This window comes from Pseudomonas sp. CFBP 5748, assembly GCF_053850495.1.
Genome location: NZ_JBSPTN010000001.1, coordinates 182,522 through 296,930 on the forward strand (window position 1 = coordinate 182,522; position 114,409 = coordinate 296,930).

At 60.9% G+C, this 114,409-nt stretch carries 104 protein-coding genes and 1 pseudogene (1 of these 105 only partly in view); 82 read left to right on the forward strand and 23 right to left on the reverse strand.

Annotation, left to right across the window (positions count from 1 at the left end):
• Positions 1-5,071 (forward strand): beta strand repeat-containing protein (locus ACWNZ1_RS00910; protein ID WP_456027299.1); only part of this gene is annotated, 5,071 nt, incomplete at its 5' end.
• A gap of 94 nt (positions 5,072-5,165) precedes the next feature.
• Here the strand turns inward: ACWNZ1_RS00910 and ACWNZ1_RS00915 are convergent.
• Positions 5,166-5,561 (reverse strand): YbaN family protein, encoded by a 396-nt coding sequence (locus tag ACWNZ1_RS00915; protein WP_135844261.1) that lies wholly within the window; start codon positions 5,559-5,561, stop codon positions 5,166-5,168.
• 8 nt (positions 5,562-5,569) lie between these two features.
• Positions 5,570-6,157 carry a UPF0149 family protein gene (locus tag ACWNZ1_RS00920; RefSeq protein WP_135844262.1) on the reverse strand — a complete coding sequence of 196 codons (588 nt, stop codon included), beginning with the start codon at positions 6,155-6,157 and terminating at the stop codon, positions 5,570-5,572.
• Between the two features lie 419 nt (positions 6,158-6,576).
• Here ACWNZ1_RS00920 and recQ point away from each other — a divergent pair, with 419 nt between their 5' ends.
• The 3 genes from recQ (at position 6,577) to ACWNZ1_RS00935 (ending at position 11,360) form a co-directional block, all read left to right on the forward strand.
• Positions 6,577-8,703, forward strand: a complete 2,127-nt coding sequence (gene recQ / locus ACWNZ1_RS00925) for a DNA helicase RecQ (protein WP_135844263.1) — start codon at positions 6,577-6,579, stop codon at positions 8,701-8,703.
• Between the two features lie 117 nt (positions 8,704-8,820).
• Complete coding sequence (locus ACWNZ1_RS00930; RefSeq protein ID WP_003199001.1) at positions 8,821-9,255, forward strand: MarR family transcriptional regulator; 435 nt, start codon at positions 8,821-8,823, stop codon at positions 9,253-9,255.
• Between the two features lie 119 nt (positions 9,256-9,374).
• The gene (locus ACWNZ1_RS00935) at positions 9,375-11,360 is read left to right on the forward strand and encodes a FimV/HubP family polar landmark protein (RefSeq protein ID WP_456027300.1); all 1,986 of its coding nucleotides are present in this window, start codon (positions 9,375-9,377) and stop codon (positions 11,358-11,360) included.
• A gap of 169 nt (positions 11,361-11,529) precedes the next feature.
• Here the strand turns inward: ACWNZ1_RS00935 and ACWNZ1_RS00940 are convergent, their stop codons facing one another.
• The gene (locus ACWNZ1_RS00940; RefSeq protein WP_135844265.1) at positions 11,530-13,731 is read right to left on the reverse strand and encodes a patatin-like phospholipase family protein; all 2,202 of its coding nucleotides are present in this window, start codon (positions 13,729-13,731) and stop codon (positions 11,530-11,532) included.
• 71 nt (positions 13,732-13,802) lie between these two features.
• Here ACWNZ1_RS00940 and ACWNZ1_RS00945 point away from each other — a divergent pair, with 71 nt between their 5' ends.
• Entirely contained in the window at positions 13,803-14,090 is a 288-nt protein-coding gene (locus tag ACWNZ1_RS00945; protein WP_135844266.1) for a SelT/SelW/SelH family protein, read from the forward strand.
• On the opposite strand, the gene ACWNZ1_RS00950 is transcribed toward ACWNZ1_RS00945, so the two are convergent.
• Positions 14,084-14,977, reverse strand: a complete 894-nt coding sequence (locus ACWNZ1_RS00950; RefSeq protein ID WP_135844267.1) for a DMT family transporter — start codon at positions 14,975-14,977, stop codon at positions 14,084-14,086. The two genes, ACWNZ1_RS00945 and ACWNZ1_RS00950, sit on opposite strands and share 7 nt — an antisense overlap.
• 92 nt (positions 14,978-15,069) lie before the next feature.
• Positions 15,070-15,819 (reverse strand): helix-turn-helix transcriptional regulator, encoded by a 750-nt coding sequence (locus ACWNZ1_RS00955; RefSeq protein ID WP_256452361.1) that lies wholly within the window; start codon positions 15,817-15,819, stop codon positions 15,070-15,072.
• Between the two features lie 134 nt (positions 15,820-15,953).
• Between ACWNZ1_RS00955 and ACWNZ1_RS00960 the strand changes: the two genes are divergently transcribed.
• Positions 15,954-16,769 (forward strand): UDP-2,3-diacylglucosamine diphosphatase, encoded by an 816-nt coding sequence (locus ACWNZ1_RS00960; protein ID WP_135844269.1) that lies wholly within the window; start codon positions 15,954-15,956, stop codon positions 16,767-16,769.
• A gap of 41 nt (positions 16,770-16,810) precedes the next feature.
• Here ACWNZ1_RS00960 and ACWNZ1_RS00965 read toward each other — a convergent pair whose 3' ends face one another.
• Both ACWNZ1_RS00965 and ACWNZ1_RS00970 read right to left on the reverse strand, forming a co-directional pair.
• Positions 16,811-17,398, reverse strand: a complete 588-nt coding sequence (locus ACWNZ1_RS00965; RefSeq protein ID WP_135844270.1) for an HD domain-containing protein — start codon at positions 17,396-17,398, stop codon at positions 16,811-16,813.
• A 25-nt stretch (positions 17,399-17,423) separates the two neighbouring features.
• Positions 17,424-17,735 (reverse strand): DUF962 domain-containing protein, encoded by a 312-nt coding sequence (locus tag ACWNZ1_RS00970; RefSeq protein ID WP_135844271.1) that lies wholly within the window; start codon positions 17,733-17,735, stop codon positions 17,424-17,426.
• A 276-nt stretch (positions 17,736-18,011) separates the two neighbouring features.
• Between ACWNZ1_RS00970 and ACWNZ1_RS00975 the strand changes: the two are divergent.
• Positions 18,012-19,062 (forward strand): annotated as a pseudogene (locus ACWNZ1_RS00975) (AraC family transcriptional regulator).
• Here ACWNZ1_RS00975 and ACWNZ1_RS00980 read toward each other — a convergent pair.
• Complete coding sequence (locus tag ACWNZ1_RS00980) at positions 19,019-20,473, reverse strand: TrkH family potassium uptake protein (RefSeq protein ID WP_135844272.1); 1,455 nt, start codon at positions 20,471-20,473, stop codon at positions 19,019-19,021. The pseudogene ACWNZ1_RS00975 and the gene ACWNZ1_RS00980 sit on opposite strands and share 44 nt — an antisense overlap.
• 163 nt (positions 20,474-20,636) lie before the next feature.
• Between ACWNZ1_RS00980 and ACWNZ1_RS00985 the strand changes: the two genes are divergently transcribed.
• Positions 20,637-21,200, forward strand: a complete 564-nt coding sequence (locus tag ACWNZ1_RS00985) for an NAD(P)H nitroreductase (protein WP_135844273.1) — start codon at positions 20,637-20,639, stop codon at positions 21,198-21,200.
• A 94-nt stretch (positions 21,201-21,294) separates the two neighbouring features.
• Here the strand turns inward: ACWNZ1_RS00985 and ACWNZ1_RS00990 are convergent, their stop codons facing one another.
• The 3 genes from ACWNZ1_RS00990 to phhA all read right to left on the reverse strand — a co-directional run bounded on the left by ACWNZ1_RS00990 (position 21,295) and on the right by phhA (position 23,729).
• Positions 21,295-22,488, reverse strand: a complete 1,194-nt coding sequence (locus tag ACWNZ1_RS00990; RefSeq protein ID WP_135844274.1) for an amino acid aminotransferase — start codon at positions 22,486-22,488, stop codon at positions 21,295-21,297.
• On the reverse strand, positions 22,488-22,844 hold the full coding sequence (locus ACWNZ1_RS00995; RefSeq protein ID WP_047737665.1) for a 4a-hydroxytetrahydrobiopterin dehydratase: 357 nt from the start codon (positions 22,842-22,844) through the stop codon (positions 22,488-22,490). Before ACWNZ1_RS00995 ends, ACWNZ1_RS00990 begins: the two co-directional genes overlap by 1 nt.
• 99 nt (positions 22,845-22,943) lie before the next feature.
• Positions 22,944-23,729, reverse strand: a complete 786-nt coding sequence (gene phhA / locus ACWNZ1_RS01000) for a phenylalanine 4-monooxygenase (RefSeq protein ID WP_135844275.1) — start codon at positions 23,727-23,729, stop codon at positions 22,944-22,946.
• A 310-nt stretch (positions 23,730-24,039) separates the two neighbouring features.
• On the opposite strand from phhA, the gene ACWNZ1_RS01005 reads away from it, so the two are divergent.
• The 35 genes from ACWNZ1_RS01005 (at position 24,040) to flhB (ending at position 59,903) form a co-directional block, all read left to right on the forward strand.
• Positions 24,040-25,599: a sigma-54-dependent transcriptional regulator gene (locus ACWNZ1_RS01005; RefSeq protein ID WP_256452362.1), complete on the forward strand. Its 1,560-nt coding sequence runs from the start codon at positions 24,040-24,042 to the stop codon at positions 25,597-25,599.
• A 332-nt stretch (positions 25,600-25,931) separates the two neighbouring features.
• A complete protein-coding gene (locus ACWNZ1_RS01010) occupies positions 25,932-26,669 on the forward strand; it encodes a flagellar basal body rod protein FlgF (RefSeq protein ID WP_123342203.1) in 738 nt (245 codons plus the stop codon).
• A 49-nt stretch (positions 26,670-26,718) separates the two neighbouring features.
• Entirely contained in the window at positions 26,719-27,504 is a 786-nt protein-coding gene (flgG, locus tag ACWNZ1_RS01015; RefSeq protein ID WP_135844277.1) for a flagellar basal-body rod protein FlgG, read from the forward strand.
• A gap of 52 nt (positions 27,505-27,556) precedes the next feature.
• On the forward strand, positions 27,557-28,252 hold the full coding sequence (gene flgH / locus ACWNZ1_RS01020; RefSeq protein ID WP_135844278.1) for a flagellar basal body L-ring protein FlgH: 696 nt from the start codon (positions 27,557-27,559) through the stop codon (positions 28,250-28,252).
• A 45-nt stretch (positions 28,253-28,297) separates the two neighbouring features.
• Positions 28,298-29,368: a flagellar basal body P-ring protein FlgI gene (locus ACWNZ1_RS01025; RefSeq protein ID WP_178084299.1), complete on the forward strand. Its 1,071-nt coding sequence runs from the start codon at positions 28,298-28,300 to the stop codon at positions 29,366-29,368.
• 10 nt (positions 29,369-29,378) lie between these two features.
• On the forward strand, positions 29,379-30,683 hold the full coding sequence (flgJ, locus tag ACWNZ1_RS01030; RefSeq protein ID WP_135844280.1) for a flagellar assembly peptidoglycan hydrolase FlgJ: 1,305 nt from the start codon (positions 29,379-29,381) through the stop codon (positions 30,681-30,683).
• 10 nt (positions 30,684-30,693) lie between these two features.
• Complete coding sequence (gene flgK, locus ACWNZ1_RS01035) at positions 30,694-32,709, forward strand: flagellar hook-associated protein FlgK (RefSeq protein ID WP_135844281.1); 2,016 nt, start codon at positions 30,694-30,696, stop codon at positions 32,707-32,709.
• Between the two features lie 13 nt (positions 32,710-32,722).
• Positions 32,723-34,309, forward strand: a complete 1,587-nt coding sequence (locus tag ACWNZ1_RS01040) for a flagellar hook-associated protein 3 (protein ID WP_135844282.1) — start codon at positions 32,723-32,725, stop codon at positions 34,307-34,309.
• A gap of 303 nt (positions 34,310-34,612) precedes the next feature.
• The gene (locus ACWNZ1_RS01045) at positions 34,613-35,542 is read left to right on the forward strand and encodes a ketoacyl-ACP synthase III (protein WP_057448529.1); all 930 of its coding nucleotides are present in this window, start codon (positions 34,613-34,615) and stop codon (positions 35,540-35,542) included.
• 251 nt (positions 35,543-35,793) lie between these two features.
• On the forward strand, positions 35,794-37,239 hold the full coding sequence (locus tag ACWNZ1_RS01050; protein ID WP_256452363.1) for a flagellin N-terminal helical domain-containing protein: 1,446 nt from the start codon (positions 35,794-35,796) through the stop codon (positions 37,237-37,239).
• A 74-nt stretch (positions 37,240-37,313) separates the two neighbouring features.
• The gene (locus ACWNZ1_RS01055; protein WP_135844284.1) at positions 37,314-37,670 is read left to right on the forward strand and encodes a flagellar protein FlaG; all 357 of its coding nucleotides are present in this window, start codon (positions 37,314-37,316) and stop codon (positions 37,668-37,670) included.
• Between the two features lie 81 nt (positions 37,671-37,751).
• On the forward strand, positions 37,752-39,137 hold the full coding sequence (fliD, locus tag ACWNZ1_RS01060; protein ID WP_256452364.1) for a flagellar filament capping protein FliD: 1,386 nt from the start codon (positions 37,752-37,754) through the stop codon (positions 39,135-39,137).
• Positions 39,138-39,289: 152 nt separating this feature from the next.
• Entirely contained in the window at positions 39,290-39,694 is a 405-nt protein-coding gene (gene fliS, locus ACWNZ1_RS01065; protein ID WP_135844286.1) for a flagellar export chaperone FliS, read from the forward strand.
• Positions 39,695-39,718: 24 nt separating this feature from the next.
• Positions 39,719-40,015 carry a flagellar protein FliT gene (locus ACWNZ1_RS01070; RefSeq protein ID WP_135844287.1) on the forward strand — a complete coding sequence of 99 codons (297 nt, stop codon included), beginning with the start codon at positions 39,719-39,721 and terminating at the stop codon, positions 40,013-40,015.
• 169 nt (positions 40,016-40,184) lie between these two features.
• Entirely contained in the window at positions 40,185-41,660 is a 1,476-nt protein-coding gene (locus tag ACWNZ1_RS01075; protein ID WP_135844288.1) for a sigma-54 dependent transcriptional regulator, read from the forward strand.
• A gap of 127 nt (positions 41,661-41,787) precedes the next feature.
• Positions 41,788-42,978: a sensor histidine kinase gene (locus tag ACWNZ1_RS01080; protein ID WP_178084300.1), complete on the forward strand. Its 1,191-nt coding sequence runs from the start codon at positions 41,788-41,790 to the stop codon at positions 42,976-42,978.
• Between the two features lie 5 nt (positions 42,979-42,983).
• Positions 42,984-44,372: a sigma-54-dependent response regulator transcription factor FleR gene (gene fleR / locus ACWNZ1_RS01085; protein WP_135844290.1), complete on the forward strand. Its 1,389-nt coding sequence runs from the start codon at positions 42,984-42,986 to the stop codon at positions 44,370-44,372.
• A 151-nt stretch (positions 44,373-44,523) separates the two neighbouring features.
• Positions 44,524-44,850, forward strand: a complete 327-nt coding sequence (fliE, locus tag ACWNZ1_RS01090; protein ID WP_003199082.1) for a flagellar hook-basal body complex protein FliE — start codon at positions 44,524-44,526, stop codon at positions 44,848-44,850.
• A gap of 15 nt (positions 44,851-44,865) precedes the next feature.
• Positions 44,866-46,650, forward strand: a complete 1,785-nt coding sequence (fliF, locus tag ACWNZ1_RS01095; protein ID WP_256452365.1) for a flagellar basal-body MS-ring/collar protein FliF — start codon at positions 44,866-44,868, stop codon at positions 46,648-46,650.
• On the forward strand, positions 46,643-47,662 hold the full coding sequence (fliG, locus tag ACWNZ1_RS01100; RefSeq protein ID WP_003184041.1) for a flagellar motor switch protein FliG: 1,020 nt from the start codon (positions 46,643-46,645) through the stop codon (positions 47,660-47,662). The genes fliF and fliG overlap by 8 nt, the downstream gene beginning before the upstream one ends.
• Positions 47,663-47,669: 7 nt before the next feature.
• The gene (fliH, locus tag ACWNZ1_RS01105) at positions 47,670-48,503 is read left to right on the forward strand and encodes a flagellar assembly protein FliH (RefSeq protein WP_135844292.1); all 834 of its coding nucleotides are present in this window, start codon (positions 47,670-47,672) and stop codon (positions 48,501-48,503) included.
• Positions 48,493-49,851, forward strand: coding sequence for a flagellar protein export ATPase FliI (gene fliI / locus ACWNZ1_RS01110; protein ID WP_135844293.1), 1,359 nt, complete (start codon positions 48,493-48,495; stop codon positions 49,849-49,851). The genes fliH and fliI overlap by 11 nt, the downstream gene beginning before the upstream one ends.
• Positions 49,852-49,857: 6 nt before the next feature.
• The gene (gene fliJ, locus ACWNZ1_RS01115; RefSeq protein WP_135844294.1) at positions 49,858-50,307 is read left to right on the forward strand and encodes a flagellar export protein FliJ; all 450 of its coding nucleotides are present in this window, start codon (positions 49,858-49,860) and stop codon (positions 50,305-50,307) included.
• 104 nt (positions 50,308-50,411) lie between these two features.
• On the forward strand, positions 50,412-50,717 hold the full coding sequence (locus tag ACWNZ1_RS01120; RefSeq protein WP_135844295.1) for an STAS domain-containing protein: 306 nt from the start codon (positions 50,412-50,414) through the stop codon (positions 50,715-50,717).
• Positions 50,718-50,722: 5 nt separating this feature from the next.
• Positions 50,723-52,426 carry an ATP-binding SpoIIE family protein phosphatase gene (locus ACWNZ1_RS01125; RefSeq protein ID WP_256452366.1) on the forward strand — a complete coding sequence of 568 codons (1,704 nt, stop codon included), beginning with the start codon at positions 50,723-50,725 and terminating at the stop codon, positions 52,424-52,426.
• A gap of 31 nt (positions 52,427-52,457) precedes the next feature.
• Positions 52,458-52,802 carry an Hpt domain-containing protein gene (locus ACWNZ1_RS01130; RefSeq protein ID WP_135844297.1) on the forward strand — a complete coding sequence of 115 codons (345 nt, stop codon included), beginning with the start codon at positions 52,458-52,460 and terminating at the stop codon, positions 52,800-52,802.
• 88 nt (positions 52,803-52,890) lie between these two features.
• A complete protein-coding gene (locus ACWNZ1_RS01135) occupies positions 52,891-54,261 on the forward strand; it encodes a flagellar hook-length control protein FliK (RefSeq protein ID WP_256452367.1) in 1,371 nt (456 codons plus the stop codon).
• 224 nt (positions 54,262-54,485) lie between these two features.
• A complete protein-coding gene (gene fliL / locus ACWNZ1_RS01140; protein WP_135844299.1) occupies positions 54,486-54,989 on the forward strand; it encodes a flagellar basal body-associated protein FliL in 504 nt (167 codons plus the stop codon).
• Between the two features lie 9 nt (positions 54,990-54,998).
• Entirely contained in the window at positions 54,999-55,967 is a 969-nt protein-coding gene (gene fliM, locus ACWNZ1_RS01145; RefSeq protein WP_135844300.1) for a flagellar motor switch protein FliM, read from the forward strand.
• Positions 55,968-56,039: 72 nt separating this feature from the next.
• The gene (gene fliN / locus ACWNZ1_RS01150) at positions 56,040-56,498 is read left to right on the forward strand and encodes a flagellar motor switch protein FliN (RefSeq protein ID WP_003199107.1); all 459 of its coding nucleotides are present in this window, start codon (positions 56,040-56,042) and stop codon (positions 56,496-56,498) included.
• Positions 56,499-56,525: 27 nt separating this feature from the next.
• On the forward strand, positions 56,526-56,936 hold the full coding sequence (gene fliO / locus ACWNZ1_RS01155) for a flagellar biosynthetic protein FliO (protein WP_406822758.1): 411 nt from the start codon (positions 56,526-56,528) through the stop codon (positions 56,934-56,936).
• Positions 56,936-57,685 carry a flagellar type III secretion system pore protein FliP gene (gene fliP, locus ACWNZ1_RS01160; protein WP_135844302.1) on the forward strand — a complete coding sequence of 250 codons (750 nt, stop codon included), beginning with the start codon at positions 56,936-56,938 and terminating at the stop codon, positions 57,683-57,685. The genes fliO and fliP overlap by 1 nt, the downstream gene beginning before the upstream one ends.
• Positions 57,686-57,706: 21 nt before the next feature.
• Positions 57,707-57,976, forward strand: a complete 270-nt coding sequence (gene fliQ / locus ACWNZ1_RS01165) for a flagellar biosynthesis protein FliQ (RefSeq protein ID WP_135844303.1) — start codon at positions 57,707-57,709, stop codon at positions 57,974-57,976.
• 4 nt (positions 57,977-57,980) lie between these two features.
• Entirely contained in the window at positions 57,981-58,763 is a 783-nt protein-coding gene (gene fliR / locus ACWNZ1_RS01170) for a flagellar biosynthetic protein FliR (RefSeq protein WP_135844304.1), read from the forward strand.
• Between the two features lie 3 nt (positions 58,764-58,766).
• The gene (gene flhB, locus ACWNZ1_RS01175) at positions 58,767-59,903 is read left to right on the forward strand and encodes a flagellar biosynthesis protein FlhB (protein WP_135844305.1); all 1,137 of its coding nucleotides are present in this window, start codon (positions 58,767-58,769) and stop codon (positions 59,901-59,903) included.
• Positions 59,904-59,989: 86 nt separating this feature from the next.
• On the opposite strand, the gene ACWNZ1_RS01180 is transcribed toward flhB, so the two are convergent.
• Positions 59,990-61,897, reverse strand: a complete 1,908-nt coding sequence (locus ACWNZ1_RS01180; protein WP_280944779.1) for a hypothetical protein — start codon at positions 61,895-61,897, stop codon at positions 59,990-59,992.
• 341 nt (positions 61,898-62,238) lie between these two features.
• Here ACWNZ1_RS01180 and flhA point away from each other — a divergent pair, with 341 nt between their 5' ends.
• The 14 genes from flhA (at position 62,239) to ACWNZ1_RS01250 (ending at position 76,640) form a co-directional block, all read left to right on the forward strand.
• Entirely contained in the window at positions 62,239-64,368 is a 2,130-nt protein-coding gene (flhA, locus tag ACWNZ1_RS01185) for a flagellar biosynthesis protein FlhA (RefSeq protein ID WP_135844307.1), read from the forward strand.
• Positions 64,369-64,379: 11 nt separating this feature from the next.
• Complete coding sequence (flhF, locus tag ACWNZ1_RS01190; RefSeq protein WP_135844308.1) at positions 64,380-65,735, forward strand: flagellar biosynthesis protein FlhF; 1,356 nt, start codon at positions 64,380-64,382, stop codon at positions 65,733-65,735.
• 116 nt (positions 65,736-65,851) lie between these two features.
• Positions 65,852-66,682 carry a flagellar synthesis regulator FleN gene (gene fleN, locus ACWNZ1_RS01195; RefSeq protein ID WP_003184001.1) on the forward strand — a complete coding sequence of 277 codons (831 nt, stop codon included), beginning with the start codon at positions 65,852-65,854 and terminating at the stop codon, positions 66,680-66,682.
• The gene (gene fliA / locus ACWNZ1_RS01200) at positions 66,679-67,422 is read left to right on the forward strand and encodes an RNA polymerase sigma factor FliA (RefSeq protein WP_003184000.1); all 744 of its coding nucleotides are present in this window, start codon (positions 66,679-66,681) and stop codon (positions 67,420-67,422) included. The genes fleN and fliA overlap by 4 nt, the downstream gene beginning before the upstream one ends.
• 165 nt (positions 67,423-67,587) lie before the next feature.
• Positions 67,588-67,959: a chemotaxis response regulator CheY gene (locus tag ACWNZ1_RS01205; RefSeq protein ID WP_003183998.1), complete on the forward strand. Its 372-nt coding sequence runs from the start codon at positions 67,588-67,590 to the stop codon at positions 67,957-67,959.
• An 18-nt stretch (positions 67,960-67,977) separates the two neighbouring features.
• Positions 67,978-68,763 carry a protein phosphatase CheZ gene (locus ACWNZ1_RS01210; RefSeq protein ID WP_135844309.1) on the forward strand — a complete coding sequence of 262 codons (786 nt, stop codon included), beginning with the start codon at positions 67,978-67,980 and terminating at the stop codon, positions 68,761-68,763.
• Between the two features lie 30 nt (positions 68,764-68,793).
• A complete protein-coding gene (locus ACWNZ1_RS01215; RefSeq protein ID WP_265072824.1) occupies positions 68,794-71,064 on the forward strand; it encodes a chemotaxis protein CheA in 2,271 nt (756 codons plus the stop codon).
• A 48-nt stretch (positions 71,065-71,112) separates the two neighbouring features.
• The gene (locus ACWNZ1_RS01220; protein ID WP_456027301.1) at positions 71,113-72,240 is read left to right on the forward strand and encodes a protein-glutamate methylesterase/protein-glutamine glutaminase; all 1,128 of its coding nucleotides are present in this window, start codon (positions 71,113-71,115) and stop codon (positions 72,238-72,240) included.
• The gene (locus tag ACWNZ1_RS01225; RefSeq protein ID WP_135844312.1) at positions 72,240-72,980 is read left to right on the forward strand and encodes a flagellar motor protein; all 741 of its coding nucleotides are present in this window, start codon (positions 72,240-72,242) and stop codon (positions 72,978-72,980) included. The genes ACWNZ1_RS01220 and ACWNZ1_RS01225 overlap by 1 nt, the downstream gene beginning before the upstream one ends.
• Before the next feature lie 15 nt (positions 72,981-72,995).
• Positions 72,996-73,880 (forward strand): flagellar motor protein MotD, encoded by an 885-nt coding sequence (motD, locus tag ACWNZ1_RS01230; RefSeq protein WP_135844313.1) that lies wholly within the window; start codon positions 72,996-72,998, stop codon positions 73,878-73,880.
• 49 nt (positions 73,881-73,929) lie between these two features.
• Positions 73,930-74,721, forward strand: coding sequence for a ParA family protein (locus tag ACWNZ1_RS01235; protein ID WP_135844314.1), 792 nt, complete (start codon positions 73,930-73,932; stop codon positions 74,719-74,721).
• A gap of 95 nt (positions 74,722-74,816) precedes the next feature.
• Positions 74,817-75,686 (forward strand): CheW domain-containing protein, encoded by an 870-nt coding sequence (locus tag ACWNZ1_RS01240; RefSeq protein ID WP_265072826.1) that lies wholly within the window; start codon positions 74,817-74,819, stop codon positions 75,684-75,686.
• A 72-nt stretch (positions 75,687-75,758) separates the two neighbouring features.
• Positions 75,759-76,244 (forward strand): chemotaxis protein CheW, encoded by a 486-nt coding sequence (locus tag ACWNZ1_RS01245; protein ID WP_003183968.1) that lies wholly within the window; start codon positions 75,759-75,761, stop codon positions 76,242-76,244.
• Positions 76,245-76,640 carry a DUF2802 domain-containing protein gene (locus tag ACWNZ1_RS01250; protein ID WP_135844316.1) on the forward strand — a complete coding sequence of 132 codons (396 nt, stop codon included), beginning with the start codon at positions 76,245-76,247 and terminating at the stop codon, positions 76,638-76,640.
• A 201-nt stretch (positions 76,641-76,841) separates the two neighbouring features.
• On the opposite strand, the gene ACWNZ1_RS01255 is transcribed toward ACWNZ1_RS01250, so the two are convergent.
• Together ACWNZ1_RS01255 and fliK are read right to left on the reverse strand one after the other, a co-directional pair.
• A complete protein-coding gene (locus tag ACWNZ1_RS01255; protein WP_014337186.1) occupies positions 76,842-77,171 on the reverse strand; it encodes an EscU/YscU/HrcU family type III secretion system export apparatus switch protein in 330 nt (109 codons plus the stop codon).
• On the reverse strand, positions 77,168-78,739 hold the full coding sequence (gene fliK, locus ACWNZ1_RS01260; protein WP_256452371.1) for a flagellar hook-length control protein FliK: 1,572 nt from the start codon (positions 78,737-78,739) through the stop codon (positions 77,168-77,170). The genes ACWNZ1_RS01255 and fliK overlap by 4 nt, the downstream gene beginning before the upstream one ends.
• 198 nt (positions 78,740-78,937) lie before the next feature.
• On the opposite strand from fliK, the gene ccmA reads away from it, so the two are divergent.
• The 12 genes from ccmA (at position 78,938) to ACWNZ1_RS01320 (ending at position 89,947) form a co-directional block, all read left to right on the forward strand.
• On the forward strand, positions 78,938-79,573 hold the full coding sequence (ccmA, locus tag ACWNZ1_RS01265) for a cytochrome c biogenesis heme-transporting ATPase CcmA (RefSeq protein WP_135844318.1): 636 nt from the start codon (positions 78,938-78,940) through the stop codon (positions 79,571-79,573).
• On the forward strand, positions 79,570-80,238 hold the full coding sequence (gene ccmB, locus ACWNZ1_RS01270) for a heme exporter protein CcmB (protein ID WP_003183957.1): 669 nt from the start codon (positions 79,570-79,572) through the stop codon (positions 80,236-80,238). The genes ccmA and ccmB overlap by 4 nt, the downstream gene beginning before the upstream one ends.
• 94 nt (positions 80,239-80,332) lie before the next feature.
• Positions 80,333-81,088, forward strand: a complete 756-nt coding sequence (locus ACWNZ1_RS01275) for a heme ABC transporter permease (protein ID WP_135844319.1) — start codon at positions 80,333-80,335, stop codon at positions 81,086-81,088.
• Positions 81,085-81,261, forward strand: a complete 177-nt coding sequence (gene ccmD / locus ACWNZ1_RS01280) for a heme exporter protein CcmD (RefSeq protein WP_135844320.1) — start codon at positions 81,085-81,087, stop codon at positions 81,259-81,261. The genes ACWNZ1_RS01275 and ccmD overlap by 4 nt, the downstream gene beginning before the upstream one ends.
• On the forward strand, positions 81,258-81,713 hold the full coding sequence (gene ccmE / locus ACWNZ1_RS01285) for a cytochrome c maturation protein CcmE (RefSeq protein ID WP_135844321.1): 456 nt from the start codon (positions 81,258-81,260) through the stop codon (positions 81,711-81,713). Before ccmD ends, ccmE begins: the two co-directional genes overlap by 4 nt.
• A 3-nt stretch (positions 81,714-81,716) precedes the next feature.
• Positions 81,717-83,705, forward strand: coding sequence for a heme lyase CcmF/NrfE family subunit (locus ACWNZ1_RS01290; protein ID WP_456027302.1), 1,989 nt, complete (start codon positions 81,717-81,719; stop codon positions 83,703-83,705).
• On the forward strand, positions 83,702-84,238 hold the full coding sequence (locus tag ACWNZ1_RS01295; protein ID WP_135844323.1) for a DsbE family thiol:disulfide interchange protein: 537 nt from the start codon (positions 83,702-83,704) through the stop codon (positions 84,236-84,238). The genes ACWNZ1_RS01290 and ACWNZ1_RS01295 overlap by 4 nt, the downstream gene beginning before the upstream one ends.
• The gene (locus ACWNZ1_RS01300; RefSeq protein ID WP_256452373.1) at positions 84,235-84,708 is read left to right on the forward strand and encodes a cytochrome c-type biogenesis protein; all 474 of its coding nucleotides are present in this window, start codon (positions 84,235-84,237) and stop codon (positions 84,706-84,708) included. Before ACWNZ1_RS01295 ends, ACWNZ1_RS01300 begins: the two co-directional genes overlap by 4 nt.
• Positions 84,701-85,903, forward strand: coding sequence for a c-type cytochrome biogenesis protein CcmI (ccmI, locus tag ACWNZ1_RS01305; protein WP_135844325.1), 1,203 nt, complete (start codon positions 84,701-84,703; stop codon positions 85,901-85,903). Before ACWNZ1_RS01300 ends, ccmI begins: the two co-directional genes overlap by 8 nt.
• 14 nt (positions 85,904-85,917) lie before the next feature.
• Positions 85,918-86,325 (forward strand): hypothetical protein, encoded by a 408-nt coding sequence (locus ACWNZ1_RS01310; RefSeq protein ID WP_135844326.1) that lies wholly within the window; start codon positions 85,918-85,920, stop codon positions 86,323-86,325.
• Between the two features lie 240 nt (positions 86,326-86,565).
• Entirely contained in the window at positions 86,566-87,441 is an 876-nt protein-coding gene (gene speE, locus ACWNZ1_RS01315) for a polyamine aminopropyltransferase (RefSeq protein ID WP_135844327.1), read from the forward strand.
• Positions 87,442-87,853: 412 nt separating this feature from the next.
• Complete coding sequence (locus ACWNZ1_RS01320) at positions 87,854-89,947, forward strand: LTA synthase family protein (RefSeq protein WP_135844328.1); 2,094 nt, start codon at positions 87,854-87,856, stop codon at positions 89,945-89,947.
• 62 nt (positions 89,948-90,009) lie between these two features.
• Here the strand turns inward: ACWNZ1_RS01320 and ACWNZ1_RS01325 are convergent, their stop codons facing one another.
• Positions 90,010-90,162: a DUF3309 family protein gene (locus ACWNZ1_RS01325; protein ID WP_003183939.1), complete on the reverse strand. Its 153-nt coding sequence runs from the start codon at positions 90,160-90,162 to the stop codon at positions 90,010-90,012.
• A gap of 368 nt (positions 90,163-90,530) precedes the next feature.
• On the opposite strand from ACWNZ1_RS01325, the gene ACWNZ1_RS01330 reads away from it, so the two are divergent.
• The 3 genes from ACWNZ1_RS01330 to csrA all read left to right on the forward strand — a co-directional run bounded on the left by ACWNZ1_RS01330 (position 90,531) and on the right by csrA (position 92,083).
• Positions 90,531-91,346: an SDR family oxidoreductase gene (locus tag ACWNZ1_RS01330; RefSeq protein WP_135844329.1), complete on the forward strand. Its 816-nt coding sequence runs from the start codon at positions 90,531-90,533 to the stop codon at positions 91,344-91,346.
• A 57-nt stretch (positions 91,347-91,403) separates the two neighbouring features.
• Entirely contained in the window at positions 91,404-91,736 is a 333-nt protein-coding gene (locus tag ACWNZ1_RS01335; protein WP_256452374.1) for a YnfA family protein, read from the forward strand.
• 146 nt (positions 91,737-91,882) lie between these two features.
• A complete protein-coding gene (gene csrA / locus ACWNZ1_RS01340; protein WP_135844331.1) occupies positions 91,883-92,083 on the forward strand; it encodes a carbon storage regulator CsrA in 201 nt (66 codons plus the stop codon).
• On the opposite strand, the gene ACWNZ1_RS01345 is transcribed toward csrA, so the two are convergent.
• The 5 genes from ACWNZ1_RS01345 to mnmC all read right to left on the reverse strand — a co-directional run bounded on the left by ACWNZ1_RS01345 (position 92,072) and on the right by mnmC (position 99,703).
• Positions 92,072-92,299 (reverse strand): YheU family protein, encoded by a 228-nt coding sequence (locus tag ACWNZ1_RS01345; RefSeq protein ID WP_003199186.1) that lies wholly within the window; start codon positions 92,297-92,299, stop codon positions 92,072-92,074. The two genes, csrA and ACWNZ1_RS01345, sit on opposite strands and share 12 nt — an antisense overlap.
• Before the next feature lie 219 nt (positions 92,300-92,518).
• On the reverse strand, positions 92,519-93,709 hold the full coding sequence (locus tag ACWNZ1_RS01350) for an osmoprotectant NAGGN system M42 family peptidase (protein WP_135844333.1): 1,191 nt from the start codon (positions 93,707-93,709) through the stop codon (positions 92,519-92,521).
• Between the two features lie 207 nt (positions 93,710-93,916).
• Positions 93,917-95,659: an N-acetylglutaminylglutamine synthetase gene (gene ngg / locus ACWNZ1_RS01355; protein WP_135844334.1), complete on the reverse strand. Its 1,743-nt coding sequence runs from the start codon at positions 95,657-95,659 to the stop codon at positions 93,917-93,919.
• Positions 95,660-95,662: 3 nt separating this feature from the next.
• Positions 95,663-97,435: an N-acetylglutaminylglutamine amidotransferase gene (locus tag ACWNZ1_RS01360; RefSeq protein WP_135844335.1), complete on the reverse strand. Its 1,773-nt coding sequence runs from the start codon at positions 97,433-97,435 to the stop codon at positions 95,663-95,665.
• Between the two features lie 285 nt (positions 97,436-97,720).
• Positions 97,721-99,703, reverse strand: a complete 1,983-nt coding sequence (gene mnmC / locus ACWNZ1_RS01365; protein WP_256452375.1) for a bifunctional tRNA (5-methylaminomethyl-2-thiouridine)(34)-methyltransferase MnmD/FAD-dependent 5-carboxymethylaminomethyl-2-thiouridine(34) oxidoreductase MnmC — start codon at positions 99,701-99,703, stop codon at positions 97,721-97,723.
• 151 nt (positions 99,704-99,854) lie between these two features.
• Between mnmC and pap the strand changes: the two genes are divergently transcribed.
• Both pap and ACWNZ1_RS01375 read left to right on the forward strand, forming a co-directional pair.
• Positions 99,855-101,375: a polyphosphate:AMP phosphotransferase gene (pap, locus tag ACWNZ1_RS01370; protein ID WP_135844337.1), complete on the forward strand. Its 1,521-nt coding sequence runs from the start codon at positions 99,855-99,857 to the stop codon at positions 101,373-101,375.
• A 102-nt stretch (positions 101,376-101,477) separates the two neighbouring features.
• Positions 101,478-102,662: a thiolase family protein gene (locus ACWNZ1_RS01375; protein WP_256452376.1), complete on the forward strand. Its 1,185-nt coding sequence runs from the start codon at positions 101,478-101,480 to the stop codon at positions 102,660-102,662.
• A 113-nt stretch (positions 102,663-102,775) separates the two neighbouring features.
• Here ACWNZ1_RS01375 and ACWNZ1_RS01380 read toward each other — a convergent pair whose 3' ends face one another.
• Positions 102,776-102,973, reverse strand: coding sequence for a DUF6316 family protein (locus ACWNZ1_RS01380; protein WP_135844339.1), 198 nt, complete (start codon positions 102,971-102,973; stop codon positions 102,776-102,778).
• A 192-nt stretch (positions 102,974-103,165) separates the two neighbouring features.
• Between ACWNZ1_RS01380 and ACWNZ1_RS01385 the strand changes: the two genes are divergently transcribed.
• The gene (locus ACWNZ1_RS01385) at positions 103,166-104,128 is read left to right on the forward strand and encodes a DMT family transporter (RefSeq protein ID WP_135844340.1); all 963 of its coding nucleotides are present in this window, start codon (positions 103,166-103,168) and stop codon (positions 104,126-104,128) included.
• 143 nt (positions 104,129-104,271) lie between these two features.
• Here the strand turns inward: ACWNZ1_RS01385 and ACWNZ1_RS01390 are convergent, their stop codons facing one another.
• The gene (locus tag ACWNZ1_RS01390) at positions 104,272-105,666 is read right to left on the reverse strand and encodes a class II fumarate hydratase (protein WP_280944781.1); all 1,395 of its coding nucleotides are present in this window, start codon (positions 105,664-105,666) and stop codon (positions 104,272-104,274) included.
• Between the two features lie 191 nt (positions 105,667-105,857).
• Here ACWNZ1_RS01390 and ACWNZ1_RS01395 point away from each other — a divergent pair, with 191 nt between their 5' ends.
• The 7 genes from ACWNZ1_RS01395 (at position 105,858) to ACWNZ1_RS01425 (ending at position 113,864) form a co-directional block, all read left to right on the forward strand.
• Entirely contained in the window at positions 105,858-106,379 is a 522-nt protein-coding gene (locus ACWNZ1_RS01395; protein WP_042732949.1) for a DUF2059 domain-containing protein, read from the forward strand.
• Positions 106,380-106,391: 12 nt separating this feature from the next.
• Positions 106,392-106,691, forward strand: coding sequence for a BolA family protein (locus ACWNZ1_RS01400; protein ID WP_014337210.1), 300 nt, complete (start codon positions 106,392-106,394; stop codon positions 106,689-106,691).
• Between the two features lie 273 nt (positions 106,692-106,964).
• Positions 106,965-107,906: an oxygen-dependent tRNA uridine(34) hydroxylase TrhO gene (gene trhO / locus ACWNZ1_RS01405; RefSeq protein WP_135844342.1), complete on the forward strand. Its 942-nt coding sequence runs from the start codon at positions 106,965-106,967 to the stop codon at positions 107,904-107,906.
• 3 nt (positions 107,907-107,909) lie between these two features.
• A complete protein-coding gene (locus ACWNZ1_RS01410; RefSeq protein ID WP_135844343.1) occupies positions 107,910-108,545 on the forward strand; it encodes a DsbA family protein in 636 nt (211 codons plus the stop codon).
• A gap of 31 nt (positions 108,546-108,576) precedes the next feature.
• The gene (locus tag ACWNZ1_RS01415; RefSeq protein WP_420825047.1) at positions 108,577-110,364 is read left to right on the forward strand and encodes an ABC transporter ATP-binding protein; all 1,788 of its coding nucleotides are present in this window, start codon (positions 108,577-108,579) and stop codon (positions 110,362-110,364) included.
• A 191-nt stretch (positions 110,365-110,555) separates the two neighbouring features.
• Positions 110,556-113,015, forward strand: a complete 2,460-nt coding sequence (locus tag ACWNZ1_RS01420; protein WP_135844345.1) for an EAL domain-containing protein — start codon at positions 110,556-110,558, stop codon at positions 113,013-113,015.
• A gap of 78 nt (positions 113,016-113,093) precedes the next feature.
• On the forward strand, positions 113,094-113,864 hold the full coding sequence (locus ACWNZ1_RS01425) for a TenA family transcriptional regulator (RefSeq protein ID WP_406550128.1): 771 nt from the start codon (positions 113,094-113,096) through the stop codon (positions 113,862-113,864).
• 135 nt (positions 113,865-113,999) lie between these two features.
• On the opposite strand, the gene ACWNZ1_RS01430 is transcribed toward ACWNZ1_RS01425, so the two are convergent.
• A protein-coding gene (locus ACWNZ1_RS01430; RefSeq protein ID WP_135844347.1) for a GGDEF domain-containing protein crosses the window boundary here: on the reverse strand, positions 114,000-114,409 show its 3' portion. The gene runs 517 nt beyond the window's last position; only the last 410 of its 927 coding nucleotides appear in the window; its start codon lies off the right edge, out of view; the stop codon is at positions 114,000-114,002.

Below are 114,409 nucleotides of genomic sequence, written 5' to 3' on the forward strand. Positions count from 1 at the left end.
GCTGCAAGTCCACAACAATGACGATCCTGTGATCATCGACGGCCTCGACAGTGAGGGCGGCGAACTGACGGTCCAGGAGCAAAACCTCAGCGACGGTAGCAGCCCGGATGCACCGGCACTGACCCAGAGCGGAACTTTTACCGTCACCGCGCTGGACGGTGTGCAGACCCTGAGCGTTGGCGGCATCAACGTGGTCAGCGGTGGCGTGGCTGCCGGTTTCCCACAATCGATTACCACCGCGTTGGGCAACACCCTGACCATCACCGGCTTCAACGCCGCCACCGGCGTGGTGAGTTACAGCTACACCTTGCTGGACAACGAAGCTCATCCAAATGCCAGCGGTGCCAACAGCCTGAGCGAGCAATTTGCGGTCGTCGTGACTGATGACAACGGCACCACCGCCAACGGCAACCTGGATGTGAACATCGTCGACGACCTGCCCACCGCCCATGCCGATTCCGCTTCGGTGGATGAAGGCGGGACGGTCAGTGGCAACGTCCTGAATAACGACGAAGGCGGTGCCGACGGGCCGGCCGCGAGTGGGGCGGTGATCGGCGTGCGCGCTGGCAACGACACCTCGACCCCGGCGATTGGCGGCTTGAACACCCAGATCAACGGCACCTACGGCTACCTGACCCTGGACGCCAACGGCAACGCCGTCTACCACAGCAATCCGAACACCGTCAGCGCCCCAGGTGCCACCGATGTGTTCACCTACACCGTGCGTGATGCCGACGGCGATGAAAGCACTACCACTATCACCATCGATGTCCACGATGTTTGCCTCGTCGCCACGCCAGATCAGGAAATCAGCGTTTACGAAAAAGCCCTCGACCTGAACCAGGACGGTCAGGACCTGGCCCCCGGCACCGTCACCGGCAGCGCCCCGAGCGCCACCAGCGAGACTGCCAGCGGCAGCCTTGTCGGCTCGGTCAGCGGCGCCGTTGGCGCAGTCACGTTCGCGCTAGTGGGCAACGCCACCGGTGCCTACGGTCAACTGTCGCTTCAACCCGACGGCTCCTATGCCTACACCCTGACGGCGCCAGCCACGACCACGCCCCACGCCAACGATGGCCCGAACGTGTTGAGCGAAAGCTTCACCTACCAAGCCACAGACTCGTTGGGCAATACCGTCACCAGCACCATCGTTATCGAGATCGTCGACGACGTGCCCAGCGCCCATGCCGATGTTGCCTCGGTGCTGGAGGGCGGCACGGTCAACGGCAATGTGCTGGACAACGACGTACTTGGCGCGGACGGCGGCATGGTGATTGGTGTGCGCGCCGGCAACGACACCTCGACCCCGGCGATTGGCGACTTGAACACCCAGATCAACGGCACCTACGGCTACCTGACCCTGGATGCCAACGGCAACGCCGTCTACCACAGCAATCCGAACACCGTCAGCGCACCCGGTGCCACCGATGTGTTCACCTACACTGTGCGCGATGCCGACGGTGATGAAAGCACTACCACTATCACCATCGATGTCCACGATATCTGCCTTGTCGCCACGCCAGATCAGGAAATCAGCGTCTACGAAAAAGCCCTCGACCTGAACCAGGACGGCCAGGACCTGGCGCCCGGCACGGTCATCGGTAGCGACCCGAATGCCTCCAGCGAAACCGCCACTGGCAGTCTCGTGGGCTCGGTCAGCGGTGCCATCGGTACTGTCACCTTCGCTTTGGTGGGCAATGCTAACGGCGCTTACGGTCAGCTAGCGCTCCAGCCTGATGGTTCGTACACCTACACCCTGACCTCGCCGGCCACGACGACACCCAACGCCAACGATGGCCCGAACGTGCTGAGTGAGAGCTTCACTTATCAGGCCACGGACTCCCTGGGCAATACCGTCACCAACACTATCGTCATCGAGATCGTTGACGATGTGCCCAAGGCTCACAGTGATTCCGCCTCGGTGGTGGAGGGCGGGACGGTCAATGGCAACGTGCTGGACAACGACGTGCTCGGCGCCGATGGCGGTGCAGTCATCGGTGTGCGCGCCGGCAATGACACCTCGAACCCCGCCACCAGTGGCCTCAACACCCAAATCAACGGGACCTACGGTTACCTGACCCTGGACGCCAACGGCAATGCTGTCTATCACAGCAATCCGGATGCTGTCGGCGCAGCGGGCGCCACCGATGTATTCACCTACACCGTGCGCGATGCCGACGGCGATGAAAGCACCACCACCCTCACCATTGATGTGCACGACAGTTGCCTGGTCGCCGAAACCGACCAGGACATTACAGTCTACGAAAAAGCCCTCGACCTGAAACAGGACGGCCAGGACTTGGCGCCCGGCACTGTCACCGGCAGCGACCCGAGCGCCACCAGCGAAACCGCCACCGGCAGTCTTGTCGGTTCGGTGACCGGCGCCACGGGTGCAGTGACCTTCGCCCTGGTCGGCAATGGCACCGGCGCCCATGGCCAACTGTTGCTCAACCCCGATGGTTCCTACACCTACACCCTGACCTCGCCGGCCACGACGGCGCCCAACGCCAACGATGGCCCGAACGTGCTGAGCGAAAACTTCACCTATCAGGCCACGGATTCTTTGGGCAACAGCGTCACCGGCAGCCTGGTGGTGAGCATCGTCGACGATGTGCCCAAAGCCGTTGCCTCCGAGCGTTCGGTGACGGCGGTGGAGATCGATTCGAACCTGCTGATCGTCCTCGACGTGTCTGGCAGCATGGCCGATGCCTCCGGGGTGCCCGGGCTGTCGCGGTTGGATCTGGCGAAACAGGCGATCAGCGCCTTGCTCGACAAATACGACGACCTGGGGGATGTCAAAGTCCAGTTGGTGACGTTCAGCAGCAGCGCCACCGACCAGACGTCGGTGTGGGTCGACGTGGCGACCGCCAAGACGCTCCTCGCCAGCCTGACAGCCGATGGCGGGACCAACTACGATGCGGCGGTGGCGGCGGCCAAGACTGCGTTCGTCACGTCCGGGCAACTGACCGGGGCGCAGAACATCGGCTACTTCTTCTCTGACGGTAAACCGACCTCGGGCCAGGAAACCGGTGCGGCGGACGAAGCTGCGTGGAAGGCCTTCCTCGACGCCAACGGCATCAAGAACTACGCCATCGGCCTGGGCAGCGGCGTCAGCAACGCCCATCTCGACCCGCTGGCCTACGACGGCAGTGCCCACACCAACACCAACGCGGTGGTGGTCACCGACCTGAACCAGCTCAACTCGGTGCTCTCCGGCACTGTGCAAGGCATACCGGTCACCGGCAGCTTGTTGGGCGAGGGTGGTTCGTTCGGCGCCGACGGCGGGTTTGTCAAAAGCCTGGTGGTCGATGGCACCACGTACAGCTACGACCCGGCCGCCAACGGTGGCCAGGGCGCGCTGACCGCCAGCGGCGGGCTCAACCACGGCAGCTTCAACACGACCACCAACACTCTGAGCATCGCCACCGACCACGACGGCACCCTGGTGGTCAACCTCGATACCGGTGCGTTCAGCTATACCTCCCAGACCGCCACCAGCACATTGATCACCGAAAACATCGGCTACACCGTCAGCGACAACGATGGTGACCTGGCCAGCTCCAACCTGGTGATCAAAGTCGTGCCCAATAGCCCACCGGTAGCGATGGACGACAACATCATCACCAACGTGCTGTCAGGCAACATCGTGGTACCGGGAGAATTGCTGCTGGGCAACGACAGCGATGCCAACGGTGATCCGCTCACCGCTTCGCCCACCAGCTTCAATACCGGCTGGGTCGCCAAGGGCGCGGACTTCACCGGCAGCACCGGCACGGTCAGCTTCAGCGGCAACAACGTGCAGTCGATCAACCTCAACCGCAGCGCCTTCGTCGCCAATAGCGCGACCATGACGGCAGTGCTGGTGGTCAGCGGTGCGCTGGGAATGGTGTCGAACAACAACGCCAACGATGAAGACCGGCTCAACATCACCCTCAAACAGGGCGAAACCCTCACCCTGGATCACAACCTGGCGGGCGGTCGCATTGCCCTGGAGTACTCCCTCAATGGGGGGCCATTCATTGCGATCAGCGACGGTGCCTCGTTCACTGCGGCGGCGACCGGCAACTATCAGATTCACGTCACCAACATCGCCAATGGCAGCGGCGGCAACCCCAACGGTGCGGAAAACTATCAACTGACCATGACCGTCAACTACGCCGGTGCCCAGGACAGCACACCGGATTTCCACGGCAGCTACACCGCCAGCGACAACCACGGCGGCAGCGACGGCGCGGCGGTGGGCATCAGCTACCAGGCGGGCCATATCCTGACGGGCACTGCCGGAGACGACGTGCTGATGGCCGGTGAGGGTGACAACACACTCAATGCGGGCGACGGCAACGACATACTCAGCGCAGGTTCGGGCAACAACACCTTGCATGGCGGGGCAGGCAATGACTTGCTCTACAGCGGCACAGGCAACGACCTGCTCGATGGCGACACGGGCAACGACACCGCGAGCTATGCTCACGCGACCGCCGGGGTCACCGTCAACCTGGGCCTGTTGGCGGCGCAGAACACCTTGGGCGCCGGCACCGACACACTGGCGGGCATCGAAAACCTGATCGGTTCGAACTTCAACGATACCCTTACCGGTGACGGCGCCAGCAACCGCATCAATGGTGGATTGGGCAATGATGTGCTCAATGGCGGTGGCGGCGACGACTTGCTGATCGGCGGCCTGGGCAACAACACTCTCACTGGTGGCAGCGGCGCCGATACCTTCCAATGGCAAGCGGGCAATAGCGGCCATGACGTGATCACCGACTTCACGCCCGGCCTCGATAAACTCGATCTGTCCCAGCTGTTGCAGGGGGAAAACGGCAGTGCGGCGTCACTGGACGACTACCTGCACTTCACCGTCACCGGTAGCGGCGCGTCGCTCGTGACCAGCATCGACGTCAGCGCCACCGCTGGCGCCACGCCAAACCAGACCATCGACCTGGCCGGCGTCAACCTGGCCAGCCACTACGGCGTCACGCCGGGCGTGGACGGGATGATCGCGGGCGCCGATACGGCGACCATCATCAACGGAATGTTGAACGACCATTCGTTGAAGGTGGACACGGTGTGAGATGAGCTGAAATAACAAAACCCGCGATTTCCGGTCTGGAAAATGGCGGGTTTTGTTTTTCTGAAACCACAGGAGATCCAGGCTCGAGCCACATTCAAGGCTTGCGCAATGTCTTCTGCTTGAGAATGTAGACCGTCACCAACACCGCACTGGTGAGCATGAACCCTCGCGCCCACGGCAGGGGCACCAGGTAGCAGGAAAAGAGGATGCTCACCCACATCAGCCCGATGGCGTAGACCTTGCCCTTGAGTGGGATGCCGTTGCCGCTGAGGTAGTCGCTGATCCAGGGGCCGAGGCGGGGATGTTCCACCAGCCAGCGATAGAAACGTGGCGAGCTGCGGGCGAAGCAGGCAGCGGCCAGTAGCAGGAAAGGGGTGGTGGGCAGTACGGGAACGAAAATACCGATGACCCCCAGCACCACGCTCAACCAGCCGATGGCCAGTAGAGCGTAACGCAGGATCAGCGGGCGGTTGCCGATGGGCGCGGGCACCCGGTTACTCAGTGGTGGCGAGGCTTGAGGATCGCCGGTTTCTCGTCCGGTGCGTTGCACAGCAGGTACAGGGCGGTGAGGGCTTCCGGGATCTGCACGATCATGTCGTCCATCAGGTTCGCGTCGGCGGCGATGTCGGAAAACTCCGGTTGTTCGTCGAACAGGCCGGAACCGACCATGATCGGCAGCAGCATTTCGCTGACTTCCTCTTCGGCGGTTTCGAACCAGGCGGCTTCGCGCAGGAACACGCCTTCCATGAAGCCGATGCACCAGCCACGCAGTTCCGAATCATCCGGGTCATCGCCCAGGTCCAGCTCGCATGGCAATTCGAATTCTTCGTCGGACGCCAACTGACGGGCGATATGGGCCTTGAGGCCCACCAGCGTGGCTTCGATTTCAGCACGCTGGGCTTCGTCGCTGTAATGCGGCTCTTCGGCGAACAGGGCGTCGATCCACTCGCGCTCCGGCACCGTTTCGGCGCAGATCGACAGGGCGGTCAGATAGCCGTGAGCGGCCACGTAATCCAGCGCCTCTTCGTGCAGCTCATCGGCGTCGAGGAAGACTTGCAGGCGGGTCAGTTGCTCAGCGAAGGACATTACGGGCTACCTTGGGGAATAAACAATGCGGGAATTCTAGGCCTTCTTGAGCGCCCAGGCCAGCCGCGTGGCGTATTTGCCTCCACTTGGGCGCACGGGCGGGCCGCGATACCTGTAGGCGCTGCCGAAGGCTGCGATCTTTTGATCTTGATCTTTCGTCTCTCGACTCAATGGGCAGTGGAAAGATCGCAGCCTCGTTGCACTCGGCAGCTCCTACAGGGCGCATGGCGTGCAATCGTCTACTTGATCACCTCTTGTCAGCATCACCCTTCGCAACGAAGGCCTCGGGTATACTGCCGCGTTTTGTGATGCCCTGCGGCGTCCCGTTGGTCCGAAATGCGCACTTACGATTTGCCGGTGCAGCGTTTGAGATTCTGAACCAGCCTTGCAGGGACGTTTCGGTGATTTTTGGAGTTTCTATGCTCGAACAGGCTCAACGCGTCCTCAAGGACATCTTCGGCTACGACAGTTTCCGTGGCCGCCAGGGTGCCATTATTGAGCGCGTGGCCAGCGGTGGCGATGCCCTGGTGCTCATGCCCACCGGCGGTGGCAAGTCCTTGTGCTTCCAGGTGCCGGCGCTGTTGCGCAATGGCCTGGCGGTGGTGGTCTCGCCGCTGATCGCATTGATGGACGACCAGGTCGCGACCCTTGAAGAACTGGGTGTTGCCGCTGCAGCGCTGAACTCCACCCTCAGCGCCGAGCAGCAGCGGGACCTGGCGGCGAGCATCAAGCGCGGCGAAGTGAAGATGCTGTACCTGGCACCGGAGCGCCTGGTGCAGCCGCGCATGCTGGCGTTCTTGCAGAGCCTGGAAATTGCCTTGTTCGCCATCGACGAAGCCCACTGTGTGTCCCAGTGGGGCCACGATTTCCGTCGCGAATACCTGCAATTGGGGCAACTGGCGGAACTGTTCCCCGATGTGCCGCGCATCGCCCTGACCGCCACCGCCGACAAACGTACCCGCGAAGAAATCGTCGAGCGCCTGCATTTGCAGAACGCCGAGCGGTTCCTGTCCAGCTTTGACCGGCCGAACATTTTCTATCGCATCGTGCCCAAGGAGCAGCCGCGCAAGCAGTTGCTGGCGTTCATCGCCGAGCGGCGCAGCGACGCCGGCATTGTCTACTGCCTGTCGCGCAAGAAGGTCGACGAAGTGGCGGCGTTCCTTTGTGAACAGGGTTTTCCTGCATTGCCGTATCACGCCGGGCTGCCCAACGACCTGCGGGCCTATCATCAGAAGCGCTTCCTCAACGAGGAAGGCCTGATCATGGTGGCCACGGTGGCGTTCGGCATGGGCATCGACAAGCCCAACGTGCGTTTCGTCGCCCACCTGGACTTGCCCAAATCCCTTGAGGCCTATTACCAGGAAACCGGGCGTGCCGGCCGTGATGGCTTGCCGGCCGACGCCTGGATGGCCTACGGCCTGCAAGACGTGGTGATGCTCAAGCAGATGCTGCAGAACTCCGAGGGCGACGAGCGCCACAAGCGCCTGGAGCAGCACAAGCTCGACGCCATGCTCTCGCTCTGCGAAGAAACCCGCTGCCGTCGCCAGACCCTGCTGGCCTATTTCGACGAAGACATGCCCCAGCCTTGCGGGCATTGCGACAATTGCGTCGATGGCGTGGAAACCTGGGACGCCACCGAACCGGCCCGCCAGGCCTTGTCGGCCATCTATCGCACCGGCCAGCGTTATGGCGTGGGGCATCTGGTGGACGTATTGCTGGGCAAGGACAACGAAAAGGTCCGCAGCTTCGGCCACCAGCATCTTTCGGTATTCGGGGTGGGCAAGGCCCGCACCGAGAGCGAATGGCGTTCACTGTTCCGACAACTGGTAGCCCGTGGTCTGGCGGACATCGACCTGGAAGGCTACGGCGGCCTGCGCCTGAGTGCGAGTTGCCGGCCCTTGCTCAAAGGCGAGGTCACCCTCGAACTGCGCCGCGACCTCAAGCCGGCGACGGCGGTCAAGAGCAGCAAGAGCCAGGCCAGCCAACTGGTGCGCGGCGAAGAGCGCGATCAGTGGGAGGCCCTGCGCGCCTTGCGCCGCAAGTTGGCCGAGGAACACGGCGTGCCGCCGTACGTCATTTTCCCCGACTCGACGCTGCTGGAAATGCTCCGCAGCCAACCGACGTCCCTGGCCGAAATGGCCCGGGTCAGTGGTGTGGGCGCGCGCAAGCTGGAGCGTTATGGCGAGGCCTTCCTCCAAGTGCTGGGCGGCGAGGTCGAGGCGCCGAAAGTGGTGGCCGATGTACGCCACGAACTGATCACCCTGGCCCGGGCCGGCATGACGCCGCTGCAGATCGCCGGGCAACTGCAATGCTCTGAGAAAAACGTCTACACGATGCTGGCCGAGGCCATCGGCAAACAGCAGTTATCTCTTGAGCAGGCACTGGACCTGCCCGAGGAGTTGATGGGCGAAGTGCAGGATGCGTTTCTGGATGGCGAAGGCGAGTTGCCGCCGGTGACGGAAGTCGCTGCGCTGTTTGTCGGCCGGGTCCCTGAAGGCGTCCTGTATTGCGTCAGGGCTGCGTTGCAGTCGGAATTCGAAGTTTGATCAATGAGTTACGCTCCTTTAACGATTCAGTACGGGGCAAACCTTGCTTGAATCCGAAGCTCATGCTTAGCTGACTAATAATTAGTTTTTTCTATTTCAGATCTGATGAGTTTTTATATGCCGTTAACCGATCAACACCGTTTTGGCATGCAACTGGCCCAAATGTCCCGAGGCTGGCGTGCTGAGTTGGATCGTCGCCTGGCGGGGCTCGGTCTGTCCCAGGCACGCTGGCTGGTGCTGCTGCACCTGGCCCGTTTCGAACAGGCGCCGACCCAGCGCGAACTGGCCCAGAGCGTCGCCGTCGAAGGCCCGACCCTGGCCCGCTTGCTCGACAGCCTGGAAACCCAGGGGTTGGTGCAGCGCCAAGCGGTGGCCGAGGATCGTCGAGCCAAGAAAATCGTGCTCTGCGCACCGGCCCTGCCGCTGATCGAACAAATCGAAACCATTGCCACGCAATTGCGTCGGGAATTGTTCGAGGGCGTTGACGAGGCGGACATGCGGGTGTGCATGCGTGTTCACGGCACGATCCTGGCCAACCTGGAAAAATCCTGAGGCATATCCCCGGCGCCAGACTTTTGAGATTCGGTGGTTAGCGAACTATAACCAGTACTAAGCGATCGTATTGGATGCGTTTACGCCGAAGTTGGTTCTGGTAATCGAAAGGGATGCCCATGCTTGGAAGTTTGCAGTCCACGTTGCGCAGTTGGATCAACGTGTCGGTCGTCGTGGGTGCCCTGGGGTATTCGGCTTTGGCGTCGGCGCTGGGGTTGGGGGAGATTACGCTCCATTCCGCCTTGAACCAGCCGTTGCGTGCCGAAATTGCCCTGGTCGATGCGAGTGGGATTGACGAGGGCGATCTGTCGGCCAGCCTGGCGAGCCCGGACGATTTCGGTCGCGCCGGTGTCGAGCGGGTGTTCTTTCTCAATAGCCTGCGCTTTACGCCGGTGTTGCGCGGTGAACGCAGTTTCATTCGGGTGACCTCCAGCAAGCCCGTCGAGGAACCGTTCCTCAATTTCCTGGTACAACTCAATCAGCCCAACGGGCGTCTGTTGCGCGAATACACCGTGCTGATCGACCCGCCGGGCACACCGGGTATCGTGCCTGCCCGTGACGAACCTTCCGCCTCCCAGTCTTCATCGCCCCAGGCAACGCCTGCCATCAAGCCGCCGCCGGCGACACAGGGCAAGCGCTACACCGTCGTGCAGGGGGACAACCCGTGGGTTATCGCCCAGCGCCTGCATGACGCCGGCAGCAACGCTTCAGTCAACGAGCTGGTGCAAGGGATACAGGCCCTGAACCCCGGCAGCGATCGACTCTCCATCGGGCAGCGCTTACTGCTGCCCGATTCGGCCGTGCTGCCGGCCCCCGCGCAAACTGCTGCAGCACCGGCTTCCGTGGCGTCCGACGAGCAATTGGCTGCCAGTCTCCTGCAAAATCAGCAGCAACAAAAAACCATCGACGAACTGCAGGCCCGGCTCCAGGCCCAGGACCAGGAAATCGCCGGCCAGCGCAAGCAGATCAGCGAATTGCAGACGCAGTTGGCCGAAGTCACCCCAGCCCCCGTTCCTGCAGAGCCGCTGCAATCGACGGCCCCCGTGTCGGAGCCGACGGTTGATGCAGCGCCGGTGACTGAACCGGTCACGGAGCCAGAGGGCATCAACTGGCTGTGGATGGCGGGGCTGGTGGGCCTGCTGGGGTTGCTCGCGCTGTTACTGTTCGTTCGACGGCGCCAGCAGCAGGCGCAAACTGATGTGGAGCCAATGCCCGGACGTCCCGAACCGATGTTGGAGGACGACATCGACACCTATGCCCCGGCCACTGACACGCAGCCGCCCGAGGCCGCCGCGTCCTTCAACCAGGGTGACACCCCTTTGGGAGATGTGCTGGAAGGCGTCGGGATTTACCTGACTTATGGTCGTTTCACCGAGGCGGCGGGGTTGCTGCGCGCCGCGTTGCTGGCGGAGCCGGAACGCACCGACCTGGGTCTAAAGTTGCTGGAAGTATTGGGTAAACAGGGCGATGTCATTGGTTTCCAGGCCCAGGAGCATCATCTATTGACCCAGGGTGTCGATGCCCGAATGCTGGAGGATATTCGCGGGCGCTATCCCAAGGTCGCTGTAATCAGCGCTCCCGTGGCGGCGACGGTAGAACCCCAGGCAATGGTTCCTGCGCCTGAGCCTGCCAGCGTGCCCGGCGATGAATTCGAGTTGAACCTCGATGCGCTGTCCATGGAGACCAACTGGGACCTGGCCGACACCGAGGATAACCTTGCTGAAAAAAATGCTGCTCCATCGCCTGCTGCCGACGCTACCGAGGGCTTATCGCTCTCAGGGTTCGACGAGTCGGACCTGCAATGGGGCGCGCCACTGGAAACCGAATCGCTGGACGACGCCTTTCTCGATGGGTTTGCCGATGAAGAGCAGTCGCTGGAACTGGAGCCACTCCCCCTCGAGTCCATGTCCTTGGAACCTGTCTCTTTCGAAACTGCTCCCTTCGAAACGCAGGCACCGGAACACTCGGTCAAACTGGAGCAGGCGCAGAACTGCATCGATGATGGCGACTTGAAAACCGCCATCACATTGCTTGAAGAGTTGCTGGAAGAGGGGGATGAGCCCCTCAAGCAGACTGCCCGGGTGCTGCTGGCCGGGATTCGTTGAAGCTATGGATGGATGTTGAGTCTACTGGCCTCTTCGCGAGCAAGCCCGCTCCCACAGGGATTGTGGTCAATAGCAGTCATGTGAACACCGCAGGGAAATATGGGAGCGGGCTTGCTCGCGAAGGCGGCCTGCCAGGCTGTCAATCCTTCCCAGACAAACGCCCACTTCATCAAAACGTCTGCCCCAGATTCAGATACACCGCCTGCTCATCATCATCGTTAAAGCCATAACTGAAATTCAATGGCCCCAGCGGTGTGTCAAAACCCAGGAAAATACTGGCGGCATTGATGTAGCCGCTGTCGAATTCATTGTCGTTGTTCCACGCCCGGCCGCGCTCCAGCGAGCCGCCGATGTACAACGGAAAGTCCAGCGGCAGGTAGGCTCGCGGCGTGAGCCGGCGGTAATACACGGCGCGCATCAGGCTGATGTTCTGCCCGGATATGCCGTCTTCGCGAAAGCCCGACAATTGCCGTGCCCCACCGAGTACAAAGCTCGACGTCACGACTTCGGCGGTGTCCAGGGTTCGACCGTAGCGCCCGCCCAGGATAAAGGTGTCCGGGCCGCTGCTCAGGGCCTTGTCCAGCTTGAATTCCCACTGGCGATAACGCTCATCGGAACCCAACCCCGGTTCGTACTGGCGCCAGGTCAGGCCGATGTCTTCCCCTTCATGGGGGAAGTACACGTTGTCGAAGGAATCGAAGGAATATTTCAGCTCGTAGAAACCTTCATTGAAGTTCTCGCTGGGCTGGTCGTGATCGCCAATGCGCACATCGGCCTTGCCCCAAGTCTGGCCGACACCGAAACGGATTTCACCGCTGTTGCCGATTTGCCGGCCGACGTTGAGGCCAAAGCCATAGCGTTCGACGCGATACTGGGCCACTGGATCGTTGTCCAGGATGGATTCCACGTTCCGCGATTCAAACTGCCCATAAGGCGCGATGAAGTAGCGCGAGCCGACGTCCAACGGTTGATAGAACTCGCTGTACAACTCCTGCTTGTCGCCGATCTGAACGCGGGTCAGCCATTCGGCGCCCAGGCGATTGATGCCGTTGACCCGGTAGCTGGCGCCGAGGTTGAACGCGCTGTCGCCGCGCATGTCGTCCGACAGGCTCAGCCCCAGTCGCAGGTAATCGGTGCCGGTGCGTTTGCCCCGGGCGCTGATGACCAGCGTGTGGTCCGGGCCTTTGTGCACCACGCGGTATTGCACCTGTTCGAAGTAATCCAGGCCGTACAGGGTGCCCATGTCGGTCTGCAAGCGACCCAGGTCCAGCGGTTCGCCGATTTGCTGGCGAACGTAATAGCGAATCACGTCGTCGCCGACTTTCGAATCGTTCTCCACGCGGATCGCGGTGATGACCGGTGTGCGTTCGCTCGGGGTGCGCGCCGCCGTGAGGACGGGGTCGGCTGGCTCGGCAGGACGCAGGCGCGCCAGGCGGGTCTTGAGTATCTGCGTGGCGCGGTAGCCGGCGTCGATCATGTCCTGGGCCCGACCGAAGTCGGTGGAGCCGAAGCTTGCCAGGGCCGGTTGGATCAGCACGTCGTCTTTCTTCAACGTCGCCAATTGTTCTTCAGAGTTGCGCCGGGTCATCAAGGTCGTCGACTGGTTCAGTACGTCGAGCACCGTCACCAGTTGCTTGCGGTTGCGCAGTGGCGTGCCGATGTCGACCACGATGGCTACATCCACTCCCATTTCCCGGGCCACGTCCAGCGGGATGTTGTCGGACATGCCGCCGTCCACCAGCAGCCGGCCGTCCAGTTCCACCGGGGCGAACACCGCCGGGATCGACATGCTGGCGCGAATGACCTTGGGCAAGTGGCCCTTGCGGAACACCACCTTTTCGCCGCTGGCGATGTCGGTCGCTACCGCGCGGAAAGGGATTGGCAATTTGTCGAAGTCGCGGGTGTCGCTGGCGTGGGCCAGCAGGCTTTCGAGCAGCAGGGCCAGGTTTTGCCCCTGGATAACCCCCAGTGGCAAGCCGAGGCTGCCGTCATCACGAAAGCTCAGTTTCTGTTTCACCAGGAAATCCCGATCATCCTGCTTGCGCCGGAACGGCACATCCTTGCGCGGCGGGGCGTCGGACAACGCCTGTTGCCAGTCGATGCCCAGGGCGAGTTTTTCCAGTTCGTCGATCTTGTAGCCCGAGGCATACAACCCACCGATCACCGCGCCCATGCTGGTGCCAGCAATGGCGTCGATCTTGATGCCTTGCTCTTCCAGGGCCTTGAGCACGCCAATGTGCGCCAACCCCCGCGCCGCGCCGCCGGACAACACCAGGCCGATTTTCGGGCGCGGCGCTTCGACAGTGGGCTCGTTGGCGTGGCCGAACAGGGGCAACAGCAGCAGAAGCAGGAAGGGCAGCAGGCGGCGCATCGTCAATCTCGGGGCGGGCGATCAAAGGCGGGTATTATAGCGACGCCTTCGAACCCAGGAGTCCACCTGCAATGACCGAACACAAACCGGAAATCGTCATCACCTACTGCACCCAGTGCCAATGGTTGCTGCGCGCCGCCTGGCTGGCCCAGGAACTGCTCAGCACCTTCAGTGATGACTTGGGCAAAGTGTCTTTGGTGCCGGGCACTGGCGGGGTATTCCACATCAGTTGCGACGGCACGCAGATCTGGGAGCGCAAGGCCGATGGCGGTTTTCCCGAGGCCAAGGTCCTCAAGCAGCGGGTCCGCGACCAGATCGACCCGCAGCGGGACCTGGGCCATAACGACCGGGTTCAGTGAGACGGGGCTTGGGCGCCCACCTTCGGTTTCTTTGAGCCACCGCCCAGTTGGCTCGACACGATGATCGCAACGATGATCACCACGCCGCCCAACAGCATGCGCAGCGTCGGGTTTTCATCGAACAGCAGCCAGGCCATGGCGATGCCGTAGACCGGCTCCATGGTGAACACCACTGCCGCGGTGCGCGCTTTGATCACCGCCAGGCTGGCGACGAACAGGCTGTGGGCCAGGCCGGTGCAGAACACGCCGAGCAAGCCGATCCACAACCAGTCGATGGGGCGAACGTCGCTCAATTGTGGCGCTGCCCACGGCAGCAGGCACAACCCGACCACCACGTTCTGGCACAGCGCGGCCTGCACGGGCGGCACGTGCGCCGAGCCGGCACGGTTGGTCAATGACAACAGGGAAAACAGCAGTCCCGAGGCCACGGCCCACAGCAGGCCAGTGGTGGCACCGCTGGCCAGGTCGAAGTCCGGCGTGACCAATACCAGGCCGATGCTCACCAGCACCACCAGGAGGATTTCATTGGCGCGGATCCGCTCGCGGAAGATCAGCCCTTCCAGCAGCACGGTGAAGGCCGGGAAGCTGGCAAAGCCCAACGTGGCGACCGCCACCCCAGCGACTTTTACCGCGATGAAGAAACTCACCCAGTGCCCGGCGAGCAACAGCCCGCCCAACAACAATCTGCGGCCGTCCTGCGCGCGAAGCCTCTGCCAGTGGGTGTTACTGGCGAACCGGGCAAAAAACGCCAGGGCCAGCACGGCAAAAAAGGCGCGACCGAACACGATGACCGTCGGCGAGGCAGCGGCGAGTTTGCCGAACACGCCGGTCAGGCCAAACATGAGTGCGCCAATGTGCAGGGCGCCGAGGGCGGTACGGGGAGTCATTGCGGTCCTTGTTCAACGGTTGCGGGTCAGGGTATTGAACCGGTTGCCGGCCGTTTTTGTCTGTCGCGATCCTAGCGATTTTTAGCGCGAAGCTAGCGCTGGCGCCGCAGCTTGCCGGGCGAGCTGCCGAATTCACGCAGCACCGCGGCGGCGAAGGCACTCTGGGAGCTGTAGCCGACCCGATGGGCGATTTCACCGATGGGCAGGTCCGAATCGCGCAGTAACGCCACGGCCTTGTGCAGGCGGCGGCTGCGGATGTAGTCCATCGGGGTTTGCCCACATTCGGCGACGAAGCGTGCGTGCAGGCGGGCGCTGGAGAGCCCGGCGACTTGCGCCAGGTCCGCCACTTGCAATGGATGGGCGGCATGCTGGTCGATGTGGGCATTCAGCGCAGCGTAGGGCAGGCGCCGGCCACCGAGGGTTTTCTGGCGAGTGCCGTTGAGGCTGGCCAGAAGCAGCACCGCACCTTGCTGGGCGATCAGTGGGTCTTCCACCGGACTGCCCGCCAGCCAACTGACCAACTGGCTTTGCCCCGCATCCAAAGGCCGGCGAGCGGTGTCGTCGAGCAATCGGCGGCTGGCTTCGGCATGATCCCCCAGGGATTGCCCGACCCATTCGTCGCTGGGCACATCCAGCACCAGGCAACGGCTGCCATGGGGGCTGCCGCAGGCGTGATGGGCACCGGCCGGCACCACCACGAAACTCTGTTGCACCACCTGGCTGCCGCGCCCTTCGACCTCGAAATCCAGCGCGCCGGACAACCCGAACACCAGTTGGGCGTGGTCATGGCTATGGACGATCAAGTCGTGGCTGTAATGGCGTAGCGTGAGGATCGGTCTCATCGCGGTCTCCCGTGTCAGGCCGCCAGCATACACCGAGGGCGTGACGCCTCGCGCTGTCATGTAACGGACTTGTGTTTGTCATGGGCCATTAACCGCGCAAGTGCACAGTGGCGAAAACGATCAGAGGGTTGCCCATGACCAGCGCCGAGCTCGCCAGACCCAGCCGCAAACAGCGTGTTCGCACCCTGTGGATTTCCGATGTGCACTTGGGCACCCGGGATTGCCAGGCCGAGCACTTGTCGCAGTTCCTCAAGGGCTATCACGCCGACAAGATCTACCTGGTAGGTGACATCATCGACGGCTGGAAGCTGCGTGGTGGCATGTATTGGCCCCAGGCCCACACCAACGTGATCCGCCGCTTGCTGACCATGAGCAAGCGTGGCACCGAGGTCATCTACGTCACCGGCAATCATGATGAATTCCTGCGACGTTATTCGAAGCTGATCCTGGGCAATATCCAGTTGGTGGACGAGGCCGTGCACGTGACCGCCGACGGTCGGCACCTGTTGGTGATCCACGGCGACCAGTTCGACGTCATCACCCGTTACCATCGTTGGCTGGCGTTCCTCGGCGATTCGGCCTACGAGTTCACCCTCACGCTGAACCGCTGGCTCAACCACTGGCGGGCCCGCTATGGCTACGGCTACTGGTCGCTGTCGGCGTACCTCAAGCACAAGGTCAAGACCGCTGTCAGCTTCATCAGCGATTTCGAAGAAGCCATCGCCCATGAATGTGTGAAGCGCGAGCTGCATGGCGTGGTGTGCGGGCATATTCACCATGCCGAGATGCGCATGGTGGGCGAGGTGGAGTACCTCAATTGCGGCGATTGGGTCGAGTCGTGCACCGCGTTGATCGAGCATTGGGATGGGTCGATCGAGTTGTATCGACTGGCGGATGCCCAGGCGCGGGAGGCGCAGTTGAAGGCACTGAAAGTCGCCGAACCTGCCTGAGGCCGTAGGCGCTGACGAGTGCAGGGAGAGTTTTGTGTTCGTCAGGTCGGTGTGTCAGCCATCGCCGCCTTGTAAATCGACTGCTTCGGCGCGGCAAATACCCTTTCCAGCATCGGCTCGAAGAAACTCAGCGGCAAAGTGTCGTACCCGGCATCGAAGGCGGCCGCGTCATACTTCGCACAAAAGTCGATGGTCGCCTGGTACTGCGGATGCTCGAAAAACTGCTCGCGCAGGTGCCGGTCCATGCCCAGGTGATGGAAGAAGTAATAGCCCTGGAAAATCCCATGCTTCTCCACCATCCACAGGTTTTCGGCGCTGACGAATGGCTTGAGGATCGCTGCGGCAATGTCCGGGTGGTTATACGAGCCCAGCGTATCGCCAATGTCGTGGAGCAGGGCGCAAATGACGTATTCCTCGTCCCGCCCGTCACGCCAGGCACGGGTGGCGGTTTGCAGGGAGTGGGTCAGGCGATCCACCGGGAACCCGCCGAAGTCGCCGTCCAGCAACTTCAGGTGTGCCAGGATCCGGCCCGGTAACTGCCGGGCGTAGGCGCTGAAGTCGGCCGCGATGACCGCCCAATCTTCTTGAGTGCCGTCCTGCATGTGGGTAAAGCGTGCGCGTGAGCTCATCGATCGTCCTTTGAGGGTATGGCGGCTAGAACGCGACCTTGCCCAGGATCATGTCGCGGTACATGACGAAGTCGCCGAGCAAACTGTAGAACGGATACTGGAAAGTGGCAGGGCGGTTCTTTTCAAAGAAGAAATGCCCGACCCAGGCAAAGCCATAGCCGGCCACAGGCAAGGTGATCAGCCACCACCCGCCACCGATGACGAGCGCCAGAGCGAAAATAAGAATGACCAAGGAGGTGCCGACGAAGTGCAGTCGGCGACAGGTGCTGTTGCTGTGTTCGCTGAGGTAATACGGGTAGAACTCGGCGAACGTATTGAATCGTTTGGTGTTTTCCAAGACTGCAGGCTCTTTGGTTATTGTTCTTTATTTGAGTTTAGAGGGATCACTTACAACGGCCAGTGACAATCAGCGCCACTCTAGTGTCCTGTCTTACAAATACTGCTCCTTTTGGACGGCATCTGTTGCCGTCATGCGCGGGCTATGACTCGTCGCGGCGCCTTGCCTGACGACATCAGCCGCTCGTCCAAAAAGGGGCATTATTTGTCAGACAGGACACTGTATCCTTCGCAAATCCAGCCGTACCCTGCGGCTCGTCATGCAAGTAAAAACGTCATGAACGAACGAACGACTTCTTCAAGCTGGGCGATGGGGATTGTCAAGGCGTTGGAAATGGATGGCCTGGATTGTCGGGTGCTGTTCAAGCAATTGGGGCTGGATTTTGATGCGCTGGACGATCCGGATGCGCGCTTCCCCCAGGATTCGATGACGCGGCTCTGGCAACGGGCGGTCGAGCTGTCGGGCAACCCGGCCATCGGCCTGAACATGGGCAAAGTGGTGCGCCCGGCGTCATTCCATGTGGTCGGTTACGCCTTGATGTCCAGCCGCACGCTGGTGGAGGGGTTCCAGCGGCTGGTGCGTTATCAACGGATCATTGCCGAAAGTGCTGACTTGAGTTTTCGCCTGCTGGAGGAGGGCTACGGGCTGATTCTGACGGTGCATGGCGACCATCTCCCGCCCACCCGGCAAAGCGCCGAGGCGTCCCTGGCTTGTGCGCTGGCCCTGTGCAGTTGGTTGACCGGACGCACCCTGCACCCGGTCAAAGTGCTGCTCCAGGGCGTCGAACCCGAAGACTTGGCACCTTATCAGCAAGCCTTCCACGCGCCGCTGATGTTCGGTGCGCCCTACGACGCGCTGATCTTTGAGCGGGCCGACATGGAAGCACCATTACCCACGGCCAACGAAGCCATGGCGTTGCTGCACGACCGGTTTGCTGGTGAGTACCTGGCGCGTTTTTCCGGAAGCCGCGTGACCCACAAGGCCCGGCAGGTACTGTGTCGGCTTCTGCCCCAGGGGGAGCCCAAGCGTGACGTGGTGGCGCAGACGCTGCACTTGTCCCAGCGCACTTTGCAGCGGCGTTTGCAGGAAGAGGGCACCAGTTTCCAGAGTCTGCTCGAAGACACCCGCCGCGAACTGGCCGAGCAGTACCTGGCTCAGCCGACCATGACCCTATTGGAAATTGCCTATCTGCTGGGGTTTGCCGACCCGAGCAATTTTTTCCGGGCCTTTCGCCGCTGGTTCGATACCACGCCCGGTGAATACCGGGCGCGGCTGGTAAAGGATCAGTGACGCCAGAACGCCGGGATACACAACACGAACACCGTGATGATCTCCAGCCGGCCCAGCAGCATGCCACCGGACAGAATCCACTTGGCCGCATCCGGCAGCGGCGCAAAGTTGCCGGCCGGGCCAATGGTCTCTCCCAACCCCGGGCCGACACCGGACACGGTACTGGCCGCGCCGGTCAGCGCTGTCATCCATTCCACGCCCAGTAACGACAGCAGCAGGGCGATCACGCAGATGGTGATGGCGAAGAAGAATGAAAACGTGAGGATCGAACGCACGATTTCTTCGTCGAGGCGGTGACCGTTGTACTTCTGCTTGATCACTGCCCGGGGATGGATCAGTTGATTAAGGTTGGCCCGCAGCAGGATGTAGGCGACCTGGAAGCGGAAGATCTTGATCCCGCCGGCCGTCGAGCCGGAGCAGCCGCCGACGAAGCCCAGGTAGAAGAACAGCATCAGGGAGAAGTTGCCCCATAGGCTGTAGTCCCCCAGAGCGAAACCGGTGGTGGTGACGATCGACGTCACGTTCAGCGCCACGTGCCGCAGGGCGTCCAGCCAATGCAGGTCGGTGGTCGCCCAATACCAGGTGCCGAGCACGACCCAGGTCACCAGCAGTACCCCGAGCAAACCCTGGACCTGCTGGTCCTTGATCAGCGCCCGGCGATTGCCTCGCAGCGTCGAGACGTACAGGGCAAACGGCAGGCTGCCGAGGATCATGATGACGATGGCGACCCAGTGCACCGCCGGCTGGGTCCATTTGGCCAGGGACAGGTCCGAGGTGGAGAAGCCGCCGGTGGAGATCGCCGACATCGAATGGTTGATGGCGTCGAACGGGCTCATCCCGGCCCACCACAGCGCCAAGGTACCGAGAATGGTGATGCCCACGTAGGACGCCACGATCAGTCGCGCCACCATGTGAGAGCGGGGCATGACTTTTTCCGAGCGGTCCGACGACTCGGTCTGGAACAGTCGCATGCCACCAATGCGCAGCAAGGGCAGGATCGCCACCGCCATGCCGATGAAGCCGATACCGCCGAGCCAGTGCAGCAGCGAGCGCCACATCAGGATGCCGGGGGACATGTTATCCAGGCCGCTCAGGACGGTGGCGCCGGTGGCTGTGATCCCCGACATGCTTTCAAAGAACGAGTCCGTGTAGCTGATGTGCTGGGTCAGCAGGAAAGGCAGTGCGGCGAAGATACACACCACCAGCCAACTGCTGACGGTCAGCAGGTACATGTCGCGCGGGCGCAGGTGCACGTGTTCCGGTCGTCCGGGAAGGACCAGGGCCAGGCCGGCGACGAAGGTGATCATGCTCGACCAGAGGAACGAGGGCAGGTCGCTGGTACGCTCGAAGACCAGCAAGGTGGCCATGGGCACGACCATGAAGATCGCCAGGGTGATCAGGAAGATGCCGATGATGAAACCAATGATCCGTAGGGTCGGCAACGCCATGAAGTCCGCTCGGGCTGAAAGGGAAGGGCGCCATTCTACCTGTGGCAAGGCGCATGTAAACCGACGCCCCTGTGGTGCCTGGCCTTGTGGCAGCGGAATTTGCGCTAACGAACTCGCCGTACAAGCCTCTAGAATAGCCAGACATTTTTTCAGGAGGTGGCCGATGCAGGCTCTCGACGCTTTGCTCAACCGTGTTTCCGTCCCGCGCCTGGTCGACCCGGCGCCCACGCCGGAACAGCGCGAGGTCATGTTCGCCGCTGCGATGCGGGCGCCGGACCACGGCCAGTTGCGGCCATGGCGTTTTCTGACGGTCGAAGGGCAAGCACGTCATCGCATGGGCGAGCTCCTGGCCGAAGCGGCGCGGCTCAATGACCCGCAGGCCCCCGAGGCCGTCGTGGAAAAGGCCCTCAATGGCCCGTTGCGCGCGCCCCTGGTCGTGGTGGTGATCGCCCGCTTGCAGGAACACTTCAAAATCCCTAAGTCCGAGCAACTGCTGGCGGCCGGCTGCGCGGCCCATGGAATCCTGCTGGCGGCTTATGCCCAGGGTGTTGGTGGGGTCTGGCGTACAGGGGAGTTGTCGTACTCACCCCATGTCGCCAAGGGACTTGGCCTTGAAGACGGGGAAGAGGTGATTGGTTTCCTTTACCTGGGCACACCGCAGAAAGAGGCGCGTACGGCGGCGAAGGTGGAGACGGCGGAGTTTGTCAGTGAGTGGAGCGGTCAATAAGCCCTTAGGGACTGCACTTCATTTCAGGTTGGCTTGATTCATCGTGGCGAGGGAGCTTGCTCCCTCGCCACAACATCAACAGCTGACGGCGCTGTTACTTGCACACGTCAGCAATTGCCTCAGCCAACAGATCCAAACGCGTGGCGTCGATGCCCGCCACGTTGGCCCGGCCCGTGCCGACCATGTAGACGCTGTGACGCTCGCGCAGGCTTTTGACCTGTTCCGGCGTCAGGCCGGTGTAGGAGAACATCCCGCGTTGCGCGCCGATATGCGCGAAACGCTCGCGCAAACCGTGGGGTTCGAGGGCTTCGAGCAGGCCGCTGCGTAACTGAGCGATGCGCAGGCGCATGGTCTGCACTTCGTCGGCCCAGAGGCTTTTGAGCTCCGGATTGCCCAGGATTGTCGCCACCACGGCCGCGCCGTGATCCGGCGGCGTCGACCACAGGTTACGGGCGATATTCGCCAGTTGACTGCGAATGTCCACCAGCTTCTCGGCATCCCGGGCGCAGACGATCAGCGCCCCGGTGCGGTCGCGGTACAGGCCGAAGTTCTTCGAGCAGGAACTGGTGATCAGTACTTCCGGCAACGCATCGGCAAACAGCCGCACCGCCCACGCATCCTGCTCCAGCCCATCACCAAAGCCCTGGTAAGCGAAGTCGATCAGCGGCAGCAGGTCGCGGCTGCGCATCACCTCCAGCACCTGGCGCCATTGCTCATGGGAGAGGTCGAAGCCGGTAGGGTTGTGGCAGCAGGCGTGCAGCAGCACCACGTCACCTTTTGGCGCCTGGTTCAGGGTTGCCAGCATCGCCTCGAAATCAAGGCGATTGTCAGCGCCCACATAGGGGTAATGACTGGCCTTGACGCCAGCGGTGGCGAAGATGGTTTCGTGGATCGGCCAGGTCGGGTTGCTCAGCCAGACGCCACGCCCCGGCAGGCATTGGGCGATGAAGTCGGCACTCAGGCGCAGGGCTCCGGTGCCGCCCGGGGTCTGGGTGGCGCCGGCGCGTCTTGCGGTGATCAGCGGCGAGTTGGCGCCCAGGACCAGTTCATTGATCAACTGGCCGAACGCGGCGTCACCGTGACCGCCGATGTAAGTCTTGGTGGTCTGGCGATCCACCAGCCGCTGTTCAGCCTGCTTCACGGACTGAAGAATCGGCGTCAGGCCCTGAGCGTCTTTGTAGACGCCCACGCCCAGGTCGAACTTGCTCGGATTGCTGTCCGCGCCGTAGGCCTCCATCAGGCCGAGGATCGGGTCGCCGGGCACCCGGCCGATGGCATCGAAATGCATTATTTGCGGCCCTCGGCGGTCTTGGCCACTTCGTCGGTGCGAGCGGCCATGATGAAGTCGTTGCGGTGCAGGCCCTTGATGGAGTGGCTCCACCAGGTCACGGTGACTTTACCCCACTCGGTGAGCAGGCCAGGGTGGTGACCTTCGGCCTCGGAGATTTCACCAACGGCGTTGGTGAACGCCAGGGCGTGCTTGAAGTTCTTGAACAGGAAAACCTTTTCCAGCTGCATCACGCTGTCGCGCACTTCGATGTTCCAGTCCGGGATCTGCTTGATCAATACCGGCAGTTCTTCGTCGCTGACTTGTGGGGCGTCGGCGCGGCAGGCTTCGCAATGGGCTTGGTTCAGAGTGTTCATAGTGTGTTCCTGGATCGAATATTTGAAAAACGTCGATGCACCCACGCTAAAGCAAAGCTGCGCTGTGCAACAGACTCAATTGAGATCAAAAGAGGCGGTTCACGCCGCTTTGGGTGGGAATTTCGGTGCGTGCAATCCCAGTTCCCGGCCGCGCTTGACCATGCCCATGATGTCTTCGTGGGCCAGGTCGAATAGGCGCTTGAGCTCAGGCAGCACGAAATACACCGGCTGCAGGATGTCGATGCGGTATGGCGTGCGCATCGCTTCCAACGGATCGAAGGCTTGATGCTCCGGTTCGTCCGACAGGCAATAAACGGTTTCCCTAGGCGAAGACAGGATCCCGCCACCGTAGATGCGCCGGCCTTGCGGCGTTTGCACCAGGCCGAACTCGATGGTCATCCAGTACAGGCGGGCCAGGTAGACGCGTTCTTCCTTGGAGGCCTGTAGGCCGAGCTTGCCGTAGGTGTGGGTGAATTCGGCAAACCAGGGGTTGGTCAGCAGCGGACAGTGGCCGAATATCTCGTGGAAAATGTCCGGCTCTTGCAGGTAGTCCAGCTCTTCACGGGTACGAATAAACGTCGCCACCGGAAACTGCTTGCTGGCGAGCAATTCGAAGAAGGTCTGGAAGGGGATCAGCGCCGGCACCCGAGCGACTTGCCAGCCCGTGGTTTCACCCAGCACCTTGTTGATTTCGCCCAATTGCGGAATGCGATCGTGGGGCAGGCCAAGCTTCTCGATGCCGTCCAGGTATTCCTGGCACGCACGGCCCTCGATGACTTTCAGCTGGCGGGTGATCAGCGTGTTCCACACCGCATGTTCTTCGGCGGGGTAGTGGATAAAACCTTGCGCATCGGGCTCGCGGGCCACGTACTGCGTCTGCTTCATGCTGCTCTCCTGCTGATTTCCCTCAGGGGGAAGGCGTGTTTGTTGTTATGTCCAGCGATGCATTAGAGATAACTCGAAGCAGGGGCGTGTGCAGCGGGTAGGCGAGGGCGCGTATCGCGAAAAGGGGGTGATTTCGTAAAGTTTTCGTTACGTATTCAGCGATACTTCGGTGCTGTCGGGATTTTTGGCTGGGAAATGGCCTACAGCTGTAACATAATCTTGACGTTTATTTGCGTCGGCACGCAGAAAAAACCTTGTGGTGAGGGATCAAGTCCCTCAGCGCGAATTTCCATCCACATCGGGCCTTTTTATGCGCATCAAAGTCCATTGCCAGAATCGCATCGGCATCCTGCGGGACATTCTCAACCTGTTGGTGGAGTACGGGATCAACGTCGCCCGAGGGGAAGTTGGTGGCGAGCACGGCAATGCGATTTATCTGCACTGCCCGAACCTGATCAACATCCAGTTCCAGGCGCTGCGGCCGAAATTCGAAGGCATCGCCGGGGTATTTGGCGTCAAGCGCGTAGGGCTGATGCCCAGCGAGCGTCGGCATATGGAGCTCAATGCGTTGCTCGGCGCCTTGGAGTTTCCGGTGCTGTCTATCGACATGGGTGGCTCTATCGTCGCGGCCAACCGGGCGGCGGCACAATTGCTCGGGGTGCGGGTGGACGAGGTGCCGGGGATTCCGTTGTCCCGGTACGCCGAAGATTTCGATTTGCCGGAACTGGTGCGTGCCAACCAGTCGCGGATCAACGGGCTGCGGGTCAAGGTCAAGGGCGATGTGTTTCTGGCCGACATCGCCCCGTTGCAATCGGAGCACGACGACAGCGAGGCCATGGCCGGCGCCGTACTGACGCTGCACCGGGCCGACCGGGTCGGCGAGCGTATCTATAACGTGCGCAAGCAGGAACTGCGTGGCTTCGACAGTATTTTCCAGAGCTCCAAAGTGATGGCGGCGGTGGTTCGTGAGGCCCGGCGCATGGCGCCACTGGACGCTCCGTTATTGATAGAAGGTGAAACCGGCACCGGCAAGGAATTGCTGGCCCGCGCCTGTCACCTGGCCAGCCCGCGCGGGCAATCACCGTTGATGGCGCTCAACTGCGCCGGCTTGCCGGAGTCCATGGCCGAGACTGAGCTGTTCGGCTACGGGCCGGGAGCCTTTGAAGGTGCCCGGGCCGAAGGCAAGCTCGGCTTGCTTGAGCTGACCGCGGGAGGGACGCTGTTTCTCGATGGGGTAGGGGAAATGAGTCCGCGCCTGCAAGTGAAATTGCTGCGCTTTCTGCAGGATGGTTGCTTCCGTCGCGTAGGCAGCGATGAAGAGGTGTACCTGGATGTCAGGGTGATCTGCGCGACCCAGGTCGACTTGTCCGAACTCTGCGCCCGGGGTGAATTCCGCCAGGATTTGTACCACCGCCTGAATGTCCTTTCCCTGCACATCCCGCCGCTGCGCGAATGCCTCGATGGCCTGGCGCCGTTGGTGGAGCATTTTCTTGACCAGGCCAGTCGCCAGATTGGCTGTCCGTTGCCGAAGCTGGCCGCAGCGGCGATGGAGCGTCTGAGTCACTATCATTGGCCGGGGAACGTCCGGCAGTTGGAAAACGTGCTGTTCCAGGCCGTTTCCCTGTGCGACGGCGGCACGGTGAAGGCCGAGCACATCCGCTTGCCGGACTACGGCGTGCGCCAGCCCCTTGGTGATTTCTCCCTCGAGGGTGGGTTGGATGAGATCGTCGGGCGTTTCGAGAAAGCTGTGCTGGAGCGGCTTTACTCCGAGCACCCCAGCAGTCGGCAATTGGGCAAGCGGTTGGGGGTTTCCCATACCACCATTGCCAATAAGTTGCGCGAGTATGAGGTCGGTAAAACCGAGTCATAGCTATTTATCGATTGTGTTTTTGCTGGCCTCATCGCGAGCAAGCTTGCACAAGGTGATCGATTGCTCACAAATCATGGGAGCACTGGAGATCCAATGTGGGAGCGAGCCTGCTCGCGATGACGACAGTGGCCGTTGCCAAGGTCAAGCGTTGCCGTAAGCGGCACAACACCGCCGGTTTTTCGTCTTCGACACATTTCAAAAATCCCTTCCCCAACCCTCCAACCCTTTGTTTGCCGGCGCGCGGGGCGCCAGAAAAAAGTTGGTCTGCAAATTGCTTATGGCTCAGCAGTACAGCAGTGGGCGGCAAACGTCCGGCATGCAGAGGAACGACAGTGGACAAGTACCTTTATGTGGCAATGACCGGCGCCAGCCAGAACGCACTGGCGCAACGGGCCCATGCCAACAACCTGGCGAACATCTCCACCAATGGTTTTCAGAAAGACCTGGAGCAGGCCCGCTCGATGCCGGTGTTTGGCGACAGCTTTCCGGCGCGGGCATTTGCCATGTCCGAGCGTCCTGCCACTGACTTCACCCCGGGTGCGCTGGTGGAAACCGGTCGTGACCTCGACGTCGCGGTCAGCGGGCCGGGCTGGATGGCCGTGCAGAACCCCGATGGCGGCGAAAGCTACGTGCGCACCGGCAGCCTCAACGTTGACGCCCTGGGCGTGCTGCGGGCCGGCAACGGCATGCCGGTGATGGGCAACGGTGGTCCGATCGCCGTGCCGCCGGAGCAGAAAATCGAAATCGGCCAGGACGGCACCATCAGCATCCGCGCCATGGGCGAAGGTCCGCGTGTGATGGCCGAAGTCGACCGCATCAAGCTGGTCAACCCGGACCTCAAGAACATGACCAAGGGCCTGGACGGTTCGATCCGGACCAAGGACGGCCAGCCGGCGCCCATCGATGGCAACGTGCAGTTGGTGTCCGGGTTCCAGGAAGCGAGCAACGTCAATGCCGTGGATGAGATGACTTCGGTGCTGGCTTTGGCCAAGCAGTTCGAGCTTCACGTCAAGATGATGAACACCGCCAAAGAAGGCGACGAGGCCATGGCCCGGGTCTTGCAGATCTAACCATTAATTACAGCGTCGCGCCGAAAAACAGGCGTACGAGGAGAATCGAATGCTTCCGGCTCTATGGGTTGCCAAAACAGGTTTGTCCGCCCAGGACACCAACCTGACGACCATTTCCAACAACCTGGCGAACGTTTCGACCACGGGCTTCAAACGTGATCGCGCTGAGTTCCAGGACCTGCTGTACCAGGTCAAACGCCAGCCAGGCGCCCAGTCGACCCAGGACAGCGAACTGCCGTCGGGCCTGCAAGTGGGTACCGGTGTGCGTATTGTCGGCACCCAGAAGAACTTCACCGCCGGCAGCCTGCAGACCACCGAGCAGCCGCTGGACATGGCCATCGACGGTCGCGGTTTCTTCCAGATCCTGCAGCCGGACGGCACCACGTCCTACACCCGTGACGGTACGTTCCATCTCGACTCCAACGGCCAGATCGTCAACGCCAGCGGTTTCGCCCTGGAGCCGGCCATCGTCATCCCGAACGATGCGCAGACATTCACCGTGGGCCGTGACGGCACCGTGTCCATCACAGTGGCGGGCAACCCGGCCTCCCAAGTGATCGGCAACCTGCAGACCGCCGACTTCATCAACCCGGCCGGCTTGCAAGCGGTGGGCAACAACCTGTTCCTGGAAACTGCCGCCAGTGGCGCGCCGCAAGTTGGCACGCCGGGCCTGAACGGTTTTGGTACCACGCTGCAGAACACCCTGGAAACGTCCAACGTGAGCACCGTGGAGGAGATGGTCAACATGATCACCACCCAGCGCGCTTACGAGATGAACTCCAAGGTGATCTCCACCGCCGACCAGATGCTCTCGTTCGTTACGCAGAATCTGTAATCACGTCTATAGAGGCGGCCCGGGGTCGCCTGCAACACCAAGAGGTAGGGTCATGAATCGCTTTGTATCTGTTCTGGCACTGAGTGGGATCACCGCGCTCGCGGGCTGTGTCGGGCCAACGCCCAAGCCCAATGACCCGTACTACGCTCCGGTGTTGCCGCGCACGCCGCTGCCGGCCGCCGCCAACAATGGTTCGATCTACCAGGCCGGTTTCGAGCAGAACCTGTACAGCGACCGCAAGGCGTTCCGGGTCGGTGACATCATCACCATCACCCTGAACGAGCGGACCCAGGCCAGCAAGAATGCCAACTCGCAGATCGACAAGACCAGCGACACCAGCGTTGGCCTGACGTCGTTGTTCGGCTCCAGCCTGACCACCAACAACCCGATCGGCAGTAATGACCTGAGCCTCAGCGCCGGTTACAGCGCCGACCGGGCCACCAAGGGCGATAGTCAGTCAGGCCAGAGCAACAGCCTGACCGGTTCGATCACCGTGACCGTCGCCGACGTGTTGCCCAACGGCATCATTGCCGTGCGGGGCGAGAAGTGGCTGACCCTCAATACCGGCGACGAACTGGTGCGCATCGCCGGCATGGTCCGGGCCGATGACATCTCCACCGACAACACTGTTCCGTCAACCCGTGTGGCCGATGCTCGCATCACTTACTCGGGTACCGGTGCCTTCGCCGATGCGAGTCAGCCGGGCTGGTTCGACCGTTTCTTCCTCAGCCCGAAGTTCCCTTTCTAGGTGGCCCAGTTGAATCTTAAACAGCTGTTGATCGGTGCCCTGGTGATGTCGGCAGCCTTTAGCGCTCAAGCCGAGCGTCTGAAGGACATCGCCAGCATTTCCGGCGTGCGTTCCAACCAGTTGATCGGCTACGGTCTGGTCGTGGGCCTGAACGGCACCGGTGACCAGACCACCCAGACCCCGTTCACCCTGCAGACCTTCAACAACATGTTGTCGCAGTTCGGCATCAAGGTGCCGGCAGGTTCGGGCAACGTACAGTTGAAGAACGTCGCAGCGGTGTCGATCAGTGCCGATCTGCCGGCGTTCGCCAAGCCTGGCCAACAGGTGGATATCACCGTTTCGTCCATCGGTAACTCCAAGAGTCTGCGCGGTGGCACCCTGCTGCTGACGCCGCTCAAGGGGATCGACGGCAACGTGTACGCCATCGCCCAGGGTAACCTGGTGGTGGGTGGTTTCGATGCTGAGGGGCGCGACGGCTCGAAGATCACCGTCAACGTTCCGTCGGCTGGTCGCATCCCTGGCGGTGCGTCGGTGGAGCGTGCGGTGCCGAGCGGTTTCAACCAGGGCAACAGCTTGACCCTGAACCTCAACCGCTCCGATTTCACCACGGCCAAGCGCATCGTCGACAAGATCAACGACATGCTCGGCCCAGGCGTGGCCCAGGCCATCGACGGCGGCTCGATTCGTGTCACCGCGCCCCTGGATCCGAGTCAGCGGGTCGACTATCTGTCGATCCTGGAGAACCTCGAAGTCGATCCGGGCCAGGCCGTGGCCAAAGTCATCATCAACTCGCGCACCGGCACCATCGTGATCGGCCAGAACGTCAAGGTTTCTCCAGCCGCCGTGACCCACGGCAGCCTGACCGTGACCATCACCGAAGACCCGATCGTCAGCCAGCCAGGTCCGTTGTCCAACGGCCAGACCGCCGTGGTCCCCCGTTCGCGGGTCAATGCCGAGCAAGAAGCCAAGCCGATGTTCAAGTTCGGCCCGGGCACTACCTTGGATGAAATCGTCCGTGCGGTGAACCAGGTCGGCGCGGCGCCGGGCGACTTGATGGCGATCCTCGAAGCCTTGAAGCAGGCCGGCGCGTTGCAAGCCGACCTGATCGTGATTTGAGGACTGGGCCATGGATATGCGCAAGGGCGCTTTGATCAGCGGGGACTCGGGGTCCTACTCGGACCTCAATCGCCTGAACCAGCTCAAGGTCGGCGACAAGAACAGCGACGGCAACCTGCGCAAAGTGGCACAGGAATTCGAGTCGCTGTTTATCGGTGAGATGCTCAAGTCCATGCGTGCGGCCACCGAGTCGATGGGCAAGGATAATCCGCTCAATACCGCTGAAGCCAAGCAGTACCAGGAAATGTACGACCAGCAGTTGGCCGTTTCGATGTCCCGCGAGGGCGGTGGTATCGGCCTGGCCGATGTGCTGCTGCGTCAGATGTCCAAGAACAAACCGCTGGCGCCAGGCGAGGCGGCAGGCTTGTCGGCTGCCAAGCAACAAGAGGCGCAGGACAAGGTCGCCAAGGCGGCGGTGCCCACGCCAGTGGCGGCCGGCACGCTGCCCGACGGACCTCTTTCGCGCTCCAACGGCCAGCGTCCGTTGTGGGCTTCCCGAGCCGTGAACGCGCCGCAAGGGGCGGGCGAGGGGACTCACCGCAACGACATGGAGTTGATCAACCAGCGCCGCCTGGCCTTGCCACCGAAACTGGCGGACCGCCTGCTCGCCGGCCTGGTGCCTTCGGCCGCGACCAGTGCCGATGTGCCTGCGCAGAACGTCTTGCCGGATCGCGTCATCACCGCCGCCAAGCCTGCCACCGGCGAACTGGCCAACGGCGACTGGCTGGCCGCGCTCAAGGCCTCCGAGCCGAGCGGCGGGATGCAGGTTTATGGTCGTTCCGTGGCACAACCGCCCCTGGCACCGGCGCGCAAAGCCTTCCGCGATGCCGACGAATTCGTCAATGCCATGTTGCCGATGGCCAAGGAAGCGGCGGACCGCATTGGGGTCGACCCACGTTACCTGGTGGCCCAGGCCGCCCTGGAAACCGGTTGGGGCAAATCGGTCATGCGTCAACCCGATGGCAGCAGCAGCCACAACCTGTTCGGCATCAAGGCCAGCCAGAACTGGAAGGGCGATTCGGCCCGGGCGATCACCAGCGAATTCCGCAATGGCGAGATGGTCAAGGAGACGGCCGAGTTCCGTTCATACGCCTCGTATCGCGACAGTTTCCATGATCTGGTCAATCTGCTGCAAAGCAACAGTCGCTATCAAGATGTGCTGAAGTCGGCCGATAAACCCGAACAGTTTGTGCGCGAGTTGCAAAAGGCCGGTTACGCCACCGACCCGAACTACGCCAGTAAGATTTCGAACATAGCCCGGCAGATGACGAGTTACCAAAACTACGCTTCGGCTGGCGCCACCACGACTTTATAAGGTCTGAACCATGAGTTTGCTCAATATCGGGATGTCGGGGCTGTCTGCAAGCCAGTCCTCGTTGATGACCACCGGTAACAACATTGCCAACGTCGATACCGCCGGTTATTCGCGTCAGCAGACCGTGCAGACTACCAAGGCATCCAATCAATACGGCAATGTGTTCATCGGCACCGGCACGACCCTGGCCGATGTGCGGCGGGTGTACAGCTCGTACCTCGATGCACAGCTGCGCACCTCCACGTCGCTGGACAATGACGCGCAGATTTACCTGGGACAGGCCTCGCAGGTGGACAAACTGCTGTCCGACAGCGGCACCGGCGTTACCAAGACGCTGCAGTCATTTTTTGCGTCTTTGCAGACGTTGGCGGGCAACTCCAACGACGCCGCTGCGCGTCAAGCGTTGTTGACCAATGCCCAGGGATTGAGTGGCCGCTTCAATGCCATCTCCCAGCAGCTGACTCAGCAAGGCTCATACATCAACGACCAGTTGGGTTCGATGGCCGAACAGGTCAATAAACTGGCCACGACTGTTGCGGCGTACAACCAGAAAATCAGCGAGGCCACAGGTTCGGGCACGGGTGGCATGCCCAACGATTTGCTGGACCAGCGCAACGAGGCTGTTCGCCAGCTGTCTGCGCTGGTGGGCACGCAGGTCACCGAAACCGACGGCAGGATGGATATCTACCTGGGCAGCGGCCAGCCGCTGGTCATCGGCAATACCGCCAATACGTTGCAGGTATCGACTGACAAGAATGACCCTACTCGTTCCTCGCTGATCATGGTGCGTGGCAGTTCGACGATCGATATCACGTCCGTGACCAGCGGCGGCCAGATAGGTGGCCTGTTGCGTTACCGCGAGGAGGTGTTGACACCGGCGATCAACAGCCTGGGTCGCATCGCCATGGTAGTGACCGATCAGATCAACAAACAGTTGGGTCAAGGCCTGGACCAGAACGGTAATTTTGGCGCGTCGTTGTTCAACGACATTAACAGTGCCGCCGCTATCAGCCAGCGCAGCATTGCCAATGGCAACAACAACCCTGCGTCCGGCAATCTGAACGTCACCATCAGCGACACCAGTAAGCTGGCGGCCAGCGATTACCAGGTCACCTTCACCAGCGCCACGGGCTACAGTGTGCGTCGCTTGTCGGATAACACCGACATGGGGGCTTTCACTCTGGGCGCAGCGCCAGCGCCGGTCATTGACGGTTTCAGCCTGAGCCTCAATGCGGGCCCGGTGAACGCCGGCGACACCTTCAAGATTACCCCGACCCGCAGTTCCGCCGCGGACATGAACGTCGTCATGACCGACGCCAAGACCTTGGCCACGGCTGCTCCACTGACGTCCACCAAGGCCTCGGGCAATGACGGCACCGGCGCAGTCAGCCAGCCGACCCTGAGCACCGTCCTGGATATCTACGATCCGGTCCAGCGCCTGGAAGTGCAGACGGCGGTCAAGAATTCGATGCCGGTTCGCCTGCTCATGACCAGCGCCACCGCCTATGAAGCATTCGATGCCAAGGGCAACAGCATCGGCACCGGCACTATCGTGCCTGGGCAGAGCAACGACCTGAGCATTGCGGTGCCTTATCTCGATGGCGGAGGCGTTGCCAAGACATTCAACGTGGCAATGACCCTCAGCGGCAGCCCCGCTGTGGATGACAGCTTCAATATTTCCATGACGGTGGCCAGCAGTACCGACAACCGCAACGCCCAGGCATTGCTCGGTCTGCAAACCAAGGCCACGGTCGGCGCCAATGCCACCAGCCCGGGTGTGAGTTTCACCGATGCCTATGGTGGCCTGGTTTCGTCGGTTGGGTCCCAGGCCAAGCAAGGCCAGTTGGATGCCACCGCTACCGGTACCATCCTGACCCAGGCACGCAACTCTCGTGACTCGCTGTCGGGCGTCGACCTCGATGAGGAGACCGGCAACCTGGTCAAGTACCAGCAGTACTATTCGGCTTCCTCGCAGATCATCAAGGCTGCGCAGGAAACGTTCAACACACTGATCAACGCCCTTTAAGGAGCCGTAGAACATGCGTATTTCTACTGCACAGTACTATGCGACGACGGCTGCCAACTATCAGCGTAACTTCAACAACCTGGTCAAGACCTCCGAGCAGGCCAGCAGCGGCGTGAAGCTGGAGACGGCAGCGGATGATCCGGTCGGTGCGGCGCGCCTGTTGCAACTCGATCAGCAAAAAGCCATGCTGGGCCAGTACACCAGCAACATCAGTGCACTCAATACCGCTCAAGCTCAGGAAGAAGCCGTCCTGGACAGCATCAACAATGTGCTGCAGAAAGTCAGCGAGCTGACGGTGCGTGCCGGTGGCGGTTCGTTGAACGACGACGACCGAAAGTCCATTGCCGCCGAGCTCGGTGCATCCGAAGATCAATTGCTGAGCCTGATGAACAGCAAGGATGCCAATGGCAAATTCATTTTCTCGGGTGCCAGCAACAACACTGAGCCCTTTGTGCGCAACAGCGACGGTACCTACAGCTACCAGGGTGACCAGACTCAGTTGCAATTGAAGATCGGTGACTCGATGTCGCTGGGGCTCAATGATACCGGCTGGGAGGTGTTCGAGCAGGCGATCAACGCCAGTCGCAGTTCGACGACGATGACCGCACCGGCAGTCGATGACGGACGCGTGGCGCTGTCGGAAGGCCTGGTGACCTCCGGTCCGAGTTTCGATGCCAATTTCCGCGGCGGCCAGCCCTACACCCTGTCGTTCAGCAGCAGCACCCAATTCGTGATCACCGATGCCTTGGGCAACGACGTGACTGCCGAGGCCAGTCAGGGCGGAGTGTTTGATCCGAAGAAGGAGGGTGGCTCCGATATCGACTTCCGCGGTGTGACTTTTAAACTGGACATCACTTTCCAGGCGGGTGACAACCCAGCCGACGCTGCCAGTGCTGATGCGGTGATCGCCGGTCACAGTTTCCAGCTGGCGGCCAAGCCAGACAGCTTCATCGCCAATCGTGCCCCAGGCAATGGGTCGACAGCGGTGCTCAGTCAGGCCTCGGTGACCAACGCCGCGGACTATAAGAGCTTTTTCCCTGAGGGCGGGGCCGTCCTGAAGTTCACCAGCCCGACAACGTTCGACCTGTACGCCCGTCCATTGACCAACACCAGCACACCGGTCACCTCCGGTACTGTGGCGGCGGGTGTGGCGACGGCGGCGGGTGTCAGCTTTACCCTCGGTGGGGGAGCACCCGCTGCGGGAGATCAGTTTGATATAGCGGTCAATACCCATCAGACCCAGAACGTGCTCGACACCATCAGCCAGTTGCGTCAGGCGCTTGAAACGCCAACCCAGGGTAACCCCACCGCACAGCGCTTTCTGGAGGACACCATTGCATCGTCCCTCGCCAACCTGGGCAATGCCAAGAACCAGGTCGACCTGGCTCGTGGCGCCATTGGTGCCCGGGGTAATGTGATGGATATGCAAAGCGACCAGAACCAAAGCACCAGCCTGATCAACGACTCGACCCAGAACGGGATCAAGAACACCGATCCGGCTGAAGTACTGACCCGCCTGACCTTGCAGCAGACTATGTTGCAAGCGGCGCAACTGGCGTTCTCGAAGATTTCCCAGTTGGGCCTGTTCAACAAGCTTTGAGTCGGTCTTGACCGCTCGCGGCCAGCCCCTGTTACAGGGGGCTGGCTTTTTTTTTTGGGGTTTTTTTTGAGGTAGGGCAAAGCGGGGCGGGTATTATCAGAGCCACAAAATCAAATAAAGCACCGATCCCTGAGTGACCCGTCAGTCAAAACGCGCATCTTCACTGTATCCTGTCTGCGGGCGGTGAAGGTGGTGGGGCCGTTTGAGTCCCGACGTTGCCTCCTCTGGGGGCCAATTCCTGACTGTAGACGCCCTCGATTCAGCGAGCGGCGGTGTTCAGCTGTTTATTATTGGGAAGCCATAATGATTGGCATAAAAAATATAGCGAGTTACGTGCCGGCGGCCGGGGTTGACAACTACGCCCAGGGTGCAAAGTTCGACAAGGACGAAACCTTCATCCTTGGCAAGATTGGCTCGGCGTTTTTGCCGCGCAAGGGGGCCGAACAGGAAACTTCCGATCTGTGCGTTGAAGCCGTCAATGCGCTGTTTGCCGCCAGTCCTGAACTCAAGCGTGAATCCATCGACTGCTTGATCGTTGTCACCCAGAACGGCGATGAAGAAGGCTTGCCGCACACGGCAGCAATCGTCCAGGACAAGCTGGGTTTGCCGACCCATGTCGCTGCTTTCGATATTTCCCTGGGCTGTTCCGGCTACGTGTACGGCATCTATGCCCTCAAGGGCTTCATGGAAGCGACAGGGTTGAAAAATGGCCTGCTGGTGACCGCCGACCCGTACTCCAAGATCGTCGATCCGGAAGACCGCAACACCACCATGCTGTTCGGCGATGCTGCCACTGCGACCTGGATGGGCGAAAACGCTATCTGGCAGTTGGGCAAGTCGAAGTTTGGTACTGATGGTTCCGGCGCACCGCACCTTAAAGTCAGCGACGGTGTGTTCTTCATGAACGGTCGCCAGGTCTTCAACTTTGCCTTGCTGAAAGTCCCGGCGCATTTGCATGAGTTGCTGGATGAATCGAATCTGCAGGCTGGCGATATCGATGCCTTCTGCATTCACCAGGGCAGCGCAGCCATTGTTGACGCTGTGGCGCGCCGCTTCGATGAGGGCGGTTCGGCAACGTTCGTCAAGGACATGCTCGAGACCGGGAACACGGTGTCCTCGAGTATCCCGCTGTTGTTGCAGAACCATGTGTTCGATTCAAAATGGACGCGCGTGGCCATCAGTGGCTTTGGTGTCGGCCTGTCCTGGGGCTCGGCGATTCTTTATCGCGGCTGACCCTTACGGCCTGTCATCGGCATGGCAAACGCCCGGTAACGCAAGTTTCCGGGCGTTTTGCGTTTTTCTGGCGCCAAAGAATAGCTCTAAATCCTTGAAAATAAAGGGCTGGCAAGCTGCCACTAAAAATTTCCAAAAAAACCCTCAAGCAAAGCACCTTGACGACGATAACTAGTATGTAGGTTCTCTAGGCCACACCCGACGGATGTCAGGGCCGGAAGCCGCAGTATCCATCCAACGAGGATTTCGTCATGGCTTTAACAGTAAACACCAACCAGGCATCTCTGAACGTACAGAAGAACCTGACCAACGCTTCGAACGCGCTGCAGACTTCGATGCAACGCCTGTCTTCCGGCCTGCGTATCAACAGCGCTAAAGACGATGCGGCCGGCCTGCAGATCTCCAACCGTCTGACCAGCCAGATCAACGGCCTGCAGACTGCCATCAAGAACGCCGGTGACGGTATCTCGATCGCACAAACTGCTGAAGGTGCGATGCAAGAATCCACCAACATCCTGCAGAAAATGCGTACCCTGGCCCTGGCTTCCGCTAACGGCTCGCCAAGCGCCGATGACCGTAAGTCGAACAACTCCGAATACGCCGCTCTGACTGCCGAGCTGAGCCGTATCGCTACCACCACTACCTTCGGTGGTCGCAAGATCCTCGACGGTTCGTTCGGTACCACTGCTTTCCAAGTGGGCGCCAACGCCAACGAAACCATCAACATGAGCCTGGGCGACGTGTCGGCCAACAACATCGGCTCCCAGCAGCTGAAAAGCGTGGCCATCGCGCCAAACGCTACCGGTGTTGGCGCTGGTGCGATCGCTATCACTGGCGGTGGCCAGACGGCTAACATCGCTATTGCTGCCGGTCAGTCCGCCAAGACTACCGCTGCCCAACTGAACGGCGCCGTCGGCGGCCTGTCGGCTACCGCCAGCACCGAAGTACGTTTCGGCGTGAACACCGCAGCCATCACTGGTGCTCTTCCAGGTACTGCGAACTTCAGCATCCAGGTAGGTTCGGGCACTGCGGTCAACCTCGTCGGCGTAACCGACACTGCTGGCCTGGCTGACCAACTGAAGTCCAACGCCGCCAAACTGGGCATCAGCGTTAACTTCAACGCCACCACCAACAACCTGGAAATCAAATCCGACACGGGTGAGAACATCATCTTCGCCGGTGCTGACGCCAGTGCTCAGGCTGGTATCACTGTCGCTGCCAAAGACGGTGCAGGTACCTACGGTGCAGGTGTTGCTGCTACCGCCGCTGCTCTGCAGGTGACTGGTGCCGTTTCCCTGAACTCCACCAACAGCTACTCGATGAACGGCGCTGGTGCAACCGGTCTGTTCGTAGCCGCCGGTACTACCGTCAGCTCGACCAAAACCGTGGTTAGCAACACTGACGTGACCACTGCCGCCAACGCGCAAAACGCTGTTGACGTGATCACCCAGGCCATTGCCAACATCGACTCCCAGCGTGCTGACCTCGGTGCTGTACAAAACCGTTTCGACAGCACCGTGGCTAACCTGCGCAGCATCTCGGACAACTCCACCGCTGCTCGTGGTGTGGTCCAGGACGTTGACTTCGCGTCGGAAACCGCTCAGCTGACCAAGCAACAAACCCTGCAACAGGCTTCCACTGCGATCCTGTCTCAGGCTAACCAGCTGCCAAACGCTGTACTGAAGCTGCTTCAGTAATCCCGGCGCTTGGTGACTGACGGAAGGGCGCGTTTACGTGCCCTTTCGTCTTTTCCGTGATGAGGAGATTTAGCATGGACATGAGCGTGAAGTTGAACCTGTCTTATCCGGCTGTTGCGCCTCAGAGCGTAAAACCGGTGGTTACCGGCAACCCGGACCTGCCCAAAGCTGAAGCTGTTGCGTCATTGGCCCCCGAGCCCGAGCCCAAGCGCGAGGATCTGGAAAAGGCTGTAACCGATATTCAGGAGTTCGTCCAGGCTGCCCAGCGCAAACTGGATTTTTCCATTGATGATTCCAGCGGTCGGGTCGTGGTAAAAGTCATCGCTACCGAAACCGGTAACGTGATTCGCCAGATCCCTTCGGAAGCCGCACTAAAACTGGCGCAAAGCCTGTCGGACGCCAGCAACTTGTTGTTCAACGACAGGGTCTGAGCTGGCATGAATTTTGTTGTTGTCGCTGTTTAAGGCGCTCGTGGTCAAGAAAGCGACAGCCACTGGATAAGGAGAGAGATGATGGCAGGTACAACGGTTAGCGGTATTGGTTCGAATATCGATACTCAGTCGATCGTGGCATCTTTGGTAGCCGCTGAAAGGGCGCCGAAGCAGACGCAGATCAACAACCAAACGCTGAAAGCGACTACCTCGCTGTCGTCTATCGGCAAAATCCAGGCGGCGCTGGATGCTTTTCGTGGCGCGTTGGACAACATGAAAACCGCCTCCAGCTTCAGCGGCTTGAGCGGTTCCTCGGCTGACGAAAAAGTCGCTACCGTGACTGCGGGGAACGGCGCGGCAGCCGGCAGTTTTGCGCTGACGGTCACTCAGTTGGCCACCGCGTCGAAGATCTCGAGCAAGGTCTTTGCTGGCGGCGCTTCTTCGGTGGTCAATGCCGGTGCTTCGGCGACCACCCTGAACATCAAGCAGGGTACCAACACGTTCGCCGTCAGTGTTCCTGCTGGCGCGACGTTGCAGCAGGTCCGCGATTCGATCAACTCTCAGTATGCCAACCAGGGCTTGAGTGCCAACATCTTGACCGATGCCAATGGCTCGCGAATGGTGCTGACGTCGACCACCACCGGTGTCGGTTCTGACCTGACCTTGACGGGGGATTCGGGTTTGGAAACCGGGACTTCGGTCCTGGCTGCACCGCAGAATGCCCTGTACACACTCGATGGGCTGGCAATGGAGTCCAAGACCAACACCATCGCCGATGCTGTGAGTGGTGTGACCCTCAAGCTGGTGGGGGCTTCCGTGGTTCCGTCCGGCGGTACCGCAACGCCGACCACCATCACGGTAGCGGCCAGCAGTACGGCCCTGAAGTCGTCGGTCAAGGGGTTTGTCGATACCTACAACGCCCTGATCAAGGCTGCCAACGCCGAGACGCAAGTCACGACCAGTGCTGACGGTACCGTGACGTCCGGTGCGCTGACTGGCGATGCCTCGTTGCGTTCGATGTTGTCGGCGGTGCGTACTGAGCTGAACGCAATGTCGGGTACCGGCCAGTTGAAAGCGCTTTCCCAGTTCGGCGTCCAGACCGATCAGAAAACCGGCCTGCTGTCGGTCAACGACAAGCTGTTTGATGCCGCGGCATTGACCAATGCGGCCGATATCAATGGCATCTTCGCCGGCGATAACGGTTTGCTGGCGCGCATGAAGTCTGCCACTGACAGTTTTGCGGTGAGCAAGACCGGTGTTTTTGCCGCACGCTCGGCCAGTCTGAGTGAAAGCCTGACCGATTTGAAAAAGCAGCAGGACACCCTGGATGCGCGGATGGCCAGCCTGCAAACCAGCCTGTCGGCCAAGTACACGGCCATGGACTCCCTGGTTGCCAAGCTGCGAGCGCAGGGTGACAGCATCATGGCCACGCTCAATGCGCTGAATAAATCGTCAGAAGACGACTGATTCAGATCGGCTGCAAAAGACCCAGGTGGGCTGTCATGACAGCGCCTGGGTTTTTTCATTGAGGGTGGTAAACGCTAAAGTTATGTACCGCTCAGTCGACATAATAGTCAGAGCAATCCTTTTTCACTTGTTGTCTGCTACGAGGTAGAAACATGAATCCCATGAGAGCCCTTCGCCAGTATCAGAAGGTCAATTCCCATGCCCAGATATCTGAAGCCAATCCCCATCGCCTGGTGCAAATGTTGATGGAGGGTGGGCTGGACCGCATGGCCCAGGGCAAGGGCGCCATGGAGCGTGGTGACATCGCACTCAAGGGGTTGATGCTGGGCAAGGCTGTCGACATCATCATCGGCCTGCGGGACGGTCTGAACCCGGAAAAGACCGAAGATCCGGCGTCGCTCCAACAGCTCGACAATTTGTATGCCTACATGATGACGCGCCTGATGGAAGCCAACCGCAATAATGATGCCGCGATCATCGACGAAGTCTCGGGTTTGCTCAGCACCCTGAAAAGTGGGTGGGATGCAATTGCCGATCATGCGACTGCCAATCAATAGGCCGGTAGGTCTGAGGATGCCGTAATGAGTCAAGCACTGCAGCGAATCGAACAAACCCGGGATGCCCTGGTCGATGCCCTGGCCGAGCGTAACTGGGAGGCGATCAGTCAATTGGACATGACGTGCCGTTCCTGCATGGAAGACGTTCTGAGCGAGTCCCAGGTGGATGAGGCAGCGTTGCGGATGAATCTTGAGCAATTGCTGGGGGTCTATCGGCAATTGCTGGAGGCGGCGACAGGGGAGCGTCAGGCAATTGTCGACGAGATGTCGCAGATCCAACAAGCACAGAATGCGGCAAAGGTTTACCATCTATTCGGTTAATGCTCAGTTAATCCGAATGCGGTGCGCCATAAATTTGACTGTGCACGGTTTTTTGACTTAACTAGTAGCTGTTTACAGATTTAAGGCGTCTACAGGCATGACAAGTCTGCAAGCGTCTAGCTTGCCCCCAAATTCCGGGCATTGAGTTGACTAGGGAAGTTGCTATTGCATGTGGCGTGAAACCAAAATTCTCCTGATCGATGACGATAGCGTCCGCCGCCGTGATCTGGCGGTGATCCTGAATTTTCTTGGCGAAGAAAATTTACCCTGCGGAAGCCATGACTGGCAGCAGGCCGTCGGCTCTTTGTCGTCCAGTCGCGAAGTCATTTGCGTCCTGATTGGGACCGTTAATGCGCCCGCGACTCTTTTGGGCTTGCTAAAGACACTCTCGACCTGGGATGAGTTCCTTCCGGTTTTGTTAATGGGCGAAAATTCTTCCCTTGACTTGCCTGAAGACCAGCGTCGCCGGGTTCTGTCCACGCTCGAAATGCCGCCCAGTTACAGCAAGTTGCTGGATTCGCTGCACCGCGCCCAGGTTTATCGCGAGATGTACGACCAGGCCCGCGAGCGCGGCAGGCATCGTGAACCCAATCTTTTCCGCAGCCTTGTCGGCACCAGCCGGGCGATCCAGCACGTGCGCCAGATGATGCAGCAGGTGGCCGACACCGACGCCAGCGTGTTGATTCTTGGCGAGTCGGGCACCGGCAAGGAAGTGGTCGCGCGCAATCTGCATTACCACTCCAAGCGCCGCGAAGCGCCGTTCGTACCGGTCAACTGTGGCGCGATCCCGGCCGAGTTGCTGGAAAGTGAACTGTTCGGCCACGAGAAGGGCGCCTTCACTGGCGCGATCACCAGCCGGGCCGGGCGTTTTGAGTTGGCCAACGGCGGCACGCTGTTTCTCGATGAAATCGGCGACATGCCGTTGCCGATGCAGGTCAAGCTGCTGCGGGTCCTGCAGGAGCGTACGTTCGAGCGCGTGGGCAGCAACAAGACCCAGAGCGTCGATGTGCGGATCATTGCCGCGACCCACAAGAACCTCGAGAGCATGATCGAGATCGGCAGCTTCCGCGAAGACCTCTATTACCGCCTCAACGTATTCCCAATCGAAATGGCGCCACTGCGTGAGCGGGTCGAAGACATCCCGCTGTTGATGAACGAGCTGATTTCACGCATGGAGCACGAAAAGCGCGGTTCGATCCGCTTCAACTCGGCGGCGATCATGTCCCTGTGCCGCCATGGCTGGCCGGGCAACGTCCGGGAGCTGGCCAACCTGGTGGAGCGCATGGCGATCATGCATCCGTACGGGGTGATCGGCGTGACCGAGTTGCCGAAGAAATTCCGCTACGTCGATGACGAAGACGAGCAGATGGTCGACAGCCTGCGCAGCGATCTGGAAGAGCGGGTGGCCATAAACGGCCATACGCCGGACTTCACCGCCAATGCCTTGCTGCCGCCCGAAGGCCTGGACCTCAAGGATTATCTGGGTGGCCTGGAACAAGGGCTTATCCAGCAGGCTTTGGACGACGCCAACGGGATTGTCGCCCGTGCCGCGGAGCGCCTGCGTATCCGGCGCACCACCCTGGTGGAAAAGATGCGCAAGTACGGCATGAGCCGTCGCGAAGGAGATGAACAGGCGGATGATTGACGCCTGTTTTACAACCGCCTGATTTTCAGGCGGTTTTTTTTCGGCACGGGTATTGCTACAGCCCTCGCAACGTTCCGTTTAACTGACGGTCAGCCAAGCGAGAGACACGATGACCCAAGCCGCCCAGATGTCCCCTGTCCCCGAGTCGGGGCTCATGCCATCCGCCGAGCAGGCAAGCCGGCTTGGACTTGAACAGGCATTTTCGCTGTTTAATCAGATGTCCAGCCAGTTGACCGATTCCTACAGCTTGCTCGAAGCCCGGGTCACCGAGCTCAAGGGTGAACTGGCGGTGGTCAGCGCCCAGCGCATGCAGGAACTGGCGGAAAAAGAACGCCTGGCTAATCGCCTGCAAAATCTTCTCGACCTGTTGCCCGGTGGCGTGATTGTCATCGATGCCCACGGCCGCGTGCGCGAAGCCAACCCGGCTGCCTGCGAGTTGCTTGGCCTGCCACTGGAAGGTGAATTGTGGCGGCATGTCATCGCCCGCTGCTTTGCTCCCCGTGAAGACGACGGCCATGAAGTGTCGCTCAAGGATGGTCGGCGCCTGTCCATCTCGACGCGTTCGCTGGATGCCGAGCCGGGGCAACTGGTGTTGCTCAACGACCTGACTGAAACCCGTCACCTGCAAGATCAGCTGGCCCGTCATGAGCGTCTGTCCTCCCTGGGGCGGATGGTCGCGTCGCTGGCTCACCAGATTCGCACGCCACTGTCTGCCGCGCTTTTGTACGCCAGTCATCTGGCCGAACAGCCATTGCCGATGGAAACCCAGCAGCGGTTCGCCGGGCGTCTCAAGGAGCGCCTGCACGAGCTGGAGCATCAAGTGCGCGACATGTTGGTATTCGCCCGTGGCGAACTGCCGTTGACCGACCGCGTAACCCCCAAGGCCCTGCTGCAATCATTGCAGGCAGCGGCGTTGACCCATGTGCAGGATTTTCCGATCCGCTGGCAGTGCGACAGCCATGCCGGTGAAGTGTTGTGTAACCGCGACACTTTGGTGGGGGCGGTGTTGAACCTCATCGAAAACGCAATCCAGGCCAGCGACGGTAATGTTCGCCTGAAGGTGCACTTGTATACCCGCGACAACACCCTGCGCCTGTGTGTCAGCGACAGTGGCAGCGGGATCGAGCCGGCTGTGCTGACGCGCCTGGGCGAGCCGTTCTTCACCACCAAGACCACCGGCACGGGTCTGGGCCTGACCGTGGTCAAGGCCGTGGCCCGTGCGCATCAGGGAGAATTGCAGTTGCGCTCGCGGCTGGGACGCGGCACCTGTGCGCTGGTGCTCTTGCCGCTGTTTTCCTGTGCGCCGGGTGTGGAGTAAAGGTCATGGCGATCAAGGTGTTGCTGGTTGAGGATGACCGGGCCCTGCGTGAAGCGCTGGCCGATACGTTGATACTGGCCGGGCACGATTACGCTGCCGTCGGTTCGGCGGAAGAGGCATTGCTGGCCGTGGCTCGGGAAGCCTTCAGCCTGGTGGTCAGTGACGTCAACATGCCGGGCATGGACGGCCATCAATTGCTCAGCCTGTTGCGTGCCCGCCAGCCTCAATTGCCCGTGTTGCTGATGACTGCCCATGGCGCCGTCGAGCGTGCGGTGGATGCCATGCGGCAAGGGGCGGCGGATTATCTGGTCAAGCCGTTCGAGCCCAAGGCGCTGTTGGACTTGGTGGCGCGCCATGCCCAAGGCAGTCCGGCCGTTGATGGTGAGGGGCCGGTGGCGTTCGAGCCGGCCAGCGCGCAGTTGCTGGAATTGGCGGCGCGGGTGGCTCGCAGTGATTCGACGGTGTTGATTTCTGGCGAGTCCGGCACCGGCAAGGAGGTGCTGGCGCGCTACATTCACCAGCAATCCCGCCGCGCCAGTGAACCGTTCATTGCCATCAACTGCGCCGCGATTCCCGACAACATGCTCGAGGCGACGTTGTTCGGGCACGAAAAGGGTTCGTTCACCGGCGCCATTGCGGCCCAGGCCGGCAAGTTCGAGCAAGCCGATGGCGGCACCATTCTGCTCGATGAAATTTCCGAAATGCCCCTGGGGCTGCAGGCCAAGCTGTTGCGGGTGTTGCAAGAGCGGGAAGTGGAACGGGTCGGTGCGCGCAAGCCCATCAGTCTGGACATTCGCGTAGTGGCGACCACCAACCGCGACCTGGCCGGCGAAGTGGCGGCGGGGCGTTTTCGCGAAGACCTTTACTATCGCTTGTCGGTCTTCCCGCTGGCTTGGCGTCCGCTGCGCGAGCGCACCGCCGATATTCTGCCGCTGGCCGAGCGCCTGCTGACCAAGCACGTCAATAAAATGAAGCACGCGGCCGCCAGACTTTCAGCTGAGGCCCAGGCCTGTCTGATCGCCTATCCCTGGCCCGGCAACGTGCGGGAGTTGGATAACGCTATTCAGCGGGCGTTGATCCTGCAGCAAGGTGGTTTGATCCAGCCTGAGGATTTCTGCCTGGCCGGGCCAGTGGCCTGTGCGCCATTGCCGGTACTGTCACCGGTCACGGCATTCGTGCCGCCGGTGGAGGTGGAGGGCGAATCGGCCGGTGCTTTGGGGGACGACCTGCGTCGTCGCGAATTCCAGATGATCATCGACACCCTGCGCGCCGAGCGCGGTCGTCGCAAGGAGGCGGCCGAGCGCCTGGGGATCAGTCCGCGCACCCTGCGCTACAAGTTGGCGCAGATGCGTGATGCTGGAATGGATGTCGAGGCCTACCTGTTCGCCAGTTGAGTGATGTGCGCCGAATATTCCCTCGTGGGAGCGGGCTTGCTCCCACATGCATTTGTTTCCTGTCGCCATGGAGCTGGCACCCTTGTTGCTAACACCTGTGTACCCGTTGAGTAAGTGTCAAAAAAATGCGGGCCGCCAGAGAGAGTAGACCATGAGCCAAGGTATTGAATTTAATCGGTTGATGCTGGACATGCGCGCCATGCAGATGGACGCCATGGCCCAGCCGAAGTCGGTCGCAGTCCCCCAAGTGGGTGGCAGCAGCTTTTCCGACATGCTCGGTCAGGCCGTCAATAAAGTGAACGATACCCAGCAGGCGTCGAACCAACTGGCCAGTGCTTTCGAGATTGGCAAAAGCGGCGTCGACCTGACGGATGTCATGATCTCCTCGCAGAAAGCCAGTGTCTCGTTTCAGGCGTTGACCCAGGTTCGCAACAAACTGGTTCAAGCCTACCAAGACATCATGCAGATGCCGGTCTAAGGAAACTATTGAGTCATGGCAGAAGCAGCCGCTGATAACGTTCCGGCCAAGGCCACTCCGATAGACGGCAAACCGCCGCTGTTCGGTTTGTCCTTCCTGGAAAACCTCTCCGAGATGACCATGTTGCGTCAGGTTGGCCTGTTGGTCGGCCTGGCTGCCAGCGTGGCGATTGGTTTTGCCGTGGTGCTGTGGTCCCAGCAGCCGGACTACCGTCCGCTGTACGGCAGCCTGGAGGGCCTGGACGCCAAGCAAGTCATGGAAACCCTGGCTTCCGCCGACATTCCTTATACCGTTGAACCCAATTCCGGGGCGTTGCTGGTCAAGGCCGACGACGTCGCCCGCGCGCGCCTCAAGCTTGCGGCCGCTGGCGTGACGCCCACCGATGGCAACATCGGTTTTGAGATTCTCGACAAGGACCAGGGCCTGGGTACCAGCCAGTTCATGGAAGCGACCCGTTATCGTCGCGGCCTGGAAGGCGAGTTGGCGCGCACCATTTCCAGCTTGAACAACGTCAAGGGCGCTCGCGTGCACCTGGCAATTCCGAAAAGCTCGGTGTTTGTGCGCGATGAGCGCAAACCGAGTGCTTCGGTACTGGTTGAGCTGTATTCGGGCCGCTCCCTGGAGCCTGGCCAGGTGCTTGCCATCGTCAATCTGGTGGCGACCAGCGTCCCAGAGCTGAGCAAATCACAGATCACGGTGGTCGACCAGAAAGGCAACCTGTTGTCTGATCAGGCGGAAAACTCCGAACTGACCATGGCCGGCAAGCAGTTCGATTACAGTCGTCGCATGGAGGGGATGCTGACCCAGCGGGTGCATAACATCCTGCAACCGATCCTGGGTAACGATCGCTACAAGGCCGAAGTCTCGGCTGATGTGGACTTCAGTGCCGTCGAGTCGACCTCCGAGCAGTTCAATCCGGATCAACCGGCGTTGCGCAGCGAGCAGTCGGTGAACGAGCAGCGTACCGCCAGTAATGGCCCGCAAGGTGTGCCGGGTGCCCTGAGCAACCAGCCACCGTCGCCGGCCAGCGCGCCGCAAACCACTGGTGGTGCCACCGCGGCCGCCGGCATGGTGCAGCCAGGCCAGCCGCTGATCGATGCCAATGGCCAGCAGATCATGGACCCGGCCACCGGCCAGCCGATGCTGGCGCCGTATCCGGCCGACAAGCGTCAACAATCGACCAAGAACTTCGAGCTTGACCGTTCCATCAGTCACACCAAGCAACAGCAGGGCCGTTTGAATCGCCTGTCGGTGGCCGTGGTGGTGGACGATCAGGTCAAGGTCAATCCGGCCAACGGCGAAACCAGTCGTGCGCCGTGGACCACTGACGAGTTGGCGCGCTTCACCCGACTGGTGCAGGACGCCGTGGGTTTCGATGCCAGCCGTGGCGACAGCGTCAGCGTGATCAACGTGCCGTTCTCCTCGGAGCGCGGTGAAGTGGTCGCCGAAATTCCGTTTTATTCGCAACCCTGGTTCTGGGATGTGGTCAAGCAAGTATTGGGTGTGCTGTTCATCCTGATACTGGTGTTTGGCGTGCTGCGTCCGGTGCTCAACAACATTACCGGTGGCGGCAAGAACAAGCAGTTGGCGGGCTTGGGTGATGTAGAGCTGGGAGGCATGGGCGGCCTGGATGGCGAATTGGCCAACGATCGCGTCAGCCTCGGCGGGCCGCAGAGCATTCTGCTGCCAAGCCCGAGCGAAGGCTATGACGCTCAGTTGAACGCCATCAAGAGTCTGGTGGCAGAAGACCCGGGTCGTGTGGCCCAGGTCGTGAAAGAGTGGATTAACGCAGATGAGTGATAATCGAGCCGCTGTTGCCAAATTGTCCCGGGTCGACAAAGCCGCGATTTTGTTGCTGTCCCTGGGTTCGACCGATGCCGCCCAAGTGCTGCGCCACATGGGGCCCAAGGAGGTCCAGCGGGTGGGCGTGGCCATGGCGCAGATGGGCAACGTGCACCGTGAGCAGGTCGAACAGGTCATGAGCGAGTTCGTCGACATCGTCGGCGATCAGACCAGCCTGGGCGTCGGTTCCGATGACTACGTGCGCAAGATGCTTACCCAGGCCCTGGGCGAGGACAAGGCCAACGGCCTCATCGACCGGATTCTGCTGGGTGGCAATACCAGCGGCCTGGACAGCCTCAAGTGGATGGAGCCGCGTGCCGTTGCCGACGTGATCCGTTACGAGCACCCGCAGATCCAGGCGATCGTGGTGGCTTATCTCGATCCGGACCAGGCCGGTGAAGTGTTGGGCAACTTCGACCATAAAGTGCGCCTGGACATCATTTTGCGGGTGTCGTCGCTCAACACCGTGCAGCCAGCGGCCCTGAAAGAATTGAACCAGATCCTCGAGAAGCAGTTCTCGGGCAATTCCAATGCCTCGCGCACCACCCTGGGTGGTATCAAGCGTGCGGCGGACATCATGAACTTCCTCGACAGTTCGATCGAAGGTCAGTTGATGGACTCGATCCGCGAAGTCGACGAAGACCTGTCCGGTCAGATCGAAGATCTCATGTTCGTGTTCAACAACCTGTCCGATGTCGACGACCGCGGTATTCAGGCACTGTTGCGCGAAGTGTCCTCCGATGTGCTGGTGCTGGCCCTCAAGGGGTCGGACGAAGGCGTCAAGGAGAAGATCTTCAAGAACATGTCCAAACGAGCGGCCGAACTGTTGCGCGACGACCTCGAGGCCAAGGGCCCGGTGCGCGTCAGCGATGTGGAAACCGCACAGAAGGAAATCCTCACCATCGCCCGCCGTATGGCCGAAGCCGGAGAGATCGTTCTCGGTGGCAAGGGCGGCGAAGAGATGATCTAAGGTCGTTATGTCTGCCAAGAGTGATGATTCACCCAGCGACCTGATCCGCGCCCGGGACGTCGGTGGTTTCGACGTCTGGTCGCTGCCCAGCTTCGACCCCCACGTGCCCGAGCCTGAGCCGGAGCCTGTGGAGGAGTTGCAGGAAGAAATTGAGGAAGTGCCACTGGAAGAGGTCCAGCCACTGACCCTCGAAGAAGTCGAGAGCATTCGCCAGGAGGCTTATAACGAAGGCTTCGCGGTCGGCGAGAAGGAAGGTTTCCACAGCACCACCCTCAAGGTTCGTCAGGAAGCCGATGTGGCGCTGACGGCCAAGCTGCGGGCGTTGGAATCGCTGATGCTCAACCTGTTCAATCCCATCGCCGAGCAGGACACCCAGATCGAGAAATCACTGGTGGACCTGGTGCAACACATCACCAAACAGGTGATCCAGCGCGAACTGGCGATTGATTCGAACCAGATCGAACACGTCATGCGTGAAGCCCTCAAGCTATTGCCGCTGGGCGTGGGCAATGTGCGGCTGTACATCAACCCCCAGGATTTCGAGCTGGTCAAAGCCTTGCGCGAGCGTCATGAAGAAACCTGGCGCATCGTGGAAGATGCTTCGTTGCTGCCCGGTGGTTGCCGTGTGGAAACCGAGCACAGCCGTATCGATGCAACGGTTGAAACCCGCATCAGCCAGGTCATGGCCAAACTGTTCGATCAACTGCACGAACAGGCCCTGCACCCGGCGGCCAGTGATTTGAGCCTGGAGTTACCGGACGAGCCCAAGGTCGCCACCAGTATCGATCTGGATGGCGCCCAATCAATTGTTTCTGAGCCGGACGGCCACGATGCGCCTTGAGCGAACCAGCTTCGGCAAGCGCCTGGGCAGCTACGCCGAGGCCACCGAACTGGCCGGCCAGCCGATCCTGGAAGGGCGCCTGCTGCGCATGGTCGGCCTGACGCTGGAAGCTGAAGGCTTGCGTGCCGCCATGGGCAGTCGCTGCATGGTGATCAACGACGACAGCTATCACCCGGTGCAAGTCGAAGCCGAAGTCATGGGTTTTTCCGGCAGCAAGGTCTTTCTGATGCCGGTGGGCAGTGTGGCCGGCATCGCCCCTGGTGCGCGCGTGGTGCCCCTGGCCGACACCGGCCGACTGCCCATGGGCATGGGCATGCTTGGGCGCGTGCTGGACGGGGCCGGACGTGCCTTGGACGGCAAGGGCGGGATGAAGGCTGAAGACTGGGTGCCGATGGACGGCCCAACGATCAACCCCCTCAAGCGCGACCCCATCAGCGTGCCGCTGGACGTGGGCATCCGTTGCATCAACGGTTTATTGACGGTTGGGCGCGGCCAACGTCTTGGCCTGTTCGCCGGTACCGGGGTGGGCAAGAGTGTGCTGCTGGGCATGATGACCCGATTCACTGAAGCCGACATCATCGTGGTGGGGCTGATCGGCGAGCGGGGCCGCGAGGTGAAGGAGTTCATCGAGCACATCCTGGGCGAAGAAGGGCTCAAGCGTTCGGTCGTAGTGGCCTCGCCAGCGGACGATGCTCCACTGATGCGGCTGCGGGCCGCCATGTACTGCACACGCATCGCCGAGTATTTTCGCGACAAGGGCAAGAACGTCCTGTTGCTGATGGATTCGCTCACTCGTTTCGCCCAGGCCCAGCGGGAAATCGCCCTGGCCATTGGCGAGCCTCCGGCGACCAAGGGTTATCCGCCGTCGGTGTTTGCCAAGCTGCCGAAACTGGTGGAGCGCGCCGGTAACGCGGAAAAGGGCGGCGGCTCAATCACGGCGTTCTATACCGTGCTGTCGGAAGGCGACGACCAACAAGACCCCATTGCCGACTCCGCACGGGGCGTGCTCGACGGGCACATTGTGCTGTCCAGGCGCCTGGCCGAAGAAGGGCATTACCCGGCCATCGACATCGAGGCGTCCATCAGCCGGGTCATGCCGTCGGTCATCAGTGCCGAACACATGAAGCGTGCCCAGCAGTTCAAGCAATACTGGTCGCGCTATCAGCAAAGCCGCGACCTGATCAGCGTCGGCGCCTACGTGCCCGGCGGCGACCGTGAGACCGACACCGCCATCAATCTTTATCCGGCCATGGCCGTTTACCTGCGCCAGGGCTTGAACGACAACATCGGCATGGGTGCCAGTGAAGCGCACCTGCAGAGCATTTTTACCCCGGTCGCAGGCACGTAACCGGCCATGGCCACGAGTCGTGCGGCGCGCCTGGCGCCGGTGGTGGACATGGCGGAAAAGGCCGAGAAAACCGCGGTCCAGCGGCTGGCCTATTTTCAGGGGCAGGTGGCCGTCGCCGAAAGCAAGCTGGCGGACCTCGAGAATTTTCGCCTCGAATATCAGGAACAGTGGATCGCTCGCGGCAGCCACGGGGTTTCCGGGCAATGGCTGCTGGGTTACCAAGGGTTTCTTGCGCAATTGGGCACTGCTATCGACCAGCAGCGCCAGAGCCTCGTCTGGCACCAGAACAACCTGGAAAAGGCCCGCCAGAGTTGGCAAGAGGCCTTCGCCCGGGTCGAAGGGCTGCGCAAATTGGTGCAGCGCTATATCGATGAAGCGCGACGTTTGGAAGACAAGCGCGAACAGAAGTTGTTGGATGAGTTGTCCCAGCGCCTGCCGCGTCAGGATTCGTATTGATGATGGCGCCGGGATATTGTCTGGTAAGCGACCAAAAACCTTGCTCAGACCTCTACCAGATGCTAAACCTTGTATACGTTCGTCCATGACAAGGAAGCCGATTTATGACAGTCAGTACCGCTATATCCCCCGATGGGCAGAAGCTGACAATTTCGATCAAGGGGCGTTTCGATTTCGGGCGGCATCAGGAATTTCGTGAGTCCTACGAAAAGCTCGACAGGAAGCCTGAATCCATTGTGGTGGATTTGAAAGAGGCCACCTATCTGGACAGCTCCGCGCTGGGCATGCTCTTGCTGTTGCGCGACCATGCCGGCGGCGACAGTTCCGATATCCGTGTTGTCAACAGCAGCATTGACGTCAAGAAAATCCTCGCGATTTCCAACTTCGACAAGCTGTTCGACATCAGTTGATCATCATGCAATCGTCGGAGTCGCTAACCGTTCTTATTGCCGAGGACAGCGCCGCCGATCGCCTCCTGTTGTCAACTATTGTTCGTCGCCAGGGTCATCAGGTCCTGACTGCCGCTGACGGTGCCGAAGCGGTTGAGGTTTATCGCCAGCAGCGTCCGCAACTGGTGCTGATGGACGCCATGATGCCGGTGATGGATGGTTTCGAAGCCGCGCAGCAGATCAAGCAATTGGCCGGTGAGCAACTGGTCCCTATCATTTTCCTGACCTCCCTGACCGAAAGCGAAGGCTTGGCCCGTTGTCTGGAGGCTGGCGGTGACGATTTCCTGGCCAAACCTTATAACCAGGTGATCCTGGCTGCCAAGATCAAGGCCATGGACCGCTTGCGTCGGTTGCAGGCCACCGTGCTGGAGCAGCGTGACCAGATCGCCCGACACCATAACTACCTGCTCAACGAACAGCGCGTCGCCAAGGCCGTGTTCGACAAAATCGCCCATTCCGGCTGCCTGAATGCACCGAACATCCGTTACCTGCAATCGCCCTATGCCTTGTTCAACGGTGATCTGCTGCTGGCCGCATTCAACCCGGCCGGCGACATGCACATCCTGCTGGGAGATTTCACCGGGCACGGTCTGCCGGCGGCGGTTGGCGCGATGCCGCTGGCGGAAGTGTTCTATGGGATGACCGCCAAAGGCTACGGCCTGGCGCAGATCCTGCGGGAGATGAATGCCAAGCTCAAGCGCATCCTGCCGGTGGATATGTTCTGTTGCGCGACGCTGTTGTGCCTGAGTTTCGAGCGTTGCACGGTGGAAATCTGGAACGGCGGCATGCCCGATGGCTATCTGCATGACAGCCTCAGTGGCGCACGCACGCCACTGCCGGCACGACACTTGCCGTTGGGTGTGCTCACGCCTCAGTTATTCGATGATCGTACTGAAGTGCACCCGATGACACTGGGGGACCGGGTATTCCTGTTGTCCGACGGTGTCATCGAGACCAGTGACGAAAACGACCAGCCGTTTGGCGTTGAAGGATTGCAGCAGGTGTTCGCGGCCAACCGTGAACCTGACCGTCTGTTCGAAGATATTCAACAGGCGCTACGAGACTTTCGTGGTGAGTCCCGGGATGACTTCAGCATGGTGGAAGTGTGTCTGGTCGCGCCAGGGCAACTCAATCCGCCGCCGCCGGTCTATTCCGATAGTGGGCAGTCCAGTCCGCTGGACTGGTCGGTGAGCTTCGAGTTTCGAGCGCAGACGCTCAGGCGATTCAATCCCATGCCGTACTTGTTGCAGTTGCTGCTTGAGGTTCATGGGCTCAGGGCACAGAGTGGTGCCCTGTACAGCGTCATGTCGGAGCTTTACTCCAATGCCCTGGATCATGGCGTGCTGGGGCTCGACTCGAGCCTCAAGCGTGATGCGGCGGGTTTTGCCCGGTACTATAGGGAGCGCAATACGCGCCTGGAGGAACTGAGTGATGGTCACGTGCGGGTGCACTTGCACGTCACGCCCCATGGCGACGGTGGCCGCCTGGTCATCGAAGTCGAAGACAGCGGCGAGGGTTTCGATGTTGCCCGGGTGCTGGCGTGGCCGCTGGACAGTGATCGGTTGTCCGGACGCGGCGTGAGTCTGGTGCGCCAGTTGGGCCATCAGGCCTGCTGGTCCGACGATGGTCGTAGTGCGCGCGTGGAGTTTTTCTGGGAGGCTCCGGCATAATCGGCGCCATTCTTGATCAGGGAGCGAACAAGTGAGTGAGATTCATCTGGACCGCGACGTGCTCAGCACGTTGAAGGAAGTCATGGAGGACGGGTATCTGGAGCTACTGGATACTTTTCTCAACGATTCCGAAGCACGCCTGCGCGTGCTGCATGAAGCTCGGGACGCTGAAAAGCTGAGCGCCACGGCCCACAGCTTCAAGGGCAGCAGCAGTAATATGGGCGCCATCCGCTTGGCCGAGCTATGCGCAGAGTTGGAACTGCGGGCCAAGCAGCCATCATTGGGCGGTATCGAGAAACTGGTCAGTGAAATCGAGAGTGAGTTTGCCCATGTTCGCAATCTTTGCAGGGAAGAGCGCGAAGGCTTCCACTGCTGAGAGCTGATCGCTGTGCCGACGTTGGCCCGCCCCTTGCATTGTCATCTCTTGACTGTACCTATGATTCCAGTGCAGCGGAGATCTTTTTATGCCCGTCACGCCCAATACACTGCTTCAGGCCACTGCCCAGGCCAAGCCCCAGGCCACCGTCAATTCACCGGCAGCGGCCCCGGACTTCGGGAATAAAGCCTCCAACTTCGCGCAGGTCTTCGCCCAACAGGCCCCCGCCAAATCGTCGGCGGCCCCTGAGCCAGCGGTGAAGCCGGTGCGCGACAAGAATTCCGACAACAGCGTCAAGAAGGACGACGGCAACGAAGCCGCTGCCGCTCCGGAACCGACGGTTGCCGATAGCGGCAAACCCTTGCCCGCCGACAAACCTGCCGCTGCCGACGACAAGACAGCCAGCGACGACAGCGGCGACGGCGGTGACACAGCTGAAACTCCGGTAGCTGAGGCGCCTGTCGATCCGACAGTTGATCCCGCGTTGTTGCCTGACATGGTTGCACCGGTCGCTACTCCTGAGCCGGCACCGGTACCGGTGGTGGCCACGCCCGACAGCCAGGTCGTGGCCGGGGCGGCAGCTCCGGTCGCTTCGCTGACGCCTGCCCCGGCCCCCGTAGTCGATCCAGGTTTCGACCCGCAGGCCGATCCGCTCGACGCATTGCCGGCGTTGCGCTTGGCGATGGAGCAGAGCGGTCACGTTTCCGCTTCCAGCCAGGCGCAGTCCAAAACAGCCGCGTCGGCATCACTTGACGGTGAGCCGACTTCGGCCCAGACCTTCGCCGCCGGTATGGCGAGCATGCTCACGGTACAAGCCGATCAGAACAGCACCGACCTCGGCAGCCAGGGCGGCGATAAAGCGTTCAGCGGCTTGATCAGCGAGGGTCTCAAGGACCTCACCACCGCCTCCAGTGACACCCGTGTGGACGATTTCGCCAATCGCCTGGCGGCATTGACCCAGGCTGCTACGCCAAAAACCGCCAACGCGGTGCCGGTCAACCAACCTATCGCGATGAATCAGAGCGGTTGGACCGAAGAGGTGGTCAACCGGGTGATGTACCTGTCCAGCGTCAATCTCAAGGCGGCCGACATCCAGTTGCAACCCGCTGAACTTGGCCGCCTGGACATCCGGGTGAACATGGTTCCGGACCAGCAGACCCAGGTCACGTTCATGAGCGCCCATGCCGGTGTTCGCGAAGCCCTGGAGGGCCAGATGCATCGCCTGCGGGACAGTTTTGCCCAGCAGGGCATGGGTCAGGTCGACGTCAACGTGTCTGATCAGTCGCGTGGCTCGCAGAACCCGGATCAGCAGGCGCAGCAGCAGGCCCAGGCCGGTCGTGCTACATCGAGTGGTGGGCGTGTGGATTCGGTGGATGAAAACCTGCCGGCCAGCATCGCTGAAGTGGCGACCAGTACCGCCGCCGTCATTGGCACCAGCGCGGTCGACTTCTACGCCTGATCCAATGATGTCCCCTCCTGTGGGAGCGGGCTTGCTCGCGAAGACGGTGTGTCAGTCGACAGTATTGTTAACTGACACACCGTCTTCGCGAGCAAGCCCGCTCCCACATTGGTTTATGGCGTTCTAGAGATTGCATCTGACCTCGTCCTTCCTCTTCTGGCATAACACTTGCTCCAGCCTTGCCGTGCAACAGTGAAAACCCCGATTAGTGACGGATTATTGGCATGGCGAAGAGTGAAGCGGCAGCTGTAAAAGACCCTGCAACCAAAGGCAAACTCAAGCTGATCATCTTGATCGTGGTGGGTTTGCTCCTGGCGATCGGTGTGTCCGTGGGGGCGACCTGGTATTTCATGCACAGCGCTCAGAGTAAGCCAGCGGTAGCGGTCGAAGCTGCGCCGGTGGGTAAGCAGCCGGCGATTTTCGAACCGATGGCGCCGGCCTTCGTGGCCAACTACACCCAGAACGGTCGCCAACGCTACATGCAGGTCAGCATCACCCTGTTGGGACGCAACCAGGCCGACCTGGAGGCGCTGCGGGTGCACATGCCCATGATCCGCAATAACCTGGTGATGCTGTTCTCCGGACAGAGCTTCGACACCCTGGCCACGCCCGTCGGCCAGGAAATGCTGCGTCAGAAAGCCACGGCCAGCGTGCAGGAAGTGGCTCAGAAAGAGCTCGGCAAAGTGGTGATCGAACAGTTGCTCTTCACTAACTTCGTATTGCAGTAGGAACACGACATGGCCGTGCAGGACCTGTTGTCCCAGGACGAGATCGATGCGCTGTTGCATGGTGTCGACGATGGCCTGGTGCAGACCGATAACGCTGCTGAACCGGGCAGCGTCAAAAGCTACGACCTGACCAGCCAGGATCGCATCGTTCGCGGACGCATGCCGACCCTGGAAATGATCAACGAGCGTTTTGCCCGATACACCCGCATCAGCATGTTCAACATGCTGCGCCGCTCGGCCGACGTGGCTGTCGGTGGCGTGCAGGTGATGAAGTTCGGTGAATACGTACACTCGCTGTATGTGCCCACCAGCCTCAACCTGGTGAAGATCAAGCCGTTGCGCGGTACCGCGCTGTTCATCCTCGACGCCAAGCTGGTGTTCAAGCTGGTGGACAACTTTTTCGGTGGCGATGGTCGTCACGCCAAGATCGAAGGGCGGGAGTTCACCCCAACCGAGTTGCGGGTGGTGCGCATGGTGCTGGAGCAGGCCTTCGTCGATCTGAAGGAGGCCTGGCAGGCGATCATGGAAGTGAACTTCGAGTACATCAACTCGGAAGTGAACCCGGCCATGGCCAACATCGTCGGCCCGAGCGAAGCCATTGTGGTCTCGACCTTTCACATTGAACTCGACGGTGGTGGTGGCGACCTGCACGTGACCATGCCGTACTCGATGATCGAGCCGGTGCGCGAAATGCTCGACGCCGGTTTCCAGTCGGACCTCGACGATCAGGACGAGCGCTGGATCAATGCTTTGCGCCAGGACGTACTGGATGTCGACGTGCCGATCGGCGCGACGGTCGCCCGGCGCCAGCTGCGCCTGCGGGACATCCTGCACATGCAGCCGGGGGACATCATCCCCGTTGAAATGCCCGAAGACATGATCATGCGCGCCAATGGCGTACCGGCCTTCAAGGTCAAGATGGGCTCTCACAAAGGCAACCTGGCGTTGCAGGTGATCGAGCCGATCGAACGCCGCTGAGCGGTGTCGATTTCTTTAAGTATGTAACGGATTTTGCGTTTTTAACTGATTTTTGCCCGCCGAGGACAAATGATGGCTGACGATATGAATACCCAGGATGACCAGGCGCTGGCCGACGAATGGGCTGCGGCCCTGGAAGAAACCGGCGACGCCGGGCAGGCCGACATCGACGCCTTGCTGGCGGCGGATACCGGCGCTCATGCGTCCAGTCGCCTGCAGATGGAAGAGTTTGGCAGCGTGCCGAAGAGTCATGAACCGGTAACGCTCGATGGACCGAACCTGGATGTGATCCTTGATATCCCGGTGTCGATTTCCATGGAAGTGGGCAGCACCGACATCAACATTCGCAACCTGCTACAGCTCAACCAGGGGTCGGTGATCGAGCTGGATCGCCTGGCCGGTGAGCCACTGGACGTGTTGGTCAACGGCACCCTGATCGCCCACGGCGAAGTAGTGGTGGTCAACGAGAAGTTCGGCATCCGCCTGACGGACGTGATCAGCCCGAGCGAACGCATCAAGAAGTTGCGCTGAGTGAAAAGTTTCTTCGCCGCAGCCTTGATGCTGCCGTTCAACGTGCTGGCGGCCGAACCGGTTGCTACTGCGGCCACTGCGCCGGCAGCGAGCAGTGGTGTGGCCGGGCAATTGGTGCAACTGGTGCTTGGCCTGCTTCTGGTGCTGGGCTTGATCTTTTTTCTCGCCTGGCTATTGCGGCGCGTGCAACAGGCGGGGCCGGCGGGCAAAGGCCAGGTCATCGACATCATCGGTTCCCGCGCGCTTGGCCCGCGGGATCGGCTGATGCTGGTGCAGGTTGGCAACGAGCAGATTCTGCTGGGTTTGAGCCCGGGCACCATTACTGCGTTGCACGTCCTCAAGGAGCCGGTGCCGGTGCCCTCCGCCGAGCAGGCCACCCCCGAATTTGCCCAGCGGCTCATGGAGCTGCTGGGTAAAGATCAGAAGGATAAGAAGTAATGCCGTTGCGCATTCTGTTGGTGTTGGCCCTGATGCTGGCCGCGCCGTTGGCGTTCGCCGCCGACCCGCTGTCGATCTCGGCGATTACCCTGGGCACCAACGCCGAAGGGGCCCAGGAATACTCGGTCAGCCTGCAGATCCTGCTGATCATGACTGCGCTGAGCTTCATCCCGGCGTTCGTCATGTTGATGACCAGCTTCACCCGGATCATCATCGTCTTTTCGATCCTGCGCCAGGCCCTGGGCCTGCAACAGACGCCTTCGAACCAGATCCTCACCGGCATGGCACTGTTCCTGACCATGTTCATCATGGCGCCGGTGTTCGACCGGGTGAACCAGGATGCGCTGCAACCGTACCTGGCGGAAAAACTCACCGCCCAGGATGCCGTGGCCAAGGCCGAGGTACCGATCAAGGATTTCATGCTGGCCCAGACCCGCAGCAGCGATCTGGAGCTGTTCATGCGTCTGTCCAAGCGTACCGATATCGCCAGCCCCGATCAGGCACCCTTGACCATCCTGGTGCCGGCGTTCGTGACGTCCGAGCTGAAAACCGCGTTCCAGATCGGTTTCATGATTTTCATCCCGTTTCTGATTATCGACCTGGTGGTCGCCAGCGTGTTGATGGCCATGGGTATGATGATGCTGTCGCCGCTGATCATTTCCCTGCCGTTCAAGATCATGCTGTTCGTGCTGGTGGACGGCTGGGCGCTGATCATTGGTACGTTGGCGGGCAGTTTTGGCGGTGTTTAGTCCTTTTTCGGGTAGGAAGATATGACGCCTGAAGTAGCGGTAGACCTGTTTCGCGAGGCGCTTTGGCTGACGACCATGATGGTCGCCATACTGGTGGTTCCCAGCCTGCTGGTGGGCCTGCTGGTGGCGATGTTCCAGGCCGCTACCCAGATCAACGAGCAAACCTTGAGCTTCTTGCCGCGTCTGCTGGTGATGCTGGTCACGCTGATCGTCGCCGGACCCTGGATGGTCCAAACCTTCATGGAATACATCCTGCAGTTGTACGGCAGTATTCCGCAGTTGATTGGCTGACCGGATGTCGATGCTCGCGCTGACGGACACCCAGATCAGTTCCTGGGTGGCGGCGTTCATCCTGCCGCTGTTTCGTGTCACCGCCGTGTTGATGAGCATGCCGGTCTTCGGCACGACCCTGGTGCCTCGGCGCGTGCGCCTGTATTTCGCCCTGGCGATCACGGTGGTTATCGCACCTGGACTACCACCGATGCCGCCGGTCCATGCCCTGGACCTCAGCGCGCTGATGCTGGTGGCTGAACAGATCCTCATCGGCGTCTTGATGGGCTTCTCGTTGCAGTTGTTTTTTCAGGCGTTCGTGGTCGCCGGGCAAATTATTTCGGTGCAGATGGGCATGGCCTTCGCGTCCATGATCGACCCCACCAACGGCGTCAACACGGCGGTGATCGGGCAGTTCCTGACGATGCTGGTGACCCTGTTGTTTCTCGCCATGAACGGGCATCTGGTGGTGTTCGAAGTGCTAACCGAGAGCTTTACGACCATGCCGGTGGGCAGCGCCTTGCTGGTCAATCATTTCTGGGAAATCGCCGGCAAACTCGGTTGGGTTCTGGGTGCGGCGATGGTGTTGGTATTGCCGGCAATCACTGCGCTGCTGGTGGTCAACATCGCCTTTGGCGTGATGACCCGGGCGGCGCCGCAGTTGAACATTTTTTCCATCGGCTTCCCGCTGACCCTGGTGCTGGGCATGGTTATTTTCTGGATCAGCATGGGGGATATTCTCAACCAGTATCAGCCACTGGCCACCGAGGCTTTGCAGCTGCTACGCGACATGGCACAGGCGCGCTGAACCATGGCCGAGAGCGAGAGTGGTCAGGACAAGACAGAAGACCCCACGGAAAAGCGCAAGAAGGAATCCCGGGAAAAGGGTGAGATTGCGCGCTCCAAGGAGCTCAATACCTTGGCGATCATGTTGGCGGGGGCGGGCGGTTTGTTGATTTACGGCGGCGGGCTGGCCCTGGACCTGCTGGAAATCATGCGCCTGAACTTTTCCTTGCCTCGCGAAGTATTGCTCAGTCCGGGCGCCATGGGGCAATACCTGTTGCACTCGGGCAAGATCGCAATTATTTCGGCGCAGCCGGTTCTGATTTTCTTGCTGCTGGCCGCGCTTATAGGTCCGATTTCCCTGGGCGGCTGGTTGTTTTCCGGCAGTACCATGGCGCCCAAGTTCAGTCGTATGAACCCGGCCGCAGGCCTCAAGCGCATGTTCTCCACCACCGCCGTGATGGAGCTGCTCAAGGCGCTTGGAAAGTTCTTCCTGGTCCTGTTTGTTGCGTTGACTGTATTGCAGAGCAATATCGACGATCTGTTGCGTATCGCCCACGAGCCTCTGGAACAGGCCATCATCCACAGCGTTCAAGTAGTGGGCTGGAGCACCTTGTGGATGGCCTGCGGCCTGATTCTGATCGCCGCCATCGACGTGCCGATCCAGCTGTATCAGAGCAAGCAGAAGCTGATGATGACCAAGCAGGAGATACGCGACGAGTACAAGGATCAGGAAGGTAAGCCGGAGGTCAAGCAGCGGATCCGTCAGTTGCAGCGCGAGGTATCCCAGCGGCGGATGATGGCGGCGATCCCCGACGCCGATGTGGTCATCACCAACCCGACGCACTACGCCGTGGCCCTCAAGTACGATCCCGAAAAAGGCAATGCTCCGGTGTTGCTGGCCAAGGGCAGCGACTTCCTGGCGCTGAAGATCCGTGAAATCGCCGTGACCAATGAAGTGATGTTGCTCGAATCCCCGGCCCTGGCGCGCTCAATCTACTACTCCACTGAACTCGATCAGGAAATCCCTGGTGGCTTGTACCTGGCCGTAGCCCAAGTGCTGGCCTACGTCTACCAGATCCGCCAACACCGTGCCGGCAAGGGCAAGCGTCCCGAACCGCTCAAGGACTTGCCAATTCCGCCGGATTTGCGGCGTGATTCCTAGATGATCATCGGCCCTTGAACGGCCCTGCGTTGTCGGCGAGGGGTATGGGAAGAGGGGAAAGCTGCCGTCGGCAGTTCAAAGTTTTTTCATTCGTTATCCAGCCCCTGCCAACTGCGCCACTTGCCGATGCTGGCAACGTATCGATAGTGAAGGGTGTCGCCTCTTCTCAGTTGTACGGAGGCGCCTGATTCGAGGTTGGTGCCCATGACGGTAGCGGTATAGGTTGCGTTGGAGGTGAGGGTAACAGTGTCGCCCTGCCATGCATTGGCAGGCAGGGTGATTTGCGCGATCCAGTCGCCATCCTTGAAGTGCACCCGCGTCTGCTCTGTGCCGGTATCTGCCATCTGGGCCCCGGCCTGGGCCGCGCCGTAGGAGTGTATGGCTGGCTTGACCGGCTGCCAGACGCCTTGATTGAACATGAAGAGATATTTGTCTCCCCGTTGGCAGCGGTAGACTCTCCGCCCGGATTGACGATGGATCTGGCTGTAATAGCCGGCGCTCGATGATATCTCGACATAGCTGTAGGTCGGCGCAGACGTCGGTAGGCTGATGTGTTCCGTCCAATTACCATCCCCTGTCTGGTACTTGATGAGTTTTTCATCGGCGAGCGGGGCAGGGACCGTGTTTCCCGAGCTGTTGGGGGTATAAGTCCGGGTATTTTGCAATACCCACTTCTTCTGGGTGTATTGAAAGAGCACCACGTTATTTTGCGCCAGCGTAATGATCCCATTTGGAAAGTCACTGTTGGATGTATGCAACAGGGTTTGCAACTGGGCGCGGCAAATGATCAGCATCGTGGCTGCGTCCGGCGGGTTGGAGGGGGCGAACAGCGATGAGGACCAATTACCATTGGAGGTTTCAACGACGATTGCGTGGTAGTAATCGTCCATCATGCCCCCCGGAATATTATTGGGGGTCCAATGCACGGAGGCTCTTTTTCTGTTTCTGAGACTGTTGGCATAGATGCAATTATCGACAAAGCGGTGACGCAAGGACCAATCGGTGTTGATGATAAAGAACTTCATGATCGGCGAATTATTTTCACCCGCTGCAAACCAGTTCATGACGTCCGGTGACATATCGTCCGGTTGATAGACCAGGGTGTATTTATGGGCCTGGATGGCGCGCAATTGATAGTCGGGCTTTGTCTCGTTGCCAACCCGATCGATGAAACTCTTCAATTCGCTGCTGGAGGGCCGATCCTTGCCGATCCAGCGCTGGTTAACGCCCGGCCAGAACAGCGGGTCTCGTTGCTCATCGTTGTAGGCTATCACTACGGTTTTCTGCAGGGCCCATAGCTGCCTGAGCACCAGGGTCTTCCATTTGGGCTCTATCAATTTACTGCCCAGGCGATTCTTGATGACCGTGGCCAGTTCGCGGTGTGCCGCGACGGTGAAATTCTTGAAGTCATGAAAGTCGAGGATGACCACCTCGTTGCGGTGGGCTGTGTAGAGATTGATGACGGCCTGCAAAACGTCACCTTCAATGTTCCTGCCAGAGTTCGAGCTGTGGAAGATTGCGAACCTTCTCCGATCACCTTGTGGGTAGCCACTGAAAAACTGGACCCTCAGGTCGAGCGCCCTGATGCCTGTTTGCAATTGGCTGTGAGGCGACACGTCCTGGCAGGTATCGTAGCTGTTGGAGTAAGAAGCCTGCTTGTCCATGCCGGCGTTGTGGGTGCCGGGCAGGATCAATTCGTCAACCCGCAGGTTGCTGGTGGCATAGCGGCCCATCCAGTCAGTACGGATATTATTGAATGGTGAGCAGATGCCATCACTGACGCTGCCACTCGGGCACCAGCCGATCCTGGGTGACGAAAGAAATTCTTCGGCTGGAGGCGCGTCACCGTTGGATGGCTGCTCATCGCAGGTCTCCAATTCGTCGGTAGGGTAAGGGGGAAACTCTGGAGCCCTATAAGGCTTCAATACACCGTTTTCGTCCAGGTCGTCTGGATTCACATCCATTTGCACGGCAAGGGAAATATTGTCGGTCATGGCAAGCCCCCACTGGGTTGTTGCGGCTGCCCTCAATATCTCCACAGTCGCTCTGTCACTCATTCAATACCTCCGCGTCTGTCTCAACCACTCTCAGAAGTGTCAGGTTGACGCTCCGCTTCAGGAGTGTTAGCGGCAAGTGTGATTGGGCCTATACACGAAGATGGCCATTAGTCCTTTGCTCCGAGGCTCATATCGGCGGGTGCGCGGAATTTAAGGCCTGGAGCCTCATGAGCGAGCGATATTTCCAGTTCCCGCAAAAGTTGGACGGCTTTTTGCACATGCAGGTTTTACGGCGCTGCGGGCGTCAAAAGTTTGCTTCACAGGAACGGGGATTATTGGTGGATCGCTCTCAGTTACTCAGCACCGCGCGCAGCAACGTAGCAGACCTCAGTCGGGGCAATCTGGGTGTGCCGCTGTTGCTGCTGGTCATGCTCGCCATGATGATGCTGCCGGTGCCGCCGTTCCTGTTGGACGTGTTTTTCACGTTCAACATCGCCCTGTCGATCGTGGTGCTGCTGGTGTGCGTGTATGCCCTGCGGCCATTGGATTTCGCGGTGTTCCCGACCATTCTGCTGGTGGCGACGCTGATGCGCCTGGCGTTGAACGTGGCGTCCACCCGGGTGGTGATGATTCACGGTCATGAAGGTCACGCTGCCGCCGGTAAGGTGATCCAGGCCTTCGGTGAAGTGGTGATCGGCGGTAACTACGTAGTCGGTATCGTGGTCTTCGCCATCTTGATGATCATCAACTTCGTCGTCGTGACCAAAGGTGCCGGGCGGATTTCCGAGGTGAGCGCGCGTTTCACCCTCGATGCGATGCCCGGCAAGCAAATGGCAATCGACGCCGACCTCAACGCCGGGCTGATCGACCAGAACCAGGCCAAGGCCCGTCGTCTGGAAGTGGCCCAGGAAGCTGAGTTCTATGGCTCCATGGATGGTGCGAGCAAATTCGTGCGCGGTGACGCCATCGCCGGCCTGTTGATTCTGTTCATCAACCTGATCGGTGGCATGGCTGTCGGTATCTTCCAGCACGGCATGACGTTCGGCGACGCTGGCAAGGTTTACGCTCTGCTGACCATCGGTGACGGTTTGGTGGCGCAATTGCCATCACTGTTGTTATCTACAGCGGCCGCGATCATGGTGACCCGTGCTTCGGGCTCCGAAGATATGGGCAAGCAGATCGGTCGGCAAATGTTCGCCACGCCCAAGGCTTTGGCGGTTGCGGCCGGACTGATGGCCGTCATGGGCCTGGTGCCCGGCATGCCGCACTTTTCCTTCCTGAGCATGGCGGCGGTTGCCGCGGGTGGCGCCTACCTGTTCTGGAAGAAGCAGAACGTGCAGAAGGTCCAGGCCCTGCAAGAGGTCAAGCGCCAGCAGGAGTTGCTGCCGTCGCCGGCCCGAGCCATGGAGACCAAGGAGCTGGGCTGGGATGACGTGACGCCGATCGACATGATCGGCCTGGAAGTCGGTTACCGCCTGATTCCATTGGTCGATCGCAACCAGGGGGGGCAGTTGCTGGCGCGGATCAAGGGCGTGCGCAAGAAGTTGTCCCAGGACTTGGGCTTCCTGATGCCCACCGTGCATATTCGCGACAACCTCGACCTGGCGCCTAGCGCCTACCGCCTGACGCTGATGGGCGTGATCCTGGCCGAAGCCGAGATCTATCCGGACCGCGAGTTGGCGATCAACCCCGGCCAGGTCTACGGCACCCTCAACGGCATCACCGCCAAGGATCCGGCTTTTGGTCTGGAAGCGGTGTGGATTGAAATCAGCCAGCGGGCCCAGGCCCAGTCCCTCGGTTACACCGTGGTGGACGCCAGCACTGTGGTGGCGACCCACTTGAATCAGATTCTGTACAAGCACTCCAGTGAGCTGATCGGTCACGAAGAAGTCCAGCAACTCCTGCAAGTACTGGCTAAAGGCTCGCCGAAGCTGGCTGAAGAGCTGGTGCCGGGCGTGGTTTCGTTGTCGCAGTTGCTCAAGGTGTTGCAGGCGCTGTTGGCCGAACAGGTGCCCGTGCGTGACATTCGCAGTATTGCCGAGGCTATCGCCAACAACGCATCCAAGAGTCAAGATACCGCCGCCTTGGTGGCTGCGGTTCGGGTCGGCGTATCCCGCGCAATCGTCCAAAGCATTGTAGGCACTGAGTCTGAGCTGCCTGTGATCACTCTGGAGCCAAGGTTGGAACAGATATTGCTCAATAGTCTGCAGAAGGCAGGACAAGGCTCGGAAGAGGGCGTTCTGCTGGAGCCAAGCATGGCCGAGAAGCTGCAGCGTTCGTTGATTGATGCAGCCCAGCGGCAGGAGATGCAAGGCCAACCAGTGATCCTGCTGGTGGCCGGTCCGATTCGCGCGATGCTCTCGCGATTCGGTCGCCTCGCGGTCCCGGGGCTGCATGTGCTGGCGTACCAGGAAATACCGGACAACAAGCAAGTGACCATCGTTGCGACAGTAGGGCCCAACGGCTGAGGTAGTGGTTTATGCAAGTGAAGCGTTTTTTCGCCGCCGATATGCGTCAGGCCATGAAGCTGGTTCGTGACGAGTTGGGCGCTGAAGCAGCCATCATTGGCAATCGCCGGATCGCTGGCGGTGTCGAGTTAACGGCTGCCCTGGATTACAAGTTGTCGGCGCTGGCCCCACGCGTTCCGAACATGGAACTCGAGGATGAGCTGCGTAAGACTCAGTCGCGCATCGCCAGCGCCCAGGCCGAATTGAGCCTGCGCAGTAGCGAAGGCGAAGGTGTCGCAGGCAGCAATCGTCAATTGTTCGCCGGTCAGCCGCTCACCGCCGGCCTGCCGTTGACCGCGGCCGAGCCGCTGGTCGAGCAGGCCCAGGCCGAGCCGCGTCGTCCGGCCCCGGCCCCGGCGCAGGCCGCGCCAGCCAGGGGTGTTGACCCGCGTGCCCTGGACTCGATGCGCTTTGAACTCAACAGCCTGCGTGAACTGATGGAGGTTCAGCTCGGCTCCCTGGCCTGGAACCAGCTGCAAGGCAGCCGTCCGGCCCAGGCCAACCTCTGGCGTCGCCTGCAACGCATCGGCTTGTCCGGCCCGTTGTCCCGTGACCTGCTGGCGCTGATCAACGGTATCGAAGAGCCTCGCCAGGCCTGGCGCATGTTGCTGGCACACTTGGCGCGGATGATCGTCACGCCGGAAGTCGAGCCGCTGGAAGAGGGCGGGGTGATTGCGATGGTCGGCCCTGCCGGCATGGGCAAGACCACCACCCTGGCCAAGCTCGCCGCCCGTTATGTACTCAAGTACGGCGCCCAGAGCATCGCCCTGGTGAGCATGGACAGTTTCCGCATCGGCGCCCAGGAACAACTCAAGACCCTGGGCCGGATCCTCAATGTGTCGGTGACCCATGTGGATCCGGGCCAGTCCCTGGTCCAGGCGCTGGAACCGCTGCTGCGCAAACGCGTCGTGCTGATCGACACCGCCGGCCTGCAAGCCAGCGATCCGGCCCTGCGCATGCAGCTCGAAAGCCTGGCCGGGCGCGGTATCAAGTCAAAAAATTATCTCGTGTTGGCAACCACTAGCCAAAAGCAGGTTCTAACCGCCGCGTACCACAGCTACAAACGCTGCGGGCTGGCCGGCTGCATCCTGACTAAGCTGGACGAAACGGCAAGCCTGGGCGAGGTGCTGAGCCTGGCGATCGGTCATGAATTACCGGTGGCCTACCTGACCGACGGACCGCGGATCCCGGATGATTTGCATCTGCCGCGCCGTCATCAACTGGTCAGTCGTGCCGTGAGTGTGCAAATGCAGGAAGAACCCAGCGAAGAAGCCATGGCTGATATGTTCGCTGATATCTACCACAGCCCGACCAAGCAGGTCGGCTGAGGTAATCATGAATATTTTTTGTACCTACATCGATGGTCTGCCATGCATTGTTCCGAATGGGAACGCGCAGCCAGTAATGTGGCCTCCGTCTAAGTAAGACAAGGTAAAGAACGAACATGGGCAGCATGCATCCCGTACAGGTGATCGCGGTGACCGGCGGCAAAGGTGGCGTCGGGAAGACTAACGTGTCAGTGAACTTGTCCCTGGCTCTGGCAGAGCTTGGCCGACGGGTCATGCTGCTGGACGCCGACCTGGGCCTGGCGAACGTCGATGTGCTGTTGGGGCTCACGCCCAAACGCACGCTGGCGGACGTGATTGAAGGCCGCTGCGAACTGCGCGACGTGCTGCTGCAGGGGCCCGGCGGGATTCGTATCGTGCCGGCTGCCTCCGGCACCCAGAGCATGGTTCACCTGACCCCGGCCCAGCACGCGGGCCTGATCCAGGCCTTCAGCGACATCGGTGATAACCTCGATGTGCTGGTGATCGACACCGCTGCCGGTATCGGTGACTCGGTGGTCAGTTTCGTCCGCGCTGCCCAGGAAGTGCTCCTGGTGGTCTGCGACGAACCCACGTCCATCACCGACGCCTATGCCCTGATCAAGTTATTGAACCGTGACTACGGCATGAACCGCTTCCGTGTCCTGGCCAACATGGCCCAGAGCCCGCAGGAAGGTCGCAACCTGTTCGCCAAGTTGACAAAGGTCACGGATCGTTTCCTGGACGTCGCCCTACAATACGTCGGCGCTGTGCCCTACGACGAAAGCGTACGCAAGGCTGTCCAGAAGCAACGTGCGGTTTATGAAGCCTTTCCCCGTTCCAAATGTGCGCTGGCGTTCAAGGCTATCGCCCAGAAGGTTGATACCTGGCCACTGCCGGCCAACCCTCGCGGGCACCTGGAGTTTTTCGTCGAGCGTCTCGTGCAACAAACAGCAGGGCCCGTGCTATGACAGCCAGCGGTTACAACCATCTCTATAAAAAATCGGCACGGGACGCCCAATACGAACTGATCGAGCGTTACGCGCCACTGGTCAAGCGTATCGCCTACCACTTGCTGGCGCGGTTGCCGGCCAGTGTCCAGGTTGAGGACTTGATCCAGGCAGGCATGATCGGCCTGCTCGAAGTGTCGAACAAATACGACGCGAGCAAAGGCGCCAGTTTCGAAACGTATGCCGGTATTCGCATTCGTGGGGCGATGCTCGATGAGGTCCGCAAGGGCGATTGGGCACCGCGTTCGGTGCATCGCAACACCCGCATGGTCAGTGACGCGATCCGCGCTATTGAAGCTAAAACCGGGCGAGACGCTAAAGATCACGAGGTTGCGGCCGAACTCCAATTGAGTCTCGATGATTATTACGGGATTTTGAACGACACCTTGGGCAGCCGCCTGTTCAGTTTCGACGACCTGCTGCAGGACGGCGAACACGAAGGGCTGCACGAGGACGGCGCGAGTGCTCACATGGAGCCATCGCGTGACCTGGAAGATGAGCGTTTCCAGAGCGCGCTGGCGGATGCGATTGCCAATTTGCCGGAGCGTGAGCGACTGGTCTTGGCGCTGTACTACGACGAAGAGCTGAACCTCAAGGAAATCGGTGAGGTCCTGGGGGTCAGCGAATCGCGGGTCAGCCAGTTACACAGCCAGTGCGCGGCCCGTTTGCGGGGGCGTTTGGGGGAGTGGCGAGCGCGCTGACAGCTGTGTGGGAGCATTGCGAACGAGCTGGTCTGGCATGCGCTGCGCCAGTCTCCAACCGTGGTGCTCCAGGCCGTTGTCGAGTGTTGTGCCGGATTGATTGAAATGGCGCGTTCAGGTGCTGGGCGCGTTTAAGACTGCTTGGAGGTCGAATTGGACAAGAACATGAAAATCCTCATCGTTGATGACTTCTCAACGATGCGGCGGATCATAAAAAACCTGTTGCGTGACCTTGGGTTCACCAACACGGTCGAGGCTGACGATGGCACTACTGCCATTCCGGTCCTCAACAGCGGGAGCATCGACTTTCTGGTGACTGACTGGAACATGCCCGGCATGACCGGTATCGACTTGCTGCGCCATGTACGCGCCGACGAAAAACTCAAGCACCTTCCGGTGCTGATGGTGACTGCCGAAGCCAAGCGCGAGCAGATCATCGAAGCGGCCCAAGCCGGTGTGAACGGCTATGTGGTCAAACCCTTCACGGCCCAGGCGTTGAAAGAGAAGATCGAAAAAATCTTCGAACGCATCGGTTAACGGCGCCACGGGGGAGCTATGGACAACGAATCTTCAATGGGCGACTTCGAATCGACCCTGAAAAAACATGCCCGCGAACTGGTCGACAGCCTTGAAAAAGGCCGCTTTGGCGATGCGGTTCAAATGATCCATGAGCTCAACCAGACCCGTGACCGAGGTCTGTATCAGGAAGTGGGCAAGCTCACGCGTGAATTGCACAGCGCAATTGTCAATTTCCAGATCGACCCGCACATGCCGCAGGCCGAGGAAGTCTCGCAGATCACCGACGCTACCGAGCGTCTGGGTTATGTGGTCAAGCTGACCGAGGCCGCAGCCAACCGCACCATGGACTTGGTGGAGAGCGCAACGCCGCTGGTCAATGGCCTGAGCGAAGAAGCCCAGGCCTTGAGCACCGATTGGGGCCGGTTCATGCGTCGCGAAGTCGGCGCTGAAGAGTTTCGGGAGCTGGCCCGCCGGGTCGACGGTTTCCTGACGCGCAGCGGCACCGAGACCCGCGCCGTGGCAAGCAACCTCAACGACATTCTGCTGGCTCAGGACTATCAGGACTTGACCGGCCAAGTGATCAAGCGCGTGACCCAATTGGTCACCGAAGTTGAAAGCAATCTGCTCAAACTGGTGTTGATGGCCAGCCAGGTCGACCGCTTTGCAGGCATCGAACACGACCGTGAAGCGATACTTGCTGAAAAAGATCCACAAAAACATCTCTCGCAGGGTGAAGGTCCGCAGATTCATGCCGATAAAAGAGAAGACGTTATGTCCGGTCAGGACGATGTGGACGATTTGCTGTCCAGCCTTGGATTCTGAGTTTTAGCCCTGTTTTAGGAGCAGCCATTAATGAGCTTCGGCGCCGATGAAGAGATCCTTCAGGATTTCCTGGTTGAGGCCGGCGAGATTCTAGAGCAACTGTCTGAACAGCTGGTCGAGCTGGAAAGCCGACCAGATGATGCGGACTTGCTCAATGCAATTTTTCGCGGTTTCCACACTGTAAAAGGAGGCGCCGGCTTCCTCCAGCTCAATGAGTTGGTGGAGTGCTGCCACATTGCCGAAAACGTGTTCGACATCCTGCGCAAGGGTGAACGCCGCGTTGATTCGGAACTGATGGACGTGGTGCTCGAAGCGCTGGATGCGGTCAACGGCATGTTCAGTGAAGTGCGCGAGCGCTCGCCGATCACCGCTGCCACCCCTGAGTTGCTCGCCGCGCTGGCACGCCTGGCCGAGCCACAATCGGCTGACGAAGCCGCGCCGGTTGTCGAGGCGGTCGCTGAAGAACCGGTCGCCGAGGAATCGGGCGACATCACCGATAACGAATTTGAACAATTGCTGGACTCGCTGAACGCCGTCAAGGCTGAAGCCGCAGCCCCGGCAGTTCCCGCCCCCCCTGCGGCACCAAGCAGCGAGTCGACTGCCGCTGCCAGCGATGAAATCACTGACGACGAGTTCGAATCGTTGCTCGACCAGCTTCATGGCAAAGGCCAGTTCGCGCCCGATGCGGTTGTGCCTGCGCCAGCCGCGGCCGCCCCGAAAGCGGCGGGCGACAGCTCCGATATCACCGACGACGAATTCGAAGCCTTGCTCGATCAGTTGCATGGCAAGGGCACGTTTGCCGTTGACGCGCTGGACTCGGCCATTGCTTCGGCACCGGCGCCAGCCAAGCCTGCCGCCGCCGCGGCGGGCAGTGACCTGATCAGTGATCACGAATTCGAATCGTTGCTCGACGAACTGCATGGCAAAGGCAAGTTCAGTGAGGTCGGGAAGGCCACGGCCGCCCCTGCTGCTGGGACTACCGCCACTGCTGCGCCGGCGGCCAAGGCTGTGCCAAAACCCGCTGCCAAGGCACCGGAGCCGAAGGCCGAGACGCCCAAGCCTGCTGCGGCAGCTGCCCCGGCAGCCGCCCGTGCCCCGGCGGCGGCTCCAGCGGAAAAACCGGCGAGCGAAGCCGAGACCACCGTTCGGGTCGACACCGCACGCCTGGACGAGATCATGAACATGGTCGGCGAACTGGTGCTGGTGCGTAACCGTCTGGTGCGCCTGGGCCTCAACAGCCAGGACGAAGCCATGTCCAAGGCCGTGTCGAACCTCGACGTGGTCACGGCCGACTTGCAGACCGCGGTCATGAAGACCCGGATGCAGCCGATCAAGAAAGTCTTCGGGCGCTTCCCGCGCCTGGTTCGTGACCTGGCTCGCCAGCTCAAGAAAGAAATCAACCTGGAGTTGGTGGGTGAAGAGACCGACCTCGACAAAAACCTTGTCGAGGCCCTGGCCGACCCGCTGGTCCACTTGGTGCGCAACGCCGTCGACCACGGCATCGAATCGCCGCAAGAGCGTGAAGAGTCGGGCAAGGTCCGTAGCGGCAAGGTCGTGCTGGCCGCCGAGCAGGAGGGTGACCACATCCTGTTGTCGATCTCCGACGACGGCAAAGGCATGGACCCGAACGTGTTGCGTTCCATCGCGGTGAAACGCGGAGTGATGGACAAGGACGCCGCCGACCGCCTGAGCGACACCGAGTGCTACAACCTGATCTTCGCCCCGGGCTTCTCGACCAAGACCGAGATTTCCGATGTGTCGGGCCGTGGCGTGGGCATGGACGTGGTGAAAACCAAGATTTCCCAGCTCAACGGTTCGATCAACATCTACTCGACCAAGGGCCAGGGCTCGAAGATCGTCATCAAGGTCCCGCTGACCCTGGCGATCATGCCGACCCTGATGGTCATGCTGGGCAACCAGGCATTTGCCTTCCCGCTGGTCAACGTCAACGAGATCTTCCACCTCGACCTGTCGCGTACCAACGTGGTGGACGGCCAGGAAGTGGTGATCGTACGGGACAAGGCACTGCCGCTGTTCTACCTCAAGCGCTGGCTGGTCAGCTCCGCGGCTCATGTGGAGCAGGGCGAAGGCCACGTGGTGATCCTATCGGTGGGCACCCAGCGGATCGGCTTTGTCGTCGATCAGTTGGTGGGCCAGGAAGAAGTGGTCATCAAGCCATTGGGCAAGATGCTCCAGGGCACCCCGGGCATGTCCGGCGCCACCATCACCGGCGACGGTCGCATCGCATTGATTCTCGATGTGCCAAGCATGCTCAAGCGTTACGCCGCCCGGCGTATTTGATTCTGGAGGGGCGTGGCCCAGTGCCGCGCCTCGTCTAACGGAGTGTTTATGGTAGTTAAAGTCCTGGTGGTGGACGATTCGGGGTTTTTCCGCCGCCGCGTCTCGGAAATTCTTTCGGCGGATACGAGTATTCAAGTCGTCGGTACGGCGACCAACGGCAAAGAGGCGATCGATCAGGCGCTGGCACTCAAACCAGACGTGATCACCATGGACTACGAGATGCCGATGATGGATGGCATCACAGCCGTGCGGCATATCATGCAGCGCTGCCCGACTCCCGTATTGATGTTCTCCTCCCTGACCCATGAAGGCGCCCGGGTGACCCTCGATGCGCTGGACGCCGGGGCGGTGGATTTCCTGCCGAAAAACTTCGAAGACATTTCGCGCAACCCCGACAAGGTTCGGCAGTTGCTGTGCGAAAAGGTCCACAGCATTTCCCGCAGCAACCGACGTCTTGGGGCCTACAGCGCGCCGGCGCCTGTGGTTGCGCCAAGCCCTGCGCCAGCCCCGACTTCGGCGGGCAGTTTCAATCCGGCACCGGTGCGCAGTGCTCCGGCACCCGCGCCTGCACGTGCGGCGCCAGTCAGTGCGTCGTCGCCGGCACCCAAGCGCAAAGCCTACAAACTGGTCGCGATCGGTACGTCCACCGGTGGGCCGGTGGCGCTGCAGCGGGTCCTGACTCAGTTGCCGGCCAATTTCCCGGCTCCTATCGTGCTGATCCAGCACATGCCCGCAGCCTTTACCAAGGCCTTCGCCGAGCGATTGGACAAACTGTGCAACATCAGCGTCAAGGAAGCCGAGGATGGTGACATCCTGCGTCCGGGCCTGGCGTTGTTGGCCCCGGGTGGCAAGCAGATGATGGTCGATGGCCGCGGCGCGGTGAAAATCCTGCCGGGCGACGAACGTTTGAACTACAAGCCGTGCGTGGACATCACCTTCGGTTCCGCCGCCAAGTCCTACGGTGACAAAGTTCTGGCGGTGGTGCTCACCGGCATGGGCGCCGACGGTCGCGAAGGCGCACGCCTGCTCAAGCAGGGCGGCAGTGCGATCTGGGCCCAGGATGAAGCCAGTTGCGTGATCTACGGCATGCCGATGGCCATCGTCAAAGCAGATCTCGCCGACGCGGTGTACGGGTTGGATGACATCGGTAGACACCTGGTCGAGGCGTGCCTGTAATGGATGTGCTTAGCCTGATCGGCATTGTCATGGCGTTCGTCGCCATTATTGGCGGCAATTACCTGGAAGGTGGTCATCTTGGGGCCCTGGCCAACGGCCCGGCAGCGTTGATCGTGATCGGCGGCACTGTTGGCGCCGCGCTGTTGCAGTCGCCTATGAGCGCTTTCAAGCGTGCCATGCAGGTGCTGATCTGGATTCTGTTCCCTCCTCGTGTCGACTTGGCTGGCGGTATCGATCGTGTGGTGAACTGGAGCCTGACTGCGCGCAAGGAAGGCCTGCTGGGGTTGGAAGGGGTGGCCGATGCCGAACCCGACAGCTACTCCCGCAAAGGCCTGCAATTGCTGGTGGATGGCGCGGAGCCAGAAGCCATCCGCAGCATCCTGGAGGTGGATTTCTACACCCAGGAAAGCCGCGACATCGAAGCGGCCAAAGTCTTCGAAAGCATGGGCGGCTACGCGCCGACCATCGGCATCATCGGTGCGGTGATGGGCCTGATCCACGTGATGGGCAACCTGGCCGACCCGTCGCAGCTGGGCAGCGGCATCGCTGTGGCGTTCGTCGCCACGATCTACGGCGTAGCGAGCGCCAACCTGGTGCTGTTGCCGATCGCCGCCAAGCTCAAGTCCATCGCATTGCGCCAGTCGCGCTATCGCGAAATGTTGCTGGAAGGGATCCTGTCGATCGCCGAAGGTGAAAACCCGCGTTCCATTGAGCTGAAGCTCCAGGGCTTCATGGACTGATGGGGAGTATGGACCATGGCACGTCGCAGACATCGTGAAGAACACGTCAATCATGAACGCTGGCTGGTTTCCTACGCCGACTTCATCACGCTGTTGTTCGCCTTTTTCGTGGTCATGTATTCGATCTCGTCGGTCAACGAAGGCAAGTACAAAGTCATTTCCGAAGCGTTGATCGGGGTCTTTACCGACTCCGACCGCGCCCTCAAGCCCATCCCCATTGGTGATGAGCGGCCCAAGAGCACCACGCCGGCCAAGCCGCTGATCAAGGATTCCGAGCAGGTGGATGCCGGTATCGCCGGCGGCAGCGATCCGTTGAAAAGCATCGCTGATGACATCAGCGCGGCGTTCGGCGACCTGATCAGCTCGAACCAGATGACCGTGCGTGGCAATGAGTTGTGGGTCGAGATCGAGCTCAATTCCAGCCTGTTGTTCGGCAGCGGCGACGCCATGCCCAGCGACATGGCGTTCAACATCATCGATAAAGTGGCGACGATCCTGAAGCCCTTCGACAACCCGATCCATGTTGAAGGTTTCACCGACGACCAGCCAATCCGCACTCCGCAGTACCCGACCAACTGGGAACTGTCCTCGGCCCGTTCGGCGAGCATCGTGCGCATGCTCGCCATGCAGGGTGTGAACCCTGGCCGCCTGGCGTCGGTGGGCTATGGCGAATTCCAGCCGGTGGCCAACAACGCCACGGCCGAGGGGCGTGCGCGTAACCGTCGCGTGGTACTGGTGGTGTCGCGAAACCTCGATGTGCGCCGCAGCCTGACCGGTACCGGCACGGCCAATGCAAAACCGGACGCGGCGTTGAAGCGTGCTGGCACACAAACTGCACCGACCTCGGTCAAGTCGCCGGGACGACAGAGTGCCGTCAATTCTCCGTCACCCGCTTTATAACCGAGCTATTTCTCGGTCGAGCCTGTTTCGGCCGGGAGGAACGATCCGAATGAGAGTCTGGGCAGTCGCCAATCAAAAAGGTGGTGTGGGCAAAACCACATCTTCCATCGCTTTAGCCGGATTGCTGGCCGAGGCGGGCAAGCGCGTGGTCATGGTCGATCTGGACCCCCACGGCTCGATGACCAGCTATTTTGGTTACGATCCCGACAGCCTGGAGCACAGCAACTACGACCTGTTCCTGCACAAGGGTGTTGTGCCAGAAGGTCTGCCGGGGCAGTTGCTGCTGTCCACCAGCGACGAGCGGATTTCCCTGTTGCCGTCGAGTACCGCTTTGGCGACCCTGGAACGGCAGTCGCCGGGACAGAGCGGCCTGGGGCTGGTCATCGCCAAGAGTCTGGCGCAGCTATGGCAGGATTTCGATTACGCGATCATCGACAGTCCGCCGTTGCTCGGTTTGCTGATGGTCAACGCTTTGGCGGCCAGTCAGCAATTGGTCATCCCGGTGCAAACCGAGCACCTGGCGGTCAAGGGCCTGGAGCGCATGGTCAATACCCTGGCGATGGTCAACCGCTCTCGCAAGCAATCGCTGGCCTTTAACATCGTGCCGACCCTGTTCGACCGGCGTACCCAGGCGTCCCTGGGCACCTTGCGCGTGTTGCGGGACATGTACCCGGATGACATCTGGCAAGGCTACATTCCCGTCGATACCCGCCTGCGCGACGCCAGCCGCGCCGGCCTGACCCCTTCGCAATTCGACGGCAAAAGCCGTGGTGTGCTGGCCTATCGGGCGCTGCTCAAGCACCTGCTGGCCCAACAGCTTGTTTCACAGCAGGTGGCTTAAGTGACGAGGTTTCCCCTAGGCATCGTGCTCGCTTGCGAGCGCTCAAGTCCGACCGCATTCATGCCGATAACCTCTTTAAGCGGCGCACTGTTCCTATGAGCCGCCCGATAAAGACAACCTCGCGTCCGCAAATGGCCTTGCAGTCCTATCTGGACGGGCTGTTGCAGGAAGCGACCGAAGAACTGTCACCGCCGCCGAGCGTGATCGAGGCGTTGCCCGAGACCGTCGTACCCGAAGGCGTGCTGGATGAGTTTCAGGCGGCCGTGCTCGAAGAGCAGGCCCGTGACGCGCAGAAGTCAGTGATGGCGGCGGCGGTCGAGGCACCGTTTATCAAGCCTCAGGTGGCCGTCATGGACGCGCCTGCGCCGATCCTGGCGCCGGTCTCGACCGTTGCACCGTTGTTGCAGGGCCTGGTGACGCCGGTGGTGGAAGTCCACTTGCCGCCGAGCAACCCGCCGCCGGTGCCAAACGATGACCGTCCGGCCTGGGCCGCCGAGCCGTTCGAGTGTCTGTTGTTCGATGTGGCCGGGTTGACCCTGGCGGTGCCGCTGGTATGCCTGGGATCGATTTATTCCCTGGCCGGGCAGGAATTGACGCCGTTGTTCGGCCAGCCGGAATGGTTCCTCGGGATCCTGCCGAGCCAGGCCGGCAACCTCAAGGTGCTCGACACCGCGCGTTGGGTGATGCCGGACCGTTATCGCGATGATTTTCGCCAGGGCCTGCAATACGTGATTTCTGTGCAAGGTTATGAATGGGGTTTAGCGGTGCATCAGGTCAGTCGCTCGCTGCGCCTGGACCCGAACGAGATCAAATGGCGCAGCCATCGAGGGCAACGGCCATGGCTGGCCGGGACGGTGATCGAGCACATGTGCGCCTTGCTGGACGTGTCCGAGCTGGCCGAGCTGATCGCCAGCGGCGGGGCAAAACACCTGGGCGGCACCAAGCCGGTCCAGAAACCGAAATAAGACAACCGGTGGCGCACAGCGTCACGGGACAGAACACACGCCGCCACAGGCGGTTTTTCGAGGGGTCAGGGTATGAATGATAAGGCGTCGTCTCTCAAGGGTTCCGAAGATCCGATTTTGCAATGGGTAACCTTCAAACTCGACAACGAAACCTACGGCATCAACGTGATGCGCGTTCAGGAAGTGCTGCGCTATACCGAGATCGCCCCGGTTCCGGGTGCACCCAGCTACGTGCTGGGCATCATCAACCTGCGCGGTAACGTGGTTACGGTCATCGACACTCGCCAGCGTTTTGGCTTGAGCTCCACCGAGGTCAACGACAACACGCGTATCGTGATCATCGAAGCTGATAAGCAAGTGGTCGGCATTCTCGTCGACAGCGTCGCCGAAGTGGTTTACTTGCGTCAGTCGGAAATCGAAACCGCGCCTAACGTCGGTAACGAAGAGTCGGCCAAGTTCATCCAGGGTGTTTGCAACAAGAACAACGAGTTGCTGATCCTGGTCGAGCTGGAAAAAATGATGAGCGAAGAAGAGTGGTCGGAACTGGAGAGTATCTGATTGATTCTTGAGGTAGCAGTCATTGTCCTGTTCCTTTTTTGGGCAGGCACGCTGGCGATGTTTGTGGCGTACATACGTGGTCAGCGGCAGATCGCCGCTCAGCAGGCCCAGGGCGATGCGCTGCGCGATCAGCGCATCAAGGACCTGGCCAAACGCGTCGACGATTATCAGAACGGCACCGTGCGCATGGGTGAAGCCCTCCATGAGCTACGCGCCGTGGTCGCGCCGTTGCCGGACAAACTGGCCCAACTGGAACAACGCGACCCCTCCACCTTGTCCTTCGCCCAGGCCGCACGCCTGGTTGGCATGGGCGCCAGCGTCGACGAACTGACCCAATCCTGCGGCTTGACCCAGGCCGAGGCGGAGTTGATGAGTAAGTTGCATAGGGGCGGTTGATCGTTCTCGCCCTGATCAACTGTGGGAGCGAGAAAGCTCCCACAGTTTTTTTTCGCGCGCATACCTGGACCCTGCAGTCAACAACCCCCTGTGGCGAGGGAGCTTGCTCCCGCTGGGCCGCGCAGCGGACCTCAGCTTTTGCGGCTGCTGCGCACCCGAGCGGGAGCAAGCTCCCTCGCCACAGGTACAGCGTCGTTGCGATCAGTAATCGTCGCCGCGATCGGTCACATCCTTCTCGACGCTCGGTGCATTCGGATCATGGCCCTGGGGAAACTTGCCCTTGAGGTTCCAGGCAAACGCGATGATCTCGGCAATCGTGCGGTATAACTCTTCTGGAATGCTGTCCCCCAGTTCCATCCGCGCCAACAGCTTCACCAACTCGGCGTTTTCATAAATCGGCACTTCGCTTTCGCGGGCGATCCGCAGGATTTCCTCGGCCAGGGCTTCGTCACCCTTGGCGGTGAGGGTTGGGGCGTGGTGGCCATCGTACTTGAGGGCGATGGCTTGGCGGGGTTCGGTGTGGGTTGTCATGCGGTTTCGTCCACCCAGCGTTGTTCCAGGCGAGTCTTGGGGCCCTGGGGCGGGGTGCCGAGATGGCAGTCCAGGTCGCCGACGTTCAGGCCACAACTCACCAGGCGCTCACGCAGCGCTGTCAGGTTGCTTTCGATCAGGCTTGCGGTGTACGGCCGCTGCGCCCATAACTGGCTCGACAGGCTGCCGCTGAGCAACTGCGCCTGGATTTGCAGCGGTCCCAACGGCTCCATGTCGAAGGCCAGCTCGACCCGCCAGAGTTGCTGTTTCGGTTCACGTTCATCCCGGCGCTCGGCTGGCTGCTCCCGGGGCGGGGTTTCCTCGCGTTGGAATTTGACCTGCAAGGGCACGATGTCCTGCAGATTGCGCATCGGGATTTCCAGTTGCCAGGTGCTCATCAGCCGGCCGTCGTCGGTCAGGCCGGTCTGTTCCAGGCTCGACAGCTGATGGCTTTGCAGGCGCGACACGGCGGCGGCCGCCAGGCGCAACAGGTGTTCCAGATCGCCTTCCTGGTCCTGGTCTTTGAGCAGGCGCGAGGGCAGGGGGAAGTGGGTGGGTTGTGGCTTGACGCTGACCTGGCCAAGCATCCCCAGGGCGCTGCGCACGAAGTTGGGCATGGCCTGGGCCAGGGTGTTGGCGGCGATGATCGCGCCAAGGCTGGTGGAGGCTGGCAGGGCCGGGGTCAGTTGGGCGATCAATTTCAGCAAGTCACCTTTCATGTCCGGCGCCAGGCCCGACGGCTGCCCGGCGAGCAATTTGCTTTCCAGGAACACACCGCTGGCTGCCATGGCCTGGGCCAAACCTTTGGGCGTGCTCAACTGCTGGACATCCGGCAGGCCTGCCAACAGGCGTGTCACCGCGGCGCGCAGCTCGGTGCCGGTTTCGTCAGTGGCCGGCAGGTTTTGCAGGGCGGCGATCAGGCTGTCCAGCGAGCCTTGACGGCTTACCTGCGTGGCCAGTTGCTGGCTCACCGCCAGTTGCTCCTGGCGGTTGCTCAGGGGCACGAATTTCAGCGTCTGGCCATCTTGCACCTGGGCGCTCAACAGCGTGCCGATACGCAGCGGTTGCGGGCTGTCGATGTCCAGGGTGGCGCCGGCCTGGACGGTGTTGAGCAGGCTCACCAACGACCGGTACACCGCCGGTTGCCCCGGCATTTGCGGCAGCGCCTGACTGGTGAGCACCTTGCCTTGCAGCAGCGTACCGACCGGCATCTGTGCGGTATCGATACGGGTCAGGGTCGCGACGCTGGAGGCTATGGCCTGCTGCACGGTAATCGCCAGGTTGCCGGCGGAGGGCTGGGTCACGGCCAGGCTGGTGCCCTGGGGCAGCGGCTGGGTGCTGGTGGCCTGGACGGTGGTCTGGCGGCCACTCTCCAGGGTGACCTTGAGCAATAGCTGGAAAGTCTGTTCCGCCTGTTTGAGCGACAGCACTTCGGCCTTGGCGGTTTGGCCAGCACCGATCAGGCCCTCGGCCGGCGTCAGCAGTTTGAGCAGCTCGCCACTGACCGCCGGCGTACGCGTCGTTGCCGTGGCCTGGGGCAGCGGCAGGATGTTCATGTCGCCTGTCATCTGCGGTCTTACCTTGGGAAAATAAGCCCTCTTTAGAGTAGAGCACGGCATGTATAATGCCGCCCGTCTCCCAGGGAGTGGCGAAAACCTTGCAATTGTTTGACGCAGCTCTGTGGAACAGGCCGTCAATGCATCTATGCTGCATCTCTTTAACGGCCGCTGCACTGCCGACTTGAACCGTATAAGGCCCGCGATCCCTTGACCAGTCCTCTCCTGCAAACCGTCGGCCTCGCCTGTGAGCGAGACTTGCGGCTGCTTTTCGAAAAGCTCGAATTGAGACTCGCCAATGGCGATATGGTGCAGATCAGCGGCCCCAATGGCAGTGGCAAGACCAGCCTGTTGCGCCTGCTGGCCGGGTTGATGCAACCGACCGCCGGCCAGGTGTTGCTCAATGGCCAGCCCTTGCAGAGCCAACGCAGTGAACTGGCGCGCAACCTGCTCTGGATCGGCCATGCCGCCGGGATCAAGGATTTGCTGACCCCTGAAGAAAACCTTAGCTGGCTCTGTGCGCTGCATCGGCCGGTCGGGCGCGAGGCGATCTGGCAGGCGTTAGCGACAGTGGGGTTGCGTGGCTTCGAAGACGTGCCGTGCCACACCCTGTCCGCCGGCCAGCAGCGCCGCGTGGCCCTGGCTCGGCTGTACCTGGACAGCCCGCCGCTGTGGATTCTCGACGAACCGTTCACCGCCCTGGATAAACAGGGCGTCGCGCAGCTCGAGGAACACCTGGCCCGGCACTGCGAAAGCGGCGGTATGGTGCTCTTGACCACCCACCACACGCTGGCGCGGATGCCGTCCGGGTATCGCAACATTGATCTGGGGAATTGGGCCGTATGAGTGTGTTTGGCCTGTTGCTGGCCCGCGAGGCGCGCCTGTTGTTCCGCCGCCCGGCTGAGTTGGCAAATCCGCTGGTGTTCTTCGCGATCGTCATTGCATTGTTCCCGTTGGCGGTCGGTCCTGAGACTCAATTGTTGCAAACCTTGTCTCCGGGACTGGTCTGGGTGGCGGCGCTTTTATCGGTCCTGCTCTCGCTGGACGGGCTTTTCCGCAGTGATTTCGAGGACGGTTCCCTCGAGCAGTGGGTCCTTTCGTCGCACCCCCTGGCCCTTCTGGTTTTAGCCAAGGTACTGGCACACTGGGTTTTTTCCGGCCTGGCGCTGGTGCTCCTCTCGCCGCTGTTGGCGATGATGCTGGGCTTGCCCGCCGCATGTATGCCTGTGCTGCTAGTCTCGCTGCTGCTGGGTACGCCGGTGTTGAGCTTGCTCGGTGCGGTGGGCGCGGCGTTGACGGTGGGGTTGAAGCGCGGCGGCCTGCTGCTGGCCCTGCTGATCCTGCCGCTGTATATCCCGGTGTTGATCCTCGGCAGTGGCGCCTTGCAGGCGGCGTTGCAAGGCATGCCGGCAACCGGTTATCTGCTGTGGCTTGGGAGCCTGACCGCCCTGGCGATAACCCTGACACCCTTTGCAATAGCGGCTGGCCTGAAAATCAGCGTCGGCGAATAATAATGAGGCCGGGTCAAAAACTGACCGCTTCCCAGGAAGTAAAGGCCACCCCGGCGGTTCGTGATAGCGAGCCGCAACCGTGATGGAAACAGCAATGAACTGGACCTGGTTTCACAAGCTCGGCTCACCCAAGTGGTTCTACGGTATCAGCGGCAAACTGTTGCCCTGGTTGAGCATCGCCGCTGTGCTGCTGATTGGCTCCGGCGTGGTCTGGGGCCTGGCCTTCGCCCCGCCGGACTATCAACAAGGCAACAGCTTTCGCATCATCTACATCCACGTGCCCACGGCAATGCTGGCCCAGTCCGTCTACGTGATGCTGGCGGTGTGCGGTGTGGTCGGGCTGGTATGGAAGATGAAGCTGGCCGACGTCGCCCTGCAATGCGCCGCGCCGATCGGTGCCTGGATGACCGCCGTGGCGCTGGTCACCGGGGCGATCTGGGGCAAGCCGACCTGGGGCTCGTGGTGGGTCTGGGATGCCCGACTGACGTCGATGCTGATCCTGCTGTTCCTGTACTTCGGTCTTATTGCGCTAGGCAACGCCATCAGTAATCGTGACAGCGCCGCCAAGGCCTGCGCAGTGTTGGCGATTGTCGGCGTGATCAACATTCCGATCATCAAGTACTCGGTGGAGTGGTGGAACACCCTGCACCAGGGCGCGACCTTCACCCTTACCGAAAAGCCGGCGATGCCCGTTGAAATGTGGCTGCCGCTGTTGCTGACCGTGCTGGGTTTCTACTGTTTCTTCGGCGCGGTGCTGTTGCTGCGCATGCGCCTGGAAGTGCTCAAGCGCGAGTCCCGGGCCAGTTGGGTGAAGGCCGAAGTACAGAATAGCCTGGAGGCCGCTCGATGAGTTTCGCTTCATTCGGCGATTTCCTCGCCATGGGTCATCATGGCCTGTATGTCTGGTCCGCCTATGGCATTTGCCTGGCGGTGCTGGGCCTCAACGTGGCGGTGCCGATCGTGGCCCGCAAGCGGTATCTGCAACAAGAGGCGCGTCGTCTGCGCCGGGAGAACGGTCAGTGAATCCGCTGCGCAAAAAACGTCTTGTCATCATTCTTGCGATCCTGGTGGGTGTCGGTGTTGCGGTCGGCCTGGCCCTGAGCGCCCTGCAGCAGAACATCAACCTGTTTTACACCCCGACCCAGATCGCCAATGGCGAAGCGCCCAAGGACACCCGTATCCGCGCCGGCGGCATGGTGGAAAAGGGCTCCCTGGTACGTTCCGGGGATTCGCTGGACGTGAAATTCAACGTCACCGATTTCAGCAAGACCGTGACCATCACCTATCGGGGCATCCTGCCGGACCTGTTCCGCGAAGGGCAGGGCATCGTCGCCTTGGGCAAGCTCAATGCCGACGGCGTGGTGGTGGCCGATGAAGTGCTGGCCAAGCACGATGAAAAATACATGCCGCCGGAAGTGACCAAGGCCCTGAAAGACAGCGGTCAGTCGGCGCCCGCTCCCGTGAAGGAGGGTTGATTGATGACTGCTGGTCTTTTTATTCCCGAGTTGGGCCATCTGGCGATGATCCTGGCGCTGTGCTTTGCCCTGGTCCAGGCCGTGGTGCCATTGCTCGGTGCCTGGCGCGGCGACCGTTTGTGGATGAGCCTGGCCCAGCCGGCGGCATGGGGGCAGTTCGCCTTTATGCTGTTTGCCTTCGGTTGCCTGACCTATGCCTTCATGGTCGATGATTTTTCCGTCGAGTATGTCGCCAGCAACTCCAACAGCGCCTTGCCCTGGTACTACAAGTTCAGTGCGGTGTGGGGCGCTCATGAAGGCTCGCTGCTGCTCTGGGCCTTGATCCTCGCTGGCTGGACTTTCGCTGTCTCGGTGTTCTCCCGCCAGTTGCCCCAGGTGATGCTGGCCCGGGTGCTGGCGGTGATGGGCATGATCAGCACCGGTTTCCTGCTGTTCTTGATCGTCACTTCCAACCCGTTCGAACGCATCCTGCCCCAGATGCCGACGGATGGCCGCGACCTTAACCCGTTGCTGCAAGACATCGGCCTGATCGTTCACCCGCCGATGCTCTACATGGGCTACGTCGGTTTCTCCGTGGCCTTCGCCTTTGCCATCGCGGCGTTGCTGGGCGGCCGTCTCGATGCCGCGTGGGCACGCTGGTCGCGTCCATGGACCATCGTCGCCTGGGCCTTCCTCGGCATCGGCATCACCCTCGGCTCCTGGTGGGCCTACTACGAACTTGGCTGGGGCGGCTGGTGGTTCTGGGACCCGGTGGAAAACGCCTCGTTCATGCCCTGGCTGGTGGGCACCGCGCTGATTCACTCCTTGGCGGTCACGGAAAAGCGTGGCGTGTTCAAGAGCTGGACCGTGTTACTGGCCATCGCTGCGTTCTCGCTGAGCTTGTTGGGAACCTTCCTGGTGCGCTCCGGGGTCCTCACCTCGGTGCATGCCTTCGCCTCGGACCCCGAGCGTGGTGTGTTCATCCTGATGTTCCTGCTGTTCGTGGTCGGCGGTTCCCTGACGCTGTTCGCCCTGCGTGCGCCGGTGGTGAAAAGCCAGGTCGGTTTCAACCTCTGGTCCCGGGAAACCCTGTTGCTGGGCAACAACCTGGTGCTGGTGGTGGCTGCGTCAATGATCCTGTTGGGGACGCTGTACCCGCTGGTGCTCGATGCGTTGTCCGGCGCCAAGTTGTCGGTCGGCCCGCCGTACTTCAATGCGCTGTTCATCCCGCTGATGGCGATCCTGATGGTGGTGATGGCTATTGGCATGCTGGTGCGCTGGAAAGACACCCCGGTCAAGTGGTTGCTGAGCATGCTGACGCCGGTGCTGCTGGGCACGGCGGCCCTGGCCGTGGTGGCCGGGGTCGCTTATGGCGACTTCAATTGGGCGGTTTTGGCGACATTCGTGCTGGCGGCCTGGGTGTTGCTGGCGGGCGGGCGGGACATCGTCGACAAGACCCGCCACAAAGGCCTGATCAAGGGCCTGCCAACCCTGACCCGCAGTTACTGGGGCATGCAGATCGCTCACCTGGGCATCGCCGTCTGCGCCCTGGGCGTGGTGCTGTCCAGCCAGAACAGCGCCGAGCGCGACTTGCGCCTGGCGCCGGGCGAGTCCATGGACCTGGGGGGCTATCAGTTCGTTTTTGAAGGCGCCAAACATTTTGAAGGCCCGAACTTCACCTCCGACAAAGGCACTGTGCGAGTCATTCGCGACGGCCGGGAAGTGACCGTGCTGCATCCGGAAAAACGCCTGTACACCGTGCAGAACTCGGTGATGACCGAAGCCGGGATCGATGCCGGTTTCACTCGCGATCTCTACGTGGCGCTGGGTGAGTCCCTGGGCGACGGCGCATGGGCGGTGCGGGTTCACGTCAAGCCGTTCGTGCGCTGGATCTGGTTCGGTGGCTTGCTCACGGGGCTGGGCGGGGTGCTGGCGGCGCTGGATCGGCGTTATCGGGTCAAGGTGAAAACCCGGGTGCGTGAAGCCCTGGGCGTGACGGGAGCCACTGCATGAAACGTTGGTTGATGCTGTTGCCGCTGGTGCTGTTTCTGTTGATGGCGGTGTTTTTGTATCGAGGGCTTTACCTGAATCCGAGCGAGCTGCCATCGGCGATGATCGGCAAGCCGTTCCCGGAGTTTTCCCTGCCCTCGGTGCAGGGCGACAAAACCCTGACCCGTGCTGACCTGCTGGGTAAACCGGCGCTGGTCAATGTGTGGGGCACCTGGTGCATTTCCTGCCGGGTCGAGCACCCGGTGCTCAATAAACTGGCCCAGAACGGCGTGGTGATCTACGGCGTCAATTACAAGGACGTCAACGTCGATGCCTTGAAGTGGCTCGCCGAGTTCCACAACCCGTATCAACTGGACATTCGCGATGAAGAGGGCTCCCTGGGCCTGAACCTGGGCGTCTACGGGGCACCGGAAACCTTCTTCATCGACGCCAAGGGCGTTATCCGCGACAAGTTTGTCGGTGTGATCGACGAACAGGTCTGGCGCGAGAAGCTGGCTGCCAAATATCAGGCCCTGGTGGACGAGGCCAAGCCATGAAGCGTTGGTTAGCCGCTGCCATCCTCGGCTTGAGCCTGGTCGGTGTGGCTCACGCCGCCATCGACACCTACGAATTTGCCAACGACGGCGAGCGCGAGCGGTTTCGCGAACTGACCAAGGAACTTCGCTGCCCCAAGTGCCAGAACCAGGACATTGCCGACTCCAACGCCCCGATTGCCGCTGACCTGCGCAAGGAAATCTTCCGCATGCTCGGCGAGGGCAAGGACAACCAGCAGATCATCGATTTCATGGTGGATCGCTACGGTGAGTTTGTGCGCTACAACCCGGCCCTGTCCTCCAAGACCGCGCTGCTCTGGTTTGGCCCCGCCGCGCTGTTGCTCGGTGGTTTCGTCATTATCGCGGTGATCGTGCGTCGCCGTCGGGTCCAGCGCGGCGCCGCTGCGGACACGCTTTCTGTCGAAGAGCGCCAGCGCCTCGACCAACTGTTGGATAAAACCAAGCATGATTGATTTCTGGCTCGCTGCAGGTCTGCTTCTTCTGGTTGCCCTGAGTTTTCTGTTGATCCCCGTATTGCGCGTTCGTCGTGCCCAATTGGAAGAGGACCGCACCGCGCTCAACGTGGCGCTGTACCAGGAGCGCGTCGCCGAACTGCAAACCGAGCGGGAGGAGGGCGTGCTCAATGCGGCGCAACTGGACACCGGTCGTGCTGAAGCTGCTCGTGAACTGCTCGCTGACACCGAGGGCGCCGATGCGCCACGGGAATCCCGATTGGGCAAGCCGTTGCCGCTGCTCGCGGCTGTGCTGGTGCCGTTGCTGGGCTTGGGGCTGTACCTGCATTTCGGCGCTAGCGACAAGGTCGAACTGACCCGTGAATTCGCCCAGGCACCGCAGTCGATGGAAGAAATGACCTTGCGCCTGGAGCGTGCGGTGGCCGCGCAACCGGACTCCGCCGAGGGCCTGTATTTTCTCGGCCGAACCTACATGGCCCAGGACCGACCGGCGGATGCGGCGAAGATTTTCGAGCGCACCGTGGCGGTGGCCGGCCGGCAACCCGAACTGCTCGGGCAATGGGCCCAGGCGCAGTATTTCGCCGATGGCAAGAAGTGGTCGGACAAGGTCCAGGCCTTGACCGATGAAGCGCTGAAACTCGATCCCAAGGAAGTCACCAGTCTTGGCCTGCTGGGTATCGCCGCCTTTGAAAGCGAGCGCTATCAGGACGCGATCGATTACTGGGGGCGTTTGCTGGTGGAACTGCCGGAAGGCGATAAATCCCGTGACGCACTGCAAGGCGGTATCACCCGTGCCACCGAGAAGCTCCAGGCCAGTGGCGGCAAGGTCGTCCAGGCCCCGGTGGCCAAGGCAGCAGCCCTGCTCAAGGTGCGCGTCGACCTCGCGCCGGCACTCAAGGCCAAGGTGCAGCCGGGCGACAGCGTGTTCATCTTCGCCCGCGCCGTTTCCGGTCCGCCGGCGCCGCTGGCGGCCAAGCGCATGACCGTCGCCGATCTGCCCGCCACGGTGGAGTTGGGCGACGCGGACGCGATGATGCCGCAGCTGAAACTGTCGAACTTCCCTGAAGTCCAACTGGTGGCGCGCATCTCGCGGGCCGGTCAACCGACCGCCGGCGAGTGGATCGGCCGTAGCCAACCCCTGGCGAGCAGCACCACAGCGCAGCAACAACTGACCATCGACAGCCCGGACAAATAACAGGAATTCGCCCCATGACCGCCATCGCTCGTATCACCTTGCTCACGCTCGTTTTGGGCTTGAGCGCTTGTGCGGTCCAGCGCCCGCCGGAGCCTTCGGCGCCGCTGCCGCCCATTCCACCGTCGACCCCGACCACCAAGCCGGGTCCGTCGACTCCACCGAGCAAGCCTGTTACCCCGAACAAACCGGCCAAACCGCTGCCCCGCACTTCCGCCAGTTTCGCCCCGCCGCCGGGAGGCAACAGCCACTGGGATGCCAAGCTTGGGGTCTATGTGTTGGATAACCAGACCAACACTTTCTACCGCCAGCGCACCTACTACCGGTGGAACAACGGCTGGAGCCGCTCCGTCAGCCCGAATGGCCCATGGGAAGACACCACCATCGAAGGCGTGCCAGCGGGGTTGGGGCGTCAATTCCACTAAGGGGTGGAGATTGCCCCGTGGCAAGGACGCTTGCTCCCGCTGGGCTCCGTAGGAGCTGGCGAAGCCTGGGATCTTTTTGATCTTGAGCTTTTGCTTGAGATTCAACTGTCAGGGCGAAGATCGCAGCCTCGCTTCCCTCGGCAGCGCCTACAAGGTTCGACCTGTCATGTTCATCGTCGTAGAATGCGCGCCTTTGCGAGCCTTCATCGGCCAACCGCGTATTTATCGGAGCACCTGACCATGACGACTACCCCGACCGGCGACTACCAGGAAACCCTCTACGAAGGCTACGGCCAGCGTTTTCGGATGGACAAGCTGTTGCACGAAGTGCGCACCGAGCACCAGCACCTGGTGATCTTCGAGAACCCGCGCATGGGCCGGGTGATGGCGCTGGACGGCGTGATCCAGACCACCGAAGCCGACGAGTTCATCTACCACGAGATGCTGACCCACGTGCCCATCCTTGCCCACGGCACGGCCAAGCGCGTGCTGATCATCGGTGGCGGTGACGGCGGCATGTTGCGTGAGGTGAGCAAGCACGTGGGTGTCGAGCACATCACCATGGTGGAAATCGACGGCACCGTGGTGGACATGTGCAAAGAGTTCCTGCCCAACCACTCCAAGGGTGCCTACGATGACCCGCGCCTGAACCTGGTGATCGACGACGGCATGCGTTTTGTCAGCACCACCCAGGAAAAATTCGACGTCATCATTTCCGACTCAACCGACCCGATCGGTCCGGGTGAAGTGCTGTTCTCGGAAAACTTCTACCAGGCCTGCCATCGCTGCCTGAACGAAGGTGGCATCCTGGTGACCCAGAACGGTACGCCGTTCATGCAACTGAGCGAAGTACAGACCACCGCCGGACGCCTGCGTGGCCTGTTTGCCGACTGGCACTTCTACCAGGCTGCCGTGCCGACCTACATCGGCGGCGCCATGACTTTCGCCTGGGGTTCGACCGACCCTGCCTATCGCAAGCTGTCCCGCGAGACCCTGCGCCAGCGGTTCATTGGCAGCGGGATCGTCACCCGCTACTACAACCCCGAAGTTCACATCGGTGCGTTCGCCATGCCGCAATACGTATTGCAGGCGATCAACAAACCGAGCAACGACTGATTTTCTGATGTAGCAAGGAAGCTCATGTGGCGAGGGAGCTTGCTCCCGCTGGGCCGCAGGAGCTGTCGAGTGCAACGAGGCTGCGATCTTTCCTCTCAAGCGCAAGAGCAAAAGATCGCAGGCTTCGCCAGCTCCCACAGAGTCCATCGGGAGCAGGCTCCCCCCGTCACAACAGTGCTCGGCTCTCTTTCACCGGCACTTTTTGTGTTTCCAGATATTCATTGAACGAAATTTTCACTAAGTCTTGCGGACAATCTCCCGCGCTTTATCGCCGCCGGCTATTTAATGGCAATGTCTTAGTCGTTCGTGCAACATTTGCGCATTCGCGCAAGCCCCGGGGGCCGGCATTGGCCAACAGAGGGCGCGCCGTTGTTCTTTTTGTCACATCAACTCCAATAGGTCCCCAATCGACATGGCAATTCCGGACGCCCTGAGTCAGCAGCGCACCACGCATCGCCTGCTGCAACCGACCGTCAAATCGCACCTGGCCTACACGTTGCTTTGTGCCCTGGTGATGATGGTCATGTTCAGCCTGCTGCGCGTGGCGCTGCTGGTCTATAACCGCGAGATGATCCTCGACACCCCGGCCTCGACCTTCGTTGAAGCGTTCGCCAATGGCCTGCGTTTCGACCTGCGCCTGGTGGTCTACCTCAGCATCCCGCTGCTGCTGGCATTGTTCAGCGCCCGGGCCATGGCGGCACGGGGGTTCTTTCGTCTGTGGCTGACCGTTACCTCCAGCATCGCGTTGTTTCTGGGCCTGATGGAGCTGGATTTCTACCGTGAGTTTCACCAGCGCCTCAACGGCCTGGTCTTCCAATATGTGAAGGAAGATCCGAAAACCGTGATGAGCATGCTCTGGTACGGTTTTCCGGTGGTGCGTTACCTGCTGGCCTGGTTCGGCGGTACCCTCATCCTGAGCCTGGCGTTCAAGGGTGCCGACCGTGCGACCCGCCCACGCGGGCCTTTCAGCGGCGGCACCATCGGTACGCGCCAGATTGCCCCGTGGTACGGCCGTATCGTGGTGTTTGTCGTGTGCTTGCTGGTCGCCGTGACTGCCGCCCGTGGCACCTTGCGCCAGGGGCCTCCCCTGCGTTGGGGTGATGTCTACACCACCGATTCGAACTTCGCCAACCAGTTGGGCCTCAATGGCACGCTGTCGCTGGTGGCGGCGGCCAAGAGCCGGTTGTCCGAACACCGTGACAACGTCTGGAAAGCCACCCTTGAGCAGTCGCTGGCACAACAGACCGTGCGCGACATGCTGGTGATGCCTGACGACAAACTGGTGGATACCGAGACGGCCGCCGTGCGTCGTGACTACACGCCACCAGTGGACAAGACCCTGCCCATCAAGAACGTGGTCGTGATCCTCATGGAAAGCATGGCCGGTCACTCGGTGGGCGCCTTGGGCGCGCCGGGCAACATCACCCCTTACCTGGATAAACTGTCCAAGGAAGGCCTGCTGTTCGACCGCTTCTTCTCCAACGGCACCCACACCCATCAAGGCATGTTCGCCACCATGGCGTGCTTCCCGAACCTGCCGGGTTTCGAATACCTGATGCAGACGCCGGAAGGCAGCCACAAGTTGTCGGGCCTGCCACAACTGCTCAGTCCCCGTGGTTATGATGACGTGTATGTCTACAACGGCGATTTCGCCTGGGACAACCAGTCTGGTTTCTTCAGCAGCCAGGGCATGACCACGTTCATCGGGCGTAACGATTTCGTCAACCCGGTGTTCTCCGATCCGACCTGGGGCGTGTCCGACCAGGATATGTTCGACCGTGGTCTGGTCGAGCTCAAGGCCCGGGAAAACGGCAAGCCGTTCTATGCCTTGCTGCAAACCCTGTCCAACCATACGCCGTATGCACTGCCGACGCCGTTGCCGGTGCCGCCGGTCACCGACCGTGGCAGCCTGAACGAGCACCTGACCGCCATGCGCTACTCCGATTGGGCGCTGGGCCAGTTCTTCGAGAAGGCCCGCAAGGAGCCTTACTTCAAGGAAACGCTGTTTGTCGTGGTCGGTGATCATGGCTTCGGCAACGAGCGCCAGATCAGTGAAATGGACCTGGGCCGCTTCAACGTGCCGATGTTGCTGATCGGCCCGGGCGTCCAGGAAAAGTTCGGTCAGCGCAGCCACACTGTAGGCACCCAGATCGATATCGTCCCGACCATCATGGGCCGTATCGGCGGCCAGGTGCGTCACCAGTGCTGGGGGCGTGACCTGTTGAACCTGCCCGAAGGCGACCCTGGTTTTGGCGTGATCAAACCGTCGGGCAGCGACCAGACCACTGCCATCATCCGCGACGACACGATCCTGGTCCTGCGCAGGGAAAAGGAAATGCCGCCGAAGATGTACCGCTATGAACTGGGGGCCAACCCACATGCGCAAGTCATCCCGGACGCACCGGATACCGCACGGATGAAACTCCAGCTTGAATCGTTCCTGCAGACCGCCACCAAGAGCCTGTTGGACAATACCGCCGGCGTGGTTGACGGCAAGCCGGATTGATCATCGGCGAGCATAAAAAAGAGGCCTGCAAAGGCCTCTTTTTTTTACCCTTACTTAGTGGTTTATATCTTGCCCAGTAACAGCAGGACCAACAGCACCACCAATACGACACCGATGATACCGGACGGACCGTAACCCCAACTTCTGGAGTGCGGGAAGACCGGGAGACCACCGATCAGCAGGAGGATCAGGATAATGATCAGTATTGTGCCCATTGTTGATTTCCTTATTGGTCAGTTCTGGAATGTTGCAACTTTTCAACTACCAGCACGCATGCGTTAAATCCGGGCGGCTTAATAATTCGGACCGTAACGTCCTGTAAAAAATTCAAAGTTTTTTATGGCGTGTAAGGAGCCTCTGTGGGAGCAAAGCTTGCTCGCGATACAAACGACGAAGCCTTCCAGAATCGAGTTGCCTCTGTTGCGAGCAAGCTTTGCTCCCACAGGGTTGTCCCCATGGCACTACTGCCCTCAAAACCCATTACGGTTAGCCCCCGCCATTCAGCAATCTGATGGAGCGTGGGTCAGGCCAGGTCCTTCGCTACACTCGGCCCATCTCTCCCGGAACAACAAGGCTGTTTCCTATGCAAAATCGCATGATGATCACCGGTGCCGGTTCTGGCCTGGGTCGCGAAATCGCGCTGCGCTGGGCCCGCGAAGGCTGGCGCCTGGCCTTGTCGGATGTCAGTGAGCCCGGCCTTCAGGAAACCCTCAGGCTGGTGCGCGACGCTGGCGGCGAGGGCTTTGTCCAGCGTTGTGATGTGCGCGACTACAGCCAACTGACCGCGTTCGCCCAGGCCTGCGAAGAAAAGTTGGGTGGTATCGACATCATCGTCAACAACGCTGGCGTGGCGTCGGGCGGGTTCTTCAGCGAACTCTCCCTCGAGGATTGGGACTGGCAGATCGCAATCAACCTGATGGGCGTGGTCAAGGGCTGCAAGGCGTTCCTGCCGTTGCTGGAAAAAAGCCGCGGCAAGATCATCAACATCGCCTCCATGGCCGCCCTGATGCAGGGCCCGGCCATGAGCAACTACAACGTGGCCAAGGCTGGCGTGGTGGCGTTGTCGGAGAGCCTGTTGATTGAACTGGCGCAGCAGGAAATCGGCGTACATGTGGTCTGCCCGTCGTTCTTCCAGACCAATCTGCTGGACTCCTTCCGTGGCCCGACCCCGGCCATGAAAGCGCAGGTGGGCAAACTGCTGGAAAGCTCACCGATCACCGCTACTGACATTGCCGATTACATCTACCAGCAGGTCGCCGAGGGCCAGTTCATGATCCTGCCCCATGAGCAGGGCCGGATGGCCTGGGCCATCAAGCAGAAAAACCCGCAGTTGCTGTATGACGAAATGACCGTCATGGCCGACAAGATGCGCGCCAAGGCCCGTCAGAACCCGAGTTGACCTGGCTGCCCGGTGTCCTCAGGATGGCGCCATCCGGCTTTCCTGATGGACACTTGCATGCTCAATTATTTGTGGTTTTTTCTCGCCGCGCTGTTTGAAATCGCCGGCTGCTACGCCTTCTGGATGTGGCTGCGCCAGGGCAAGAGCGTCTGGTGGATCGCACCGGCGCTATTCAGCCTCACGCTGTTCGCGCTGTTGCTGACCCGCATCGAAGCGTCCTACGCCGGTCGTGCCTACGCTGCCTATGGCGGTATCTATATCATTGCTTCGATCGGCTGGCTGGCCGTGATTGAGCGCGTGCGGCCGCTGGGTTCCGACTGGCTCGGTGTGGCGCTCTGTGTGCTTGGGGCAAGTGTGATTCTGTTCGGCCCGCGTTTTTCAGCCTCTTGAAAGGGAGGGCGACAAGGTTTTGCAGGAAGTTTCCTTCAGTCGCCAGAGTCTGGGTTGTAGGGCATTACTGAATTCATGGGGGTGTATTGAGAACATGAAACAGGCCGGGCATGGTCAAGGTCCAGACAATCTTAAGGATAAGAACCATGCTCGTACTAAGCCGCGCTGTGGGTGAGTTGATTTCCATCGGTGATGATATTTCCGTCCGGGTGCTGTCGGTCAGTGGCAGCACGGTGCGTTTTGGCGTGGAGGCGCCACGGCACATCGACGTTCATCGCTTCGAAATTTACGAAAAGATCCAGAGGAAAAAGGCCCACGCCGCTCGCAAGGCGTGTTCAGTCGAATAGGTGCTTGGGCACATCGTGCTTGAGCATCAGTTGACACTGTTCGCTTTCGGGGTCGAAGACGATCAGCGCCTGGCCTTTGGTCAAGGCCTGCCTGACCCGCAATACACGCGTCTCCAGAGGCGTGTCGTCACCATTGTCGGTGCCGTCGCGGGTCACGAAATCCTCGATCAGGCGAGTGAGCGTGTCGACTTCGAGTTGGTCGTGGGGAATCAGCATGGGGTACCTCGGCTAGACAATAAGGTGATGCTACGGCCAATGGGCTTTTGCGGCTAGCCTGTGGTTTTTCGGTCACTGCAAATCCTTGTGGGAGCGGGCTTGCTCGCGAAAGCGGTGGGCCAGCTTGTATCAATGCTGTATGTGCCGGCGCCTTCGCGAGCAAGCCCGCTCCCACAGTTGGATTGCGATACACCCGCAAGAGCCATGTTGTTAGCTGGATCAGCTCTCCGACCGCTGCCCCACCAAACTGTCCACCGACGGCACCCGAGTGTCGCTTTCCATCTGCGTGTCGTGTTCGATCTGGTGACTGAAGCGGTCCAGCGAACCCTGGGCCGGTTGCGCGTCGCTGGCGAATACCGGTGGGCTGAGGATGTAGGCGCCGAGCAGACGGCTGAGGGCGGCCAGGCTGTCGATGTGGGTGCGTTCGTAGCCATGGGTGGCGTCACAGCCGAAGGCCAGCAGGGCGGTGCGGATGTCGTGGCCCGCGGTGACGGCCGAATGGGCGTCGCTGAAGTAGTAGCGGAACAGGTCACGGCGTGCCGGCAGCTCGTTTTCCTTGGCCAGTTTCAGCAAGTGCCGCGACAGGTGGTAGTCGTAAGGGCCGCCGGAATCCTGCATCGCCACGCTGACCGCGTGTTCGCTGGACTGCTGGCCTGGCGCGACGGGCGCGATGTCGATGCCGACGAACTCACTGACGTCCCAAGGCAGTGCGGCCGCCGCGCCGCTGCCGGTTTCCTCGGTGATGGTGAACAGTGGGTGACAGTCGATCAGCAGCTCTTCGCCGCTGTCGACAATCGCCTTGAGCGCTGCCAGCAGCGCGGCAACCCCGGCCTTGTCGTCCAGGTGCCGGGCGCTGATGTGGCCGCTCTCGGTGAACTCAGGCAAGGGATCAAAGGCCACGTAGTCGCCGATGCCCACGCCCAGGGTCTCGCAATCGGCTCGGGTGGCGCAGTAGGCGTCCAGGCGCAGTTCGATGTGGTCCCAACTGATGGGCATTTCATCCACGGCGGTGTTGAACGCGTGCCCAGAGGCCATCAATGGCAGGACGCTGCCACGAATCACCCCGGTGTCGGTGAACAGGCTGACCCGGCTGCCTTCGGCAAAGCGGCTGGACCAGCAACCCACTGGAGCCAGGGTCAGGCGACCGTTGTCCTTGATCGCTCGTACGGCAGCGCCAATGGTGTCCAAGTGGGCCGATACCGCCCGGTCGGGGCTGCTCTTGCGGCCCTTGAGGGTGGCGCGGATCGTACCGCGCCGGGTCATTTCAAACGGAATGCCCAGTTCTTCGAGTCGTTCGGCCACGTAGCGCACGATGGTGTCGGTGAAGCCGGTAGGGCTGGGGATGGCAAGCATTTCCAGCAAGACCTTTTGCAGGTATTCGAGATTCGGTTCGGGAATTTTGCTGATCATGGAAACTCCTCTCGGAACGTTCAAATAGATGAGGGCCCCTGTGGCGAGGGAGCTTGCTCCCGCTGGGCCGTAGGAGCTGTCGAATGCAACGAGGCTGCGATCTTTCCCCGGACACTTGAGTCTCAAGCGAAAGATCAAAAGATCGCAGGCTTCGCCAGCTCTTACAGAGTCGAGCGGGAGCAAGCTCCCTCGCCACGGGGAAAAGGGCTAGGCCACCGCCTGACTATGAGGAAACAACAAATCCACAAAGCGTTCGGCAGTGGGTTGTGGTTCGTGGTTGGCTAAACCTGCGCGTTCGTTGGCTTCGATGAACACGTATTCGGGTTGATCGGCCGCTGGCACCAGCAAATCGAGGCCGACCATGGGGATGTCCAGCGCCCGCGCGGCGCGCACCGCTGCATCGGCCAGGGTTGGATGAAGGATCCCGGTGACATCCTCCAGGACGCCGCCGGTATGCAGGTTCGCCGTGCGCCGGACGAATAGATGTTTGCCGGCCGGTAACACGCTGTCGTAGTCAAACCCGGCCGCGCTCAGGGTGCGTTCGGTTTCGGCGTCCATCGGAATCTTGCTCTCACCCCCGGTGGCGGCTTGCCGTCGGCGGCTCTGGGCTTCGATCAGCGCGCCGATGCTGTGCTGGCCGTCGCCGATCACCTCCGCCGGACGCCGAATGGCCGCGGCCACCACTTCAAAGCCGATCACCAGGACCCGCAGGTCCAACCCTTCGTGGAAGCTTTCCAACAACACTCGGCTGTCAAACTGCCGGGCCGTTTCGATGGCGCTCTGCACGTCTTCGATCGTGCGCAGGTCCACCGCTACGCCTTGGCCCTGTTCACCGTCCAGCGGCTTGACCACCACCCGCTCGTGCTCATCGAGAAACGCCAGGTTGTCGTCGGCATTGCCCACCCGTTGCTGGGCTGGCAGGTTCAGGCCAGCGCTTTTGAGCACCTTATGGGTCAGGCTTTTGTCCTGGCACAAGGTCATGCTGATGGCACTGGTCAGGTCGCTCAAGGATTCCCGGCAACGCACCCGGCGGCTGCCGTGGACCAGGGTGAATAATCCGGCCTCGGCGTCGTCCACCTGCACTTCGATGCCTCGACGATGGGCTTCCTCGACGATGATTCGTGCGTAAGGATTGAACGGCGCCTCGGGGCCAGGGCCAAGGAACAGCGGCTGATTAATGCCGTTCTTGCGTTTGATGGCGAAGGTCGAGAGGTTACGGAAACCAAGTTTGGCGTAAAGGTTTTTCGCCAGGCGATTGTCATGCAGCACCGACAGGTCGAGGTAACTCAAACCACGGCTCATGAAGTGCTCGATGAGGTGGCGTACCAGCACTTCGCCAACACCCGGCCGTGAGCATTGCGGGTCCACGGCCAGGCACCAGAGGCTGCTGCCGTTTTCCGGATCGTTGAAGGCTTTTTGATGATTCAGGCCCATGACGCTGCCGATCACCGCGCCGCTGTCGTCGTCTTCGGCCAGCCAGTACACCGGGCCGCCCGCATGACGCGGGGTCAGTCGTTGTGGATCGATGGGCAGCATGCCCCGGGCCAGGTACAGCTGGTTGATGGCCTGCCAGTCGGCATCGCTTTGCGCCCGGCGAATCCGGAAGCCGCGAAACACCCGCGTGGCCTGCCGATAGTCGCTGAACCACAGGCGCAAGGTGTCGGACGGATCGAGAAATAGCTGCGCCGGTTCCAGCCCCAGCACCTGCTGGGGCGCGGCGACGTACAAGGCAATGTCACGTTCGCCGGATTGTTCGTTGAGCAGTTCCCGGGCCAGGCTCGCCGGGTCCGGGAAGGTGTGACCGATCAGCAATCGGCCCCAGCCGCAATGCACCGCGATCGGGTCGGCGCCCAATTCGCTGCCATCTTCGGCCAGGCGCGCCTGCAGGCGTTCATAGGACGGCGCCTGGCCGCGCAAAAGGCGTTGGTTGTGAACGGTTGAAGGTTTCATGCATCAGATTCCTTGCTCGCTGAGCCACAGGTTCAGCGCCGCCAGTTGCCACAACCTTGAACCGCGCAACGGCGTGAGTTGGCCGTTGGGGTCGGTCAGCAGTCGGTCGAGCATGGCCGGGTTGAACAGGCCGCGATCCTGGCTCGGATCCAGCAGCAGTTCGCGGACCCAGGCCAGGGTGTTGCCTTCCAGGTGCTTGAGGCCCGGCACTGGGAAATAGCCTTTCTTGCGGTCGATCACCTCACTGGGGATCACCCGCCGGGCGGCTTCCTTGAGAACCTGCTTGCCACCGTCGGGCAGCTTGAATTTCGCCGGGACCCGCGCCGAGAGCTCCACCAGCCGGTAATCGAGGAACGGCGTACGCGCTTCCAGGCCCCAGGCCATGGTCATGTTGTCGACGCGCTTGACCGGGTCGTCCACCAGCATCACCGTGCTGTCCAGGCGCAACGCTTTATCCACCGCCGCATCGGCGCCTGGCTGGGCGAAATGCTCTTTGACGAAATCACCGGCGGCGTCGTTGGCCGTCAGCCATTTGGGCTGCACGGTGGCGGCATATTCTTCGTAGCTGCGATCAAAGAAGGCTGCGCGATAGGCCGCGTACGGATCGCTCGCGCCGTCCACTTGCGGGTACCAGTGGTAACCGGCGAACAACTCGTCGGCACCCTGGCCGCTTTGCACCACTTTGCAGTGCTTGGCCACTTCCCGGGACAACAGGTAGAAGGCGATGCAGTCGTGGCTGACCATCGGCTCGCTCATGGCACGAAATGCCGCGGGCAGTTGTTCGATGATCTCTTTTTCGTCGATACGCAATTGGTGATGACGGGTGCCGTAGTGCTTGGCGATCAGGTCCGAATACTGGAACTCGTCACCGCGCTCGCCGCCGGCATCCTGGAAACCGATGGAGAAGGTCGACAGATCTTCCACGCCGACTTCCCGCAGCAGGCCCACGAGCATGCTCGAATCCACGCCGCCGGAAAGCAGCACGCCGACATCCACGGCCGCGCGCTGGCGAATGGCGACCGCTTCACGGGTGCTGTCGAGCACGCGGTCGATCCAGTCTTCGAGGTTCAGATGCTGCTCATCGGCCCGGGGACCGTAGGGCAGGGTCCACCAGGTTTTCTGCTCGGTGCTGCCGTCGGCTTCGATGCGCATCCAGGTGGCCGGCGGCAGTTTTTCCACACCGGCCAGCAAGGTGCGTGGCGCCGGGACCACCGCATGGAAATTCAGGTAATGATTGAGGGCCACCGGGTCGAGCATCGGGCTGATGTCACCGCCCTTGAGCAGCGCCGGCAATGCCGAGGCAAAGCGCAAGCGCTGGCCGGTGCGCGACAGGTACAGCGGCTTGACGCCGAGGCGGTCGCGGGCGATGAACAGCCGTTTGGCATCGCGCTCCCAAATGGCGAAGGCGAACATGCCGTTGAGCTTGGGCAGCAGCGCTTCGCCCCAGGCGTGGTAGCCCTTGAGCAACACTTCAGTGTCGCCACCGGAATAAAAGGCATAGCCCAAGCCTTCGAGCTCGGCCCGCAGTTCCGGGTAGTTGTAGATTGCGCCGTTGAAGGCCAGGGACAAGCCCAGTTGACTGTCGATCATCGGCTGGGCCGAACCGTCGGACAGGTCCATGATTTTCAGGCGCCGATGACCGAGGGCAATCGGGCCCTGGCTATGAAAACCCCATGCGTCAGGGCCGCGAGGGGCCAGGTGATGGGTGATTCGCTCTACGGCCGCAAGGTCCGCAGGTTGTTGATCGAAACGTAACTCTCCAGCTAATCCGCACATAAGTCCTTACCGGTTTTTCCGTTGGGGAGGGGTCAAGCAGCACGCGCCGACATGGCGGGTACCCTGAAACTGACCGGGGGGATTGCTGTGAGTTTTAGATCGATGCGTTATAAGCCGATGGGTGGGGGCGCTGGGTCTGCTGCGTATCCATAGGAGACCGGAACTAACGTGGGAGCGGGCTTGCTCGCGAAGACGGAGTGTCAGTCGACATCTAACTTGACTGACCCACCGCTATCGCGAGCAAGCTCGCTCCCCCAGGTTTTTTTGGTGGGCCAGCGATCTGCGCTAGGCCTTGCCCCGAACCAACGCCCGCAACGCAAACCGATTCGGATGGCAGGCCTCGGCCACGCTTCGGGGCAGCGGCAGGGGTTCGTTGTCCAGCCAGGCGGCGATCAGCTCACCCGACAGCGGCGCGCTGATCAGCCCCCGTGAGCCATGGCCGCTGTTGATGTACAGACCGTCGAGCCACGGGCAGGGAGTGTCTGGCACCTGCCGGGCGTCCTTGCTCAGGGTCGAATACGCTTCGCTGAATGCCTGGCGGTCAGCCAACGGGCCGACGATTGGCAGGTAGTCAGGGCTGGTGCAACGGAACGCCGCACGGCCTTCCAAGTGTTGCGGATCCAGGGCGCTGGCATCCAGGCGCTCCACCAGATCCAGGGAAATTTCTTCCAGCATCTGCAGATTGCCGGCGTGCTCCGCCGCGGTAGGGGTCAGGTCGTCGCTCTTGAAGTCGAAACTGGCGCCCAAGGTGTGCTCGCCCAGCCGTACCGGGGCCACGTAGCCTTCGGCGCAGACCACGGTGCGCAGGCTCTGGCTGCGGGCGGTCTGTGGCAGACGAGTGATTTGCCCGCGAATGCGCTTGAGAGGCAAATCGGCGGCGGGTTCGAAGCGCTTGATCTCGGCGGCGCTGGCGAGGATCACTACCGGCGCGCTGGCCAGGCAACGTTCGCCGTCCCAGGCCTGCCATTGGCCGTCGACGCGGCGCAATTGCAACACTTCATGATGGGGCTGCACGTCAATCATCGGCCCCGAGGCCTGCCAGCGACACAACGCTGGCGGATGCACCCAGCCACCTTCGGGATAAAACAAGCCGCCACACGCCAGGCCGATGCCGGAGCGTGCCTCGGCGTGTGGCTGATCGAGTGAATGCAGCAAGTCTTCTGGAAACGCCGCGGCCAGTTGCGCCTGGCGCTCGGCTTCCTTGGGGTTGAAGGCCAGTTGCAAGACCCCGCAAGCGTCCCAGTCTACGCCGCGTTGCAGATGCTCCAGCATGCGCCGGGTGTAGCCGAAACCGCTGAGGATCATTTGTGACAACGCCGTACCGTGGGCGGAAAGCTTGAGGTACAGCACGCCCTGCGGGTTGCCGGACGCTTCCTCGGCCAATCCGGCGTGACGCTCCAGCAGCGTCACTTGCCAGCCACGGGCCGCGAGGCTCGCGGCGCTGGCACAGCCGGCCAGGCCGCCGCCGATCACCAGCGCCCGGCGCTCGCCAGTCAGCGCCGTGGGGCGGGCGTACCAAGGTTTTGCCGGGGCCGGCACGGGAAGCAGGTCCGGCCAGCCGAGAAACACGCCGCGCAGGATTTCCCATTTGTGCCCGATACCAGGCGTGCGCTTCATCTTGAAGCCCGCCGCGTTCAGCAGTCGCCGCACCCAACCGGTGCTGGTGAAGGTGCTGATGGTCGCGCCGGGTGCCGCCAGCCGCGCCAATTCAGCGAACAGTTCGGCGGTCCACATCTCGGGGTTCTTCGCTGGCGCGAAACCGTCCAGGAACCAGGCGTCGATCTGCGCGTCCAGTTGCGGCAACTGCGCCAGGGCATCGCCGATCAACAAGGTCAGCGTCACTCGCCCACCTGCCAAAGTCAGACGCTGGAACCCCTGGTGGATCGCCACGTACTGCTCAAGCAATTGATCCGCCTGCAGCTTGAGTAGCGGCCACAGCGCCAGTGCCCGGCGCAGATCCTGCGGGCTCAAGGGGTATTTCTCGACACTGACAAAATGCAGCCGCGCCCCAACCGGAGCGCACTGTTCGAACAACTGCCAGGCGCAGAGAAAATTCAACCCGGTGCCAAATCCGGTTTCACCGATGACCAGCCGCCCGTCATCCGGTAGCGCGGCAAAGCGCTCGGCCAGGTTGTTCTGCTCAAGGAACACATAACGAGTTTCTTCCAGGCCCGATTGATCGGAAAAATACACGTCGTTGAACACCCGCGAACGCGGGCGACCCTGGTCATCCCAGTCGAGTTGGGCGTGGTGCTGAATGGGTGTCATGGCAGGCTCGGTGAAAACTGGGAGGGCATTCTAGCCCATTGGTATCGGCTTGCTTGACCCATCGCAATGGAGCGTGCGTCTGGATGGAATCTGCTGCCCAGGGTCGCGTCCAATCCGCTAGTCTTGCCCCAATCCCTGGAAGGAGCTGTCCATGTTCGAATCCGCTGAAATCGGCCACGCCATCGATAAAGACACCTTTGAGGCCGAAGTGCCGGCCTTGCGTGAAGCGTTGCTTGAGGCTCAATTCGAGTTGCAGCAGCAAGGTCGGTTCCCGGTCATTGTGCTGATCAATGGCATCGAAGGCGCGGGCAAGGGCGAGACGGTGAAGTTGCTCAACGAGTGGATGGACCCGCGGCTGATCGAAGTGCGCACCTTCGACCAGCAGACCGACGAGGAGCTGGCGCGGCCCCCCGTCTGGCGTTATTGGCGGATGCTGCCAGCGAAGGGGCGCATGGGGATTTTTTTCGGGAACTGGTACAGCCAGATGTTGCAGGCGAGGGTCCATGACCAGATCAAGGACCCCCGGCTCGACCAGGCGATCAACGCCGCCGAGCGCCTGGAAAAAATGCTTTGCGACGAAGGCGCGCTGATCTTCAAGTTCTGGTTCCATCTGTCCAAGAAGCAGATGAAAGCCCGACTCAAGGGGCTCAAGGACGATCCGCTGCACAGCTGGCGCATCAGCCCGCTGGATTGGCAACAGTCCCAGACCTATGACAAGTTCGTCAAATACGGCGAGCGAGTGCTGCGCCGTACCAGCCGCGATTACGCGCCGTGGCATGTGATCGAAGGCATGGATTCCTGTTATCGCAGCCTCACGGTCGGGCGGATCTTGCTCGAAGGGTTGCGCCAGGCCTTGGGCCGATCGAAGATCAAGGCGGAAAAGGTCAACGTGGCGCCGCTGCCTGCGCTGGACAGCCAAATCACGCTGTTAGACAGCCTGGACATGACCCTGCGCCTGGACAAGGCCGATTACGAAGAGCAACTGATCACCGAGCAGGCGCGGTTTTCCGGCCTGCTGCGGGACAAACGCATGCGTCAGCATGCCCTGGTGGCGGTGTTCGAAGGCAACGATGCGGCGGGCAAGGGCGGGGCGATCCGGCGGGTCGCGGCGGCGCTCGATCCGCGCCAATACAGCATCATACCGATTGCCGCGCCCACCGAAGAAGAGCGCGCCCACCCCTACATGTGGCGGTTCTGGCGGCATATTCCGGCACGGGGCAAGTTCACTGTGTTCGACCGTTCCTGGTATGGCCGGGTGCTGGTGGAGCGGGTCGAGGGGTTTTGCAGCCGGGCTGATTGGCTACGGGCTTACGGCGAGATCAACGATTTCGAGGAGCAGATAGCCGATGCCGGCGTGGTGGTGGTCAAGTTCTGGCTGGCCATCGACAAGGAGACCCAGCTGGAGCGTTTTCAGGAGCGCGAGGATATCCCGTTCAAGCGTTTCAAGATCACCGAGGATGACTGGCGTAACCGGGACAAGTGGGACGCTTACCGGGCAGCGGTGTGCGACATGGTGGACCGCACCAGCACCGAGATTTCTCCCTGGACCCTGGTGGAGGCCAACGACAAACGCTGGGCGCGGGTCAAGGTATTGCGCACCCTCAATGATGCGTTGGAGGCTGCGTTCGAGCGTACCGAGAAACAGGCGCGCAAAAAGAAGAGCAAGAAGTAGGCGATGGGGTTGCATACGCGGGGTGAATGATTGTCGCAGTCGCTTATGCAGTGGATCTATGCTCGATTCACACCTAACCGACTACAACAATGAGGTACAGCCATGCGTGAAGTGGTGATCGTCGACAGCGTACGGACCGGCCTGGCCAAGTCTTTTCGCGGCAAGTTCAACATGACCCGTCCGGACGACATGGCGGCTCACTGCGTCAACGCCTTGCTGGCACGCAATGACATCAACCCGGCGAGCGTCGAGGACTGTATCGTCGGCGCCGGCTCCAATGAAGGCGCCCAGGGCTACAACATCGGTCGTAACGTGGCGGTGCTCTCGCAGTTGGGCATCGGCACCGCCGGCATGACCCTCAACCGCTTCTGTTCCTCGGGTCTGCAAGCCATCGCCATCGCGGCCAACCAGATCGCCTCCGGTTGCAGCGACATCATCGTCGCCGGAGGCGTGGAGTCCATCAGCCTGACGATGAAAAGCGTCAACACTGACAACCTGATCAATCCGCTGCTCAAGGAGCAAGTGCCCGGGATCTATTTCCCCATGGGCCAGACCGCCGAGATCGTTGCTCGTCGCTATCAGGTCAGCCGCGAGGAGCAGGACCGTTACGCCTTGCAGAGCCAGCAGCGCACCGCCCAGGCCCAGGCGGCCGGGTTGTTTGACGACGAAATCGTGCCGATGGCGGTCAAGTACAAGGTCGAGGACAAGAACAGCGGTGCGGTGCAGATGCTCGATGGTGTGGTTGATCGCGACGACTGCAACCGCCCTGACACTACTTATGAAAGCCTGGCCGGCCTCAAGCCGGTGTTCGCCGAAGACGGTTCGGTGACAGCGGGCAATTCATCACAGTTGTCCGACGGCGCCTCGATGACCTTGGTGATGAGCCTGGAAAAAGCCCTGGCGCTGGGGCTCAAGCCCAAGGCGTTTTTCCGCGGGTTTACCGTGGCCGGTTGCGAGCCGGACGAGATGGGCATCGGCCCGGTGTTTTCGGTGCCCAAGCTGCTCAAGGCCAAGGGCTTGCAGGTGGCTGATATCGACTTGTGGGAGCTCAACGAGGCTTTCGCTTCCCAGTGCCTGTACAGTCGCAACCGGCTGGAAATCGATCCCGAAAAATATAACGTCAACGGCGGTTCGATCTCCATCGGCCACCCGTTCGGCATGACCGGCTCGCGGCAAGTGGGGCATCTGGTGCGCGAGCTGCAACGGCGCAACCTGCGCTACGGCATCGTGACAATGTGCGTGGGCGGCGGGATGGGGGCGACGGGGTTGTTCGAGGCGGTGAGATAAGCGCGACTGCGTTGGTTGTATGACGCTTATGGCGTCAGAGGCTTTTGTGGCGAGGGAGCAAGCTCCCTCGCCACAGGTAATCCCTCGCTACAGGGGCTACCGATGAACCGCATTCAGCTGGCAACCTGAGTCAGCTGTCGCATCCGCCCGACATACGCTTCTATCTCCCGTTCTGCAGCCTCGCGGCTGGCGAACGGACCTTCCTGGGTGCCTTCGCGGGTATTGAAATAAAACTCACCGTTGACCCGGCAGATCCGGTCGCTGCGAAAAATCGTCGTGGGGGCGGGATCCTGGGCGCGTTTGCCAAGCATGGCGGGTCTCCAAAAAGGGCGGCGAGGTTGTCTCAAAATTGAGCATATGTGTTGTCCCTGATTTGCGCCCGGCGAGCCGATCGACGGCAGCGACCCATACAATCTCATGGGCGCCCCATGCCCAACTGTCCCTGTGTCGTGCAGCGATAGACGCCTAGAATGGCCGTTCATGTCTTGAGCTTTGAGGGTCGCATGCACATTTCGTCCGGTCGCTGGGTCTATGGCCTGTTCCTCGCCCTGTTGACCGCCCTGCTGTGGGGCATCCTGCCGATCAAGCTCAAGCAAGTGCTGCAAGTGATGGACCCGGTCACCGTGACCTGGTTTCGCCTGCTGGTGTCCGGCGGCTTGCTGTTCATCTACCTGGCGGCTACCCGGCGCCTGCCCAGTCGCAAGGTGCTTGGCCCCCGTGGCGGCTGGCTGGTGGCGATGGCGGTACTCGGGTTGGTGGGCAACTACGTGTTGTACCTGATGGGCCTGAACCGCTTGAGCCCCGGCACGGCACAGTTGGTGGTGCAGATGGGGCCGATCATGTTGCTGGTTGCCAGCCTGTTTGTGTTCAAGGAGCGGTTCAGCGTAGGGCAGGGCATTGGCCTGGCGGTGCTGTTGATCGGCTTCACGCTGTTTTTCAACCAGCGTCTGGGCGAGTTGCTGACCTCCCTGAGTGACTACACCGCCGGGGTCTTGATGGTCTTGCTGGCTTCGACGGTCTGGACCTTCTATGCCTTGGGCCAGAAGCAACTGTTGACGGTGTGGAATTCGTTGCAGGTGATGATGGTGATCTACCTGTTCTGTGCGTTGCTGCTCACGCCTTGGGTGCACCCGTTGGAGGCACTGCAATTGAGCCCTTTGCAAGGCTGGCTATTACTTGCCTGCTGCCTCAACACCCTGATTGCCTACGGTGCGTTTGCCGAGGCCTTGGCCCATTGGGAAGCCTCGCGAGTCAGCGCGACCTTGGCGATCACACCGCTGGTGACCTTCGCCGCAGTGGCGCTGGCCGCCTGGTGGTGGCCAGACTATGTACATGCCGAGCAGATCAATCTGCTGGGGTATGGCGGGGCGGTGCTGGTGGTGCTGGGATCGGCGCTGGTGGCGCTGGGGCCGTCGCTGATGGCCGGGCTCAGGGCCCGGCGTGAGCGGATGGCGGTAGGGCGTTAACAACACAGAGCGAGTGCCTGACACAAAGCTACTGTGGGAGCGAGCTTGCTCGCGATGGCGGCCTGGCAGTCGATGAAGATGTCGAGTCGACCGGCCCTATCGCGAGCAAGCTCGCGATGGCTGATGCTCAGTCCATACAAGACTCAGCCCTGGCTACCAGCCTCCAGCATATTCTCCGGCCTTACCCAGGCATCGAACTCTTCATCGGTCAGATACCCCAGTTGCAGCGCCGCTTCACGCAGGGTCAGCCCTTCGCCGTAGGCTTTCTTGGCGATTTCGGCGGACTTGTCGTAGCCGATGTGCGGGTTCAGCGCGGTCACCAGCATCAACCCGCGCTCCAGGTGCGCGGCCATCTGCTTGGCGTCCGGCTCGAGCCCGGCGACGCAGTGCTGCTGGAAGTTGCTGCAGCCATCGGCCAGCAGGCGGATCGATTGCAGCAGGTTGTGGATGATCACCGGTTTGAACACATTCAACTGCAAATGGCCCTGGCTGGCGGCGAAACCGATGGTCACGTCGTTGCCCATGACCTGGCAAGCCAGCATCGACAGGGCTTCGCACTGGGTCGGGTTGACCTTGCCGGGCATGATCGAACTGCCCGGTTCATTGGCCGGCAATTTCACCTCGGCGAACCCGGCCCGTGGCCCGGAGCCCAGCAGGCGCAGGTCGTTGGCGATTTTCATCAGGGTCACGGCGAGGGTTTTCAGCGCGCCGGACAGGGCGGTCAGGGGCTCATGGCCGGCCAACGCGGCGAACTTGTTCGGTGCGGTAACGAACGGCAGGCCGGAAAGTGCCGCCAGTTCAGCGGCGATGGCTTCGCCAAAACCATGGGGCGAATTGAGCCCGGTGCCCACCGCCGTGCCGCCCTGGGCCAGCTCGCAGACCGCCGGCAGCGCGGCGCGGATCGCCCGTTCGGCATAATCGAGTTGGGCAATGAAGGCCGACAGTTCCTGGCCAAACGTGATCGGCGTGGCATCCATCATGTGGGTGCGGCCGGTCTTGACCAACTTCATGTGGCGCGCCGCCAGTTCCGCCAGCCCGCCGGACAACTCGCCGATGGCCGGCAGCAATTGCTGCTGGACGGCCTGGACGGCGGCGATGTGCATGGCGGTCGGAAAACAGTCGTTGGAGCTCTGGGAGCGGTTGACGTGGTCGTTGGGGTGCACCGGGCTCTTGCCACCGCGCGGGTTGCCTGCCAGTTCATTGGCGCGTCCGGCGATCACCTCATTGACGTTCATGTTGCTCTGGGTTCCGCTGCCGGTCTGCCAGACCACCAACGGGAACTGGTCGTCGTGCTGGCCGTCGAGCACTTCGTCGGCGGCCTGTTCGATCAGGCGGGCGATGTCGGCGGGCAGGTCGCCATTGCGGTCATTGACTCGCGCGGCGGCTTTCTTGATCAGCGCCAGGGCGTGCAGCACCGACAGCGGCATGCGTTCGTTGCCGATGGCAAAGTTGATCATGGAGCGCTGCGTCTGGGCACCCCAGTAGGCGTCATCCGGGACTTCAACCTGGCCAAGGCTGTCGGTTTCGATACGGCTCATCGGGTCAAACTCCTGTAGGGCTGAATGCGCAGTTTAGGCCCTGATGGGCGGCACCAGTTCCCTCAATCTAGGGGCGGCCGGTCCGGTCCGTCAATCGGACCCGGCAAGCTTCGGGGTTGAGGCGCGGCGTTTTTTAGGCGCAGAATGGTCGCCCTTGGGGTTTTACCTCGCCAGCTATGAAAGGAAACTCGATGACCCGTCTTCGTGCCATCTGTACCGCAGTTGCTCTGGTGTGTGCCAGCGGCCCTGTTTTCGCCGATACCGCCAGCCACAACGCCAGTGCCGAAGCGTTCCTGACCCTGGCCCACGCTGACAAGCTGGGTACCCCGGTGTACATGCAAGTGCAGCAGATGTTCGCCCAGCGCTTTGAACAGACCAAGGCCCCGGAGTCGAAAAAAGCCACCCTGGAAACCTACCAGGCCAAGGCCAATGCCGCGCTGGACCAGGCCATCGGCTGGAACAAGCTCAAGCCGGACATGGTCAAGCTCTATACCAGCAACTTCAGCGAGTCTGAGCTCAAGGACCTGGTGGCCTTCTACCAGTCGCCACTGGGCAAGAAAGTCCTGGAGAAAATGCCGCAGCTGACCCAGCAATCGGCCCAGCTGACCCAGGCCAAGCTTGAAAGCGCGGTACCGGTGGTCAACAAGCTGCTGGCCGACATGACGGCCGAGCTTGAGCCAAAAGCCGCGGCCCCTGCCAAGAAAAAGCCGTAAGCGGAGCCAGGTATGAGCATGCAACAACGTATCGAATCGACCCTCGGGCTCTTGCAACCCGAGCACCTGCAAGTGCTGGATGAAAGCCACATGCACAGCCGTGGGCTGCAGACCCACTTCAAGGCCGTGGTGGTCAGCCAGCAGTTCGAGGGGCTCAATCGCGTCAAGCGTCACCAGAAGGTCTACGGCACGCTGGGCGAGCTGATGGGCGAATTCCATGCGTTGGCGCTGCACACCTACACCCCCGAAGAATGGGCACAGATCGACGCAGCCCCGGCTTCGCCGACCTGTGCCGGTGGCAGCAAGCACTGATTTGAGATGAGCGCTGTTTGTGGCAAGGACGCTTTTGTGGCGAGGGAGCTTGCTCCCGCTGGACCGCGAAGCGGTCCCCCTGGTACTGATCCAGACGCCGGCTTCGCCGCCGAGCGGGAGCAAGCTCCCTCGCCACAGTTGATCCGGCCACGGAGCGTGCTGCTCCTAAAGCCACAGTGTATTTGCTAGAATCCGCAACGCGCCGCTCACCCGGCGCGTTTTTTTTCGCATCCGGTTCACCCTTTACGAGGGTAGCCACCTGGAGAAATACCCATGACACAACCCATTGTCGTGGCGGCACTGTATAAGTTCGTCACCCTTGAAGATTACGTCGAGCTGCGTGAGCCCTTGCTCAAGGCCATGCTCGACAACGGCATCAAAGGCACGCTGCTGATCGCCGAAGAAGGCATCAACGGCACGGTCTCCGGCACCCGTGAAGGCATCGACGGTTTGCTGGCCTGGCTCAAGAACGATCCGCGCATGATCGACATCGACCACAAAGAGTCGTACTGCGATGACCAGCCGTTCTACCGCACCAAGGTCAAGCTCAAGAAAGAAATCGTCACCCTGGGCGTCGAAGGCGTGGACCCGAACAAGCAGGTAGGCACCTATGTCGAGCCGCAGGACTGGAACGCCCTGATCAGCGATCCGGAAGTGCTGTTGATCGACACCCGCAACGATTACGAAGTGTCCATCGGCACCTTTGAAGGCGCGATCGACCCCAAGACCACCAGTTTTCGCGAGTTCCCTGAGTACATCAAGGCCAACTTCGACCCGGCCAGGCACAAGAAAGTCGCGATGTTCTGCACCGGCGGCATTCGCTGTGAAAAAGCGTCCAGCTACATGCTCGGCCAGGGTTTCGACGAGGTCTATCACCTCAAGGGCGGCATCCTGAAATACCTCGAAGAGGTGCCTCAGGAAGAAACCAAATGGCGCGGCGACTGCTTCGTGTTCGATAACCGTGTGACTGTTCGCCACGACCTCAGCGAAGGCGACTACGATCAATGCCACGCCTGTCGTACTCCGGTCAGCGTCGAAGACCGCGCCTCGGAGCACTATGTGCCGGGCATCAGTTGCCCCCATTGCTGGGATAAGCTGAGCGAGAAGACCCGCCGCAGTGCGATTGACAGGCAAAAGCAGATCGAACTGGCCAAGGCCCGCAACATGCCGCACCCGATCGGTTACAACTACAAGCAGTCATCTTCCGAGGCTTGAACCATGGCGCCACGCCTGCTCTATGTGATGGACCCGATGTGTTCCTGGTGCTGGGGCTTTGCGCCGGTGGCCGAGGCGCTGGTCGGGCAGGCGCAGGCCGCCGGGGTGGAGTTGCACCTGGTGGTGGGCGGTTTGCGCACCGGCAGTGGTTCGGCCCTGGAGCCGACCACTCGGCGCTACATCCTGGAACACTGGCAGGCCGTCACCCAGGCCACCGGCCAGCCGTTCAAGCTGGAAGGGGCGTTGCCGGACGGTTTTGTCTACGACACCGAACCGGCCTGCCGGGCGGTGGTGACGGCCCGCAGCCTGGCGCCGGACCTGGCCTGGAACCTGGTAAAGCTGATCCAGCAGGCTTTTTATGTGCAAGGCCGCGACGTGACTCACGCCAGCATTCTGGTGGAGTTGGCCGAACAGGCCGGGCTGCCACGCATCGAGTTCGCCGCGGCATTCGACCGCGCCGATCAGCATGCTGCCACCGCCGCGGATTTCACCTGGGTGCAGGACTTGGGTATCGCCGGGTTTCCCACGCTGTTGGCCGAACGTGACGGTCAACTGGCCTTGCTCACCAACGGCTACCAACCCCTGAGCCAATTGTCTCCCTTGCTGGGTCGCTGGCTGGAGCGCGCGGCCTGTGCCTGAGCTGTCGGATGATGCACCGGCGACGCGACACATCGATCGGCTGAGCTGGGCAGAAATCCGCAGGCTGGCCCTCAAGCACAAAAAAGCCCTGTGGATCGCCAACGGCGTCGCCGTGCTGGCGACGCTGTGCAGCGTACCCATCCCCTTGCTGTTGCCGCTGCTGGTGGACGAAGTGTTGCTGGGCCACGGCGACGCGGCTTTGAAGGTCATGAACCAGGCGCTGCCCACGGCTTGGCAGAGCGCTGCCGGCTATATCGGGCTGATGCTGCTGGTGACCCTGGTCCTGCGCTGTGGCGCATTGCTGTTCAACGTGTTGCAGGCGCGACTGTTCGCCAGGTTGGCCAAGGACATCGTCTATCGCATTCGCATCCGCTTGATCGAACGTCTCAAGCGCATTTCCCTGGGCGAATACGAAAGCCTGGGCAGTGGCACCGTGGCTGCTCACCTGGTCACCGACCTGGACACCCTCGACAAATTCGTCGGTGAAACCCTCAGCCGCTTCCTGGTGGCGATGTTGACCCTGGTGGGTACCGCCGGCATTTTGCTGTGGATGCACTGGGAGCTGGCGCTGCTGATCCTGTTGTTCAACCCGCTGGTGATCTACGCCACGGTGCAGTTGGGCAAACGGGTCAAGCACCTCAAGAAGCTGGAGAACGACAGTACATCGCGGTTTACCCAGGCCCTGACTGAAACCCTGGACGCTATCCAGGAAGTACGTGCCGGTAACCGGCAGGGCTTTTTCCTTGGGCGTTTGGGCGCGCGTGCCAAGGAGGTGCGCGACTACGCCGTGAGTTCACAGTGGAAAACCGATGCCTCTAACCGGGCCAGTGGTTTGTTGTTCCAGTTCGGTATCGATATTTTCCGTGCCGCGGCGATGCTCACCGTGCTGTTTTCCGACCTGTCCATTGGCCAGATGCTGGCGGTGTTCAGTTACCTGTGGTTCATGATCGGTCCGGTGGAGCAACTGCTCAATCTGCAATACGCCTTTTATGCCGCCGGTGGCGCGCTGTCGCGGATCAACGAATTGCTGGCCCGTGCCGACGAGCCGCAATACGCCGGCGGTGTCGACCCGTTCAAGGGGCGCGACACCGTGGGTATCGACATCCAGGGATTGAGCTTTGGTTATGGCGAGGAGCTGGTACTCAATCAGTTGAACCTGTCCATTCTGCCTGGCGAAAAGGTCGCCATCGTCGGAGCCAGCGGCGGTGGCAAGAGCACCCTGGTGCAGCTGTTATTGGGGCTCTACACGCCGCAGTCGGGCAGTATCCGTTTCGGCGGCGCCACGCAGCAGGAGATCGGCCTGGAAACCATTCGGGAAAACGTCGCGGTGGTACTGCAACACCCGGCGTTGTTCAATGACACGGTGCGCGCCAACCTTTCCATGGGTCGTGAGTGCAGCGACGAGGCCTGTTGGCAAGCATTGGAAATTGCCCAGCTCGATGTCACCGTGCGGGCGTTGCCCCAGGGGTTGGAGAGCATTGTCGGGCGCTCCGGCGTGCGGCTCTCGGGCGGACAGCGTCAGCGGCTGGCCATCGCCCGCATGGTATTGGCCGACCCCCGGGTGGTGATTCTCGACGAAGCCACTTCGGCGCTGGATGCCGCCACTGAATACAACCTCCACCAGGCCCTGGCGCGGTTCCTGAGCGCACGCACCACGCTGATCATCGCCCACCGGTTGTCGGCCGTGAAACAAGCCGATCGGGTACTGGTATTTGACGGTGGTCAAATCGCAGAGGACGGTGATCATTTGCAGCTGATTGCCGAGGGTGGCTTGTACGCTCGACTTTATGGGCACTTGCAACAGATACAGCAGCCTTGAGTTTCCTAAGCTTTTCTGTGCTTAGTATCTGAAAAAACTCAGGGAAACGTCCCGACTTCCTGCGAATTTCCAGCCAAAGCCTGTCGATCCTTCATCCGGTCATTCGAAGGGTCGAAAACTAGCCTAGGCTGTGGAGTCAGGAGCGGTACTCTCGCGGATGTTCATCCGGCAGCGCCTGTGCAAGGGACCTCATGAAGCAAAAGCAGACTCTCGCATCACCACGGCTGCTGGGCATCGTCTGGCCCTTTATTGCCGTTGTGTTATTTCAAGCCTTGCTTGGAGGCGTCAGCCTTTACGTATTATCTGCGGTTCGCGGCTATGTGGCGGGGGAAAGTCTCTGGTCCAAGGGCCAGAAGGACGCCATTTATTACCTCAATCTCTATGCTGACAGCCGTGATGGGGCGATTTTCCACAAGTACCAGCGCGCCATCGCCGTACCCGAGGGCGGCCATGAGCTGCGGGTGGCGCTGGATCGCGAGCCGCCGGATCTGGAAGCGGCAAGGGTTGGCATCCTCAAGGGCGGCAATCACCCGGACGACGTTTCCAGCCTGATCTGGCTCTATCTGAATTTTCGTCACTTCAGTTACTTGGAAGAGGCCATCGATCTATGGACGGTGGGGGACGGTTATCTGATCGAACTGGATAACGTTGCCCGACAGATGCACAGCAGCATCACCGCGGGCGAGGCTTCGGAGGCCGATATCCGCGGCTGGAAAGCAAAGATTTTAGCGATCAACGATTCCGTTACCCCGGCCGCCAAGGCGTTCAGCGATGCGCTCGGCGAGGGCTCGCGTTTTATCTTGCGCCTGTTGCTGGTGACCAACTTCGCCACGGCGCTGGGGTTGATCGTCCTGGCGTTATTGCGTACCCATAAATTGCTGGCCCAGCGGCAGGTTTTTGCCAATGCGCTGCAACTGGAGAAGGAACGGGCGCAGATCACCCTGCAATCCATTGGTGATGGGGTGATCACCACCGACGTTGAAGGCGCCATTGCCTACATGAACCCCGCCGCCGAGGCGATGACCCACTGGAAAGCCGAACACGCGACGGGATTGCCCCTGGCCGCGCTGTTCAATCTGCTCGACGACAATGCCCAGACCGAGGGCCCGACCCTGATCGAGCACATTCTCAGTGGTCGGCTCAGTGGCGCCAGCGAACATTCCAAACTGATCCAGCGCCTGGATGGCAGCACGGTGTCGGTCACCCTGGTGGGGGCGCCGATCCGGCATGCAGGCAAAGTCAGTGGCGCCGTACTGGTGTTGCACGACATGACCCAGGAGCGCCAATACATCGCTAACCTGTCGTGGCAGGCGACCCATGACGCCCTGACGGGCCTGGCCAACCGTCGGGAGTTCGAATATCGCCTCGAGCAGGCTTTGCACAACCTTACTCGTCAGGTCGGGCGCCATGCCTTGATGTTTCTTGACCTGGACCAGTTCAAGTTGGTTAACGACACCTGCGGCCACGCGGCGGGTGACGAGTTGTTGCGGCATATCTGCGCCCTGTTGCAATCGGGCCTGCGGGAACATGACACCCTGGCCCGGCTGGGGGGCGATGAGTTCGGTATTTTGCTGGAGAATTGTTCGCCCGACGCGGCGGAGAAAATCGCCGAAGGGCTGCGCCAGACTGTGCAGAACCTGCATTTTGTCTGGAAGGGCCGGCCATTCGTGACCACGGTGAGCATTGGTCTGGTGCACATCGCCCAGAGTCCGACGACCCTGGAGGCGTCCCTGCGCGCCGCCGATATGGCCTGCTACATGGCCAAGGAGAAGGGCCGTAACCGGGTCCAGGTCTATCACGCTGACGACTCGGAGCTGTCCCTGCGTTTTGGCGAGATGGCCTGGGTTCAGCGCTTGCATATGGCCCTGGAGGAAAACCGTTTCTGTCTCTACGCCCAGGAAATCGCCGCGCTGGGCCCAGGCGATCATGGCGGTGGGCATATTGAAATCCTGTTGCGCCTGCATGACGAGGCCGGGCGGATGATCCTGCCGGACAGTTTCATTCCTGCGGCAGAACGCTATGGCCTGATGACGTCCCTGGATCGTTGGGTGGTGGAAAATGTCTTCAAGATCATCCGTCAGTGCCTGAATGAATCGCGACAGGCGCCCATGGCCATGTGTGCGATAAATCTGTCAGGTACTACTATCGGAGATCAGGCGTTTCTCGACTTTCTGCGTAAACAGTTCGCGGCCTACTCGATCCCACCAGAAATGATTTGTTTTGAAATTACCGAAACCAGCGCCATTTCCAATTTGGGTAGCGCGATCCGCTTTATCAATGAACTCAAGAGCTTGGGTTGTTATTTCTCGTTGGATGACTTTTGCGCCGGAATGTCTTCATTCGCTTACCTGAAACATTTACCTGTAGACTTCCTGAAGATCGATGGGAGTTTCGTAAAGGATATGCTGGACGACCCGATTAACCGTGCAATGGTCGAAGTGATCAATCACATCGGCCACGTCATGGGTAAGCGCACAATTGCCGAGTTTGTTGAGACCGCCCAGATCGAGCAGGCATTGCTGGAGATTGGTGTGGATTACGCTCAAGGGTATGTGATTGAACGCCCGCAATTGTTTACCTGTGACACGTTGCAATGTAGGCCGGCCCGACCTCAGCCGTTGTTGTTCAAGGCCCCCGGCACGTTCCGCTGAACCTCTTGTTGATCCGGAAAAATCACAATCAAAAGGAGCCCGACAGTGATCGACACATTCAACCGAACAGGCCCGCTCATGGACGCCATTAGCTATCCGAAATGGGCACAGCAGCTCATTACCGATTGCAGCGAGAGCAAACGCCGGGTTGTCGAACACGAGCTGTATCAGCGCATGCGTGACAATAAGCTCAGCGCCAAGACCATGCGCCACTACCTCATTGGTGGTTGGCCGGTCGTTGAACAGTTCGCTTTATACATGGCACAAAACCTCACCAAGACTCGCTTTGCCCGCCATCCCGGCGAGGACATGGCGCGTCGCTGGCTGATGCGCAACATCCGTGTCGAACTCAACCATGCCGATTACTGGGTCAACTGGAGCGCCGCCCATGGCGTAACCCTGGAAGATCTGCAAGCGCAGCAGGTGCCGCCCGAGCTCCATGCGTTGAGCCATTGGTGTTGGCACACCAGCTCCTCGGATTCGCTGATCGTGGCGATCGCCGCGACCAACTATGCCATCGAGGGTGCGACTGGAGAGTGGTCGGCGCTGGTGTGTTCCACCGGCGTCTACGCCTCGGCTTTCGCCGAGGAAGATCGCAAGCGCGCCATGAAATGGCTGAAGATGCATGCCCAGTACGACGACGCCCATCCTTGGGAAGCCCTGGAAATCATCTGCACCCTGGCAGGCATGAACCCAAGCAAAGCCCTGCAAATGGAGCTGCGCCAGGCCGTGTGCAAGAGCTACGACTACATGTACCTGTTCCTGGAGCGCTGCATGCAACTGGAACAGTCGGAGTCCGTGGGCAAATCTTCTTCCACCCGTGAGCGCCTGGCGCTGGCCGGGAGCTGATTTAATCCGCTTCGAATAAGCAAACCCAGATGGGAGCGAGTCAGCTCGCGAAGAGGCTAGCAGTCAACGGGAGAGGTTGATTGGCAGGTCGTCATCGCGAGCAGGCTCGCTCCCACAGTGAGTTCGCGGTTGTTTTCAGCCCGCCATCGCCAACCGATTACGTCCTTCGCGCTTGGCCACGTACAACGCGCTGTCGGCGCGCCGCAGCAGGCTTTCGGCAGATTCCCCCGGCAGCAGGGTTGCGCAACCCAGGCTGACTGTCAGTTCAATCCTTGTTCCGGCAGCGAAATAATCCTGCACCTGGGCGGCATAACGCAGTCGTTCACCGACCAGGGCTGCGGCATCGCGGCTGGTGTTGGAGAGCAGGATCAGGAACTCTTCACCGCCGAACCTGAACACCATGTCGACGTTGCGCAGTTGATGCTTGATCGACTCGGCAACGGATTTAAGCACCTCGTCGCCGACGCCGTGCCCATGGCTGTCGTTGATGCGCTTGAAATGATCGATGTCGAGCATCAGCAGCGACAAGGGTTGCAAGTGACGCC

Coding starts and splice junctions, on each gene's coding strand:
- ACWNZ1_RS00940 (WP_135844265.1), bottom strand. CDS start 13,731: ATGCGCCGCCTGCTGCCCTTCCTGCTTCTGCTGCTGTTGCCCCTGTTC.
- ACWNZ1_RS01395 (WP_042732949.1), top strand. CDS start 105,858: ATGACCCGTCTTCGTGCCATCTGTACCGCAGTTGCTCTGGTGTGTGCC.
- ACWNZ1_RS01215 (WP_265072824.1), top strand. CDS start 68,794: ATGAGCTTCGGCGCCGATGAAGAGATCCTTCAGGATTTCCTGGTTGAG.
- ACWNZ1_RS01080 (WP_178084300.1), top strand. CDS start 41,788: ATGTCCCCTGTCCCCGAGTCGGGGCTCATGCCATCCGCCGAGCAGGCA.
- ACWNZ1_RS00985 (WP_135844273.1), top strand. CDS start 20,637: ATGCAGGCTCTCGACGCTTTGCTCAACCGTGTTTCCGTCCCGCGCCTG.
- ACWNZ1_RS01255 (WP_014337186.1), bottom strand. CDS start 77,171: ATGACAACCCACACCGAACCCCGCCAAGCCATCGCCCTCAAGTACGAT.
- ACWNZ1_RS01330 (WP_135844329.1), top strand. CDS start 90,531: ATGCAAAATCGCATGATGATCACCGGTGCCGGTTCTGGCCTGGGTCGC.
- ACWNZ1_RS01135 (WP_256452367.1), top strand. CDS start 52,891: ATGCCCGTCACGCCCAATACACTGCTTCAGGCCACTGCCCAGGCCAAG.
- motD (WP_135844313.1), top strand. CDS start 72,996: ATGGCACGTCGCAGACATCGTGAAGAACACGTCAATCATGAACGCTGG.
- ACWNZ1_RS01050 (WP_256452363.1), top strand. CDS start 35,794: ATGGCTTTAACAGTAAACACCAACCAGGCATCTCTGAACGTACAGAAG.
- ACWNZ1_RS01425 (WP_406550128.1), top strand. CDS start 113,094: ATGGACGCCATTAGCTATCCGAAATGGGCACAGCAGCTCATTACCGAT.
- ACWNZ1_RS00965 (WP_135844270.1), bottom strand. CDS start 17,398: ATGAGCTCACGCGCACGCTTTACCCACATGCAGGACGGCACTCAAGAA.
- ACWNZ1_RS01290 (WP_456027302.1), top strand. CDS start 81,717: ATGACTGCTGGTCTTTTTATTCCCGAGTTGGGCCATCTGGCGATGATC.
- ACWNZ1_RS01390 (WP_280944781.1), bottom strand. CDS start 105,666: ATGAGCCGTATCGAAACCGACAGCCTTGGCCAGGTTGAAGTCCCGGAT.
- ACWNZ1_RS00930 (WP_003199001.1), top strand. CDS start 8,821: ATGCCGTTAACCGATCAACACCGTTTTGGCATGCAACTGGCCCAAATG.
- fliD (WP_256452364.1), top strand. CDS start 37,752: ATGGCAGGTACAACGGTTAGCGGTATTGGTTCGAATATCGATACTCAG.
- ACWNZ1_RS01335 (WP_256452374.1), top strand. CDS start 91,404: ATGCTCAATTATTTGTGGTTTTTTCTCGCCGCGCTGTTTGAAATCGCC.
- fliF (WP_256452365.1), top strand. CDS start 44,866: ATGGCAGAAGCAGCCGCTGATAACGTTCCGGCCAAGGCCACTCCGATA.
- ACWNZ1_RS01045 (WP_057448529.1), top strand. CDS start 34,613: ATGATTGGCATAAAAAATATAGCGAGTTACGTGCCGGCGGCCGGGGTT.
- recQ (WP_135844263.1), top strand. CDS start 6,577: ATGCTCGAACAGGCTCAACGCGTCCTCAAGGACATCTTCGGCTACGAC.
- fliI (WP_135844293.1), top strand. CDS start 48,493: ATGCGCCTTGAGCGAACCAGCTTCGGCAAGCGCCTGGGCAGCTACGCC.
- ACWNZ1_RS01320 (WP_135844328.1), top strand. CDS start 87,854: ATGGCAATTCCGGACGCCCTGAGTCAGCAGCGCACCACGCATCGCCTG.
- fliN (WP_003199107.1), top strand. CDS start 56,040: ATGGCTGACGATATGAATACCCAGGATGACCAGGCGCTGGCCGACGAA.
- ACWNZ1_RS00955 (WP_256452361.1), bottom strand. CDS start 15,819: ATGAGACCGATCCTCACGCTACGCCATTACAGCCACGACTTGATCGTC.
- ACWNZ1_RS01225 (WP_135844312.1), top strand. CDS start 72,240: ATGGATGTGCTTAGCCTGATCGGCATTGTCATGGCGTTCGTCGCCATT.
- fliA (WP_003184000.1), top strand. CDS start 66,679: ATGACAGCCAGCGGTTACAACCATCTCTATAAAAAATCGGCACGGGAC.
- fliO (WP_406822758.1), top strand. CDS start 56,526: ATGCTGCCGTTCAACGTGCTGGCGGCCGAACCGGTTGCTACTGCGGCC.
- ACWNZ1_RS00980 (WP_135844272.1), bottom strand. CDS start 20,473: ATGGCGTTGCCGACCCTACGGATCATTGGTTTCATCATCGGCATCTTC.
- ACWNZ1_RS01420 (WP_135844345.1), top strand. CDS start 110,556: ATGAAGCAAAAGCAGACTCTCGCATCACCACGGCTGCTGGGCATCGTC.
- ACWNZ1_RS01275 (WP_135844319.1), top strand. CDS start 80,333: ATGAACTGGACCTGGTTTCACAAGCTCGGCTCACCCAAGTGGTTCTAC.
- ACWNZ1_RS01345 (WP_003199186.1), bottom strand. CDS start 92,299: ATGCTGATTCCCCACGACCAACTCGAAGTCGACACGCTCACTCGCCTG.
- ACWNZ1_RS01055 (WP_135844284.1), top strand. CDS start 37,314: ATGGACATGAGCGTGAAGTTGAACCTGTCTTATCCGGCTGTTGCGCCT.
- ACWNZ1_RS00920 (WP_135844262.1), bottom strand. CDS start 6,157: ATGTCCTTCGCTGAGCAACTGACCCGCCTGCAAGTCTTCCTCGACGCC.
- ACWNZ1_RS01245 (WP_003183968.1), top strand. CDS start 75,759: ATGAATGATAAGGCGTCGTCTCTCAAGGGTTCCGAAGATCCGATTTTG.
- ccmB (WP_003183957.1), top strand. CDS start 79,570: ATGAGTGTGTTTGGCCTGTTGCTGGCCCGCGAGGCGCGCCTGTTGTTC.
- ACWNZ1_RS00990 (WP_135844274.1), bottom strand. CDS start 22,488: ATGCATTTCGATGCCATCGGCCGGGTGCCCGGCGACCCGATCCTCGGC.
- fliS (WP_135844286.1), top strand. CDS start 39,290: ATGAATCCCATGAGAGCCCTTCGCCAGTATCAGAAGGTCAATTCCCAT.
- ACWNZ1_RS01005 (WP_256452362.1), top strand. CDS start 24,040: ATGCGCATCAAAGTCCATTGCCAGAATCGCATCGGCATCCTGCGGGAC.
- ACWNZ1_RS01300 (WP_256452373.1), top strand. CDS start 84,235: ATGAAGCGTTGGTTAGCCGCTGCCATCCTCGGCTTGAGCCTGGTCGGT.
- speE (WP_135844327.1), top strand. CDS start 86,566: ATGACGACTACCCCGACCGGCGACTACCAGGAAACCCTCTACGAAGGC.
- fliQ (WP_135844303.1), top strand. CDS start 57,707: ATGACGCCTGAAGTAGCGGTAGACCTGTTTCGCGAGGCGCTTTGGCTG.
- pap (WP_135844337.1), top strand. CDS start 99,855: ATGTTCGAATCCGCTGAAATCGGCCACGCCATCGATAAAGACACCTTT.
- ngg (WP_135844334.1), bottom strand. CDS start 95,659: ATGAAACCTTCAACCGTTCACAACCAACGCCTTTTGCGCGGCCAGGCG.
- phhA (WP_135844275.1), bottom strand. CDS start 23,729: ATGAAGCAGACGCAGTACGTGGCCCGCGAGCCCGATGCGCAAGGTTTT.
- fliL (WP_135844299.1), top strand. CDS start 54,486: ATGGCGAAGAGTGAAGCGGCAGCTGTAAAAGACCCTGCAACCAAAGGC.
- flgJ (WP_135844280.1), top strand. CDS start 29,379: ATGGATATGCGCAAGGGCGCTTTGATCAGCGGGGACTCGGGGTCCTAC.
- fliR (WP_135844304.1), top strand. CDS start 57,981: ATGTCGATGCTCGCGCTGACGGACACCCAGATCAGTTCCTGGGTGGCG.
- flhB (WP_135844305.1), top strand. CDS start 58,767: ATGGCCGAGAGCGAGAGTGGTCAGGACAAGACAGAAGACCCCACGGAA.
- flgK (WP_135844281.1), top strand. CDS start 30,694: ATGAGTTTGCTCAATATCGGGATGTCGGGGCTGTCTGCAAGCCAGTCC.
- ccmD (WP_135844320.1), top strand. CDS start 81,085: ATGAGTTTCGCTTCATTCGGCGATTTCCTCGCCATGGGTCATCATGGC.
- ACWNZ1_RS00960 (WP_135844269.1), top strand. CDS start 15,954: ATGACCAGCGCCGAGCTCGCCAGACCCAGCCGCAAACAGCGTGTTCGC.
- fliG (WP_003184041.1), top strand. CDS start 46,643: ATGAGTGATAATCGAGCCGCTGTTGCCAAATTGTCCCGGGTCGACAAA.
- ACWNZ1_RS01070 (WP_135844287.1), top strand. CDS start 39,719: ATGAGTCAAGCACTGCAGCGAATCGAACAAACCCGGGATGCCCTGGTC.
- fliH (WP_135844292.1), top strand. CDS start 47,670: ATGTCTGCCAAGAGTGATGATTCACCCAGCGACCTGATCCGCGCCCGG.
- ACWNZ1_RS01235 (WP_135844314.1), top strand. CDS start 73,930: ATGAGAGTCTGGGCAGTCGCCAATCAAAAAGGTGGTGTGGGCAAAACC.
- ACWNZ1_RS00935 (WP_456027300.1), top strand. CDS start 9,375: ATGCTTGGAAGTTTGCAGTCCACGTTGCGCAGTTGGATCAACGTGTCG.
- flgH (WP_135844278.1), top strand. CDS start 27,557: ATGAATCGCTTTGTATCTGTTCTGGCACTGAGTGGGATCACCGCGCTC.
- ACWNZ1_RS01410 (WP_135844343.1), top strand. CDS start 107,910: ATGGCGCCACGCCTGCTCTATGTGATGGACCCGATGTGTTCCTGGTGC.
- ACWNZ1_RS01375 (WP_256452376.1), top strand. CDS start 101,478: ATGCGTGAAGTGGTGATCGTCGACAGCGTACGGACCGGCCTGGCCAAG.
- ACWNZ1_RS01350 (WP_135844333.1), bottom strand. CDS start 93,709: ATGATCAGCAAAATTCCCGAACCGAATCTCGAATACCTGCAAAAGGTC.
- fliJ (WP_135844294.1), top strand. CDS start 49,858: ATGGCCACGAGTCGTGCGGCGCGCCTGGCGCCGGTGGTGGACATGGCG.
- ACWNZ1_RS01040 (WP_135844282.1), top strand. CDS start 32,723: ATGCGTATTTCTACTGCACAGTACTATGCGACGACGGCTGCCAACTAT.
- fliM (WP_135844300.1), top strand. CDS start 54,999: ATGGCCGTGCAGGACCTGTTGTCCCAGGACGAGATCGATGCGCTGTTG.
- csrA (WP_135844331.1), top strand. CDS start 91,883: ATGCTCGTACTAAGCCGCGCTGTGGGTGAGTTGATTTCCATCGGTGAT.
- fliK (WP_256452371.1), bottom strand. CDS start 78,739: ATGACAGGCGACATGAACATCCTGCCGCTGCCCCAGGCCACGGCAACG.
- ACWNZ1_RS01125 (WP_256452366.1), top strand. CDS start 50,723: ATGCAATCGTCGGAGTCGCTAACCGTTCTTATTGCCGAGGACAGCGCC.
- ACWNZ1_RS01310 (WP_135844326.1), top strand. CDS start 85,918: ATGACCGCCATCGCTCGTATCACCTTGCTCACGCTCGTTTTGGGCTTG.
- ACWNZ1_RS00945 (WP_135844266.1), top strand. CDS start 13,803: ATGACCGAACACAAACCGGAAATCGTCATCACCTACTGCACCCAGTGC.
- fleN (WP_003184001.1), top strand. CDS start 65,852: ATGGGCAGCATGCATCCCGTACAGGTGATCGCGGTGACCGGCGGCAAA.
- ACWNZ1_RS01360 (WP_135844335.1), bottom strand. CDS start 97,435: ATGTGCGGATTAGCTGGAGAGTTACGTTTCGATCAACAACCTGCGGAC.
- fliP (WP_135844302.1), top strand. CDS start 56,936: ATGCCGTTGCGCATTCTGTTGGTGTTGGCCCTGATGCTGGCCGCGCCG.
- ACWNZ1_RS01400 (WP_014337210.1), top strand. CDS start 106,392: ATGAGCATGCAACAACGTATCGAATCGACCCTCGGGCTCTTGCAACCC.
- flhF (WP_135844308.1), top strand. CDS start 64,380: ATGCAAGTGAAGCGTTTTTTCGCCGCCGATATGCGTCAGGCCATGAAG.
- ACWNZ1_RS01180 (WP_280944779.1), bottom strand. CDS start 61,897: ATGACCGACAATATTTCCCTTGCCGTGCAAATGGATGTGAATCCAGAC.
- ACWNZ1_RS01325 (WP_003183939.1), bottom strand. CDS start 90,162: ATGGGCACAATACTGATCATTATCCTGATCCTCCTGCTGATCGGTGGT.
- fleR (WP_135844290.1), top strand. CDS start 42,984: ATGGCGATCAAGGTGTTGCTGGTTGAGGATGACCGGGCCCTGCGTGAA.
- fliE (WP_003199082.1), top strand. CDS start 44,524: ATGAGCCAAGGTATTGAATTTAATCGGTTGATGCTGGACATGCGCGCC.
- ccmI (WP_135844325.1), top strand. CDS start 84,701: ATGATTGATTTCTGGCTCGCTGCAGGTCTGCTTCTTCTGGTTGCCCTG.
- ACWNZ1_RS00950 (WP_135844267.1), bottom strand. CDS start 14,977: ATGACTCCCCGTACCGCCCTCGGCGCCCTGCACATTGGCGCACTCATG.
- ACWNZ1_RS01120 (WP_135844295.1), top strand. CDS start 50,412: ATGACAGTCAGTACCGCTATATCCCCCGATGGGCAGAAGCTGACAATT.
- ACWNZ1_RS01380 (WP_135844339.1), bottom strand. CDS start 102,973: ATGCTTGGCAAACGCGCCCAGGATCCCGCCCCCACGACGATTTTTCGC.
- ACWNZ1_RS01385 (WP_135844340.1), top strand. CDS start 103,166: ATGCACATTTCGTCCGGTCGCTGGGTCTATGGCCTGTTCCTCGCCCTG.
- ACWNZ1_RS01205 (WP_003183998.1), top strand. CDS start 67,588: ATGAAAATCCTCATCGTTGATGACTTCTCAACGATGCGGCGGATCATA.
- ACWNZ1_RS01240 (WP_265072826.1), top strand. CDS start 74,817: ATGAGCCGCCCGATAAAGACAACCTCGCGTCCGCAAATGGCCTTGCAG.
- flgG (WP_135844277.1), top strand. CDS start 26,719: ATGCTTCCGGCTCTATGGGTTGCCAAAACAGGTTTGTCCGCCCAGGAC.
- ACWNZ1_RS00995 (WP_047737665.1), bottom strand. CDS start 22,844: ATGAACACTCTGAACCAAGCCCATTGCGAAGCCTGCCGCGCCGACGCC.
- ACWNZ1_RS01220 (WP_456027301.1), top strand. CDS start 71,113: ATGGTAGTTAAAGTCCTGGTGGTGGACGATTCGGGGTTTTTCCGCCGC.
- ACWNZ1_RS01210 (WP_135844309.1), top strand. CDS start 67,978: ATGGACAACGAATCTTCAATGGGCGACTTCGAATCGACCCTGAAAAAA.
- ACWNZ1_RS01075 (WP_135844288.1), top strand. CDS start 40,185: ATGTGGCGTGAAACCAAAATTCTCCTGATCGATGACGATAGCGTCCGC.
- ACWNZ1_RS01025 (WP_178084299.1), top strand. CDS start 28,298: ATGTCGGCAGCCTTTAGCGCTCAAGCCGAGCGTCTGAAGGACATCGCC.
- trhO (WP_135844342.1), top strand. CDS start 106,965: ATGACACAACCCATTGTCGTGGCGGCACTGTATAAGTTCGTCACCCTT.
- mnmC (WP_256452375.1), bottom strand. CDS start 99,703: ATGACACCCATTCAGCACCACGCCCAACTCGACTGGGATGACCAGGGT.
- ACWNZ1_RS01295 (WP_135844323.1), top strand. CDS start 83,702: ATGAAACGTTGGTTGATGCTGTTGCCGCTGGTGCTGTTTCTGTTGATG.